The following is a 115,343-nucleotide window of genomic DNA, read 5'->3' on the forward strand; positions in this document are numbered from 1 at the left end:
GAACATCTACAATATATAGCATAGTGTTAATTTTATGCAGTACACTAAACTTTAATTATGCCTCAGCATAATTCCGTGACATACTCTTCTACGGGGCTTCCTTTTGTCATCACACTGCCAATTTTATTTGAGAGCCGAGGCGGTGTATTCTGTCTTTAAAAGTCCATAAACATCAACGTCTTCATATGTATCTAATAAAAGTCTATTTTGTCTTAGTGTTCCTTCTTTGCGTAATCCACACTTTTCTAACACCCTAGTCGATGATTTGTTTCTAGAAATGGCAGATGCCCAAATTTTGTTGAGACCTAGTTCGGTAAAACCAAAATGAATCATTCTATTTACAGCTTCGGTTGCAAAACCTTTCCCCAAATAGTCCTGACCAATCCAATAGCCAAGTTCACCTCTATTGTTGACCTTATCAATTCTTAAAGTAATCGTACCTACAATTTCTCTTGATTTTTTAGAAACAATTCCTAAAGGGTATTCGACTCCCAGTTTTATAAGTTCTGGCTGCACCTCAATCCAATCTTGTGCGAACTTCAATTCATATGGGTGCGGAAGCCCAAGAATATCTGCTAATCTCTTGTCATTAGCCAATTCTTTAATTCTGAATGCGTCATCACTAGTAAAGGGTTCTATACATAGACGCTCGGATTCTAATTTTATAACCATATTTGCTCCCCCTTGTATTAAATTGTATCAACATACATATAGCAAAGCTTCAGAAGTCAACAATATGCTTAACAGAGCCTATAAAAAAGAGTTACTTAAAAAAGCTATCGTTTTGGTCAATCTTTATGCAAAACGATCGCTTTTTATATGCAATAAAATTTTAAGTTGATTGCATCACATATAGAGGTAACTCCACGACCTGCGTGAGAAATCTACTTTTACTTGATTATTTACTTACACCTTGGACGTTATTTTTTTGAATACGATTGCGGTAATCCAGTCGAATACCTGTTAGCCATTGCAAAAATGCTGTCACGCCCATCTTCACAGTTTCCGGGCGTAGGTCCCCCTCCTTTGGATCGGCATAGACAAAGTCAATATGGCGGACCCCTTCATTTTCTCCAAGGAGCTTTAGAATATCAAATAATTCATAGGCTGTTAATCCACCTGGTGTTGCAGCAGGTACATCTGGGGCGAATGTAATATCAAGCACATCCAAATCTACAGATACATAAATACGATCTACCTCATACATAAGCTGACGAAGCATTTCACGAATCGTTAATTGTATGCCGTCACGGCGCATTTGCTTTAACGTAATCATATGTATTCCTTGTTCTTTCGCGTAGTGAATCATTTCTGGTGAATTAAAAAAGCCGTGTAACCCGACATTATAAACATGTTTCCCCTCTACAACGCCTGCTGCAATGAGCTGCTGTATTGGAGAATCCATAGCTAAGCCAATTTCCTCCTGATTCCGAGCATCCAAATGCGTATCAATTTGAATAATCCCTATGCGATCCTTTGGAAAAGCATTCTTTATTCCTCTAAGAGAGCAAGCTGTAATCGCATGATCTCCACCTATAAGACACGTGAAACTTTTAGAATAAGCGGTGCTTAAACTTTCTGCTGCAGCTTCTATAGCTGACTCAGAAAGCATTCTATCCGTCTCGTGGATGGCCACATCGCCTACATCAACGACTGCCAACGAGCGCAAATCTACTTGCTCATCTAAATTATAGGATTGAAAGCTTGGCCAAGCCTTTCGAAATGCTGTTGGATACAGTGCCTTTTTGGATGATTTACTAGCATACGATAATAAAGCACCATACAAAATAATATCTACATCATTTGGAAGTGGATTTTCTTTTTGCTTCACCCATTGATGCATAGCTGAACCATTCTCTTGCTTATACTGCCATTCTGGTTGAATAAACATTTAACCGACCACCTTCATGCTATTTTTCTATAACTATCATAACGTAGGGTTGATTTCCGTTCCGGCTGTGCGCTTTCCTGCGGCGTCGAGTCGGAACGGATATCAACTTATTCACGTGACAAACGTTTTGTCATCCCGACTTTTGGTGATGAGCCAAATCGAAGTCAATTACCCTATGTAATTTATTGTTTACTGAAATATACCTAGTGAATTTATCTTCCACAATAATAGTACCATTAGTACATACAATTTCGTCAAAGCTCGGTATTTTCCCTCTTAATTTCTGAAAAATTCTCCATATGTGTATTTGTAAGAAAGATGTACCGGAAAGTTATACGTTTATAACAAAGTTGCACCGTTTCACCTCATCTATATTAGTTTTTTTCATGGGAATAATAGGATAACAGAGGTCGGATGTAGAAATAATTAACAGGACACCATAGAGGTTCAAAATCAACACCCTAAAAACAATGGGTGGTAAGTGCATTTCATCGAATTTTTATTAAGCTAACGAAAGTAAATGGTTACAGGAAGGATTGATTTAATGAGTTATAAAAATACTTTTATTAAAATTTCAGAGGATTCGGAAGTTGATTCAGCTATTACACCTCTCCCAAGAAATAACAAACCTACTATAGCTTCGATCGAATATGACTTAATCAGTAATAACCCTTACAAATACACTCAGGAAGAAGTACAATTTCAAACTTATTTGATTAAAAACCAAATTAAATCAGATCCATTAGATGAATTAAGAAAACATTTTCTCCAAAAACCTAAAGCGTGTTTTAGAGCTTCTTCATTGGTAAAGAAATATGGGTGGGGAATACACTACGATGATGAAGGAAAGCTTGCAATATATGATGTTAATAGTGAAGTGTATGAGCAATTTCTCAATTCGGATAATATCACTTTATTAAAAGGTATGCGTTCTAAACGGAGCGGTAAATAACGAGAGAAATAACGACTCTTTTATCGCCTCGAGATCATTATGCCTCGGCATTACCCCAATAAAAAAAGTAGCGAACTAGGTAATCTTCTAGTTTGCTACTTTTTTGGTTTTCTTACTGAGAATTATTCTTCACCTATCGGACTTTTGCGGGATAAAGTTTGGCAAAGCACTGCAACCTCGTACATCGTATAACTTTGAAAGTTATATTGCTTATGCAATTCCTGATAATACTGTAAAAGTTCCTCAAGCATAGCTAAATTTTTTTCGATATTCTTGCCAAAATTATGAGGGTGCCACCATAAATGATAAAAAGCTTTAGACCGTGCAGCTGCTTGCATTCCCTCTTTTATACGTTGGACTTTTAAGCCTTCAAAAAATCGTAAAGGGCTACAATAGGGTCTTAAAAATGCACTTGAACGAATGTTAATAAAGGAATCCTTTTGCATTTCTTCTAGCGTTACTAGATGATTCCCCGTTACATTAACATAGCTATCCAGCCATTTTTTCGCACCTAATAGTCGACCTTTCTTCGTAAATTTTTGAGGATCGTACAACGGATGTTTTTCATTTCCTCGATAGCATACAAATCCTACTTCCTTACATGCTGAAAAATATGCTTCATTCACTTGATTACGCGGAAAGACAATCGATTTCATCGGTCCGATATTTTCTTCACAAATCATGGCAGTAGCATGTAAATCTGCACGAAAATCCGCTTCAGTTTGTCCATTTTCTAAACAGTAAAAATGTGAAAATGTATGACTGCCTATTTCTTGATGTGGTGTACGTTTAATCTTCTCAATTAAGGATTTGCCAAAATGCAAAAGGTCCTCTTGCTCATTTTCGCCTACTTTTGCAAGTTGTGTATGTGCTGCGTAGCGCATGTTTTTATATTTTATTGGAATACCTCTTAAGTAATGAGCCATTTCAGCTTTTGTTTCTGCAAACAATAGACCCACTGTTGCCCAAGTCGCATGAATGCCATACTGTTCAAACAACTCTAGTATTTTAGGCAATGCTTCACGGACGCCATATAAATTTTTATTGTATTGTCCGTGCTTAAATACATCGTGGACACCCCAATTTAGCTCAAAATCCAATGATATGACAAGACCTCCACGATTTACTTCAATTGCTACTTCCTCCATTTTTGCACGCCCAGTAACAGTGCACGTATTTTGGATTGGGTAATGTAACCAGAGTATACATCGACGACTTGTCCACCGAAGCCTAGCTTAAATGCACGAACATTTTGATCATCTGTCAGCTTCCCCATATCATATAAAACAAAGCCTTGCTCCTTTAAATGCAATAAATTGTGCCACAGTAAGAAACGATTTGCATAACGAATTGGTCTTATTAAATGTTCTGGCATTGATTGTGAATGACAAGTCGCTACATAATAGGACATCGCTTTTTTAGCGTATATAATATCGAGTCTATAGCATAGTGTTTGTCCACAAAAACTGCGAATCTCAGACAACCATAGTGCCCCTTTATTTTTTAAAAGCGTAATAGCTTCCATTTGAGACTTACTAATTAGCTCGAGTTTTTTTCTTTTTGCGAAGTTATTATAAAACTGTTGAAAGGCTCGTAAATTTTCATCTGATGGTTCTTTATAAATAAAAACTTGATAGGACTCTTTTTGTGCACGACGAAGAATTTTTCGATTACTTTCCGAAAGAGCAAGATACAATGATGACTCACTATCTGTAAGGTGAATATGAACGGTTTCACTTTTTACAAGCTTACGGCTTGGTACAAGTGAATTTGTATATCCAATAACCTTCATTGATTTTCTAACATTGGCTGGCTTCTCTACAAAATAAAAATGCTGCATTGCGATATTCCATCGCTTACTTTTAATGGACAGAATGAACATCGCCCCCACTCTCTGTGTATTTTTCTACATGATTTCGCCCGTAACGAGCACATTTAAAATGTTTCATTCGAGAAATACGTTTATAGCCTAGCTGCAATAATCGTTTACGCTTTCGCCATTGCCAAAAGCTTGCAGTAACCCAAAGTGTTTGTGCAGGTTTCATTTTTTGGAAAAAAGCTGTGATAATATCGATATTTTTATAAACATCATAGGTTAAAAAATATGTCTGCTTTGGCAATTCTTCAACAATTTGCAATTCATCTACACGCCAGTTCACCGCATGTAACGCAAACGCAGGCTTATTCGTTTCTGCATAAGAATCTTTGTAAATAGTGTATCCCTTATAAAATAGAGAAATAATCTCTTCCTTTTCGAGTTGCATCGCTTCCTGCATTGACAACTCCTCAAACAAATCTCCTACAGGTTGTTGCGGTGTAACATTATCTGATGGGGATAATTCATACAAATCCACTTGCTTAAAACGAATAAATTTTTCTACGAACAGTTGTCCATATTCTAGCCAATTTTTTACTTTCCCATACTTTACTAAATAACGTAATTGACCTAGAGTATTGCGTTTCCATTCCACGACACGATGATTGCCTTTAAAAAACTCCTTGAATCGTTCCTTCAGCGTATAACAACTCGCCAATAGTTTCGCTCGCTTCGTGCCACTGCTTACAAGCATACGTCTTGTAAAATCAATATTAGAGCGCCAATCGAACTTATACGGCTCATAGCCAATACTCATATCGAACAAGCGATAGTTATCAGAATAGGATCGCTTGATCGTTCCCTGATTCACTAATCTATCCGGCCCAAATATATTAAATGTTGGCTCATGTGCAAGTGCGTAAGTTACATAACGTCCACGACAGCAAATTCCGTAGGTGAAGGCAATCCATTGGTCTTCAAAAACAAGTGCGTCTACCTCAACTTGCAATGCCTCCCCTTTAAGAAGCGTTAACCGTTCAAAAAAGTCCTTTTTCTTACCTTTCGTAAAATCACTTGTATCTATTTTATTAGCCCATCGTCGATTAAATAATCTAAACATTTGCCAAAGCTCGTCCTGTGAAGGTATTTTCCTCGTTAACGAACCTAATTTACGCAGCTTCCGTTCTCTTCTATCCACACCATGCATGTTTTCACGTTGATTGTAATAGTTAGGAAAATCTACATCGCGAAAGGCAAGATACGGGGTCACTACACGAAAAATACTCGGACGTAACTGCCTTTCAACAAAATATTGCTCAATGACCTTTGTAGAGTCTTTGCTTTCCAATAATCCATGAAGCGAAAATAGTAGATGTTTATACTTTTCAATGAGCTGATCAAACACAAAAGTCGTAGCGAGCAACAGCCATTCTTTTTTCGCCACAACACCTGAATAATTCGCAATATTTTCTCCCGCAAAGGCATAAATTCGTATTCCCCATCGAAGTCGAACTAAAAAGGGGAAAAAGGCAATGATAGAACCATTTTCTTCAACAGCATAGAGCTCAACACGCTCTCTTCGCCCAACAATTTGCCACCAGTTATAAAACCAAGCAAATTCTATAAATGGATTATCATTGTCCTCCGCTGCTAAAATTTCATCCCAAATATCCTTGTACCACATAAGCTCATCATCAGTTCGAATGCGAATTAATTGCAAATTAATCACCTTTCTTAGCCGATTTTAATACAGCCTGTTCGTAGATAAACAGAGTTTTCTGATACAGGTAGAAACGTTAACTTTCTTAAAAAGCGTTCATTTTTTGACGTAAACTCTCATCCATTAATAATTGTTTAAGCCTTTTATTTAGTAGATCTTTATCATCTCGATTAATTAAAAATCCATTCTCTAGGGCCCAGTGAGCCATCACCTACAAGGTACGTCAGAAAGCTTCGCTAAGGCCTCTAGCAATAAATCCTGTCTTTTTGGCACTTTAAAACGAGCAACCATCACGATTAATGGATGCTCCTTATTCTCTTTAATTGGTGCTACTCGCTTCTATATTTAGTAGATGCCATTATGAATCGTCTGCATTTTATGTGCAGGAGCAATTTTTTCGTTAATGCAAGCTCGCGATTGACGGATCATAAAAGCCTGTTACCATAGTTACCTCGTAATTATCTTGCTTTAATTTTACGGCAAGTGCCTCTACATGCTTTTACGCTCCTCCAATCTCATCCATACCGTGTTATAAGCAGAGTGATCTTCAGAACCTAGCACTCCTTAATTTTTAATAAGCACCTGTTCTCGCTAAAACTACGTAAAGTGTTTTGATGATAATTTTAAAATCCATCCAAAAGGAATGACGATCAACGTATTCTAGATCATATGAAATTTTTTGCCCGTGTGAAATATTAGAGCGGCCGTTAATTTGAGCAAGCCCAGTTATACCTGGCTTTACTTCTAAACGCCGTGCCTGTAAAGTGTTATAAGCATTTGTGATGGTTGGAACTTCAGGTCGTGGTCCAACAATACTCATATCTCCTTTTAAGACATTAATGAGCTGCGGAATTTCATCAATACTGAACTTCCGAAGAACGGCCCCAACTCTTGTGATTCGTGCATCCTGTTCAGTTTTAAAAAAATAATCATCCGGAATTCCGTCTGCACACAAAGTAGGCATATTCACAGGAACTGCTTGTATAGTCATTGTCCGTAGCTTCCAAATAACAAAGCGCTGATGATCCTGTCCGGTACGGATTTGTTTAAAAAAAACAGGACGGCCTGTGCTAATAAGTAAAACGAGGAATACTACTAACATAAGAGGGATGGTAATGAAAAGTAATAAGAGTGCCCCCCCAATATCAAAAATTCTTTTCCCGTACTGACTATAAAATTTAATAGTCTGAGCTGACTGCTCGTGCAACACATCATCCTTTGCATTTTTTTACCACTTAACTTTATATATTCATTTGAGACATTTATAGAACTTTGAAAAAGCAATTTCATAATAATATGTAGAAAAAGATGACATCACCAGAACATGGGTTGATTCCCGTTCCGACTAGACGTTTTCTTGAGGATGTCAGGGGGCAACAGTGTTTATTGTGCGAAAGCGAAGCGACAGTTAAACGACAGTCAATGAGTCGCCCAGTCTCCACTCCAATCTGCCTACTAAAATGCATACATTTAAAAATTAAAAAAAGGAGTTATTTCAAAATCATTTTTGAATAACTCCTCATATTATTATATTCAGCCATTAATGGAGATGTTCCTTTTTAACCTTGTATAATCTGTACTTCGCATGTAATTTGAACATTTCCTTTTAATGCCTTACTAATCATACATGTTTGTTCTGCCTTCTCAGCTAATCGATTAATTCTTTTTTGTTCTCGCTCAGATAAATTTTGTACAACAATTTTTGGCTTATGTACGATTTTCTCATAAGTAAAAACACCGTTCGTGACATCAACAAAACCTTCAGCTTGCATAGACAACTCCAACACAGCAATCTTCGAATTTTCAAGTAATGTAGCCAGTGTAATTAAATAGCAGGTTGCTGCCGCTCCAAGCAGCATTTCATCAGGATTTGTCCCTATCCCCGGTCCATTCATTTCTCGAGGAATAGAAATTTTCGTATGTAGATTGTCTGCAACAATATTACCCGTCCCATTTCTCCCCTCCGACCATTTTAAATTCATAGTAAATAAATGTTGAACCATAAATAAATCCTCCTTTTGATTTTGTTGAGTACGAGTTAGAGCGCTTACCCTTGGGACCAGAGCAGTTTTCAGGGGTATCCGAGCAGTTCTTTGCTCTACCCGATCACTTTTCGAGGTTACCTGAGCAGTTCTTCGCTCTACCCGATCACTTTTCGGGGTTACCCGAGCAGTTATTCACTCTACCCGATCACTTTTCGGGGTTACCTGAGCAGTTCTTTGCTCTACCCGATCACTTTTTGGGGTTACCTGAGCAGTTATTCACTCTACCCGATCACTTTTCGGGGGTACCCGAGCAGTTCTTTGCTCTACCCGATCACTTTTTGGGGTTACCTGAGCAGTTATTCACTCTACCCGATCACTTTTTGGGGTTACCCGATCACTTTTCTTGTTACCCGACCAATTCTATTACCTGCCCAATCAGTTTGCAAGGTTACTTGAACGATTCTACGCACAACCCAATTTCTCCCTTCGAAAGATTCTATATTTTTAAAGTAAGTTTATGAAAATGGAGGGTGGGCGACTCCTTGAGGATCGTCAAGTCCTTAATATTGTGTAAAATTCTATACAAAGTTTTTCAACTCTGACTTTAGTTTTGTCAAATTGTCCTGCTTATGTTGGAATTCGCCGCTAAAAGTGTGAGTTGCGCCGCTAACCAAAGGAAGAACGCCGCTAAAACTCGAAATTCCGCCGCTAACCAAGCAAGGAACGCCGCTAAAACTTGAAATTCCGCCGCTAACCAAGCTCGGGGATCATCGTACGCCCCCAGGAAGCTCTGCTCTGCGCGAGAGCGAAGCGTCAGCAACAAATGTTTTCTGTAGCGAAAGCGAAGCGTCAGCAACAATGCGCCCAGCCGGAACGGAAATCACCCTCACGCTATAGCGATAAACGCAATTCTTCCCTCAGCATAAAGTATTATCAGAGCAATAATGAAACATCCAATATTTAAGAAAAACAGGAAATCTGATTTTATGGTAAAATAGAAAAAACAATTCTTTAGGAGATTTAAAAAATGATTTTAACAAAGCAACAAGCAATACAAGCACTTAAAAAGAACAAATTTATCGGTTTTACTATTAAAACAGGAAATATTATTATGAAAAAAATAAATAAAACCGAATATAATATTTTTGTATTTGAAGAAGGCAAAGATAAACCTGTACGTTATGTAGGTTCTATTATGAACATCATGGCGACAATGAGCGACAAAGCTTCTAACAAGGATTTCGTCATTGTGGAACAGCTTTCAACTCCAAATAAAGAAGAGGCTGAATCTGTAGAGAAAGATGAAGTCAAAGAAGTAGTTGAGCCTGCAGAAAAAGCTGAAATTAAAGAAGCTGCTAAATCTGTAGAAGAGAACGAAGTCAAAGAAGCAAAAAAAGAAAAAGTAACGAAAACAGCTGATTTCGATGAAGAAAGACGTGCTATTTCAGGTTACGAGGGCTTATATGATGTTACAGCGAGCGGTCGGATCATTACAGTGCGTGAAAATCGTCCATTAGCTCGATGCAACGATGAATATGGTTTCCATATTGTTCGACTAACAAAAGAGGGTACTGCTTCAAGTCACAATGTATTTGAACTTTGGAAACAGGCATACCCTGAACTTGAACAAACTAATTTTAAAGGTGCTTTAAAAGCGAAATATGGTACAGGCTGCAAGCTAAGCGATAAACCAGGTATACACTTTTAACTCTTTTAATGAGTGTCACAGAATTTTGCAGAAGCATAATTGATTTATAAAAATCCCCCGCGTCGTTGCATTGACGCTGGGGATTTTTAAATTATAGTAAGGAACCTACCATAATTTGCGATTGATATCTATTCCAGTTTGATCACACAGATTTCGATAATAAAACCCCCAAAAATAGATTTATCGATAAAATAACCTCTTACTTTTTAGTAATTCATACAATGGACCTTTTCTAAAACTTACGACTATCATATTCGTTTCTACTTAGCATATATTTTTTAAAACAGCTTAAAGAATATATAGGGTGGAGGATTTGCAGTTGAGTGCAATGATACTTGGTGGTTTTCTTTTTTTTAGTGCTAGCATAGGAGGAGCTCTAGCTTGGGTATTCTCTAGGCTATTCCAGCATACAACTCATGGATTATCATTACTAAGTGGAGGATTTTTAGTTGGCATACTTGTAGTAGACGTTATTCCTTCTTCTTTTCACATGTACAAATCAATGGGCCTTTTACTTGGAATTTTGATGGGCTATTTAATGTTTGAAATACTTAATAGTTTATTTCACACTTCCCATACACAAAACCCCTCTGTATCACTACTTGCAATCGCTATAATCATCCATACTATTCCAATGAGTCTTACTGTTGGACAGTTACTAGGGAAATCCGCATTAAGTATTGCCATAACAGCTTCCATTATTCTACATCATCTACCAGAAGGCTTTGCACTATCAACAGCATTACTATCACAAGGAGAAAGGCTATGGAGACTCTTTATGTATTTTGTAGCATTCTCGATTTTCTTTAGTATTTTTATACAGATTGGCCAATATTGGGAGTTATCTGATAAGGCACAAGGAGTACTAATGGGCGTATCGATTGGGTTAATAGCAACAGCCAGTATTTCAGAATTTATTTTGCATCATATTCGTTCAGTATCACGAAAATCCTTTATAGCGTATATTTTATTAGGATATTTATTAAGTCATGTATTTCATATGCTAGTCGAATAAAAAAGCAATCCACCCAATATTGTGGATTGCTTCTTCTTTTAATTATTCATCATCACTAATTAACATTATTGTTAGTGATAAGATTTTAGCGAACTGTGCACGTGACAGATTACCTTTTGGATTAAATTGACCGTTAGCTCCATCAATCACACCTAATTGCTTTAATAATCCGATTGATTCAACAGTTTCCTTACGCATTTGGTTTTTGTCTGCAAATGGGTTATTTTTGCTAACCTTGCTTACATCAAATTCCATTGCTTCTAAGTAACTTGCTGTTACAAATGCCATTTCCTCACGTGTAACAGGTTTATACGGCTCAAAATTAGCACCATCAAAAATATCGATTAGGCCATATTCCTCTAAAATCGCTACTTCTTTCGCGCCCGGGTATTTTGCCAAATCTTTATATGTAGCAGGACCTTCATAATCTTCCTTCACATCTAATCCTGAAGCACGGAAAATCATAGTAGCTAATTGTCCGCGTGTTACTTGTCCATTTGGATTAAATGTTGTAGCAGATGTACCATTAATAATGTCTAATTGGAACAATAATTGGATATGTCCCTCTGCCCAATGCCCAATAGTATCCGTGAAGTAACCACCTGGTTTTAAGTCAAAATCCTCTTCTTGAATTGATCCAATAAAATCATTCAAATCCTCATCAGCTAAAGCTTGCCATTTCCCTTCAGCATAAACTTCCGCCTTAAATGCATTTCCAGATGGAGTAAATCTCATTTGAATAGAGTCACCGAAAACCTCTTTAAATTCTTTTTGTTCTTGTGCACTCATTTCAGTAGTTTTCAATAGTCCTTGTAACGAAATCTTTAATGTCATATTATTTTTCGTCGTTACTAATGTCATCTCTTTATCTTCATAGGCTAATTTAGAGATTACTAGTGTTTTATAAAGATCTTGGTATGTCATCGATTGCGCTTGTTTAGTCGCTGCAACAGCATGTTTTGGGTGGATAATGCTAGAAACATCTACAGTTTCTTGAGCATTTGCTTGTAATCCAAAACCTCCTGTAAAACATGCAATACTAAGCGCGCCAGCTAAAAACGTCTTTTTCATTATACTTGCCCCTTTCAATTCATAAATTCAGTGTACTAAAACAACCGTTAGTAAATCTATAAAAATATGTAAATTATTCAAAATTATAAGAAAGTCCTATATCCCCCAACGTAAAAAATTACTAAATCTCCACAGAATCTAAGGGGATAAATTACTTAATTTCTACAATGTATCATGTACTTTTTTCAATAAATCAAACGTAATGTACAATTATTCTTCGTTTAGAATAAACACCATATCATAAATATGCTTTATGTCTCTTTTTATTTATCTAGGAAAATTAGTATACCCATTTATTCTTTAGTAGGTATAAAGTAGGTGGTTAACACCCAATCATGCGAAATAATCAAGGGATTTTCTTTGCGTGGAAAAAAATTCAATGCTAAGTATAGTTCTATTTTATTCTATATATTAAAATATTTGATAAACTTGGTAAATATATTACAACTTATAACTCTAATCAGTATCATTATAGCGATTGTCTTTCTTATTCTTGCAGTATTCAATTTCATAAAGTTGGATCGAATTAAAGCACTAAAAATGCTGAAATTAACCGCGATTCCCATTATCATTATCATTTTTTGTACGTTGGCCCATTTGGATATTTCACCTAAATCTTAAGCAAATAAATCAGATGTGGCTATTACATATAAGGAAAAACCCGCAGCTAAAGTAGACTCAACAGAAGATGCAACTTGGCAGGATAAAGTTGAAAAGGTTGCTTCTTTTAATAGCACTCCTTCTAAGAAGCTCGATACAGTTGATGCCTTCGCTAAAAAATATCCGGCAACAAAGGCTTAAATCAAAGAATTCGAGGATTACATTATAGCCGAATATAAGAACAAAAAATATTTTGCAAATGTACAAAATGATGAATATATGCTAGGAAATATATTTAAGGCATATGTAGTGAATAGATACAATGGAGAAGAAGAAACACCTATTAACGATTTCGTCTTTGGGTTTTATCAAAATTCTAATTATACTTTTAAGGGACTCGAATCTACTAATAGCAATGCAATAAAATATAATGAGCGTCAAATGGACAAAGTATTAGCAGCTATTGAAAATTAAATGTCACTCTCTCGGGTGACGTTTTTTTACTTTCGGGGAATTAATCCAGCGCAGATTCTTTATATCATTATAATAATCGAGGCTTTCATTTGATTTTTCAATATCGAAAGAAGTAGTATGGAGTTGTAATAAGGGATGCATACCCTATCCAAACAATTATATTAATGTAACAATTTCAAGGGAGGAATTTAGGATGGATTATCAAAATATTACGGTTGCAGGCAGCGGTGTTCTAGGTAGTCAAATTGCTTATCAATCAGCTTTTAAAGGATTTAATGTAACGGTATACGATATTAATGATGAGGCATTAACAAATGCACAAGATCGTATCACAAAATTAAAACCGTTATACCAACAAGATTTAGGTGCGACTCAAGAAGAAGTGGATGCTGCATATGCACGTTTATCATTTAATAGTGATTTATCGGAAGCGGTTGCAAATGCTGATTTTGTGATTGAGGCGATTCCTGAAGTTGTTAAAATTAAAACAGAATTTTACACAAACCTTGGCAACGTTGCCCCTGCTAAAACAATCTTTGCGACAAACTCATCAACGTTATTACCAAGCCAATTTGCAGAAGCAACTGGTCGTCCAGAGAAGTTTATAGCGCTTCACTTTGCAAATACGATTTGGAAAAACAACACAGCCGAAATTATGAAACACCCAGGCACTGATATGAAAGTGTTCGATGAAGTCGTAGAATTTGCACGTGCAATCGGTATGGTTCCACTGCCATTATATAAAGAACAACCAGGTTACATTTTGAATTCTTTACTAGTTCCATTTTTAGATGCTGCTGAATCACTATTAGTAAAAGAAGTAGCAGACCCAGAAACAATCGATAAAACATGGATGATCGGAACAGGAGCACCACTAGGTCCATTCGCCATCCTTGACATTGTCGGCATTAACACTGCATTCAACATTGTAGAAGCAAAAGCCGCTGCTACTGGGGAAGAAAACTTTAAAAAATTAGCCAATCTCTTAAAAACAGAGTATATCGATAAAGGCAAACTAGGTCGCGCTACAGGCGAAGGTTTCTATAAATATCCAAACCCAAACTTCGCAAAACCTGATTTCCTTAAAGGCTAATTAATCAATAAAACGATGTACATAGTGTCTTTGCTATGTGCATCGTTTTTTTTGAGGTGTCTGCAATTTGAAGTGATCGGGTTGGCCAGGAATGTGATCGGGTAGCTACTCGATCTGATTGGTTAGACCGTGAATGTGATGGGGTGGTACTTCAATCTGATCGGGTTGGCCACGAATGTGATCGGGTATGACGTGAAAATGATCAGGTAGTAACTCTAACCGCTCGGGTAGTCTGTGAATGTGATCGGGTAGCTACTCAATCTGCTCGGGTAGGCTGCGAATTTGATCAGGTGGCTACTTAATCTGCTCGGGTTGGCCGTGAATGTGATCAGGTGGTACCCCAATCTGATCAGGTAAGCCACGAATGTGATTGGGTGGTACCTCAATCTGATTGGATAAGCCACGAATGTGATCAGGTTATACCTCACCCTGCTCGGGTATGACATGAAAGAGATCTGCCACTAACTCGAGACAATCGGATTTACCAAGAACTATTTACTCAAACTGATCAGATTTGCCAAGAACTTAATTAGGCTTCCAACTCGAGACACCTAGGGATACAGTTCACGAGAAAAAGTCCCAAAAACTAGGCGCATCTTGAAACTTTACTGTTGCAAGCTTTTCTATAATTTTCAATTTAATTTCTTGCTCCAAGTCTTCCCTTTCTTGATAATCTGTATTGTGCAAACAATGTTTAATTTTAGGTATGAAATTCTCTATAATCGTTAAAGTCTCTTCGTTATGTTGATTTTCAAAATTTGCCATAAGTCATTCCTCCTTTTTTCTGAGTGTATTATTGAGTTTATTTAAAGCCTTCCTGTGAAGGTTTGATATATTCTGTGGAGTTGTTCGTAATGTTTGAGCTATTTCTTTTATAGAAAGTTCTTTTACATAAATCATCTCTAAAATTTGAAGCTGTCTAACCGTTAGTTTTTGTAAGGATTTTAAAAGCTGTTCATCTTCAATATTGTCTAATAGCCCTTCCCCAACAATAGTATCAAGTTCCTTTTCAATGCTTGCATCTTCTACTTGCTCTTTTGCAGTCGTGCCACCTTCTTCTGATAAGCCCTTATCTAATATTAATAAAGTATGCTTTTGCAGATTTTTCCTTTTTTTATCAAAATCTAAGCTAAAGAAATAAATTAAATTACTAACGTATTTGATCTTCCTAACATTTATATAATGAGATTGAAAAGATTCATCAACGAGTTTTTTATTAATATCAGTTGGATATAAGATCGCTTTTTGCACCAAATAAAGATTTTTGGAATCCGACAAAAAGCTTTTTATAATTGGATTGTTTACCTGTTCATTATTTCTATAGAAGAATTCCTCTATTTTTTGATTATCTTTCTCCATTTAATAATCCCTCCTATATATCCGCCCTCTTTCTATATAAAGTGAATGTAGTATCTATATTATAAACCAAAATAAGAACAAATGTTCTTAAAAGCGAATAAAAAAATCACCTTTTATACAAAAAAGGTGATTTAATCCAACTTCTTCAACTATCTAAAATAGCTTTTATTTTCTCTGGCTGATAACCTTTAATTTCCTCCGCTTTATTATCAGTGACTACTAAAGTAAATGGGATAGCGCTACTATTAAATTGCTTAAACTCCTTTAATACGTGCTCTTCATTAATATCCTTATTAATATAAGTAATATTATTTGCTTCTAACCATTCCTTTAACCTGACACAATATTGACATTCCTCGCTTGAATATACCGTTATATCATATTTCATCTTAAAGACCTCCTTTTTTTTCTAAAAGAGAACTAAAACATTAAAAACGAAACCATGCACAAAATAATATTTTTCAACTGGAAGGTTGTCTTTATTAAAGAAAGATTCTCTTTACATATTACAATTAAAATTTTGGTGATATAGCCAAGCGGTAAGGGTCTGTCTAGCAGATGTCACGGATTTTGAATAAGAGGGAGGGTGATTTACATTATGACACCAGAAAATGTTCCCATGTGGATTAGCTTAATAGGAAATTTTGGATTTCCTATTGCCATAACAGTCTATCTGTTCATTCGCTTTGAAAGGAAAATAGATAAATTAGAAGCTGTCATCATGGAGTTATCTGAAGTTATAAAATCTCTTAATTACAAAAAAGGAGGGTAATCCATATGGAAATTGAAAAATTATTGGCTTGTTACTGTAAAGCGAGAGAAATTCAATCATTTTATACAAATTGCTTAACTAATGATAGTCTTTCTCCAAAAGAATGCGATTTACTAATAAATCTTATTAAAAACGCCAGTACTTCTTCTAATTTATTGCGTGAATATTGTCAGCATACTAATGAAATATGATCTTTTTACAAATAAACCCACCAAATAATTTAGGTTATAGACAACCTAATTTTATTTGGTGGGTTTTAATTTTTAACGGAATATTCCATTGCCAATTTTCTTACATCTTTCATCCAATTAATGTATGATTGTATGAACAGGAGGGGAATTTTATGATAGCCTACAAGAGAATAGCTATACTATATCTTCTTATAATAATCCTTAGTATATTTATTGCTACACAGATGAACAGCATATTAAATGGATTGTTGGTTCTTGCTTTTTTGTATTTGTTGTTTATTGGCCTTCCTTATTTATTACAAAAAAAGGTGAAGTTTTTCGAGATGTTTTGGAGTTGGTTAACAAAAGGTGAGCGAATAGGTCCTAAAAATTAATTTTTTCCAAAACAAAATAAAGAAACACTCTAACTGTTCTACCGTGTAGGCCCAAGCGGCTCATCGAACGCCTCAGAAAAGCGCCCAGTCGGAACTGAAATCAACCACATGTTATTGTGATAAGCCTTATTTTTCTTAGAAAGTAAAAATCACATCTTGTATATTATGGTAAAATGCGATAGAATTCATTAACTGTATTTGGTGTTGAACAAAACGGTTCTAATTGTACTGGCTTTTTCTTGTATGGAAGTGAAGTAAAGTAAATATATATCCTAATATCGAATGTTGAACTGGGGCGCTTGTTCAATAAAATACAAATTTTTCATTGTAGTAAACAAATTCAGAATAGTACAAAAAAGCGGAGCACCTTCTAACTTTGGCTCATCTATCCAGGTTCTAATTAATTCCATGACATTTAACTTCTATCAGCAAGTATTTTTTGTACTTAAAGCGAAGCGTCAGCGGGTGTTCAAACATCTGCTTAAATTTAAATGAAGGGTGGGAGGGTCTAAATTGGGAATTGGATTAGTTGCTTTGGGATTAGTATTGGTACTAGGAGTAGCTTTTATGATAAGTCTTGGTAAATCGAATAAAAAGAAATATATAATTTGGGGAATAACTATGATGTTAGTAATCGCTCCTTTATTCTCAGGGGTTGTTTCTATTCTGTATGGGAGATATGAAGGTGAGGGGTTTGCGGCGGTCGCACTAATGATGGTCATGTTTCCACTTCTATTTTTAACTGGACTTGTGCTTCTTCTTTTAGGAATTTTAAAAAAAGGGAAAGCTAAATCTATTAAGCCAACGGATGCGTAACAGCTTTTATTGCTTTTCATATGAATTTCATTTGTAAGCGTCAAATAGCGCCCACCTGTTACTCAGGGGGCGCTATACATTTAAACAGTGATTATGTAGAGTTGACCGGAACCTCTATGGTAGCGCCTTTTGTTGCTGGTGCCGCTGCACTTATTATAAAGATGATAGATCGTACTGAGCCACATTTGATTTCTATGTATGTGTATGATTACTTATTGTCGCATGCTCTTCCATTGAAAAACTTCTCAATCAATCAAGTTGGAAATGGTTTTATTCAATTGAAATAAGCAACTACTTAAGGAATGTAATCAAGGCCATGACGTTTAAATTCTTTAGCAGATTTTTATTCCAAGCATACTATACATCAATACAAGGATCGATTGGAGGCAATTATGACTAGCAACAATAAAATTGCATCGACCAATATTGTGCTGTCAATTTTACTTGTTCTAGGTATTACCTATAATTATTTTTACAATCAATCACCCATTCAAATGGAACGCTTAGGTCATTTAGGGTTTTGGTTAGCTTTCCCTTTATCAATAATCAATATAGTCCTGAGTTTGAAGCTACTGAAAAATAAAACGGGCAAGCGCTAGCAGCTATATACGACACAAAACCCCTAGAAAAGATTCTAGGGGTTTACTTGATAATGGTATTTTAAATTGACTTTTTAAAAGCTCCATTAAACGGACACATCAATAGAACCGCTGGATGTACTGATATGACTTTGATTATTTTGACTTGCTGCTTTAAATGAGCGCCAAGCTTCTGTATAAATCGCATTAAATTCACTTTCACGGAGATGTTCTTCTCGTGTACCAATCGCATGCCAACCATTATGGGGCGAATAGGTAGAAGTAATATTCCCCCTCGCATCCTTCACCTCTAAATAGCTCACATTTCCACGCTGCATGAATGGTAATTGCCTTAACATTTGTGCTATCGAGCCTTTACGATCAGGTGATGCTACAGATACAAAACTCTTCTTTAATGTCCTATAAGAAGAATTTTTATGCCCACCAAATTTGTCATTTTCAAAATCTTTTTTAGCTTGTGCAATAATTGCTTCCTTATATTTTTCTTCACTCATCGCTGGAGCTGATTTTGTCGGCATCGCATTTATTCCTGAAAAACTTGGCATTGAAATAGGTGTTAATTTACTTTCAACACCTAACAATTTTAATGCATCACTACTTATAGTTGGAAATCGCATTTGTACCTCCTATATTTGAGAGAACATTATAATTAGTTACATTATTATTTACTCATAGTTATAGTAAACAGTTAATTTTGGAGAGGAATATTTCTTCCATGAACTACCTGCTAAAATACTTACATTTGTCCCATTATAATAAATAGACCATGTACCGGCAGCTGGTTGTCCTATAACTCCAGTAGTTATTTCAGTTTTATTAAGCGAACCCCAAGGGGCAGAAGTATAATTGTCCATAGAATCATTTTTGATATGCACTCTATTAGAAACAATTGCTCCGTTACCTCCATATGTGAGACCACTATTGGCATCAACTACCACTTTAGTAACTACAGCATCCGATGGTAATCCAGAAAAATTAAATGTAGCTACACTAGAATCTCCACTTGTTTGTTGAGCAAGAGTTAGACTCATTGTATCCCTAGAAGTAACCGTTTTTGAAGATGATGCAGCAAGTGTTGTAGATGTTGTGAACGAAAACATCATTACTACTACAAGCAGAAAACTAAAGAATTTCGTAAACTTCATTTCAATGATCCTCCTTCGTAAAGGTAATTGGGTATTATTACCAAAAATAAACCTAACATTGTTATTGTTAGTATTTTTTTACAATAACACCTCTATTATCATATCGGATAGGCAACCAAAATTTTTAGATTAAATTATAGAACGCTCGCTATGCTTATAAAATAGATGTTCTACTAATGTTACAAAAACATGCTACTACCCCCTTGCCCCTATAACTTTTCTTGAAGAAAATCCATAAAACCTTATACACTCACATACAAAACGAGTTTACGCATCATTAGAATTAGGCAGTAACGACAAAGGGCAAACCCTTGTCATTACTGCCTTTTTAGTTGAATCACTAGTTATTATGTATACAATATTTTATACATTGTTGGTTTCATAGTGTTTTTCGGCTCGTAGGAATCTCCGACCAAGTCAGTTTCATGTACTTTCACCACAAAATTCCCTAAACTAAAATGGAAATGACAGCATAAAGGAGATTCTAAATTATGAAATCTAACACTATGGCGCATCATTTTCATATATTACAAGAGCAGCGAGCTCACTACCTACCTTGCATTCATTCACTCTCACAGGAACAACTATGGCACCGGGAGAATGAAGGAAAATGGTCTATCGGTGAACACTTCTATCATCTTTATCTAATCTTAAAAATGCTTAAAACAGCAACAAAGTTTTCCTTACTACTGACACCTTACGCAAAAATCCGAAGAAACAAGCCTTACGCTACTGAAATACATGATATTTATGAGGAATATAAAAACAAAAAAGGACGAGGTATGAGAGCTCCGGGTATATTAGTGCCTCCCTCAAAAATACGTTTTACGCTAAGCAGCGACGAAATCGAAGAATTACTAGTAAACGAAACGAGCGCAATGCAAGAATTAGTAAAAAATATTGAGGAGGATATTGCCGGGCATATTGTCTTTCCAGATCCCATTGCCCACTACCCTAACCTTATTCAATCTATCCAGCTCCTTGCCATTCACGAAAGCATCATTTAAGAATAATGGAGGAGCAATATAATCGATTGATTGCTTCTAGCAAAGTTTTAATTTAAAACGAAAAAATAAGTAGATTTTATTTATGAAAAGAGGTTTGAAATATGAAAATTCTAGGAAATGTTATTGATGATCAAGGAAGATGTAAGCACTATTTTAATAAGGTTGATACTATTTCAATTAAATTTAAATGTTGTGGAGAATATTATCCTTGCTATAAATGTCATGAGGAAAATTCAAATCATAAAATTCAGCCATGGAAGAAAGAGGACTTTGATGAAAAGGCAATATTTTGTGGCGTATGTAAAAGTGAATTAACGATTCGTGAATATATGGATAGCACAAACTGTAAGCATTGTAATACACTTTTTAACCCAAATTGCAGTAAGCATTTTCATATATACTTTGAGACAGATAATAATAATCCTACATGTACTTTCTAAATAGAACAGCCTTTGAAGGGTTAATGCCTTCAAAGGTTTCCTCTTAGGATCTATGCGTAATGATTATTTATCATATTTTTGAAGAAATGCTTTTACTTTCTCCTTGGCAAATTGCGTGCTCAAACTACCTGGATTTGCATCAAAGCCATGATCGACCTTTGGAAGAAGATAAAGTTCATGCGCTACACCGCTCTTAGTCAGTTTCTCATCCAATACGTTCGCCTGCTCTACAGGGACAATACGATCACCCGTCCCTAAAAACATAATAGTTGGTGGCGTATTTTCCTGGGTGTAGCTTATAGGGGAAAGCATCTTATAACGCTCAGGGTAATCGGATGGTGAGCCTCCAATGTACTTATTCATAACATCTTGGACATAATTCTTACTCGGATTATTCTTGTAAAACTCAGTCATATCTGATGGCCCATACATGTTAATCACCGCCTTGATGGGTACATCCGGTACATCCGTTGATGGTGGTAAATGCTTATCTCCCATACTATATGCAGCAAGCATAGCTAGATTTCCCCCTGCAGACTCTCCCATTAAAATGATTCTGTTCGGATCAATCTTATACGTATCTGCATGTTGCACGATCCAACCAATCGCCGATTTAACATCCCCTACTTCATCTTTCCAACCTGCTTCAGGAGGCATACGGTATTGGACATCAAAAACAGTGTACCCTTGATCATTCATCCACTGATTCCAGTCTTGAACTTGGCCTTTATCTCCACTTACCCAACCACCCCCATGCACTTGAACAATGACAGGTGTTAAAACATCCTCTGATTTTTTCTTTGCTGGCCACACATCGAGCTTTAATTCAATGCCGTCCGTAGTTTTCCCATATACCACATCTACACTAGGCTTTGTTGAGATATTTTGTTTATAGAAAAAAAGTGAGCTAAGAGCAACCGATACATTCTCGCTTTTGGCATAGCTTTTCATATTACTAATTGGCTGCACAGTTAAAAAAATTAATAACAACAAAATAGGAATTAGAACAGTAAGAGCAATTAAGGTTTTCTTCCAAAAAGAAAGAGCTAGTAAAACTATTATTATTAATGCTGTAACTACTAGAATAATCGGAAATATAGAAGCTCCCCATGCAAGTAGACTCATTATTTTATCCATATTACTTGGATTTAAAATATAGTATGCCACTATAATGATAATGAAACATACTATCACAGAGAGAATTGTGAGTAGCCACTGAAGAAAACCTCTAGGGCGCCAATTTAAATTTGCTTTTGTCTGATCCATCTTTTAAAAATCCCCCATACTACACCATATTTTTATAATGCCTTAAAACATAAGATTTCTAGTAAATATTTTATAATCCATACTTTAATATAAATGATATGCCACATTGAAAACTTTAGGAATAACAATCTCCATTGTTCAAAGACTCCGTTGTGGTTACCTGGAATCTGCATGTTTAAAGCACCTTATTCTGTATGTAACATGCGCGAATCCCAGAGTTGTAGCTGATTGTCCTCAAATTTCAGAATTTGTAGAAAAATATACAAAAAATGATTTCGAAACTTTATAGCTGATGGTTTTGTAATAACATAAGCAAAAAAGAAAAGCAGGAGTGCCGTGATGAAAACAAAAAGAATCTTAGGAAAACCCTCTGTTTAATTGGAAGTAAAGCATCATTAATCTAGTTTGAACATCACTTTAAAACATTAAGGAATGAGTTAAGTCAAGTTATCTGAATTATCGATTTTTGACAATAAAATAGCAAAAGTTGATTATAAAACTTTATTGCAAATGGTATGGTATTCACATCACAAAAAAGAAAAGAGGAGAATTTATAAAATCAAAAAATTCCGAAAATTATTAATGTTTAAGGTGTTTAAGTTCGTCTAAAAAAATCATTGATTATAAAATAATTCATAAATCTAAAGAGTTAGAAAATGAAGATAATAAAAGTAATACTCTTTTTTATCATAATTGTAATATCTCTTGTGATTACAGAACGTGGAATCATATATTATTTGATGTCAACTCCAGAACCGGGACCGGTAAATCCATATCCGTTATCTGAAGTGACACCATTTGTGCGCCATGGTATCGCAGCGTTTATTGTCCTAGTAGCGCTTTGGATTACAAATAAAATAATGCATGTTTTCTCGCTCATAAAAACTAAATTAGTAAAAAATCCTTCTTAGCCTTGAAGTTTGCCTTCAAGGCTATTTCTCTTATAGTGGCAATTTGTTCGTCTCATACTTACTCGGGATGTGTTTTACACTGCTACGCTACCTCATTTTTCCACATGCATTTAATTTTCAAAATACTTATTGCTTAACTGTCTTCAATTTCGGAAAACTCTTTTAGCCACTCTGTCATTCTACTCATAGCATAATCCTGTTCAAATTGGTACCAATGATTTTCGATGCCTAATTCATTAATTTTTTCTTTAAAAATTCGAAAAGGTTTTCTTCCGTTAAGTACATTGATTAAATGCATCGTAATCGGATCTGATTGCTTTTTAGCAAAACTGACCATGACATCATACATTTCAGATGATGAAACGTTTGGAATCATCACTAAATCCACAGCCACTTCCTCATCATCCCAATCAATCTCAGGCTCACCAGTTATAAATTCTGGCGCATCCAAAAGAACTTCACCCGTTCGACGATTTAACACATACGATATGCCATTATCATTTCCATTTAAAAATATATCCACAAGTTCATCTAGTAGTTTCAATTTCCTCACCTCATATTAGTGCTACACGGACAGGGGTAGAATGCCTAAGCTCAGTCAAAAACTGCATAAAAAAGAGCCGAAAAGATTCAATTCGGCATTTATTCAAACATTCCTATACTGAGCTCCCTACAAAACGATTCTATCGTGTCACGCTCTTCTATTGGCAATGCTTCGTACTCAACCAGATATTGTGCTGAAAAGTCTTCTAGCTCCTTATAACTGACTTCTCTTGTCAGGACGATTCCATTGACCTCATTAGCCAATTCGTTTGCCGCCACAATATCCGTAAACGCAAAGGCCTGTTCTTCGTCATCCGTAAATGTAAGAAGGTCAATTTCCCCCTGGTAATAGCGATTATCTACTTGCACTACATAATATCTAATTGAATCCATTATACACCTCCCCAATTCATGATTTTCATTATTACCTTTTAACTAAAAATCCATCCCTCATCAATTCGTACGGGCTTTACCTTCAATAAACTGATGAATGCCCATGTAACAACGTAGTTATAAAAACCCTGACTTTTCTAAAGTAGCATTCGTAAAAACTTTTCAAAATTCACGCCTGCTTCGCGAGGAATTTGCTCCTTCGACGTAGCTTCAATTGAAGCGGCTAAAAACGTCTCCGCAAGCTTCATCGACTCAACTAAATCCTGCCCGCGCATCATGCCACCCATAATGACGGATGCAAACAAATCACCTGTCCCTGAATAGCTCTCGCCGTTATATTCTCGGATGCTAGAAAATGAACGATGTGCATCGATATACATATTACCTACATAGCGCTTATTCGCATCTGCTGGCGGCGGATTCAAACCGGTAATAATAACGTTCGCTCTAGTTTCCTGCTGCAGCTGATGGCCCGCTTCCTCTAACGCCTGAAGATAATCTGAATCGTCCTGATAGCTTTGTAGCTTTTCGTATGACAAACCCGTAAGCAAGCAGCATTCTGTAATATTTGGCGTAATAATATTTGCACACTTCACCAGCGCCTTCATACGATCAAGCAACTCGCCTGTATACATTTTATAAACCTCGCCCAAATCGCCCATTACCGGATCGACAAGCAGCGTCGTTTCACTCGAGTGGAAGACGTTTAAAAACCGAAAGATGTTATCGATTTGCTCCTTCCCTGTAACAAAACCTGTATGAATGCCATCAAAAGTTGCACCAAGCTTGCTCCACTCATCCACAAAGTAGTCCATCTTTGACGTTAAATCCTCACAATAAAAACTAGAATACCCTGTTTGCGCCGTTAATATTGCAGTTGGTAATGGCACCGCCTGAACACCCATCACTGACAGCACAGGCATCGCAGCCGTTAACGAGCACTTCCCAAAGGATGACATATCCTGAATTACAGCAACTTTTTTCATCATACTCTCCACCTAACTAATCCTGCATGTATTCTCTTCATCGTATCATAATTAGATAGCTGCGAAAATGCACTCCCTTATAGAAAAATAAACTGACCTTTAATATTTTTATCAAATTGGCACTTTTATGATAGTCAGTCCTTTGCTAAAGTAAAAATTATTAAAAAATTCATCCTAGCGAGGACATGCAAATGCAAAATATACAAAGTCAATCCTATACAAAACCACGCACGAAAACATTTGATTTAGTCATTACTTCAATCCTTGCAGCACTTGTTTTCGTCGCGACAATGTTCATTAATATAAAGCTACCATTCGGGCAAGGTGGACTTATTCACTTAGGGACATCCATGCTTTTGATCGCGTCGATTTTATTTGGTCCTAAAAAGGGAGCACTTGCTGGAGCAATCGGAATGGGCTTATTCGATATGGTAGGTGGTTGGTTAATTTGGGCGCCAATCACAATCATCTCCCGCGCATTACAAGGCGCTATCGTTGGGAAAATCGCTTGGTCTAAAGGACATAGAGGCGACAACATTGGGTTAAACATTCTCGCGGCAGTTGTTTCAATGCCCGTGATGATTGCAGTCTACTATATCGGGCAAGCGATTATGCTCAACAACTGGATTTCCCCTATGTTATCCATTCCAGGAGACATAATCCAAAACGTTGTCGGTTTAATTATCGCGATCCCAGTATGTATCGTGATGAAAAAAACACCGTACTTCAAAAAGAATTTCTAATAATAAACACGCCATCTTGTTGTTTTGCTGACAGCATAGATGGCGTGTTTTTTTCGATAATAAAACCATTATATTTACGAGTATCGCTACGTTTAGAATTTCAAATGACAATAATGACGGCTTTTTTTCATACTATATGGTGGAGGTGAAAAAATGCCAAGAGTAAAGTATATAAATTCTGACGTTGACTTAGTGGCAAGGATGATGAGAGCAGAAGCGGAAGGTGAAGGAAACCAAGGAATGCTATATGTTGGCAATGTCATTGTGAATCGTGCTATAGCAGAATGTCCAGACTTTAAAGATTTAAGAACCATTAATGATGTTATTTATCAGGTACAGGGAGGAAATTATTCTTTTGAAGCTGTTCAAAAAGGGAATATGTTTTACCAAAGAGCGCGACCTAATGAAAGAAGATTAGCAAAATTAACTCTGGATTATTGGCGAGATCATCCAGCGAAATACGCACTTTGGTACTTCAATCCATACGCGCCATGTCCTCCAACATGGTACGGCCAACCTTTTACTGGTCAATTTAAAAATCATTGCTTCTATGAACCAGCACCTGATACATGTGAAAGTGTTTATCAAGGATAGGGAATCATTTTACGTTTTGGTCATAACTTTAACAAAAAAATCTCACGGAAAAGTCAACTTTTCCGTGGGATTTTTTTTGGTCTAATTATTCACTATTCTTCAATTAAATCCATTGACATGTTATTCATAAATTCTCTCACTTCTCGAATGTAAGGAAGTTCACTTTCTACAAGTTCCACCCCTATAATTTTTGCTAGTGGTTGAAGCATAGGACTTAATTCTTTAGAGACAAATACTTTACTTGGTCTTACCTCTAAGCCTTGTAAAAATGCCCATAGTACGCCTTGTGCATTTGGTGGCGTTTTCGGCATAGGGAACAATTCATGTTCAATAACCAAATTGCTTCCTCGTTCAACAAGCAGACCAGCAATCGGATAAACAGTGCGGTTCGTTTCTTCCGATTCTACGCCAAAAGGCATGTAAAATACATCATATTCTACTTGTAATGCGCTTTTAGGCTTTTTCTTATATTTTGCTTTTTCAAACATCGAAATTTCCTCGTAGCACTCATACGTTGGCTTTGACATATTTATTTGCAAAATATAGATCTCTTGAAGCTCACCATCCATTTGCACTTTAAACGTTGGATATTGATGTTCTTCTAACTGTGGATATTCCCACCCATCCTTTCGAGCTTCTGTAATATTAATCATCCTACTTACAACATCAATTAATAGCTCTACCTCTAGATAATTTGGTCTTTCAGGATGCGTTCCCTCCAGATAGCTACGGAATTGAATCCAGTTTTTCTTCCCTCTAAACGACAGCCCATAATCTTTAATTAACAGATAATCTGCTTGGTCTAACTCTTCTCTATCAACAAAATTCACAGTTAAAGCATTTAGACCATAGGAGAAATCACTCGATAAATTTTTCTCATAAAGAATCTTCGATAAGCTATTATAGCCAAGTTCCATATCAAAAATCATTAACCCAAACTCTTCGCCACCAGCTCCCATAACAGAAACAAGTACTTTGTAATCTACATCTTCAAAGTGAATGGCAACGACTTCATCATCCCTAAAATATTGCCATGGCTTTAATTTTTTCAGGTCATTAGTAAGCTCCAATAAAATAAGATAATTGGGCTCTAGGTTTTCTAGTAAACTAATTGCCTCTTCATCCTCTATCAGTTCATTAATTTCCTCTAAATTGATCTTGTCCAATTTACCCGTATGAATATTACCTACTCCAGCAATACATAAAGGACTTTCAGAGTTCGTAGATAAATCCTCATTGCTCTCTAATCGAATAGTAAATGAATCACTATAATCAATTACTTGTGCGATGGCTTCATCACCAGGTTTTCGAAGCCATTCATCGACCAACTCTTCATCTGTATCTAAATCCGTATCATTTTTAGGTAAAAAACAAATCTTATCTTTAGATTCTCGTCCATCTTTTTTAACCATTTCAAAATCAAAATAGTCCGCCCCATCCAAATCAAAACTTAGTAATATAATTTCATCTAGCCTGGAAAAACTACTATTCTTCGGTAACAATAACTTTCGATAAATCTCCGGTTTTTTCTTACTTTCAATATGCAACTGTATCATTATTTACCCTCCTTCTTCTATTTGTTAAAGGATGCTGACCTGCTTTCACACAGAAATGTAATAATCACTTGTTCCATCTACTTTGTATCTATTCTCAAAATGAACCACTTTCTATTCACTTTACTAACAACCTGTCCGTTCTGCAATACTTCAAAATTCATTCCCCAATTATCATTCTCTTCTATACTTGCTATGTTAATTGTGCGAAACACTCTAAGTGTTGTCTAGTAACAGCTCCCTATTGGAATCACAAATTCATTTTTTAGAAAGCAAAAGATATTTTTCTGACTTTTATCAATTTTTGTTCAATTTTCAACAAAAGTTGATTTTGGAATTTTTAGAGCTAATGGTATGGTACTACTTAAGAGAGGGATTTTTAAATTTCACTTTAAAATTTAACATTGATTAGTGGAATATTTTAATTATCATAAGACTTCATAGTATTTTCTTGTTTTACTCCTTAAAAGGATTATCAAATAATTTCAAAAAAATTGGGAGGTAGAGATGAAGAAATCACATAAAACTATTGCTGCTATTCTATTTAGTATTATTGCTTTCACTTTAATTACGTTTTTAGGAACTATTGCTATTGTGTTATTTAAAGTAGAATCATTTAATTTTCAACCTACGATTTTTGGTCAAGATATTGTTTATGTTCATGTACAAGATAATGCATTTAAAGTGAACTTACCATGGACAGGTGTAATTATATTTGGTCTTTTAGGTGGTTGTATTCAACTTCTTATTAATAAATTTAGTAAATCAGGTAAACAGGCGTATAGATGAATCTAAATATAGTTTTCATTCATAAAGAATCCGGTTAAAGGTAAGGTAGCATAAAGAAACTAAAAACTCTAGCTGTCCCTTTTGCTTTTAGATTTATTAGTTGTGAAGGAGGTAATAGCGGTGAGTGTGAATTACCTTGATATTTCTTTTACAATAGGTTTTTTCGCTTTTTACACAATTATCATCGTTTTGATTGTGAAATTCTTTAATAATAAGAAGTCTAAGTTTAATAATTAGTTAAGTTGCAGCAAGTTTCGGTAATAGGCAAAGAAAGAACGTGAGAACTCACTCAAATGTTCTTTCTTTTTTCGCTATTGGCCTCGCAAAAGAAAAGTTAGGGGGATTTATATTGTCCTTGACTACAAATAAGAAAAAATTGAGTGAATCCGGAGTTCTAGGTCCATTGAGTAATGGATTTTATGTAGCATTAGTATATGGAATGTTATTTGTTTCTTTAATCCTCGTAACTGGCAAAGAGCTTACAATTAATGTTCTAGCTATACCAGCTTTAGTTTTATTTTTGGTTGTTAGAGTTACTGAATATTTTGTGACGAGAGTCGAAAAAAAAGATATTCCTCAATGGATTATAGTGGGGAGGTTTGTTATCTCTGCTCTTACTGCGATAGTTATGACGTTTATTTTATACTAAACGTAAACAAAAAGTGAGGGAAAACAAGAATAAAGGTGACGCCATAATATTAAGAAACTATGTTTGCAACTTATTTTTCCGAGGTGTGACTATGTATAAGAGAAAATATAATATATGGCTATTAATAGTTTGGTAATTGCACTCATTTTAGGATTTCCATTTAAATGGATTCAGTATAAAGGTTCAGAAGACGTATCAATTCTTCAAATAATAGGACCTAGGGATTAATAATTTTTTTTTGATTTTACACTATTAGGCTTAAGTACTTTAATAATTTATTTAGTGTTAGCTAAACTACTAAAAATTAGAGAATAATTATAAGCCTTACTCTTTCCACAGAGGCACTGTATCTCCCTGATGGATAAAATATTAACTATTGAAATAAGGTGATTCAATATGTCTATTGAATTAGTTTTAACATCATTAAATAAACGATTAGAAAAAGAAAAGAACTTAACCATACAAAGAGAAAATGGGGAAATCCTAAATGTTACATGTAATTGGAACAGTGGCTTGACCGATTCATCGTCGCACAAGGTGCTAGATATTGGTTATGGTGATTAGTTCTATTTATTGTATTAACAGTAAACGCGAAATACGTTGTACCCTTAATTCAAAATAGGTGAAAATCTATTTGCTACTGTTTGCTTAAGTATTGCTGTAGTCGGGTTTGACTTGATTCATTTATAAAAAGAAAATAAACTCTTAGAAAATTAGTAATTGATTACAAAAGCTCAATAGTATATGGTCATACCTATTGAGCTTTTTAATTCGTCTCATAATTCTCAGGTTTTATTACTAAACTATATTCAAAAGAGAATTTAAATTAACGCTTTACCGAATGCTTTTACAACATCTTCCCCATCTAAGTTTGAGATTGGTTTATCCATTGCAACACTTATCAAGTTCAGTAACGATTTTGCTCTTTTGATAAAATATTCTTCGAAATTATCATTTTTCAAATCTTCAATACTAATTAAATGTGTTTCAAGATAATTATTTAGATTTTTTTCAGTTACTCGATTATCAATTATAATTTTTTGAGAATATTTACTTGGTGCAGAACCACCAATTCCTCGATTTGTTTTAGCAAATAATGGGGTTTTATTCACAACGGAATTCCATTTTCGTTTTTCTAACTTGTTATCCTCACAATATTTACGAGGGAATATATGATGTATATCTGTACTTTCATCTAAAAATGTAGTAAAGTCCATTGAGCTACCTGTAATGAAGTCTAAACAACCCTTTTTTAGTATTAGTGCATTTACTCCTTTATACGCAGCACTTAACCGAGATTGTAAAGAAAGTAATCTGGTAGGTTGGAAGTATGCTCGTTGTACAGTATCTGGTTCTTTTCCTCCATCAATCCATTCCATCATTCCAGAAACATCCGTAGCAAATCTAGTTTCATTTGCTCCTCCATACATCTCACCAAATACACCACACCAATACCAACTAGATATTTTTTGTTTCACTGTGCTATCCTGTGCTTTGCTTTTAAGTACCGTGAACATAACCGATAATGGGATTAATTGAGTACTGTATGGTAAATCACGTGCAGTAAAAATCCGTTGTTCCTTCAAAAAGTTAGCCGCTTGAATAAAGCCTTCCATTAAATCCTCTGAATACTTTTGATATTTCTCTAAGGTTAGTTTTAAAACATCACGTTTTTTACAACTTATTGCTTCCCCACCATTTTTACGAACATAATAGCGATCTAAAAGCGTTATCGCAGTTAAAAAATCTGATGAAGATACTACTTTTAGTAGTGCTTGATCTTGATTTGCATACGATAAAGCAGACAAATCGATCATTTTTTTCATTCGTTCTTCCCAATCTTTTCGAAGTTCAAAATTATCTGCAGCAAAAGTAGCTGTTACCAATTCAAAAACAGTTAACGAGACTCCGCCAGTATTTACATTTTCAAAAACTTGGCAAACGGCATCTTTAGGTGTATTTTTTCCTAAAGTAATAACTGGCACTTTATACGTTTGAATTGGTACTAGTACTTCTTTGTTAAATTCTATATAATCTTGAAAGATTAAAGGGTCGTAATTATAGAATTTTTGATACTCACTCATCCACATCATGCATTCCACAGAATCATAGACAATGTTTAATGGAAACATTTTATTAGCAAATTCTTTCTCTCGCGTACTAACATCTAGCTCTATATCTCGCCCAAAATTTGTTCGGATAATTTTATCTTCTGGAACAGAAATTACTGCATCTACACGGTCCGTTGTACTATTCAAGCTTTTTTCAATATCTAAATAATAATAGCGTTGGATTTCTTTATTTTTTTCAGTGCGCGTTTGTACCGGTTTTCTCGAATATAAAGAGTTAAAAATTGACGTCATCCTTTGCTGTCCATCCAAGACTAAAATTTCTGGACTATCTGCTGCATTAGCACCTGTAAACGGGCGATATTTAAAACGAATTTCACCATTTTCACTAAACTCCAAAAACATCAATGCTCCAACAGGGTATGCATTTGAAATACTTGCGATTAATGCTTTTATACGATGATCATCCCAAACCCATCCACGCTGGAAATCTGGTAGTTGAATTTGTCCATTCTCTATATTTTTTAAAATATCTACAATTGCTGTATCGTTTGACTTAAATGTGCTACTCATTTTAATCTCCTTTTTTCATCTTATTATATCTTTCTTAAAAATAACTTGATTTCCCAATTGAATTGATTGAGTTTTGTAACCAGCGTCAACCCAAGAGTACGCTTGTGTATGAGAACCAATATTATTACTCCACCAAGCAGAATATTTATATGCTGAGTCGGGAAGTTTGAAACCTAAAATCATTTCGATATTTCCAAAAGAAAGTGTAATACACTCTGAACCATTTGATTTTAAAAATTGTTGTAGTTGCAAATACTTTTCCCCACGCATTATATCCCTCCTCCGGTATTAAATCACACAAACTCTAAATGTGGACGCTTCCCTTACATAAAAGGTAAATGTTTAACGTAAATATTTCCTATATTTATGGCTGACTTCAAGACCAATAAAACACTCAGGATGTGTTCTTTCTTCCAATAAGCTGTTTAATCTCCAATTCTACTTCTTATCAATATGCCCTAAAAATGGCATTAAATTATATTTTTTCCTTATGCCTATATTATACATAATATTAAGTCCCACATCTTATACAATTATCGTAAAATAAAAATATAGATTTTTTTATATTAATACAAAGGAATGACTCACTTGCAAATACCTACTTATGAACAATTTATGTATCCTTTTTTAGACTATCTAAAAGATGAAAATGAGCATACATTGAAAGAATTAAATTTTTACCTCAATATTTTAATTTATCAGAAGAACAAGTAGAAGAACTTCTCCCTATTGGAAATCAAACAGTTGTTGTTAATCGAATAGGTTGGGCACGTACTTATCTTAAAAATGCTGGTCTCATTAGTAGTCCAAAACGTGCTGTATTTAAAATTACACCAGAAGGCTTAAAACTTCTTCAAGATTCGTCTGATAAAGAAATCAATCAGAGAGTATTAGAACGTTACCCCCAATTTTTAGAATTTAAAAATCGTACTAAACCTTCCACAGATTCTGATATAAAAACAGTTTTTTCTGAGGATTCCAGAACCCCATTAGAAATGATGAATGAAAACTATCTAATCTTAAAGCAGTCATTGCAAACCGAACTATTAGAAAAAATTATGGAATGCTCCCCTCAATTCTTTGAGCAATTGATTGTAAACTTAATAGTAGCAATGGGTTACGGAGGGTCGATTTCAGATGCTGGGAAAGCAGTAGGAAAATCTGGTGATGGTGGAATAGATGGCATTGTGAAAGAAGATGTCCTAGGATTAGATAAAATCTACTTACAGGGAAAACGTTGGTCAAATCCTGTTTCAAGACCCGATATCCAAGCATTTGTAGGAAGCTTAGTAGGCTTTAAAGCAAACAAAGGGATTTTCATCACTACATCTCGCTTTACAAAAGAAGCAATTGAATATTCCGAGAGTATCGATAAATCATTAATTTTAATTGATGGAATGAAACTAACTGAGCTAATGTTTTTATACAATGTTGGTGTGTCGAATGTTCAAACGTTTACAATTAAGCGGATGGATTTGGACTTTTTTGAGGAGAGTTAATAACAAGAAAATGCAGCGAGCTTCATACGAAGATTGCTGCATTTTTTGCGGTATATCAATATACGTTTCTTAAAGTATACTTTTATTTCGCATAATATTCCTCTCAAATAAAGATTTATAATTCAGCTTTAGCTTCCTTTATAGAAACCTCAAAATAAAGTTCATCAACAATACTTGCAAGCTCATAAATTATCTCACTATCCTTATTAATAAATATACTAGTATAGATATTTACTATAGGATTTATACTAATAATGAAAAAAATACTACTAAGTGATATTGTAGCAATTAATGGTTTTAAACTATCATTCGTTAAAAGACTTAATGCAAAAATAATAATTGCTACAACCATAGCTAAATAGGGGTTTAAGTCATACTTTTTATATTTTTTCTCACTTTTCTCTTTTAAAATAATTGATAGCTCTCTAAATTGATCAGAAAGGATAAACCCCCTCTCCTTTAAGTAATACGCTATGTAATCTTTTAATTTCTCTTTATAATTTAACCAACTTATTTTAAGTGAATTATCAACTTTTTTGTTAATTTTCAACAGTATAATCACTAAGATTATTTCAAGTAGTAAAAACCAATTGCTTAATTCTAAAATTAAAAAGAAGCTTATAATTGTACTGAACAATAGTACAAAAAAACTTATAGTTAATGGTATTCCAACTACCTCATATCCTTTTTTAAGTATCTTTTTCCTATATTTTTTATAGTCTTCTATAATATTATCAATCATTTAGGGCTTCCTTTCATAGTACGAGAATTATTAAATATGCTGACTTTCACTAGTGTCGCACAAAACAATTCTGAATTTTCCGTTTTTAGAAATTCGGTGATTTGAATCTACTAGATTATATCAATGAATTTTGAAACACGGTTTAATCCATCGTCGCACATAGAGCTAGATATTAGTGATTAGTTTAATTTATTGTATTAACTGTCCACATGGTGAAATTCTCTGAACATAAAAAGCTCAATAGTCATGTTTATCTCCCTCATATCTATTGAGCTTTTTAATTGTCTCTTTAAAATTATGATTAATTTTTCAAACTTTCTACTTGAAGTTCTAATAATCGTTCTCGTAGTGCTTCATCACTAGCATAAATATATAGTCCTTCAATTCCCCGTTTCATAAGCACATTCATGGAATTAAGAATAATCTTTTCTTTTGCTTGTTTAACATTTTCTATACCTTCAATTCCTGCAAATGCACCTACATCTTTGTAATTCTCAGGTATTATTACTAAACAATCGGATTGCTTATCGTATGTTATAGATGGTCCTAGGATTACACCAACATAGTTTAAATCAAAACCTTGAATAGTATAGATTGAGCCTGCTTCTTTTATAGTAGAATCTTTTTCTGCCCAGGTATATTTCCCATCGGTTATGTTCCACGGAATTTTGTAATTACCCTTATCTTCCGATATATAATAGATCCCGCCATCTTTCTTATGTAAATAATCAAATGTTGAAACAACTCGACTTAAACCATAATCATTATTCTTTTCAATAATTGCTTCATGCATTGTTAGTAAAGAATCAAATATCTTCAACTCAAATTCTTTATCGTTAGGAATAGGAGAAATCTTTTTATTTTTAAAATGATCAATCCATTCAATTACCTCTTCGTTTGCTCTCATGCGGAATTGATTTTTTAATTCGTATTTTTCATAATCACTTTGTTGCATTAAAGCATCCAAAGTAGCTTCCTTCCAAAAGCTTTCAAGTTTCAATACTTGGCTTTCATCATAAACAACTACAACGATTTTCGCCAACTTCATAAGCTCTTCAAGCTGATTATTGTCTGTAAAATTATTATATGTATCTGGCCTAGTTAACAATAAATGTCCTTCATCCACTAATATAATGTCAGCTTTTTCGCCTGATTTTTTTAAACGATTAATTAAAGGTGTTGGTCTATCAAAATTTTTAGCTTTTAAAAACTTTAACTTAGAAGCTATATTTTTATATGTTTTGAGCATCTCATCATGGTTAACAACTAAATAATTTTCTGAGTTATATAACTGTGATGTAATATCTGTAGACAGCTCTTGTATAGTATTAAATATAGAACTTAATACAACACTTTTACCTGCTCCCGCTTCACCTTGAATCAAGAATAAAAATGACTTATCTTCTTCTGAACGAGAAATATTTTGCTCGCAAATTTCAATAACTTTTTCCTTTAACTCTAATTGTCCAACTGACAATTCCTTAAAAGGTGAAAGCTTAAAAACGTCACGGTTTTCAATTATATGCTGTTCATTATTAACTATCCCTTGATTTACTAGACGTTGCCAAATTTCTTTAAAAATATCACGATCATAAAACTTTTTATTGAAGTAATTATGTGAAATATTATTTACCGTTTGGCTCTTATTTTGTAGCTTATATTTTTGGTCTCCCAGAAAATAATTAATAAGCTTCGTTTCTAAGTGAAACGTTGCAGAACGATTAAACTCCTCATGATGAATTAAATGCATCTCATCTAATCTCTGACGTTCTTTTGTTTTTAAATGTGAACGCATCCGATTTTTGAAAGCCACTGTTTCCCCAATGTATGCCTCTTTTTGATCCTTTAAAAGATAAATGACTGGATAATTTAAATAGCTTTCTTTGTTATTGATACTTTTTAAGCTTTTTTCATTAAATGGCCATGTATTAATTTCAACTGTATTCACCTTAATGTCACCTTACTTACGAAATAGATAAACTTATTTTAGCATATTAATAAAGCTAGTTTGTTTTACTGTTAAATCAGAATATGCGCATTAGTAGTATGATTGAATAACCCTATTTATCTTTGAAATTTTATAACTCATTTATTGTTCTCCACTCGTGTCCCATATACATCAATTGTTGATATATATGTGCATACTTATGTGCCAACAAATCACTTACTGAGTTATAACTACTAAAGTCATTATCTATTTCCATTTTCATCTCTCGATTCTTGCCTACACCATAAACACGGACTAGCCACATTTCATCCTTATACTGAATGAATTTCTCCAATTCAGGGTAAGAAAATGGATAGACAGCGCTTGTTCTTGTTGATGTTGTACCTTTCACTTCTATTTTAATTGGTCTTGGAGGAGACTGTGGTTGTAAATATTAGAGTACTCGATTTTCGATGCCTCTTCCTGGGAGTGTCCATGTAAATAATCGAAGTGAATCGGTATGTACATACACTTTTGCTTTCTAATTTATCTCTGTATAATTTAAATCACTAGTGCTAATACTCCAATTAACATTGATTACTGTGGTAATCTGCTTCTTAGGATTAAATTTCCGATGAGAGTTGGAATAAACTTCCACTACAGGATCGTTACTAAAACATTCTTTTACTAATACAAGATGATAATCTTCTTGTTTTTCTGAAGCTATAGACCACTCTTTATCTGTAAACAATACACCTCCATTATCTCCCGATAAACCTTTCACTTCAAATACATGGCCAGAATTTTCAACCTCAAAATCATACCCACATCCTAAATCACGCGTATCCACCAAAACATTATTGGGATAATATTTAGCAAACCAATTTATAAAAAATGCTTCAGCTTTTTTCCCGTTATACCACGTGTTGTATAAGTAGATGTTTTTTTAGGAACATTTTCAGGTAATAAAAGTACTGCCCTTGATGATGCTTCATCTAATAAATCCAAGACAACGGCTCTTAGTGCTTCCTCACTCAAATGATCAAATGCATCAACAATTTTTAAGTTACTTTTGCTTAACTCTACTTGATGCCAACCTGCCCGATGTCCAAATAACGGATCAAAATCATCTCTCCGATTCTTTACACTATTTCTCTTATAACCTAGCTTTTTACCTATTTCTTCATGTGCCTGATTAATTTTAGAATATCCAAGATTCGCATAGGCTACCCTATCAAACTTAGCTAAATAGAATGCTGTAATTAATAATTTTTCTTTTTTATCCATCCGATATACCTCTTTAAATTCCAATTAATATTCTACTATATTAGTATAAGTTAAATATTTCATATTTTAGAAGTTTAATATTGAGATATTATAAGACCTGATGTGAAAAATTTTATAAAATTTTCACATCCATCTCTTTGCCCCTTCACTTATATAACTATTGAACGTATATTTCGTTACAAACAATTTTCATTCCATAAAAAAACATATTCATTTTATCTGAATATGCCTATCGAATTTTAGTGTATTATGTACTTCTACTGTTTTAAAATGAAAGTAACCGTTGACTCATAAATCCCACATCTAAAAAAAGACATGCTCTTTCTCAAGAACATGTCTTCTAAAATTGCCTTTATTTATAATAAGGTTCTTCGTGATAATGTCTAAGCAGTATTTCTTAATTTTTAATAAACCTAAATTCTCCTATTAATAAAAAAACGCTAAACCGTACTTTCCATCCGAATGCTTAATAATTTGTGCATATGTTTCATCGACATGTAAAACCGATTTCGTCATCATGGTTGATTTCATTTGTTCCTAAACAGGTAATAACCAATCTAGCTACGCGAATGACCCAGTTTTGAAAGTCCACAACGTTCCCACTCCCTTACCTGACGGCGAATAGGTACGTATTGGACAATTTTTTTACCAGAACGCTCGGACCTACAACAACTACCTTGAATGGTAGATTACGGTACTTCCTCACGTCCACGCCATATAAAATTAACTACTATAATATTTACTCGTCAATTAATTGCTTGCTACATAAACCTCCATTGAATCCTTAACGGTCAAATAAGTAGCAATAATTTTTATTCCTTTATCATTATAATATGACTCATTTAAATCGAAATATAGAGAACTATTTATTTTCTCGTGTGTAGGCAAAAATAATGCATTATATGTTTCCCCGTCCACTTGTGATCGTAATATTGTATTATAAGCAATTTGTTTATAATCAATATTAGATAGACTTGTATAATATTTAGAATCTAATATATATTGATTATCTCCATCAATATAGTAATGATCTGGTTCTATTCTATGGTTTCCATTAGAATTATTTATATAAAATCTTCCTTTCGAAAAATTACGTTTAATATTTCGATTTTCTAAGTCGAAATTAGGAAAACCATCTTTTATGCCACTTAAATGTTTATTTAAAAATTCATTCACAACTGACTCCCAAACCAGTTCAAAGTTATAATGCTTAAATACAATATTTCCACCTTGATTCTTATTTTCGAAATATTCTATCAGCGCTTTAATTAATTTTTTTTCTTTATCTTTAAATAACCGAGTTGCGATTACTCGTAATTTACTTACTACATAATCTTTATTTTCAAAAGCTTCTTCGTGGATATTAATGTTTTGAACAGATTTTAAATTAATGAAACTAGAAAACACTCTGATAGTCTTGTTAATAACATATGCCATACACTCAGTTAAAAAAACTTCTTCAGTGTAATTTCTCTTTATATATAATGGACTGAATATTACATTCTTTTCATTTATAATTACTTGTGATTTTCTAATGGTATCTTTCCATGAAATTTTACCATTATTTCCCGGTTTAATTATAGTATTGGTTTCATGGTAAAGACCATAATTTTTAAAGTATTTATATACTTCAAAGAAAGCATTGAAAGGATAACTGGATTCAAAATATTCCATTTCGCCAATGTAATCGAGATTATAATTTATTTGTTTTTTTAATAATGTTTTAAATAAGAGTGCCATGTCACTATCATTTAACAATGGTATCCTAGCTGGATCAGTATAGTGTTTTGGAAGAACAACAAGTATATTATCATCTTTTATAACAAAACCTACGAAGTCCAGAACATCAGCTTTTACCCTTGAAGAATATCTTAAATTCCTTGAATGTGCTCTTAAATCAAATTTAGAAATTATTGCATCACTTACAATACTACCATCGAGTTGAAAAATCACGTTATTATACATAATAACCACCACATTTAATTCTAGTTTTCATCTGATTCATTTTCATTAATGATACTATCAATTACTTCTTTAGTATCAGTCTTAATATTTACCGATAAATTATCTAAAAAATCATCATTAAATACCTTTTGATCATTTTCGAATCTGTCATAAAGTATAGAAAAACTTACAATCTCATCATCAAATAGTTTCTTCCCGTTGAATGAAGTTCCATGAATATCACTCCATAAATATTGAAGTAGTTTATTTTTAATCTTTTCTTTATTTCTTCCAAAATCATCTGTAAATTTTATAAAGAATTGTCCTACTTGTTTATCTTCACCTAACTCCATTTCTTTAGTTATATAAGAATTCAATTCTTGATAGAAATCATGCCAACTAATACATTCCCTATCACCCGAACCCCTCGAAATCGGTATTTCAGGATTATTATACAAATTAGTTGGTCTAGTATTTACATACTCCCATTCGAATCGACGTTTGAAAGCTGTATCCATAACAAATACATTTTGGTCATTTGTATTAACAGTTGATAAGATAAATAGATTATTTGGCAAAAAGATTTTATTTGTTGATGCACCATATATCTCCTTAGCAATTAAGGGGTTACTAATACTATATTCTGACTTACCATCTTTTCTATCCAACAATTGGAACAAATCACCAAAAACAGCTGCTACATTAGCTCTTGATAGCTCCTCTAATACTAAATACACCGGATGATGACCGCTTTCTAACTCAATTGCTCTTTTCAAAGCTAATGTAAATACACCTGGCATAAATTCATAACTTGGACCATCTTCTTTAATAGTTGGCATAATTTGCCCCACAAAATCACTATATGTATATTCTGGATGTAATGTAGTTCTAAAAATATTTTGTGACTCTATTGAATTCAGATCTTCGAAGTCAGGATAATATTCTTTAATCTTTTTAGTAACTGCATAAGACTTACCTGTACCGGGCGCACCATAGTAAATTATATTGTGTTCCGAATTCATATCATTTATTACAGGTAAGTCACTTGCAACTTGGCTAGGTCTAACTTGCATATATTCTTTATATGAAGCTTCATTTTCTTTAGGCTTATCATTGATTGGAGTCCAAAAATCATTATAGGATACTATTTCCATTAACAATCTTTTATCGTCTCCAGATATTCCATCTAGTTTCAAAGTTATATTTTTACTTTTACTCTCAATTTGTATGAATGGCATTTTATTTAAATACTCTAAGAGTTGGGATATAAATCTATCTTCTGCCCCTCCTATTACTTCATATCCATCCAAGTCATGGCCAGCTAAAGTATCGTCCATCAGCTGAGTAAAGTTTTCTTCTAAATTAATTTCATCTTTTACAACAGCCTCATTTATTAAAATGTATCTAATAAACTCCTCTTCAGTTATAGTAGCACTTGTAGATTTTTCTACCATAGTTTTATAAAAAAGTAACTTTACTAATTGACGTAAAGGAGCTACTTGATAATTATTCTCCCATTGCAACTTCATTGCCTCTTCCTTTTTTACATTACGCGGGTTGGGGAATTGGAATTTTTTTATAAATTCCGCTAAAACATCCTTTACTTTTCCATTCAGGATTAATTCAACATTATAAGAATTTTTATATAGTCCCATATATAATTCATTCACTTGATACGATCCATTTTTAGCACCACTTAAGTCAAAAGCTTGATGATGCCAAATTCCGTTTTTTATATGGTTCGCAATAGATACTAGATAACTTTCAGCATTATCTACCCTTGTATCATTTGTAAAATGATATTTTAACAATTTTATTCCACCTTTCCAAATTACATATAAATTATCTCATAATTAAATAAGCAAAAAAAGACAGAGAAATCAAATTAAGGATTAATCTGTCTTTTTTATTATATTATATTCAACATTTTTATAAAATCATTAACCGCTAAAGCTATTGTTTTACCTAGTTTTGGTGGGACAGCGTTACCAATCATTTGATAAACAGCCCCTTGACTTCCAATAAATTCAAAATCATCATCAAATGATTGAATTCTTGCTGCTTCACGTGGGGTAATTGTCCTAGATTGGCTTGAATCATAATGAATGAATCGATTTCCATCTTTATATAAGTGCGCAATAATAGTAGTTCCCGGTAAACTCTTCCTCAATACATGGTATCTATGAATTGGTGACTTAGAACCCACAATTTCCTCATATAGATCACTTAGTCTCTTACTGTCTGTATACTCGTAATTACCTACTTCAATATCATTCGCTAAGAGTCTAAATATCCCCTTATCACGTTCGCTATGATACCTCGGTCTATGCCAACTTGCCTCTAATCCGGAATTTGGAATAGATTTATACGCAATTTTCTTTTTTATATCACTTTCAATTGGTTCAAATTTTTGAAGGTCTCCTATTGCTTCTTCAACAGTTACAAGCTCATCCACTTGATATTTCTCTAAAATATCTTTATAGAATCCTAATAAGTAGTTTTGAATTTTCTCTTCGTCATTGAAAAGGTTTTTTCTAATACCTAAAATAATTATTCGTTTTCTATTTTGAGGTACTCCATAGTCACTTGCATTAGAAAGAGCTACTCTCAAATCATCAATAATTTCATAACCAATATCAGCAAAACTTTGTCGAACTAAATCAGTAACTAGAACTTCTCCATTCCCTGGTTTGGCACTTAACATTCCAGGCACATTTTCAAATACAAATAGTTTTGGTTGGTAACGACTTACAACATTTAGATAATGTTCAAATAAATAATTTCGATAATCATTCACCATTCCATTTTTATCTCGAACTCGGCCAGCCAATGAATATGCTTGACATGGCGGACCACCTATAACTAAATCGATGCCATTCGCTTCTTCTACAAGTTTGTCCAAGCCTATACCGTTACCGAATTCTTTATCTTCAGACCACCCTTGAAACAATTCTTCTTCACGTTGGATGTCAAAATGTAGTACCTTTTTTTCAACATTCTCAACTCCCCATCTCTTACTTAAGCGGTTTCTTAATGTCTCAACTTGTGGCTTTAACCATTCTACTGCTCCAACTTCTTGATATAACTCACTCTGTAGAAAACCATCAGATAGTCCTCCACAACCTGCGAATAAATCTATATATTTTATCTTCATGTTTTAACTATTCTTCCCTTTCCAGTAACTTTTTTATTTGTAATGCAACAGCCTTACCTAATAAAGGAGGAACAGCATTTCCGACTTGTCTATACTGCTGGGATTTATTCCCATAAAAAATAAAGTCATCTGGGAAACTTTGTAGACGTGCACTTTCACGAACAGTAGGTACTCTATTCCACTTATAATGGAAGTGAGAACGATGTCCTGTATTTATTGTAAGTGATGGTTTTTTACTATGGTATCTAGTCAATGCCTCATTATACTTAAACATTGTGTTATAAGGACTTGGCAATGATTTATAATTTTTACCTTCCGGAACCATAGAAATTAAATGAACTGTTTTTTCCTCATGGAGCGTCCCTAAATGATTATTTAACTTATCAGCATTGCTTCTCATCACTTCTTGATACATTGATAATGGTTTCGTTTCATAGTCTGAAATTTCATTTCCAATTTGATTTTCCAATGCTGGCAAATCAGAGATTGCTTCTTCACAAGTTATAAAATTTTCTGGATCAACAAATGGTTTTGGATATTCAAATTCACCGTATTCTGGCAACACTCCAACAAAAAATACTCGTTTGCGTATTTGTGGTACTCCATACTCAGGGGCATACAATACTTTATTTTTCATTTTATACCCCAAATCACCAAAATCATCCATTATCCTCTGAGCACCCTTACCTTGAAACAAAGTTAACAATCCTGGTACATTTTCTAAAATTACAACTTTAGGCTTAGCCATTGCAGCGAACTTCACCATTGCTTCATAAAGGGTATTTCGATCATCATTTTCTTCTCGGGGGCCTGCTAAAGAATATCCTTGGCAAGGTGGGCCTCCAACCAATACATCTATTTGTACTTCTTTTTTATTTAGATAGTCCATTATTAAATTTAAATTCTCATGATTAAACAAATCTAACTTCATTACATCTGCATCACCATGATTAGCTTTAAAAGTTTTTAAGGCTGCATCATCTGCGTCAACACCAAGTACAACGTTAAAACCAGCATCCATAAAACCTCTTGAAAGGCCCCCTGCTCCAGAAAACAAATCTAGTACTTTTAATGTTCGAACGCTTTTATCAGCACTTGTGTTTTTTTCTATTTGATTTATTCCATATTCTAAACACTCTCGTATTCTATCCTGTATCGAGTTTCCTGGAAAAAATAAACTCAATTGTTCATATGTAGTTTCCGGAATTTTCACTTTTACATTTTTACCTTCAATAGAACTTCTTCCAGCACCGATTCTCGTTCCACCTCTACTCATTTCTTACAACACTCCTACATTGATTAAAGTCACTTTTTTCAATATAGATTTTATCAAACAGAAATAAGATTGTAAATGTTACTGCTCTAATAACTATTTCGATGAATTATTCCGATTTTCTCCATCTTTATATATATTATTTAAATGGATGAAAACTAAGTTTTCCTATCGCCAAGATATATATTTCACACAGTGTTAGCAATCGCGAAAATGCATATTGCTGCAAGTGCAGAAGAAGCCTAAATTGAAGGAAATTAAAACACACAAACTGCGAACGTTTTACTTATTAATATAACAATGTGAGGAATTTATACAGTTACAATAGTGGGACATCATACAACTAAAGATGCAGATCCGATTACTCCCCAATGAAATAATATCAATTATTTCTTAAACTGACTCCCAATTTGATTGCCATTGAATGCTACTACCTGAATCAGAGCTCTAAAAACACAAAAAGCGAAAACCCTTGTGTATCAAGGGCATTCGCTATGTTCGAAATCCTGTGACTTCAATGTATGGAGACGGCGGGAGTCGAACCAACCGTCTCATAAAATACTATAATATCAGTGTTTTTAAGGTTTTATAGCTACTATAGGAAATATTTTACCACGTTTAATGAAAAGTTAGTTTCATACGAACTATTTATTTCCTTATTTTCACAAAACCACTTTGTTTTGTGATTCAATATTCGATACATCATAATAATTACTCAATGCCTTTAAAAACTCTTCCTGTAAAGCCTCAATATCTAATAGCGGGCTCATTAATACTGGATAGGCTTTATTAAGCTCAAAAATAACTCGTCGGCCGTAACGTTCATCTTTTCCTAAATCAGGGCGATCCATTATTTTTCCTTTTAATAGTTCACTGATTCCTAAGTTATGAATAACCTCTAAAATCTTTACTAGAAATTCTCCATTTCTAAAAATTGAATACTTAATGATGTAGTTGTATATATCTAAGTTATCTACTATTAATTCGTAATATCGACCTTTAGAAAGCGTTAACTCTGTAGCATCTTCAATATATTCAACTGCTAAAATGCTTTTATAAATATAGTTTTCCCAGTCGAAACCTTTAATGACGATATTACCAAACTCGCGATAGCTTTCTAATACTTGAGGATATTTTCTAATGATATAATCACGCTTTTTTGTGATTAAAAGCGAATGCCAAAAACGTTCATTAAAATGAATATCACGTTCTAAATTCACATACGAACTTGCAATGGCTTGAAAGGCTGCTAAAAAATCCGTCTTTCTTTGTAATTCAGAGCCTTTCCCCATATAAATAGGGAAATCTGGGGCTTCCTCAATTTCAACCGTTTCTTCTGAGAAAAATAGATCATCTATTACCTCACCATTTTTGAATGCTATATAGAGTAACTCATCCTTTTTATAACCTTCTTTTAAAAGCTTAATCTTCATGTGTTACTAACTCCTTTACAGCTCTTACGTATTTCTCGATGATTTGATGTGATATACGTCCAATCACTTCATCAATATTATCCATATGTAGCTCTTCAACTGCTTTACTAATCATTAAGTTATATAGTTTAAAATCTAGCAAATCTTCTGGCTGCGTCATTTGTGGGAGTTCAACTACATCATCATCTTCATCAGCATAAGTACTAATGAAGCGTTCTAATGCTATGCGCATACCTGTATATAAATAAGGATTCATAAAAGCACTAGCTTTTGACATTGATTGAAATTGTATGTCTTCATCTCGGAAATGGATGATAATACATTCCGACCCTAACTCAAATTTAATCGCCGAGCTTAAATTTGGATTTAATCGTTTCTCAAACAAATCGAGAGGATTTTTCATACCGCCCTCAAATGTTACTATATTTGAAAAACCGATCATTGAAAACTTCGGAACTATAATCGATTGTTTTAACTGATCATAGAAACTATTTAATTCATGATTGTTTTCAAACCGAATATCCGATTTTGCAACTATATGAAGCTGAATGGAAGTGCGATTTGATAATGACATACGATTTTTTGCTATTTCTACTTGTAAATTATGTGGATCTAACGGGAAGAATTTAGTATCCTTTGACTGAATAACTAATAAATATTGAGCTTCTCCATTTCCCAGTAATGCTTCAACAAACCTTGAAGTTAGTTGAGTTGCAACTTTAAAACGGTAAAGGTCCCCGTCTTCTTTAAAACTTACTTTTATTGTAAAATCACTTTCTTCATATGTTAAAGTGTTTGATGAAAGAATAGGATAAGGGAAATTGGCATCTTTTTTATAAATCATGTTACACCTCTACGTAGTAAATAAATTTTAATGAACGGTTGTATTTCGGCTTGAGCGCAAGTTGTAAGTTAACAAGACCATTTTTAATCGATACATTTTTAATAGCATCTGATTCAATAACACATGAATTACTATTATTTTTATCAACGATATTGGAGTAATTTTCTTTCATATTAAACTCGCCAATATATTCTTTGCCCATTCCATCTATAATATTAAATTTCAAATTGCATTTTTTTGCTTTAGCTACTTCTGGGCTACCCGTCAAATTTAATTGAATAAATTCTTGATCATTTAATAAAAGACGTTCGACACGGTATGGATTAATTTTATATTCATCTTTTTGATCATCAGACGCGCTCTCATTTTCACCTTTGTCACGCGCTTTTCCTTTTTTTCGTACGCCACTATTTTTAGGTTTGCCTGTGCCACTATTTTCAGGTTTTTCACGCTTTACTTTTGCAGGAACTTTGTCGGTTGGATTACCCTCTTCACTCACCATAATATTTTTCCCATTTTTTATTTTCACAGTTCCAAACGATTGTGATAAATTTTCTTTGAAATCTAGCTCCATTGTATACAGTAGATCCGATGTATTAATTTTCCCATCTACTGGATTATGTTTTCGCATTTCTTCATCAATAACTTTTAAGATTTCTTTATTTAGATTGCTAATAAATTTCTTTGCAAGCTTTGTAAGTTCAGGATCTTTTAAATCATCACTTGATATTTTTGTATGTGATTCGTTTTCAAGTGATTTTAAATAATTGTCCTCATCTATTCCGCCTATTAACACAGCATTAAAAGGCTTAGTTGCATTATTTTTTACTGTAAAATCTTCAATCTTCATACCGATCGTTCGAATGATTCCGACTCGTCCTTTTGGAATACGTTCATCGTAATTAAAATATAAATTAAATTTAAATACTGTATTTGCATGAGGGATTTCAATTAAACGAGGCTGTTGATTTTTATATGTTTTTACATATAAAGGTGTAAATACTTTTTTCATTGATTCAATTTCTTGCACGTAATATTGGCTGTCTGTCACAATAGCATCGATCGTAGTGTCATCAATAACTAAATCATTCACATGCACTACTAACTTCTTCTCGATGATCGAAACAAAGAAGCTATCACACACCGCACGGATAATTTCATCCTCTCTATAGAAGCCCTTTCTTAAAAATGGAATGACGATTTTTAAACCACTTGTAGTCTTCTCAAAAACTTTGTCATAGTGATTTTCATACGGCATAAATTTCGTGCCTTCTAATTGCGCAAAATACCCTGTCGAGCGATAATAATCATCTCCAAATTTATGCTCAATTAGTTGAATCGTTCCTCCTAAATGCTGTTCCCCTCCGGCATCACAGTTTGCAAAAAACATCATATGTATATCAGAGGCTGCATTAGACGCTATTTTCCCTACTCCGTGAGATCCTCCACGTGAAGCTTCAAAAGATTCATCCTTCTCTTCAAAATGGACACCTTTGTTATACGCATATATTCCCCAAGTATGATCTTTCGAATTGCTCTGACCATACTTCGCTCCCGTTAACCCACGTGTATTACTATCTTCAAATGAAATATAGCGAACTTCTTCATCCATCATGGAAGCTTTCATATGATTGATTGTCTCTTTTGTATATCCATTACGGCCTTCTAAACTTTTAATACGTTGTACGATTGAAGTCATTCCCGGAATTGCCTGTCGGTTTACTGTGCCTAATTTAATTTTCACTTCAACCGGTTTATCCGATTCAGTCAGTCTTCCATCTAATGAATTTTGTATATTTTCACGTGTTAACCCTGCCACACCTAAACTATAAAAACGCTCTAAAATTTTATTGAAATTGGATTCCTCTATATTTGGTATTTTTGAAAATTGCCATTGGTTATCTGTTCCGTACATGCTGTGCACCTCATTTATCTGTATTTTATAGGTCATAAACAACCTCATTTATTCATGATTAATTTACCACTTTTCATTGATTCCAACTTCTAATTATAGAATAAATTACCTAATAGATAAATAACATACCTCATTTTCTATAATTCCCATGCTCTCCACTTTAGGTGAAAGATAATAAATGTTTACCATCTCCTTTAAGTGTGAACAGTCTTCAAAACATACTGATGAATGTGTGGCAAAGCTAAATAAGTTTAGAATGGTAAAAGCGTACACTGCTAAAATATTAGATTTTATGATAAAGCTTGGCTATATAAAAACCAATCCTTTTACACACATAGATATGCCACTCACCGCTCCTTACTACACTTAAAAATCTCGTGAATTACACAAGAATGAAATAACTTCCAAGGTTATAATTACCTTAAAATTAACAAAATTTGTTATACTTTTAAGTGATTTGAATTAATATAACTAGGAGGATAAAAAATGCCGATTTTAAAAACTAAATTAACAGAAGTTTTTGGAGATCAAGCTACCTTTAGGGATGAATATCAGGAATTAGCCGTACGAAAAATGATTAATAAAGAACGAGTATTGGTTGTACAAAAAACTGGTTGGGGAAAAAGTCTTGTATATTTCTTGGCCACAAAAATACTCCGTCAGCGTGGGGAAGGTGTGACCATCATTATTAGTCCACTCTTATCCCTAGCACGAAATCAAATAGAAAGCACAGCAAAGTATAATATTACAGCCGAAAGTATAAATGGTCAGCAAAATAAAACACAAGCTGAGCGCATAGAAGTTATTAATCGTTGTAATAGTAGACAATGTGATGTTTTATTCATAACACCTGAACAATTACAAAAAGAAGAATTTATTCGAATACTTAGTCAATTAAGAATCGCTTTATTTGTAGTAGATGAAGCCCATTGTATATCAGACTGGGGGCATGATTTTAGACCAGATTATAGAAGAATCAAACAGTTATTAGATAGTTTGCCTAGCAATATTGGAGTTCTTGCAACAACAGCTACAGCAAACAATCGTGTTATTCAAGACGTTGCTAAACAGCTAGGTGATTGTGAAGTAATACGTGGTCCTTTACAAAGAAAGTCTTTGAAGCTACATAAAATTCATTTACCTACAACAGAACTAAAGTATTCTTGGATTTCAAAAAACATCGCTTCTTTTCCTGGGTCTGGAATAATTTATGCAACGACAATCAAAGAATGTGAACGTCTAGCACAGTGGTTACAATCAAATCAAATTGCTGCTTATCCGTATCATAGGGATCTTAGCGAAGATGTAAAAATAGAACTTGAACAAAAGCTAATTAATAATGAACTAAAAGTTCTTGTCTCTACCATTGCCTTAGGTATGGGATTTGATAAAGACGATATTAGCTTTGTCATACATTACTTCACACCAAAGTCTATGATTGAATATTATCAACAGATAGGACGGGCAGGTCGTAATATTCGCGACTCCTACTGCATTCTTTTATATGGAGGCGAGGAAGAAACAAGTATCAATGAATATTTCATTTATAATTCTTTCCCCAAACAAGAAGATATCGAGCAAGTACTTTCTTACTTAAATACTTGCGACGAGGCTAAAATGAGTGATTTATCCGCTAATATTAACATTAAAAGCAAAATATTGAAGCAAATATTAAAACTTTTATCTATTGAGGGTATTATAGCGAAAGACGGCAGTAATTATTATCGAACACCTAAACCATATTTTTCACAAGAAAATTATTATGAATCTGTTATTCAAATGAAAATAAAGGAATACAATGAGCTTTTAGCCTATCAAAATGACCATCGGTGTCTAATGCAGTTTATCACTAAATCTTTAGACGATCCTTATTCAAAACCTTGTGGACAATGTAGCAACTGTTTAAATTCATGGGCTCACACTATCGATACTGTTACAACTATTGAAAAAGATAAGGTTCAGGATTTCTTTAATAATCAATTTATTTTAATTGAACCACGTAAAAAATCAGTTCTTCCAGGTCGTGGAAATCTTGCTTATGTATCCGAAACAGGAATTGCTTTAAGTTACTATCATGAAGAATTAGGACAAGAAGCCCGAAGAGGTAAATATATCAATGAAGCTTTTTCAAATATTTTAATCGAAGCTTCTGCAAAAAAATTAAAAACTTACTTTTATAAAAACAAATTGAATTGGAACGATGTGGTTATTGTACCAATTCCATCCAACCGCAGATCGTTACTTGTTCCACAGTTTGCACAATCGCTAGCTAAAGCATTAAAATGTGAGTATGTGCACATTTTAGCAAAGAAGCCAGATGAACCTGAACAAAAAGCATTTTTAAATACTCAACATCAAGAAGCCAATATTCGAAACTATCTATATATTAATAGTCAGATTGATTTATCAAATAAACACATTCTTTTAGTTGATGATTTCGTAGACTCTAAATGGACATTTGCAATTGGCGCTGAATTGATAGCCACTAATTATAATAATGTCAAAGTTACACCATTTGCAATTTCTGATACTAGTGGTAGTGACTAAGAAAGGAGTTATTTATGCCTTTTTCAAACAATGAGCTAGCAACATATTTATTTTGCGCCCTACTTCCACATACCAAAACTACAGCCTTTACAATTCTTGAATGGAATGCAACTGTGAAATCTTTAGCACAAAATAATTTAGAACCTGAATTTCTATTAAACTGTAGCCCTAGTGAACTAATGAACGTATTAACGGAAGCAACAACTTCTCAAAAAACAAAAATCATAAAAAAAGTTGAGCACCGTCAAAAACTTGGCTTTTCGATGATCGAATTAGAGGAAGCCTTAAATCAAGGATACAATGTAGTATTTCGTTCTTATATGCCAAAACGTTTAAAAAAATTATCACTCAATCAAAGACCCGCTTTTTACTATTATATAGGTGATTTAAATATTTTGAATTCACCTCATGCTTTAAGTGTCGTTGGAGCTAGAGATGCTTTACCAGAAGAATTAAACAAGGTAGAAAGTATTTGTGAAGATGCGGCCAATAATGATGTCCTAGTCATTTCTGGTGGTGCTCGAGGAGTTGATAGTACCGCTACTAATGCTGCTTTAAAAGCTGGTGGCAAAGCTGTTATTTTCCCTTCAGACGGCCTATCTCAATGGATTAGAAATAAAGAGGTTCGCCAGTATATTCAAAATGGACAATTACTTATTATGTCTACACAGCCTATAAATGCTCGTTTTACAGGTCCCTATGCAATGCAACGAAATAAATTTATACACTCTACAGGAGATGTAACTTTAGTGGCTTCAGCAAAAATTTCAGGCACAAAAAAAAGCGGCACTTGGGAAGGTGTTCTAGAAAACCTTAAATTTAAATGGTCATCACTATACGTTATTGGTAGCAGTGAGGGTGTTGAAAAACTAAAAAGTGAAAACAGTTCTGTAGAATTTAATAGTATAAAGGAAGTATTTTTCTCCACTACTAAGCTATCCGAAATACTAGAAAATCAACTCAATAAACTGTTCATCAATGCTTTATCAGCTGGTATTGATAAAGAAGTGATAAAAAAAATCACTTTGAATGAAATTGAAAAAATAATGGATGACACCGAAAAGAAAACTGAAGTTAAAAAGTCTAGCAAAAAAGATGACCATACCGTTAAAAAACAGATGTCTATATTCGAAAATATGTAATACAAGTACCTCTGCACTTTTTATAGTGTAGGGGCTTTTTTCATACTATAAAATCGAACTCCTTAAATTTTCTTTCATAGTATGTAATGATTTCATCTTTTGATAAATCAAGAATTCTCGAATAATATAGTTTTTCTCCAAAACATTATATTGCACAATCTTCCGCTTTCCTAAGATTAAATTCCCTTTGGATAACGTTTCTTGAGAATAGTTTTAAAAAAGCCTACAAGATTTTTTAAAATTTCATTTCATTTTTTAGGTTCTAAGTCAAATGTTGGGGTGGTGTAATCTTTTAGCACGTTAACCCAGATGAACCCCGATATCTTTATACTTTAAATTTAATAAAATTTTTGCTCGAAAGTGATCGAAGCGTCGAAAGCCATATGCATTCCGTTTCATCACTTTTGTTTTATTATTAATGCCTTCCAAGAAGCCGTTGGAATAACCAAAACTAAAGCTATTTAAGATTTCAACTTGCCAGTTTTTAAATGTTTGAATTGCTTTTAAGAAAGCTGGTAATTTTGTCTCTTCTACCATACGGTAAAAAGCTTGTAATCGCTTCTTCACTTCTACGACATCATTCTTTATCTTTTGCCCAATCAAACCATTCACAATAGGCTTCCTTTAATTTATGAGCTACTTTTAATGTTTCAGACATTTCTGTATAGCGCTGTAAGTACCACTGTTTAGATGATAATTTAGATGCACGTTTATAAAACACTTGACTTATCGGCGCACTTCATCTTTTGCTCAATAGATATAACGGCTAAAATGAAAGCGGTCTGCCACAATATAACAGGTCTACCTAGCAATTGACGAACAGCTGCTTTAAAACTTGGATTCATATCCATGACCACTATCTCAACATCTGCTCCATACTGACTTAAGTAATTTTTTATTGTTTCTTTTTTACGATTCGGCAAAATATCAATCGATTGCGCGTCTCCGCATTCGCATTTTAAATGATTGATCTTTTGTATACGATAATCATGAATCTTCGATGTTTCTTTTTTACAAACTGGACATTGATGCGTACATTTAGGCAATTGTACATACAATGCGATTCGATACCTACTTCTTCTACTTTTGTAATCTCTACATCTTTTAATCCTGGGATATTCATGTTAAAATTCATTTGCACAGTTCACCTTTCTATTACTTGTTTCTCGACAATTCAAGTGTATATAAATCAGTGAATCTGTGCTTTTTTATGCGTGTAATTGTGTGAATACCCAAAAATATTATAGAATCGAGAAAGATATTTATAGATTTAAAAAAGAATGCTCACAGAAATCTGATGATGACTGGTGAGCCTTCTTTTGAAATTATAATAGCATATGATGTTTACTTGATTATGAGCTCAATAATTCTTGTTTAATAGTCTTCTTGAACATCTGTGATATACCATTTGCGGTCCTTCTTCTTCAGTTTAAACAATAGATTGTCCACACTGCTCTTATCATCCGACTCGGTCATGACTCTTACATGAACAGTAGCGCGATTCCGAAGAAAATCCATCTCGCTTGACTGAATATCCGCGTGCATTCTAGAACCTGTATAACCTAATAAATCCTCTGAGATTGGCATAAAATCTAACAATAATTCACCCATATCTACCCCTACAAGGGCATCACTAATAACACCTGTAAAACTCAAAACACTTTTAATCTTGCTCACTTCTGGATTATCAATTATCTCTAGCATTTTTCTAACATCTTGTTGATTATATGCATCGAAAAAATCATCAATACAATCTTCTGGTTTATCAAAATAACCCATGTACGAAAGAAAAATCCCTCCGCAAACAATGATAATCACAATAAATTTCCATTTAATCATTATAGTTATTAACCTCTTATTCAAACATATTTGAAATAACTGATTGCATTAAAACGATATAAAAAATAAAATTTAAAATGACTATGATTGCTAAAGAAATTAAATATGCATAGAAACGCTCTATTTTTTTAGATTGTTTCTGCAACGACATTACAACTACAAACATTGGAATTACTAGCATTACTAACAATAAACTGATAGCTAAGAATATAAGTCCTATATATACTGAATCAATTAGTATGGCTAAAATGGTAATAATTAATGTAATGATAGGAACAGCGAAGTAAGATGCGCACTGGCTTACAATTGTTTTAATACTCGCTTCAGGTCCAAATAAATTAGTGGTAATAAATGCAGAAAGCATACCAAAACCAATCATCAATAGCACGAGTAAGTCTAACTTAAATATTATGGAAGTTTTAGAAGGTAATTCAACAATCCCCAAGTCGCCTTCGTATCCCATATTCGATAAAAACGCATAAATTACAGCGCTGCATAACACTAAGTAAACGGCTATTGAAATAATATTTTGTTTAAAATGCGCCACTGTGTCAAAGAAATTTTTAGATGGTTGCTTCATTTGGTCCATAAAGTAGGACATATATTGACTTGATTCGTTTTTCAATTTTTCTAGTTTTTCATTACTGTTTATAGAGCTAACCATTTCCGTTTGTTGTTCATGCTTTGGCTGGTTGTCTTCTTTAACAGGTGCACTAGTTTGCGGTTGCGTAACCGTTTCATTTAAATTAGTCCCACACTTACCGCAAAAATTTCCTGTTTCTTGAGTAGGGACTGTCAATATTTTTGTGTAAATGACAATCCAACCTTTTCTTATAGATCATCACTTTTTGATTTTTAAATAGATTTGTTCGAAGGAATGATTTTGGTTTTTGGGAAGACCGTAGAAATTGCATCCACCATGCCTTTTAGGCCATCAGAGATAAACAGAAGCACTTCTTCGATACCTCGTTCCTTAAGTTCTGCGAGAAGTTCCTGCCAGTTGTACGCAGACTCAGTTGGTGTAATCGTATAAGCTAGGACTTCTTTTGACCCGTCCTCACGAATGCCAACTGCGATATAAACAGCTTCTTTAGACACTGTTTCACGACGCACTGGAATATACGTCGCATCTAAGTAAACGCAGACATAACGTGCGTTTAAGGGACGTTTATTAAAAGCTTCTACCTGTTCTCCGACCACTTTTGTCATGTTCGAAATCGTCTGCGGTGTGTAATGATGGCCATACATCTTTTCAATTAAACTAGCGATTTCGGACATTGTAATCCCTTTTTGGAAGAGATGAATGACCGTTGATTCTAGTGTGTCATTTGAGCGTTTATAAGGTGCGACGGTCTGTTGCTTGAACTCACCGTTGCGGTCACGTGGAATTTGGATGGTTAAATCACCGTATTCTGTATGTAACGTGCGTGAATTACCAGAGTTGAAGCCGATTCAATCATATTTTTCGTAATCTAAAAAAGCCGTCAGTTCTGTCGCAAGTAACGTATTGACTGCTGTTTCTAAATGCGTATGAAAAACTTCGGTAATATCTTGTTTTTTTACTAGAGCTTCGACAATTTCTGTTGTAAACTGATTCATAGGGAAGACCTCTTTTCTAGGATTGGTTGTGGTGACTTAATTCTACCAAGAAAAGGTCTTCCTTTTTTGTAGTTTTATTCATTTACACAAAATATTTTATACTCTCCAATTAAAGGGTGACTTGAAAAATAAATTTAAGGAGAATTAGATGAACTATTTAATTTCTAATAAAGAATGGATATTTTCAGGTATCGGTGTTCTAATACTTAGTGTTTTAATTGGATATTTAAAAACAAAAAGGGAAAGTAATCCAGAATTTAAAAACCTGAAAATTCTAAACGGAAATAATAATTTCCAAACAGATGGTGAAGTAAATATTAATAACACTACTAATGTGTATGGAGAAACCGATTTAGTAAAAAAAGATAGCCCCTTAAATATTTTGGCAAAAAAATTTTTTAATATATTTGAAAATCATGGGATCAAAAGAGGACAAATCCCTTCTTTTATCGATTCCAAATTTGAAATTAAATATGCAGATGTTGTGGATGAAGAGACTATAATTCCTAAGCTTAATGACGAATTGCTAGATTGGGTTGCAGATAAATTTTGTATTAAAAGAAGTTGGTTTGATGCTGATGAAGGAGATTATTATCATAATGAATTGTATGATAGTATTGACTGCTATAAGTACCACTGGCGTTTTCAACATCTATTTGAAGATTTAATCGATGAGTATAACCCTTATGATTATAAAAGTTTTATTAAAGTAAGTTTCTTTAAAAACTTTGAAGAATTCAAAGGAGATAGTACTGATGATAACGCTAAAGTTTTAATAGTTGTTGAGTTATTAATCGGAAAAACAACTACTGGTCCAATTTACAAATATATTCTTGTTCAGGATAATCTATTTTGGAGTTATAAGAAATCAAGACATGATTTAAAGAGAATGATTAGAATTGTAGAGCAATTAGGGATTCCAAATGATGGATATGATTTATCTGATAAAGAATTTATCGAAATAGTATCAAAAAAAGTAGTTCCAAGAAACATTTTAAATAAATTTAGACAAGTGACTTGGTATCCATATGATTTTAATGGATCTATCAACCATTTAATTAATGAGTTAGAGTATGAAAATGATTTGGAATTTAAAGAATCTTTAAAAGTAATAGATATGGAAATTCAAGAAATGATTGAAGATAAAAAAATTCAATTAATGAAATTATTAGATACAAAATAAATGCTTAAATAATCATTAATTTATAATCTATATAAAACTTGATTATAAGTTTATTGTAAGAAGTGGATCTGAGTCAAGATTCTTCAAAAGCTAAGTTTTTGTTTTTTGGCAATCATCATTTATAGAGTGTTCCCCATCCCGTATAGCCAGTCAAAGTGAAAAGAACCTTTGACAAACTACACGGGATGTAGAGCGGAAACTCATGGAGGTTGCTCCAAAACTATAGAACTTCTAGGATAGTCGTAGAATAATTAACTACTCTTTTGACACTACGTTCGATAAAATTTATTGAAGATAAATCTACTCTTTTTTTTCGCAAGAACCTATTATTTATTTACTAATTTTACAAGGAATTTTGATGATATTTTTAAACCAGTAATTGTACATAATTTTTGTTTATCCGATAGTGAAATATCATTTAAATATATATATCTTTTTACGACTTCTCTAATAATTTGCATTACAATAATATTATTTTTATTTTTGTTTACAAATAACTCTAACTCTTTGTAAGGGAAATCCTTATAGTATTCTATTTTAATAATTAAATTTATTAAACTTACTGCAACAGTTGGTATTTTTTCCTCAATCCTAGTAAATGTACGATCTAAATCTTCAGTACCCGCAGTTATAGCAATTTTCCATAGGTTATTATGTGTAATAATACTCGCTAATGTGTATACAAACTGTTGAGCAAACGCTGTTGATTTATCTTGAGTAATTGAATTTTTTTTACTTAAGAAATCTGAGATATGCTCTATCAACATGTCGGCTATTTCTTCAATTTGCGTGATTAACCAATGATTTAATCTTAGTCCTAATTGGTAATGTTCAGTACTTAATGCTATTTTTTCTTCCCTGTCCATAGATCCATAATAGTTTCTTAATATTTGACCTATTACTTCTAGCATTTTAAATGACTTATTTGCAGTATTTACCTCTTCAATAACTTTTTGCTTTACTTCATCGTCTTCTACATCCTCCAAAAAATGGCTTTCGTTTGGTAGATTCTCACCTTCAGATCGCTTTGATATTTTTTCAAAATCATCTTTGCTTTTATTTACATTCTTACGATTTGCTACAGCGTCCAGATCTGCATTTACTTTTGGAATAATAATTTTTGTACATAAATTGTTTATAAATTGTATTTCGTCTTCTAACTTACTTGGAGGTAAAGTATTTAAAAGATCTTTCGCAGCATTTAAAACACATTCTTTAATAACTGCCTCTTTAGAAAGATGAGTCAAAAACATAATTATATTCGCATTTTGTGTAACGTGAAGATTACTTGTTATATCAATTAACGCTTCTTTGATCTCAACTTTATGCAAATTTCGGGCAAAATATTGAGCAGTGAAAAAATAAAAGACATATGGATAATAAAACTCGAAACATGATTCCTTAAATCGAATAACTTTTTCATTGATAAGCTTATTTCTAATTGGATTAAATGGAATCTGATCAGGATTCATGTCATAATGTTCCAAGTGGTTTTCATGAAATCCCCTCCACTCATTTAAAGTAATTTTGTTATCTGGATGAATAGAAAGATAGTATGCGAAATCAGTTAAATATTGATATAATTTTTCTGTTTCATTAAACTCAATTTCTAAATTAACCAAGGAATCTTTTATTAGAATTTCGAAGTAATATCCATTCGAACTTTTTTCCAAATTGTGTGGTTGTCTTGATTCCATTGAGCTTAATATCATTAACATATATAAAGGATATTTTGGTACAAAACCATTTCTTAAAATAGGAGCCATACCATGTTTCTTTATATCAATCTCTTTTAAAAGTTTAGCCCGATCAATAGTCTCATGTTGTCCTAGCAAAACCCATTTCTCGATTAATTCCTCTTGCTTTTGATAACCAAACTCTAGAACTTTAAATCGTCTAATTCGTATACCTTCTTTTGTAACATTTAATACTAATTTAGGAGAGAGAGGAGTTTCAGAATCAGCAAAAATAATTATTTGACTAAAAAATTGAGATAATCTTTTAAAAAACTTTACTTTAGTATCATCATTTAATACACATTTATGCCAGTCTTCAATAATTAAAATTCTTTCAGTAGTATTTAGCTGTAAATATATATCAAGATCATTTAATGAATAAACCTCACCTATGGATTTTTCTATTAACTTTTCAATATTATGTGCTAACGTAGGATTTATTACCTCACTATTTATTAGTAAAGGATAATACCCTTCGCCTAATTTATACTGCATGATTATTTTCGATAAAGTGGTTTTTCCACTATCCTTTTCTCCACTAATAAGAAGTGTAGATTCTGTATCATTAGATATTAGTTCAGGAATATCTATAGTTTCTATTAATTCTTGCTTTTCATTCTCTTCGTGATAAATCATTTCTTCTAAATCAGGGAATACAAACAAGTCATTAAGATTTACTTTGTCTTTTCGAGGGTGACTTAGCGGAATAGCTGATTCTGTTAAAAAATCTTCAAATTCAGAATTAATCGATAGTTTACGAGTTGACGAAGTTCCATATTCTTGAGAAATTGGATGCCACATCTCTCTATCTCTATCATTTAAGCAATACATTCTAGAATTCCATGACATTGTAGATACCTTAAATTGATTTTTTTCTATATCGAACTTGAGTATATTGTACTCACTTAAACTCGGATCTGAATGTTCTTGTAATGTCCCACCTTCAACATAAACTACATTTTTGTTGTTCCAGTCAGTTTTTATAACTTCAGTTTTTGCATGTTCGTGCCCCGACAGTACTATGTTGGAAGCACTTTGTATTATCTCCTCAATCACCCTTTTATTATTAGGTTCTAACCAATGTGTAGGATGATGTAATAGAGTTATATTTATAGGACTTAAATAGCCTTTTACTTCATTTAAAAATTTTTCGTAGAATAACATTTCTCCTGGCTTTTCATGAATAGTTGTAATCCAAGAAGTATTCATAAGTATAAATGATACTTCTGTTTGATTAGTAACACAGTTAATAACCTTTACTAAAGGGTTGACATAAACTTCTTTAAGAGTTCTCCATTTACCATGATATAAATCAATAAATGAATTAAATTCATCTTGCAGTAAAATGTTTTTTTGATATATTTCATTCTCAATTAACGTTATATTATTTTTTACTTGTGGTAATATTGAGTTTCTAAATTCTTGTAACTGTACATTAGAAAAATCACAATCATGATTTCCAGGTATAAATATAAAATCGAATTTTAAATCAGGTAATTTTTCTTCAAGTTTAGTACTAATACCATCAAAAAAAGGTAAAGCTATCTCTTGGTATTCCTCTTTATCTCCTCTATCTGCTATATCGCCTGTGATTGTGAAAATAACTTGTTCTTGATCTAAGCATTCTGCTACTAATGAATCAAAGAATTTATCCCTTTTTTTTAAAAGTGAATTGTCTTTAGACTTCGAAAAATGAATATCAGATAATTGAATAATTTTCATATTCAGCCCTCCAGTGAACGTTACTTTTTTTACTATAATAACCTTATTTTCTAATTATCAACTTTATTATACATAAAATTGGGTATAAGTTGAAAATTTTTAAGAAATACGTTGTGTTGATTCGTATTCCCCCTCTACTTAAAACCAGTAGAAGCCAAAAAAGCATGAAGTAACTATGACAATTGCTACATTTCGAAGTGAAAAGGATAATTAAAATAACTCTTTATTATCAAAAACGGATTATGTACTTAACCTTCCTCTTTTAAACTATAATCGATGTTCGTGAGCAAAATATGATTCATGCGATGGTGAAAGTCGCTGCATTTCCGCATTTAAAGGAAATAAAGGATTTTAATTTTGATTTCCAACCAAGTATTAACCAGCAACAAATACTCGATTTTCAAAGCCTACGTTTTATCGAAGAAAAAATGAGAATATTGTATTCCTTGGTCCAAGTGGTGTCGGCAAGACCCATCTGGCCACAGCAATCGGCATTACTTCAGCTAAAAAACGAACAAGTACCTATTGTATTAAGTGCTATGACTTAATTCAGAATCTGAAAAAAGCACGTTTAGAAAACAGGCTAGAGAGTCGTTTGAAACATTAAACAAAATATAAATTATTAATCATCGATGAGATTGGTTACTTACCTATTGATCCAGAGGAAGCGAAACTATTTTTCCAGCACATTGATGCCCGTTATGAGAAACGTAGCACGATTTTCACAGCGAATATGAACTTCAAATCAAGGGATGAAATTTTCCCTGAACCGAAGTTAGTGAACGCGATATTAGATCGTATTTTACATCACGCAAGTGTTGTCACAATCGTCGGTGATTCATACCGATTAAAGCATCATTTAACCTCGGAAAATGAGTGATTTTGTACATCCTTAAACGAGCGAAAATGTACATATTGGTGTTGACATTTATACAATTACAACACATGGCGGGAGTGAACCAACCGTCTCAAACATCTATGCACACGTTACGAAGAAAGCGAAAGAAGAAGCTATTCAGAAGTTCGCCAGCTACATTGAAATGTAGTTGAGCTACTACGCTTTGACTACTTTCGTTTGATACTCAATGAAACTATATGACATAGACAAAATAAAAAACCCTTGATATACAAGGGTTTTGACGTTCATTGAAATCCAATGAAATCGTATTATGGAGACGGCGGGAGTCGAACCCGCGTCCCTTATTCGTTATTGCACCGCTATAACATCCGCATTGTTGTATCGTTGACTGCACCGTCATTTGAAACGGTGATATAAACGTACTGGCGGACAAATATCCGTTCAATGGTCGTACATTGCATAGTCGACCTTCTTACGAATCATCTTACGTTATTTGACAGCGGAAGTAAAGTCGATTTATCCGCTAAATATAAAATGTCATATTTTCATATGGCAAATTTTCCGTTATATCTTGCTTGATTGCCAGCTTCATCGCCCTAATACCTTGCTCACGTTTATTCTTATTATCATCCGTAAACTCTGCTCTATAACATACATAATACGACAACTCACGTATTTTTAACTCGCCATTTTCCGCAAAACCAGGTATAAACTTTCTTATATATCTAACATCTCCTTCAACTATATCGTAAGTTAAACCTGTCACCCTTGCTACTTCTGCGTAAACCATCAGTACCACTCTCCTTTACGTACCGAGTATAACGCCCTTGAAACCGCATTAGAATAGGCTCTCACGACTGTTTACTACTTGCGAAAAAAAAGTATTTACGGCACTTTTATTTTAAGCTATTATTTATGTAGAATTTGAAAAAACAAGTTACGAGCGCAGGGATTCCTGCGCTTATTTTTTTGACGCAAAACTGACGCAATAAACGAACATCAACATCTAAATATCCAAATATTGCAAGTGTTACTTTTGACGATTATTATTATGTAACGTATTTAATAACTTATTTTCAAATTCAGATAATGAATCTGATGAGATTTGAAGGTTTGTATTAATAATTTTTGAATTTAATTTACATTTTTCAGTAAACTTATTTTTGAAATCCTTATAAATAACAGCCATCTCACCCACTAGCGTTACATTTTCATTTTCTCTAGGTTTATTTAAAGTAAACATGAACGACTGTCCTGGAGCGATGAAAATTCCACTTAAAGAATTTAAAAATTCTATCAATAATTCTTCTTCTGCGATATCTTCCGAAAATTTAATAGATTCAATTGTTGCCCCTGTGTTGCCGTAGTTTTTTATCATAAGCAACTTTTCGGTACGATATCCAACATTTCCTACCACAGATGCTACTACATAAGGTCGATTTGCTTCATCTATCGATCTTTTGGTAACCTTTAATGATCTAACAGCAATTACAACTGATATTACAGAGATTGTGAAAGTCGCTAATGTTGTTAAAACAGCAATTCTTTGGTCAACTGTTAAATAGTTAATAAAATCCAATTAAACCCCTCTTTTCCTTCGTGCTACAAACCTAGTTTTATTTTAGCATTTTATTAACTGACTCTTAATATTTAAAACCGATAAAGTTTACATCATTTTCTCTTTCCTAACCCCCAAATGAAAAAAAGTTGTTTGTAAATAGCGAACAGCAGAAAGCGCCCGTTAGAATCGAGGGCTTTGGGGTCACGCACTTTTAACGCAAAAAAAGAACGATCATTAACGAAACTAATCGTTTTTGATCGTTTGTTCTTTTCGTTTTCTTTTTTCTCTCGCTAAAGTTGCGACTGAAATTCCCGTCTTTGCTTCGACTTCTTTATAACTATTCGATTCCAATAGCTGCATTGCAGTGTCTAAGCGTTTCTTATCAAATTTCTTCGGTCTGCCTTCTCGGAAATCATCACGCTGCTTTGCGATTGCTTTGCCTTCTTGAGTTCGTTCAATGATTAAATTGCGTTCCATTTCAGCTACAGCTAATAACGTAGTAAGAAAGAAACGTCCCATAGTTGTGTTCTCTAAGAGTCCGACGTTAAGCACATGCACACGTACACCGCGCTCGAATAACGCCTCTATAACCTCGATACCCTCTTTAGTGTTACGGGCTAGCCGGTCTAGTTTTGTTACTACTAACGTATCACCTTCTGTTAGCGATTCCATGACTTCATTAAATATCGGTCTATCCGTCTTAGTCCCTGTAAACTTCTCTTTATAGATTTGCGTACAGCCTTCCGATTCTAACGATTGAATTTGCGACTCTAAATCTTGCGCTACCGTTGACACTCGAGCATATCCGTATTTAGCCATTATATCGCCCCTAACTTTTGATAATAAGTTTTGATAACGTTTATAAGGCTATCTTATCGTATCGGCATAACGTTGTCAATACTGTTAAGTTTTGATAATGCGAGAGTGTCCAGAATCTTTGCGTTAAAATAGCGTCATACTGTAACCCCTCGAGTTTCAGACCGCCCCGTCCGATCCGACCGCCTGCCCCCTGTAATCAGCGTTAACATTACATTATATCACTTTACATAAAACGTAGCCATTACGGCTTTCTTCTATTATATGTATCGCAGAAATCTTCGTATTATGTAAAGTAATGTAAAGTGTTTTAGGTGCGCGTCCATCCGATGCCTCTACCCGTCAATTATGCGTCAGAACTAACGTCTACTATAGTTGCCTTTTCGACTTTCTTCTATATAATGTCGTCAATTTCGGAAGGTTTAGTAAATGACGGATTATGCCGATTGTCAAACGGTGATAATCGTCGAGAATCAAAGTGTTTTAATGATGCGTGCATTTCCGTCATCTGCCCGATAAAACACGTCATATACTCCGATATACTAGCGTCGAAAATGCGTTAAAATCGGACATATTCGGCAATGCTAATTTCGAGTTTCTTCTATATAATGCGTTGATTTTGCGTTATGTCCGATTACTAATATTTGAATTCGGAGTTCTAACGTAATTAGGCATAAAAAAAACGGCAAGCACCGCTGTAAAAGCCGATACCTGCCCGTTTGTCCTAACTTACTTGTGATCTCTCTCTCTCTCGATTAATTTCGCTAATCTGTATGCAATATCGTCGATATCTGCATCTTCACGTAATATAATTTGATCAGCTAACTTTGCGATAGTAATTCCACCGCCCGAGCGTCCTTCGTCATATTCCTTAGCCTCTCGCGCAGTAAGAACTTTTTCTGATTTATGCAACCGAGCTGTATACCCATCATATGGTACAGAATCTAATCCGCTATAGTGCGATTTCGGATTACCGCCTTTACCGCCGCTGTCATAACCTAGCCAACCACCAACTGTCGATACCGTTGCACTTATTCCGTTAGTTACCCAGTCAGGTAATTTAGCTCTACCAATAAAGTCGATAAAGTCTTTTACATATCCATAAGCTGTATTCACCCACCCGCTAAGTGTTTCGAACCAGCCTTGCACGATTTTTAGCGAACCAGCAAAGTTGTCGAACGCATTTTTCGCCGCGGTTGTGATAAAGTCGATAAATGGCACTAGGACGTTATCCCATAAACGCTTAATTATAGTCGACACTAATTCAAATAATAGCCCTAACCCAGTTAGTATAGGTTGTGCTATTGACCATAAAGTCGAGATCAGTTGCACTAAAAACGAAATGGCCGGCATGATAATGTTATTAAATACAACCATAGCAATATCGCCGAGAACCTGTAACATGTTCCAGAAACCGCTCAAAAACGGCTCTATGATAGACCAAGCGTTTTTTAATACGCTAACTATCGTGGACCATGCCGTAGAGAATATCTCTTTCAAACGGTCGAATGTCGGGGATAACTGCTCTATTTTTTCAGCAATATACGCTTTTACTTCACCGAATTTAGATTTAACGTTAGTTATAAATTCCGAGATTTTCGCCTTGATTCCGTTAATCTGACCGTCTACTTTCGTAGCCATCTCTGGCGATAGCCCTAGCGCAGTTAATAGATTAAGTGAGCTTCCACCAGTCGCTAATGTTCCTAGACCGCTGAATACACTCTTTACTTTATCGAATGCGTCCTTTAGCTTATATGAGAAGCTTATAACTGACTGTATTTGATCTTCACTAAATCCGGCTGACTCAAGCAGATTTCTTGCTGTTCCGTATCCTTTAAGACCGTTTTTAAGTATTTCCGATACGGCTTTAAAGGCGCTGCCAATTCCGTTTATGGCATTTCGGAATGTTTCTGACTTTTTATAAGCTGTTGCGAAGGTTAAAACGACCGCTGTAATTGCTGCAGCGACTAATCCGATAGGGCTTACTAACAGCGAGAAAGCTGCGCCTAGTGCGGTTAAGGCCATCGATCCGGCAACTAATGATAATAAAACGCCTAAGAATGTACCTAGCGGAACTAATAAAGGCTTTAAGAATGATAGCGATTTTGCGAAACTAAAAAACGCATCGGTAATTCTAGGTATATAACTCGCCAATCCGGACAAACCTTTTAATCCAGCACGTAAAGCCGGGACAAGTTGTTTAAATATGGCTATCGCAGCATCCGATAAGCCGGATTTAAGCGTATCCCAGTCGCCCTTTAAATTGTCAGTCATTATTTTATATAATTTCTCGAGTACGCCACTTGAATTACTGATGTCGTTTTTCAGTGATCCGTATTCTGCACCGAGTCCCGATAGTAGTGCCTGAAACGTCTTTAAATGTTCCTTGCCGGCAATCATAGATATCGCTTGGTTGCGCTGTTCTTGAGTCAGTCCTGAAAGTTTATCTTTAACCTTCATTAATCCAGCCTCTAGACCAATGAAATTACCTTGTGCATCCCACATAGATAAACCGAGTTGCTTCATTGCCTTTCCGGATTCTCCACCTTTTGTGGTCATGTTAGTGAGGATTGCGTTCATTGCTGTACCGGCTTCTGCGCCTTTATATCCACGGTTGGCTAAGATACCAAGTAATGATGTAGATTCCGCTAACGGAACATTCAATGAAGCAAACTGACCACCGGATATTAGAAACGCATCCATTAGTGACTCGATTTCAGTATTCGATCTACGAGAGGCTTGCGCTACCATGTCGAGATAGCCAGGTAAATCCTGAACAGTGAGTCCCATCGCCGCCATCGAATCAGTGACTAAATCTGACGTCCTACCCAATTCCATATTTCCTGCAGCAGATAATTTCAAAATCGGCTCTATCCCACCGAGCATTTGTTGCGTATCCCATCCGGCTAATGCCATGTAACCCAACGCATCCGCAGCCTCAGACGCACTTTTATTTGTATTCGCACCCATTTCGCGAGCTTTCGCCTCAAGCTTCGCCAAGTCTCCGCCTGTCGCACCTGAAACGGCCGCAACTTTTGACATCGAGGCTTCAAATTCAGCGCCAATACCAACAATTGATTTAGCAAGCGAACCCACCCCAACTGCTGCACCCAATCCGGCTAGCTTACTTTTTAAACCGTCCATTTGGGACCCTGTTGACGTAGCAGTATTGCCAAGTTGACTTACGGATTTTTGCGTTTTCGATACACTTTCGCTAACAATACGACTTGATCGATTAACGCTATCCATTGATTGCGTTAATTTCCGCAGCATAGCCGTACCTTGATCGCGAACCTTGAATACGGCGGTAAGGTTCATTGCCATACTTTAGCACCTCATCTCTAGAGCTGCATTAATACGTTCACATACAACCTTAAACTCCGCTAATAAGTCTTGACCTTTTGCTTGCTTAGTCGCTAATACTAAACCGTTTAAGAACAGGCCAGCCTCATATCTAAAACTTTTGTCGTATCTGACCATGTACAATAATTGCGGTTTTAATTCCTCCGCTCGAGCGGCTACATCTGCGCTAACCTTAAAGTCGTTGCGCTCGAAGTCGTTAATTACGCTGCCTGCCCGTAAAAATAATCGTTGTTGAGCCGTTAATTTTTTCAATTCCGCATCCCCCTTGCGTTTTTTGGCATATAAAAAGACGCCCTATTCAGAGCGCCTTCTACTACCTTTGCTTACGTTCTAATTCTTTTCGCTGTTGTTCTTCTTCCTCCATCACGGCCATTTCTGACGCATACATAAACGTCCTGTAACGCTTCTTCATCGCGTAAACTTCATGCGGTGGTATGTGGTGATTTTGGAAAATGCGGTGCAGCAAGAATGCCTCGCCACCCGCCTTTATTAGTTTTTTACTTCATCGATCTCGTCATCTTCATCGTTAAATCCTGATAATGATAATACTGCAGTCTGAATATGTGCAATTTCACCGGCTAATAACGCCTTTTGTACGCAATCTCCCGCGTCAGATGCTTTGTAATACTCTAACAATTGCTTATCTGCGAAGTTCGGCTCAACCGTTGCTTTAACAATAAGTAAACGTGATACTTCTTCCTCGTTCACTTTTAGCTCCGTTTTCTTTCCGTTCTTAACAGGATAAGTTGCTTGATCACGAATCTGATCGATATCTTCGCCAGTTAGTGCCTTGATAGTAATAGAATCGCCTAAACGTTTAATAAATACCTCTTCTGTAATTTCTACTGCGGGCTTTGCCCCTAAAAATGAATCTAAAATTGACATTTAATCGTCTCCTATTCGGTTTATTTTTTTAGTTGGACTTTTTACGTTTGAAACAAAAAGAAGCCTGCGAAATTAATCGCAAGCCTCCGGGAAATTGTTACGCTAAATTCTTGATACGTCCGTGCGCTGATTCTTGTTTGAACTCTAATGTATATTCACCAACGATAAAACCACGACGATTGTCGCCAGTGACTGCAGTGTCTTGGTGATGGAAACCGCGACTACCCAACGGCTTAATTTTTGTACGGTTAATATCGATGAAGAATAATTCCGTCGGTTTTACGTTATCGTTCATGATTACCGGGAACTGGCCGAACTCTGTAACGATATGATCCACTACTTGACCACGGCTCGTTTCAGCTTGAACGATTCGGATTTTGTCACTTTGGAGGTCGCTGATTGCACGTTTTTGATTAGTCGAGACAATAAACGCATATTGACCGCCGCTCGCTAGTCCGCCTTTTTCAAACACTGATTGAACTAAATCTCCTAACATTTTAACCGTCACCGATGCGCCGGACGCGTCCATAACATTCGTCTTAATTAACTGACGTAAACCCGCCATGTGACGAACAATGCCATTGTCTAGCTTGATCCCGTTGATTAGTGATTTTTCAAGCTGTAATGCTACCTCTAACTGTTTCTTCGCTTTTTCGTAGTTATAAAGGTCATCTACCCCGTACTGCCCAACCTCTTGCGCTGAACCTGTTACTTCTACTGATTCCATAAAGATTTGAGTTACGTTATTTTGTGGAGTACGCGCCTTGTATCGCGATTTCGGTGCGTCTGCTCCCTCCGGTGTCATATCGTATTGGAACTCGATTTCAGCATCTTTTACGATTGCAGCTGCAGTAGTTTCCGCATAACCACGTTCTACTGTCAGCTTTTTAGCCACCTTATCAATCGCAGTAACAAGGACTAGCTCCTCGTCAATCTGTGCAACTGAATGAATTACGAACGGCTCCACGCTTGCTACTGTTAATTCTGTCGCTGTTGCAGTTGCTGCGGCTGTTACCTTCGTTTTTGTATCAAACATTTTATCTTCGTACCACTGGTGGATTGTATTTGTTACCGGATTACTAAAACCAAGTAAATTAATTAAAGGTGTTTGATTTGGATTGAGTAAAAGTACCTCATCTACTACAGATTCTTTCTTACCTACTAAGTTTGTTGTATTGATTGCGTTTGTCATTATTGTCGTCCCCCAAATTGTTTGAATTTATGTTTTAATCCGCTGAATGTAGCAATATCTTCTGGTGAACCCGTGCGTTTGGCTTTAGCCTTCGCTTGATCGAGTACAACCTGTTGAACCGTTTTATCTCCACTACCGCCGTTTGTAGGACTCCCTATTGTTGGCGGCTTTGGCTTCATGCCACGCAAAATGACGAGCAGTTCGTCTAGTGCATCGCCTTCTAGCTTTGTTGCGTCCAAGAACGGTTGTAATTTATCGAAGTCTTTAACGCCCGATTGTTCGACCTTCTGCGCGAATATCTCGGCTTTTTGAGTCGCCTCTTGCTCTGCTATTTGCGCTTTTAGCGCCTCAAACTCAGCTACTTGCGCTCGTAACTCGTCAATTTCCGTTAGCTCTGTCGATTGATCGGTTACTTGTTCCTCGATTACTTCTTGTTCCGGCTGTACTGTTGTTTCATCTGTCATTTTCCTTTTCCTCCTAAGTTTTAATATGGGATACTACGGTGTGTTTATGGAACACTCACCGCCCTTCCAGTTTCAGCGGTCGTGGGTAACGATTTCCGCTGATTCTTTATTTCTAACGCGTTAAAATAAGTTGGTTGATAGTTTATACGTAGGAATCGTCCTCGAGCCGTTTTAGTACGGATTTCAAGCCCCTCCGCAGTCTGACTGGAATTTTGAATTGTATTGCGTGTAATTTACCCTCGCGAGTGTGGTAAGTTGCCATGACCGCGTAATCCTTCCTGGCTTTGATACGCTTAATTGCGGTAGGGTATCCCGTGCCAACATATAAGGCGTAGAAATCGTCATCCATTCTCCACGCCTCAAATTCTCTGTTCATTTTCGTCATACTGCAGCCTGCTTCTGCTTGTCCATAAGACGTCTATACCACGCATTGCACTCTTCTCGTTGGAACTCATATAACTCGTCATATAGCCCCGCATAATCACGATTACCTCGCGCCGCCAGTAGTTTAACGAGTGGCGCAACATCGTAAGGATTATATTTTGTCTCGATAAATTCGAGGAAACTACGATCATTTTTCATTCGATTTACACTGATATCGACAACAATTATGTTGCTTATCGTGTTAGCACCGCCTGCTGACATCGGTATGACATGCTCGAGAGATAAATCGTTGCTAAATCTGCCTGTATACGCACATCGTCCGCCAGCTAACTTAAACAAATACATAACATCGTCGTAAGTTAAATCGTTCGTGACTCCGAATTGCTCTGCTTTTCTATTTGCGTGTCGGAAAGCACCGCGCGCTCTATTTTCAAGCGATGCCATACGATATCGAGCGTCCTTACGTTCACATTCTATGCAGTGTGTTCGCTTCATGCTGTAAAAATGTTTGGTTTTAGTACCGCATTTTGTGCAAACCTTCATTGTTTTCTTTGTCATAGTCATCATCCTTTTCATCTGTTAATTTTTACTGCACATATTCAACGCTAACGGTCAGACCGTTTCGCGCGATTATCTTGTTTAACTCCATTAATAAGCGAGCATTAGGATTTTGATGTTCGTAGTTGTACTCTCTGGCCAGTGGCTCACTTGTTGTAATCACTGCGATTTCTGTTTTTTTGTAGTGTTGCAAGACCTTACGCAGCGAAACAAATGCAGGGAATACGAGGTTTCCGTTATGATAAACCTCACGGAATATACTTTCGTCAGGCAACTCAATGACAACTTCTACTGTCGCCGGCCCTGTTTCTGTTACTTTTTGTTTAATGGTTAGTGTCATGATCGTTCTCCTTTTCCTTTGTTTAATTGAACTGCACCATAATCGCAGCTAATTGCTCGCCTGTGCCCGCAAAGATTGTTCGAGGATTGACTGTAATACGTTTCTCACGTCTGTCTCGCGGATTTTCGTAGAAGTTAAATACTACTTGTCCGTCTATCTGAACACGGTTCAATGCGGTTTTTAACTTACCTGCGTTTGCATATCCCAATAGAACCGCAAGTTTCTCTAATCCCATCGGGCGTAGGCGATCCTTGTCCGTTTCGTCTGGATTGAAGCAAATTGTATTTGTTTCGAAATTTAAAAAAGGCATAACTGAGTAGACTAGCGCAAGCTGTCCAACCGTTCTGCCGTTTGTTTTCTCATATAAGTCACGTATCGTTTTCTTGAATAAACGCGTGTGTTGCATATCTGATACTGCGTGGCTGATTGTCTTTACATTCCCTCGATAAAACACCGTTGGATTCATAAAGATACAATCATCTCGTTCTGCTAAAATCTCCGCCTCTACGTAGCGTTTGAATAGTTCGCGTGAGCGTTTTGTACTTAATCCCATCAACTTTTCAAAGCCTTCACGGTCAATCACTCGACCATTATCGTACTGAATGCGCCCTGTGTTCCATGCGATGTAAGTACCGAGGTACATCAGTCGTGCAATATCAGAATTGTTGAGTGTTGGGAATCGTTCGCTTATCATGCGCGACTGTTTAAAGAAGGTGAATACGAAGCCTCCGTTTTCTACCTCATGCTCTTCCAAGATACGTTTAGATTTGATTACTTTACATTGACCCTCTGTACGGCGAGGCACTAAATCGTGAACATACTTATCTCCTAAGTATTCGCCAGTTTCTGTAGCGTAAGGCTTTCCGTCAACTACCACGTAATCTAGCTTTTGCGCTACTGCCTTTTGTCTTGTATTCGGGTGTAGCTGTACAAATTCTTTTCCTGTAATTGCTGTTGTCATAGTCATCGTCCTTTTCATCTGTTATTTTTGTAATGCGTCGACAAGCGATTGAATTTCTGTGGTTGCTGCCATAACCTTGCGACTTGCTTCGAGCAATGCGGAACCGGCTCTACTTGCTACTGCGTCAGAAAGGCGACGTTCTTCACGTTCGATTGCGCCTAGTGTTGACGACGATATTCCGAGTTTTCTCGATAATTCTCCTTGCGTAATTCCTAGTGCCTCACGGTACTGCTTGATTTGATGTGCATTTAATTTCACGGTAAGACGCTCCTTTCTGACTTCGTAGTATTTTTAACACCACAATAAAGCCAATTAAAAAAGACGCCCGCAAATGGACGTCTTGATTTTATGAATTTACTTCCCTCATATAGCATAGATAACAAACCACGTATTTTGGTAGTAGCAATCAGATATTTTATGAAATAGCTTGCTTTATTTTCTTCTTCCCTACTTAAATATTAATACGTCAGTTTGTGACTCTTTTTTTGATACGCGAGAGCATTTTTCTTACACTTTCCGGACTTTTCTCTAATCTTTCTGCTAAATAATCACGTTTTATAAGTGCTGCACCATTTGCACGACAGCTGTAGTTTGTTAAATCTTGTACTTTTCTATCCGCAAGTATAATATCGTGTGCCTGTTGGATAAATTCGACTTGTTGCTTCGATAATTCATCTAAATGTCTTTCTTTTATTCCTGGTAGAATAGCTCCGTAAAGATTAGCAGGAAAATGTTTCTTAACAAATAGTTTAACGGTTTTATCTTGACCGTTTACTCGATAGATGCGTTTCATGCCTTTGCGTTCAAGTTCTAACTCACCAAATTTAGTAGAAAATGCCGAGTTCACATAACGCACAATTTCTCGCTCTGATTTCGTTGTATCGACATAGCCTAGAGCGCGTTCTAGCGCTTGTACGATGTTTTTATCTACTTGCTCCGCAGCTACAACTGCAGCACTTTCTTGTGCAGTGATTTTATCGCGGAAGTTATGATAACCTCGATAAAATCCACTGAAATGGTGATCGTAAACGTTTTCGAGTATTTCATCACGTCTGGCATCGATTTTTTCGAATAGAGCCACGGTTAGTCGATAATATTCAAGTTCCTCGTTATGTTTAATCACTTCCGCACCGAAGTCAATCCCGTACTCGTACTTCAAAGCGGTTATATAATAGCAAAAATCCTCATATTCTGCTCCTCTAGGAACACCGATATATTCCTGTAATGCAAAGTCACGTAACACTCTAATGCGATATGAAATGTAATATTCATGGCGCGGTAAGTCGATTCGCACTTTCAATGCATTGCCTTCTATTTGATGCTGGCGTGTTGGGTCGTTCATAAAATCGAAGGTAGTTCCGTACAAAATTTCATCAATTACTAATCTATCACCACTGTTTTGGTAGTTTCTAATTCGTTCTCTGAAATCGTTAGTCATAGTCATCGCCCTTTTCTTTTTGAAATTACATGCCCTTTATGTCCCGAATATCCGGAAATACCATCCCTTTACGTCCACCTTGAATTTCAACAAAATACACAATATATAGTTACAAAAGCACCAAACGCACTCGTTTTTACATACATATTGTGTATTTCAACAAATTTGATAGAGTCTTATCTATCTTATCTTACCATTCGCACACGAAAGGATTTACGCTAAATATGTATTGATATGCCGATATTGTACGCTAATACCGAAGGTGTCCGAGAAGTTGTATCAACTTCCTTAAACACTTGCGTCCTCATTTTGCAAAGAACGCAAAATAAGTCCGCGTCTATCTATTACAATGATATTATTACAATCGCAAGATATCATCAATAATGTAATATCAGATATGGAGCGCTAGCGACATAGAGGATTTGCGCAGCAAAGACTCGTAATATCTTTTATCTTCTTAAACGTTAGATACGGTTCTAATAGAAAAACGGCTACTCTGCAAAGTAACCGTCTCCAATCGCAGTTGGCGCTACGATTATGATACTAGTCGCTTGTTGGCGCAAGCTCTAGCGAATATTTGCCGATTCTGTTGGCGCAGGATCAGCGTTATCTATGACTCTACTAGTTGGCGCGAGTGAGTATTTAACTTTTCATATATTAAGATGGATGTCTAATTCGGAATGTCGTTAATTACATCATTACATATATAAACAAAGCTATTGCGATAGAAAACGCTGTTGTACCGTAGTACCATACTCTGAGTTCACCGTCCTCGCCTTCTTCACCGAAAAAATATGCGTCTACTTGCTTTGCTGTATTGGCGGCTGCTTTCGTTAGTAACTTAATGTACGCCTTCTTATATTCACGCTCAAACGACTGTACTGACGCTTTACGCGCAACTCCTCGTTTCATGCTGGAATACCCCCAATCACTAACTCCTGACCATCAACTATCAAGGCGCGATAGAAGTCTGAACAAACTACATGCATATGATCGAAAATCGGAATTGTTTTAAGTGCTGTATTTGATAAACGTATTACAATCGTTCTCCATGCGCCTTTCTCTGTGGATACAGCTTCGTAGTTATTTAAGTAGTCACTACTATCTGCGATAACAATTTCCGTAGCTTGAACGGCTACTTTTTTCGTATACTCCGCTATTGTGCGCTTGCACTTACGGATAGTGTCGTCGATCATTTCCTGTACGTATAACGGAACTGGTGTCGTAGGAACTGTGTAATCCCACCTGCAGTTGCGCCGCTTTACAAACACTTGATAAGACGTTGAGAATACGCCTTCTTTTTCAAACGATACAATTTGATACTCCACTGACCAAACTTCATTGTCTGTTAACCATTTGCCTTCGTCTAACGTCGTAAACATTTCACATTCCGCCTCTCTTAGTGTTATTTTGGTACGCTTTTAAGTACCACTTCTGTTATCATTATATGGTACGCTATTGCGTAACGTCAAGTATATTTTAGGAGGAATTTTAAATGGCTAAGCAAGTTGTTGTAAAAATTGATTACTTAATTAAAGAGTACAAGGTCGGATCATTGAGAAAGTTAGCGGAGAAGTGCGATATAAGACACGCAGCACTAAGCGAATTAAATAATGGTAAGAGGAGAAATATCAATTTTGGACATATCGAGAGGATCGCTGAGACTTTGGGGATTGATGATATAACGGAGATCATTGATTTTGTAGAAGTAGACGAAGAAAAAGACGACGGCCAATAACTGCTATCGTCATATTTTTCTGAAATAATAGGAGGAGTTACTATGTTGGAACACGAAAGTTATTCATTTAGTCGTTTATTTTTAAATCGCAATCTTGAATTCTTTTTTATTCAAGGAGTAAATGATTCGGATAATTTTGATGAATATTGGGATGGAAGAACTATAGAAGTAATAGGATACGCTGTGATTTACATTGATTTTGAAACAAATGAACAAAAAAATTTCATATATTTAATTGATAATGATAAATACGATAATGCAGTTAAATATACAAAGAAATTTATTGAACAAATGACCTTATCTGACAAACTTTCTGATAGAGAAAACTTTAAAATTATAAAAACGAAAATAAATGGCAGGGTAGTTTCGGAACCATATAAAGATTTTATAAAGGCTATTGTGAAAAATGAAATTCCTGAGTTTGTTTTAGACTTGTAAAATAAAACCGAGTGGACAACGCAACGTCTACTCGGTCTTTTTCTTTTTCTTCTTTCGTTTAGGAGTCGTAGGTAAGTTATATTTCTCCGTTTGCTCACGGACTTTCTCTGCTAATTCCTTTAACTTTTCTTGGTTATACATCAAACACATGCACCGTCCTTCCCGTGTGTTAAAAGATATTCAATCCTAGTAAAAGATATGTAAAGCGTGCTGCACTCTATGCTCCAATAACCAAAAACATCAATATTTACCGTATATTTACGCTTGACAACGGTACCCGATTTTTCAACAGAATGGCTGATGAAATTAGGAAATCGGAGAAAGTTGTTACCTTATATCTAAAACTCAAAAAAGAGTAATAGACATAAAGTAACTACGCGATTATTCAACGTCATGGAGATTTATTGAGGTTGCTCGTCGCCTTGTTTCGTAGAGAACTTTCGTTCTGCGTTACCTCACGTAATTACTGTCCTACGTGTGCGGACCGTCCTTAATTGGTTAGCTTTTGCTAACTGCTTGTCCGCTTGGCCGCGCTTACCCGTGCCATAACACGCCAGTAAACCACCGTACCGTTAAATTGGGCGTACTCCCCGATTCATCCCAACGGAAACAAGAAACCGCTTTGACAGGGATATATCCGATTTTTTGCAACGGTTCGGCAACCTTTCCAGGTTAGAGTGTTATTGGGCAACCACTTGTGACTTCACTAAAAAGGGTGCACTTAACAGACCTCGGACTTGAACATTTTTTTACAAAATGCTAAAGTAAGGTTATAAATACACTATGGCGTCAGAAACTTTAGTGTAATCGTATTAAGTTAGAAGTCGTTAGTGTTGTCGCACTAGCGGCTTTTTTCTTTTTTATAAATAATCGCGTAATGATTCCGCGACAAATTCTTTTTCCAAGTCGAGATAGACAGTCGTCGTCTCCAACGATTTATGTCCGAGCGCCTTCGATATTAATGCAACATTAGCGCCTTGATTTAATAAGTTAGTCGCAAATGCTCGTCTTAACGCGTGTGCATTGACGTTCTTTAAGCCGAACTCTCTTGCATACTTCGTTAATGACTTCGAAATAGCATTACTGGACGACTGGCTATTATTAATACCTTGTCCATTAGCGGATAAGAAAACGTAAGTATTGCGAGTATTGTATTTGCGGCGAATATGCTTGTTTTTCTCGATTAGTACTTTCAACATTTCCGCCAACTTATCGTCTATCGGTAGCTTTAAAGTATCGCGATTTTTAAGAACAGCACCGTCCATATCAATCGTATTAGTTGTAAAGTCGATATGACGTTCACGCAATTCTCCAATCGTTGTAATACGTAGCCCCGCTTTATACATTAGTAAAATCGCAACTGAATCACGGAAACCAACGTAAGTGCTGCGGTCAATAAGCGATAGCAATACTTCAACGTCACTCTCTTTTGATGCACCTTTAATCGTCTTATCAACTTTAATTTGAATCTTCGACCAAAAACGAATCTCAATCCAACGATTATCGAAGAAACGATTAAGGATCGCTTTCAACGATTTCAAGCGAACTAGCTTCGTTGCATTTGATACGTCGATTTCGTTCAAGTAATCGTAAATCATATCTGCATCAATATCCTCGACGTATCGAACGCTTGTCACCTTGATAAATTCGTTCCATGCAAACTCATAGCTTTCGATTGTCCGCGGTCTGTTACCGCTGATTTCCATTTGACGAAAGACCGTCTTTAACGCTTGTAGCACCGACAATGAATCGCGCCTATCCTCGACGCGCTTAAAATCAATATCGAATGATTCTTCGATAGCAAATGCTCCATGCTTTCTCGTACGTTTAACCACGCAAAAAAAACCTCCTAATCCGGTAAGATTAGAAGGTCGATTGTTGTCCGCTTGACTGTACGATTGTACAGTGTCAGACGCTATGTACGCCATTTGAACGTTGATAGAACGCTACAAATAACGATAATTAATTATGGAGACGGCGGGAGTCGAACCCGCGTCCAGAAACTCCAATACTTCAGCTTCTACGCGTGTAGTTTGCCTATTTACGATTCACGTAACATTATGCCGACAAACAGGCATCCTGTACGCTAACCTGGAAATCTCTTGTCGGTGACTCAGGTGGCACTCCATACAATATTTATATAGTTAAGGTGTATTACATTTAATTTAAACTTGGTTTTAAAAACCTTCTACAAGCCATTATACATTATTTTTCTAAAATAAAAAGAGAATCTTTTTACAGATTCCCTTAATTATTTTTACCCAATAGTTACTGGTGGCTTACGTGTTTTATATCATTCTAGTATGTTAATGAAATACTTGTCCAGTCAAAGTTTATTTTGTGTAATCCGTAGAAGGATGTTCTCCTAAAGAGAATTCTATAATTTCATTGATTTCTTCATCTGAAAGTTTATTATTAAAATCCTTGGTACGTTGTGTATTTCTAATACTTTCTCGGAAACTTTGAATTGTAGATAAATCTCTAATTGTTTCATCAACCAAATATTCCTTCAATGTTCTACCGTCTAATTCTGCTTCAAGAATATCTTTCTTATTCAATTGTCCTCTATTATTTGCCTTATTTATATATAATGGTGTTTGTTCACTTTTATTAACTTCTTGTCGTCTTAAACTAATAACTTTTTCCCAATATTTCTTTTCATCATAAAGATAAACACTTACAGTATATTTTTTAGGTATTAGAACTACAGGATAATCCAGTCCCTCTGGTCCTTTTACACTCGGTACAAATTCTTCGAAATTATCCCAAGTTTCATCAATGTGATTCCAATATTTTCGTTCTAACTTATAATCTCTTTTTATACCATGCTTATCACATTGACTAACTGTGAATTCAACTAACTTCTTCTTAATCAAGCTAGCTACTAAATCTGACATTTTATCACACCCAAAATCATCAATGAACACTTGGAAATCTTCAATACGCCCAATGACCCCATTTGTTAATAAACCATTTTCATGTATATAATTAAATATTTTATTTAGTCCTTCTTCACTATTACCAGTACCTTCGGGAAAGCCTTTAGTATATCCTAAAAATATTTCATTAGATTCTCCAGAATTCACTAAATTTTCTCTAGCTTGTTTTATATTTTTTGTTTCATACAAATCAAAAACTTTGTTAAAGAAACTAAGTATTATGCTATCACACTCTTCAGAAAAACCATCTGACTCTGCTTCAATTCTAGTAGGGTCAATAAATAACTCGTTATCAAAATCAACCCTAATATTAAGAAAATCAAAATCCTTTTGCAAATTTGAACCCAACTTGAATTTTTCAGAAAATCTCATAAAGTGCCCCCCTAATAACTTCCTAAATTTAATTATAGTACAATTTTCATATAAATCAAAACATTCGACACTTTAAAAATACAAAAATTTACATACTTCGTCGTTATTTGGATTTCATAAGACAATCAACACTTTTCTACAAATAAAAAAAGGACCTCGTAGGATACTTGTTTCTATTCCTTATTTTTCAAATAAAAAATTTCTTGTTCAAGGTTTTACGTTTTTCTCCAATAACTTCATTTCCTCAAATATCTTTTCTGATAGTTCTTTTTCTTTATCAGTAATAGTAATCCCCACTTAATCTTCTTCGCATGTGGGTTAATATTTTCTAAGCCAAAACGTTTTGAATACTTATTAAGCTGTTTAGAAATTGCACAGTTTGATGATTTTGATGTACTCATAGACAAGCCATTCTGTGTGATAAACACACTTTGATTGTTAATCTTGTAATGCTGACGTATCTTTTTATTTTGCTTAATCAGCAGTTGGAGCATTTCAGTTAATTCATCATCTAATGGCAGCTTTAAAAACTTGTGATTTTTTAATGTTGAACCATCTAAATTTAGGCACTGGTGTTCAAAGTCAATATGCCTTTCCTTCAACTCACAAAGTGTATGGATACGGATTCCAGTTCTGTACATCAGCAAAATAGCAGTAACGTCTCTAAATCCGATAAAGGTCGATTTATCTATGAAGTGAACCAGTTTGAGAATATCGCCTTCTTTAGCTGCTGCTTTTACCTCTGTATCAACCTTAATTTGAATCTTTAGCCAGAACTTATTTTTCAGCCAATCATTGAAATAGAATTTTCCTAACACGGCTTTAATGGTCTTTAAACGTATTTTCTTCGTTTGCTGTGAAACATCTAGACCTTCTAAATAGCTATAAATTGTATCAATCGTAATTTCTTCTACATAGAGAATCTTGTTAGCTTCACAAAATCCCCGAAAAATATAATCATAGCTATCAATAGTACGAGGTCTATTGCCAGCGATGTTCATTTGCTTAAATACTATTTCTAATGCGTAATCAATTGGTATCCAATGATTGTTACTAGCTTTAGGATTAACTTGACGTGCATTTCCCATCGAAAACACACCATGCTTTCTGCTTTTATCCAAACAAAAAAACCCCCTATTCATCGTGTGAATTAGAAGGTTTATAAACGCAAGTATTCAATTAAATGTACCCTTAAAAACGAAAAAAGTTAGGGAGTCTTTTTGAAAGTTTAACACCTTCATTAAGTTACCCTAACTCTTATAAACGTTGATTTAACAGCATTTCTACTGCTAAATACTATGTATGGAGACGGCGGGAGTCGAACCCGCGTCCAGAAACTCCAATACTTCAGCTTCTACGCGTGTAGTTTGCCTATTTACGATTCACGTAACATTATGCCGACAAACAGGCGTCTTGTACGCTAACCTGGAAATCTCTTGTCGGTGACTCAGGTGGCACCATCGACCGTATCCCACTAAAGTTGGGCCCCACGTTCTCTACATGGGCGATAGAGAGGCAGAGCGCTTACGAGCTTACGCTGCGAAAGCTAAGTTTTGTTGTTTGCCAGTTATTATATAACTTCCGTTGATGACGGAGCCGAGACCTCCGACGCGCGACCAAAGCTTGAACCATCCCTGTCGAATCCGTAACGTCCCCTTGAATATGAATCGAAGCAGTAGCCTCGTTCAAGCAAAGGAGCTAGAATTTCTTCTAGTACGGTGGGAGCTAAAAGTACGCTTCCATGTAATCTGGCATTCAATAATACTTATTATAAAGCAAATCTAGCTATAGTTCAAGTGTCCCGCAATGATAGAAAAAATTGGCTAGCTCACAATGATTTTCTTATTTCATAATATCTTTCTAATAGGGTAATTCATCTTGCTGTAGCATGATTTGTAGTGTCTTTTGACTTTGAAGCGAATCGTTTTGTTTGATGGTAGCAAACTAGCTTTTTTCGATTGCTGACATTATTACGTTCCTCGAAAATAAATGCTCACTATGTTCATAAACATAAATTTCCGTCCTATTGTGAGAATGTTGATTTCCTCCTATGTTTGCAGATAAGTTCTTTATTATATGTCCTTTAGAACTCGCCCTGAGAATTCTATCCGTCCAAATACAAAAAGCTCACCATCCAAAAATAGTGAGCTTACTAACAATCTATTAATCTTGATTTTTTGCTTTGAAGGCACGTTCCATGTCGCGTTTTGCCTCTTTTTTACGCATATCGTTGCGTTTGTCGTAATCCTTTTTACCTTTGCCGACGCCGATTAAGAGCTTGGCGTAGCCGTCTTTAATGTACATTTTTAATGGGACAATTGTGTAGCCGTCACGTTTTACGGCACCTACTAGCTCGCCGATTTGCTTTTTATGAAGCAGTAGCTTGCGGGCGCGCAGTGGGTCATGGTTAAAGCGGTTGCCTTGTTCGAATGAGCTGACATGCATATTGTTGATCCATGCTTCACCGCTGCGGATTTGTACATAGGATTCTTTTAGTTGAACCCTTCCTGCACGGATGGATTTAATTTCTGTGCCTGTGAGCACCATGCCCGCTTCAATTGTTTCTTCAATGAAGTAGTCGTGCCCGGCTTTCTTGTTTTGCGCTAATACTTTGCCAGTACCTTTTGCCATAATATTCACCCTCTACTTAAAGGATAGCAGGGTCAACCTGCTCTTATTGATAAAGTGAAAGCACCCGCTTTAAATTGCTTTAAAGCGCTAATTGGTGCCTTCACCTATACTTTTACGTTATTTACGTTTTGGTTTTTTCTTTTTGTTTTTCTTGGCGACGCCCTCGTAGAACTTTTGCTTTTGCTTCACGCCTTTTTTAGGGCCTGGGCTTGAGCCATCTTTACGGCGTCCTCGTGGATCACGGTCGTTTTCACGTCGCTCTCCTTGTCCGCCTCGTCCTTCTTCATTGCGACCACTGTGACTGCCACGTCCACCTCGTTGTTCTTCGTTGCGACCACCGCCACTGCCACGTCCGCCTCGTTGTTCTTCGTTGCGACCACCGCGATTGCCACGTCCGCCTCGCTCTTCCCCGTTGCGGCCACCTTTGCGGCCATTACGACCATCTTTGTTGTCGCTATAGTTTTTGCGTGCGTGAATAACGGTAGGTGCTGCTTTTCGTGTTCGTCCATAAGACGTTACCATTCCGACGATTTCAAAGTCAATCGATGACTCCTCAATAATAACATTTGCTACACGGACTGTAACTTCATCACCAATACGGAATTGACGATTTGTACGTTCGCCAATCATGATCATTTGACGATCATCAAAGCGGTAGTAGTCATCTGTCATATTGCTAATATGGACAAGTCCTTCAATCGTGTTTGGTAGCTCCACGAAAATCCCGAAGTTTGTAATGGATGAAACAATTCCTTCAAACTCTTCACCAATTTTATCGGACATATATTGTGCTTTTTTCAGTGCATCTGTATCGCGTTCTGCATCGACAGCACGGCGTTCACGTTCTGACGTATGGTCAGCAATTTCATCCATCGCCATACTCCACTGCGCAACTGTTTCTTTTGATGTATCTTTATTAATTAAATACGTTCGAATTAAACGATGGACGATTAAGTCCGGATAACGTCGAATCGGTGACGTAAAGTGTGTATAGAAATCCGTTGATAAACCAAAGTGACCTATGCTTTCAGGATAATATTTTGCCTGTTGCATCGAGCGTAGAAGCATCGTTGAAATAACAGGCTCCTCTGGCATGCCTTCAATAGCTTTTATTACATCCTGTAAAGCTTTCGGATGGACTGTGTTTCCTGTACCTTTGATTAAAATACCGAAGTTCGTGACAAATTCAAAGAAGCGTTGCAGCTTTTCTGGCTTTGGATCTTCGTGAATACGGTAAAGGAACGGTACATTCATCCAATGGAAATGCTCGGCTACCGTTTCATTGGCAGCTAGCATGAAATCTTCAATTAATTTTTCTGCTACTGTACGTTCACGTAATTCAATATCTACTGGCCAGCCATCTTCGTCCACGATCACTTTAGATTCTTTAAAGTCAAAGTCAATTGCACCACGCATTTCACGTTTAGTACGTAAAATGTTAGACAGCTCAGCCATATGTTTAAACATTGGTACTAGTGGCTCATAGCGGGCAATTAGCTCTGCGTCCTGCTCCTCTAAAATTTTGTAAACGTCTCTATATGTCATACGCTCAGTTGTTTTAATAACACTTTGGAAAATTTCATGTGAAATCACATTACCATTTGCATCGATAATCATTTCACAAGACAGTACTAGACGATCAACCTGTGGATTTAATGAACAGATTCCATTCGATAATCGATGTGGAATCATTGGAATAACGCGGTCTGTTAAATATACACTCGTCGCACGATCATAAGCTTCAACATCTATTACAGAGCCTTGTGTTACATAATAACTAACATCTGCAATATGTACGCCAAGTTTATAAGTACCGTCTACATTTTTCGTTACGGTTACAGCATCATCCAAATCCTTCGCATCAGCTCCATCGATTGTCACAATCGTTTCGTGGCGTAAATCACGGCGGCCCTCTAAATCTGCCTCTGTAATTTCATCTGGTACTCGTTGCGCGGCAGCAACCACTTCTTCAGGGAATTCAGGTGGAATGTCATGCTTATATAAAATAGATAAAATGTCCACACCTGGATCATTTTTGTGCCCTAAAATCTTAGTGATATAGCCTGTTGCTGATTTTAAATCCTCTGGCCAAGTAGCTACCTCAACGACAACCTTGTGTCCGTCGACAGCCCCTAGCGTATCTCCCTTAGCAATGAAAATATCCATCGGTAGTTTTTTATCATCTAAAACAACAAAACCAAAGCCTCGATTAGCTTGGAACGTCCCAACAAAGCTCGTTTGTCCACGCTCTACTACCTTTGTCACCGTACCTTCACGACGATCACCGAATGATTCCTTTAAAACACGTATTAAAACGATATCGCCGTTAATCGCACCATTTATTTCATGCGGTGGAATGAAAACATCATCCATCCCCTCGACATCAGGTGTCACAAAGCCAAAACCTTTCGCGTGTCCGATAAATTTACCTCGAAGTAAATTCATGCGCTCTGGCAGGCCATAACGATTGGAGCGAGAACGCACAACTAAGCCTTGCCCCTCCATACGTACTAACGTTTTCACTAATTCTTTAAATTCATCAGCATCTTTAAAACCAAATACATCCTCGATTTCGCCAACGGTTAATGGTTTATATTCTTCTTCACCGAAAAAGTCGAGTAAACGACTTTGTAGTGTATCTTTCTGGTCTTTCATAATTTCCCTCCTTCATGAGAAAATCCTAACTATATTTTTATTGTGCCCAATTTAGGCTTTCTAAAAAGCGATAAATATCTTCATGTAACTGATCTTTTTCTTGATCTAACGTAATAACATGTTTTGAGTTTTCATACCACTTGATCTGTTTTTCAAGTGACTCAGTTTGATTATATATAATGTTGGCAGATTCTGTCTCAATTACCTCATCATTTGTCGCCTGCACGACAAAAATTGGTGCATAAATCATGTCAATTTCTTGACGTGTCCGAGCAATAAACTCTCGCAACTCTTGTAAAGATGGCATGCCTTTTTCAGCAATTAACGCAACCTCAGCTTCAATTTGCTCCTCATCTTTACCTTGGAACTTTTTATAGTCCCTCGCATATTTAAGAACACCTTGAAACATAACATCTGTTGTACGCATCGTCATTGGAGCACACATTGTCACAATACCTTTCACCGGGTTATTCAGCGCAACATTTAAAGCCATCACACCACCCAATGACAAGCCAGCAACAGCAATCTCCTCATAGCCCGCTTCCTGCAACTGTTTGTACGCGGCTACGACATCCTGCCACCAATCAGCAGGACCCGTTGTAATAAGTTCCTCAGGTTCCACACCGTGACCTTTATAATGAGGTGCTAATGTAGTATACCCTTTTTTCTCTAAAAATCTACCAAGCATCCGCACATCCGCTGAGCTTCCCGTAAACCCATGCAATAATAAAACTGCCCTAGGTCCTGCCTGAAAGAAAAAAGGCTGTGATAACGATTTTTTCATTGCGAGCTCTCCTTCATCCAAATACATATACTATAACCATTATAGCCATACTGAAGCTTCCTCAAAAGTTTTGGTGATTGTTACATCTTTTATGAGATTTTATCGGTTAATTTGATGGTTTTTTTCAGCATTTTGATGGTCTTTCTGGCATTTTGGGATTCTATCCGTCGCTTTGAGGATTCTATCCACGATTTTGGCTCTTCTATCCACGTATTTGAGGATTCTATCCATCATTTTGGCTCTTCTTCCACACTTTAAGGACTCTATCCATCATTTTGGCTCTTCTTCCACGCTTTGAGAATCTATCCACCATTTTGGCTTTTCTATCCACGAATTCGGGGATTCTATCCATCATTTTGGCTCTTCTATCCACGTATTTGAGGATTCTATCCACCATTTTGGCTTTTCTTCCACACTTAGAGGATTCTATCCATCATTTTGGCTCTTCTTCCACGCTTTGAGGATCTATCCACCATTTTGGCTCTTCTATCCACGATTTTGAGGATTTCTATCCACGATTTTGAGGATTCTATCCACCATTTTGGCTCTTCTATCCACGAATTTGAGGATTCTATCCACCATTTTGGCTTTTCTTCCACACTTTGAGGATTCTATCCACCATTTTGGCTCTTCTATCCACGATTTTGATGGTTCTATCCACGATTTCGGCTCTTCTATCCACGACTTTGAGAATTCTATCCATCATTTTGCGATTCGCGAGTATTTGCTTCGCTTCCGCGAGTATTCGCCTTGCTTCCGCGAGTATTTCCCTTCCCCGCGCGGGTATTCGCTTCGCTTCCGCGAGTATTTCCCTGCCCCGCCCGCGGGTATTCACTTTACTAAACTAACTATGTATTGGCATCCAAATAATTAGTACCATAAAAGAAAACGCCCAACCAGTAAAGGTTAGGCGATATATCTTCAACTATTAGATTTTTGTAATAGCGAGTGCTAAAATAAAGAATAATATTGCTAACACAATTGTTACACGATGAAGGATTAAATCCATACCACGTGCTTTTTGCTTTCCAAATAGTTGTTCAGCTCCACCCGAGATGGCACCTGACAAGCCTGCACTTTTACTAGATTGAAGTAATACTACAACGATCAACGCTATTGATACGATAACTAATGAAACTAATACTACTGTATGCATTCACTGCACCTCCCGAACTTCGAACATCACAACGTAATATATTATAACAAAAAAAGGTTCTCTTGACAAACTGAGATTAATAAATACCCTCATTCTCCCTCTGTTAGTTAGTTTTTCTAAAAATCAGCATACCATCTTGCTATCACATTATCCTATAATAGTTAAAAGTATAGTCATCACTAAAATTTCAAAAAAATGCCATTCATATAAGTTGATTGGCGCGGAGGCTAGATTACTCCTTGGGGATTAGCGACATAAAAGAGACCCTACGGAATAGAGGCACGAAGGCTAAGAGCACACGTCCTGTGATAACGCCTTCGTAACTAACATCCTGCTGCTGCCGCTACGTTGCACTACGCTTTCGCACAGAAAACATTTGCTGCTGCCGCTACGTTGCACTACGCTTTCGCACAGACAAAACACCATGCTGCCCTTCGCTTTCGCACAAAAAAACATCTGTCGCCCTAAGCAGCTTATCGAACGTCGCCCCTAGGAAAGCTCTGAAATCAACCTCACGTTTTAGTGATGAGTTAAAAATTTAATTATAATCGGAGGAATTATGAAAAAGAGTATATTGCTGATTTTTTTACTTATTATTTTAAGCATGCTTAGCGCTTGCTCAGCTGCTATCAAGGCTGTCGAAGTATTATTACCAGAGAGGCCTGAATCCGAAGAAGAGACTTCTATAGACCTTAAGGAGCCTACTAGCAAAGCACAATCAGTTGAGTTTTCTGCGGAGGACCTTTTTTCAACGACATTATTTAAGAAAGATCCTGCTTTGCTTCAGTTTTCAAAAAAAGTTGATAAGCATATATCAAAATTTGATACAAACTTTACAATAGTTTATAAAGGAAAATTAGCTTGGGATACATTTGAAAGACAACTAAATGATATTTATAACATAATTAATTTCGTAAATCCTTATACAGCAGGATACGTCGAAAATTACAATTGGGAAGCATGGGAAATAGATAATGGTTATGAAGTAGAATTTGATTTTACATATTTAACAGATGCCAAGAAGGAAAAGAAAGTAGATGCTTATGTAGAGAATTTTGCAAATAAGTATATTACAAATGACATGGATGATTTTCATCGTGCTAAAGCCGTTAATGACTTTGTAGTACAACTAGCCACTTATTCTGGTGAAGATGCGTCAGAAGGTCAATCTGTTTATGAATTAGTCAGTAAAGAAACTGGTGTTTGCCAAGCTTATGCACTATTAGCCTACCGTTTATTTTTGGCGGCTGGTCTTGATGCTAAATATGTATATGGCTATAGCGATAATCAGCTTCATGCATGGAATTTAGTAAGTGTTAATGGTGATTGGTATCATGTTGATACGACTTGGAATGATGTTAATCCTGATGAACCATATGCTATTTCCTACGAATATTTTTTAGTGAATGACGAAAAACTAAGTGAAGATCATATATGGGCAAAAGATAACTATTTTGCGGCTACAAGCAATGCGTATGATTTTATGCATGATATGTGGTACGCAGATACTGTTGGCAATGTTATTTATTATAATAGCATGACCGATAGCATGTTATACGCCTATGATTTAGCAACAAAACAAAATAGACAAGTTACAGAAACATCCTGCTATTACCTGGCCGCTGCTGAAGATGCGATTTATTGCAGTGATTATGATAATGACGGCTTTTTAACAAAAATATTTATAAACGATGGCTCAGAAGAAGTGTTATTAGAGGAAGAGGTTCTAAACTTGTTCATTGATGATAAAGGGGTTTTGTTATACGAGACCATTGACGGTGAAAAACATTCACAAAATTTATAGCCATTTCAAGAATCTGCATGCTTCCATCATCAATGGATAGTACGCAGATTCTACTTTCACCTCTATTCTTTAGCTCATCACCAAACGTGGGGTAATCTCCATTCCGACTGGGTGCTTTACTGGGGTGGGCCACTATGTTGGTCACGAAGGCTTTATAACAAGGCGTGATGCTTTTAGCCTTCGTTCCCCCTATTTGCTCGCTCCAGGGTCTCTCATTTATGACGCTACGACCTGTCCCCACTCCAATATTTAACAATATCCCCACAATATCATAACAATTAATTCATCGTAGCTTAACAACCTTCCTTTACACTTACTTGTGAATTGACCTTAAGGAGGAAAATCATGAAACACTCAAAAAAATGGAGTTCATTGTTGTTAGCAAGTGCAATCGCTTTATCTTCGATTAGTATCGCTCAACCGCAGGTACAAGCTGCTCAAGTAAAGAAGCCAACAAATGTGATTATGCTCGTGATGGATGGTAGTAGTAATAATGCCGTTACACTTTCTCGTTGGTATAAAGGTCAAAGTTTAGCGATGGATGAAATTTTATCAGGGGGCGTGCGTACATACTCTGCCGATTCAGCCATTACTGATTCAGCTCCTGCCGCTACTGCGTTAGCAACTGGCCATAAATCAAATGATAAATTTGTGGGTGTGTTACCGTCCGTTATTAATTCACCAGGGCTTAAGCAAATTCCCAAAGAGGATGCTTATAGACCAGTAGCCAATGTTTTAGAAGGAGCTAAACAACAGGGCAAGGCGACTGGATTGATTTCTACTTCGGAAATTCAGCATGCCACACCAGCAGGCTTTTCTGCACATGTTAATAATAGAAGCCAATATGATAACATCGCTGAGCAACAAGTTTATCAAAATATTGATGTCGTATTAGGTGGTGGCTTTGAGTCTCTGGCACCCGGCACAACTAAAAACGCTCGAAAAGATGGCGAGAATTTAGTGGATGTCCTTAAAGAAAAAAATTATGACATCGTGAAAACGCGAAATGAGCTTCTAAATAGTAAATCGTCAAAAATTTGGGGAAGCTTTGCTCCAAGTGCTCTTGCCTACGATTTTGATCGTGCCACAACAAAAGCATCTGAGCCAACTCTTGCTGAGATGACTAGTAAAGCTATTGATACGCTCAAAAAGGATGATGATGGTTTCTTCTTATTTGTAGAGGGCAGTAAAGTGGACTGGGCGGCTCATGCCAATGACACAATTGGCATGATTAGCGATATTTTATCGTTTGATGCTGCAGTTAAGGAAGCGGTTGATTTTGCAAAAGAAGATGGTAATACTATGGTCATAGCTGTTACAGACCACGGCAATAGTGGGATTACAATGGGTAATGCTAACACGACAAGTACTTATTCCAACACACCTGTTTCTGCCTATATCGATCCTCTAAAGAAAGCTAAAATGACAGTTGAAGGTGCGCTAAGCCAATTAAAAGAAGATAAATCAAATATTGTAGAAGTCGCTGCACTTTATGGATTAGATGATTTATCTGCAGACGAGCTTGCAACATTACAATTAGCTAAAGACCCCGGAGAAGAAATGGTAAAAATGCTTGCCAACCGTGCTAATATTGGCTTTACAACCGGTGGGCATACTGGTGATGATGTGTTTTTATACTCATTCGGACCATCTAAAATTACAGGCCTTGTAGAAAACACGGATTTAGCACATGCGATGGCAAAGTTTATGGACTTCGATTTAGATAAGCTTACAGATGATTTATATATACCGGCAACAAAAGCATTCACAGAAAAAGGCTACACATCTAAAATTGACTTAACTGATAAAGAAAACCCTAAATTTATTGCACAAAAAAATAATGTAACCGTTACAATCCCAGTTAATAAGAACATTTTAATATACGAACAAGACAAGACAGCAAAAACGCATACCTTTGACACAATCAATGTCTACAACGGTACTGAATTTTACGTTTCTAAAAAAGTTTTAAATGTAATCAAATAAGGGCTTTTACGAGGAGTTATTAACCACAAGCTTTCGCTGTAAGTTTCTTGTACTCGTTAAAGTGGGATAAAAATAAGGGTGCTATCATAAGTTGAGATGTTTAACTTGATGGTGGCACTTTTCTTTTTGCTCAAATTTGTTTTTGCAACAGTCCTCAAAAGATTACCACTTCCATCATCTGCTTAACATTTTGTAGCTTCCATTTTGGTTATCCCCTTTTATATCTCATCACATTTTATACCAATATTTTCCGTGCGATTTACTTTGATTTTACTTTCATTTATTATGCTTTAAGTAATGAAAAAACGGATTGCTTCCGATGCCCTATAACGAAATTTAAGGATTTCTTAAGTACCAATGAAGCGGAAAAACAGCGATAATAAAGGTGGTTGTAATTTTAGTAAACTTCAAGTTGGGATGAGAAAAAGTGTTTTTAAGCTCATTTTCTTCCCTTATTTTAGTTACGTTCTCCTAAACCTTAATTTTACCTTAAATTAATCTTATGATTTTATGAATATCTAGTAATTTAGCAACATTTTTATCTACAATCCGTCAAAACAGTGTTAAAAATTTTATTAGGGTTTAAAATTAAATTTTAGAAAAAACTTGAAAAAATATCTATTTATTTAGTATATTTACAAAGTTATAATCTTTTTTCATTTTTAATTGGGGGTGGACCTATGCAATCCATTAAAAATAATGAGGTTTTACGTTTTATAGGCTTTACGTTATTTTACTTCATCATTTTAGCGCTCTTGTTTTTTATCCATGGCTTCCATGATATGAACGCAGGACCATTTATATATACGGAATTTTAAGAAAAGGAGATATAAACTATGTTAAGTATTTTAGAGGCTATTCAAAAAGTGGCACAACAGCATCCTCATCGAACTGCATATCAAACTAATAGTGATTCCTTAACGTATGGTGAGCTTTGGCATCTTTCTGATTGTGTAGCACAGTATTTAATGGCTCTTGATTTAAAAAGACAACAACCAATCGTCGTCTACGGGCATATGTCCCCTTTACAAATCGTTGCCTTTTTAGGAGCTGTAAAGGCGGGTCATCCGTATGTACCAGTTGATTCTTCTACACCGTCTGAAAGGTTACAAATTATAATAGAAGCTTCTCAGGCTTGTTTACTACTAAAAACTGAAGCATTAGGCTCGAACCAATCAGTCCCTGTAGTGGAAGTAAGTGATTTAGTTGCTCAAGCTACTAGCATTTCGACAGAGCCTTCAACATGGGTTAAGGATCAAGAAATTCATTATATTATTTACACATCTGGTTCTACTGGTAAGCCAAAAGGTGTTCAAATTACAGCCGATAATTTAGCACATTTTGTTGCTTGGATGCATGAACATTTCCCACTACAGGAATCTGGTGTGTTTCTAAATCAAGCGCCTTATTCCTTTGATTTATCTGTGATGGATTTATATCCTGCACTCGTTAGTGGGCAAACACTTTACGCAATTACGCAAGAGCAAATTGCTAATCCAAAAGCGTTATTTGAGTCATTAGCTTCATCTGGTATTCGCGTTTGGACTTCTACACCTTCCTTTGCGAAGATATGTTTAATGAACAAAGAATGGAATCAAGCGTTAATGCCTTCGTTAAATACGTTTTTATTCTGCGGAGAGGTTTTACCAGTATCCGTATCGAAAGAATTAATGCAACGCTTCCCACAAGCTTCTATTTTTAACTTATACGGTCCTACAGAAACAACCGTTGCCGTATCTTATGTAGAAGTAACAAAGGAACTTTTGGAGCAATTTGACCAATTACCAATCGCTCCTCTATCTGAGCCTAATCTATCCTTGCAAGAAGATGGCGAGATTATTATTTCTGGACCGACTGTAAGTGCAGGTTATCTTGGGGCACCTGATTTAACACTTAAAGCGTTTCCTACAATAGGAGATCAACGTATTTATAAAACTGGGGACGTTGGTTATGAAAAAGATGGCTATTTGTTCTTTTCTGGACGTAAAGATTTTCAGGTAAAACTGCACGGTTATCGTTTAGAAATCGAGGAGATTGAAAAACAAATTGGCAATCTTCCAGCTGTTGCTAGCTGTGTTGTTATACCTATTTCAAAAGATGGTGAAATTGTTTCACTAAGTGCGTTTGTTGTTCTTCGCGAGCCATTGACGGACTCTGCCTTCAAAATGACGAAGCAGCTTAAAGCATTGTTAGCAGAGTATTTACCATCTTATATGATTCCGAAAACGTTCAAATACATTGACACTTTACCTTTAAATACTAACGGTAAAGTTGATCGTAAAGGATTGGCGGTTATGGAAACAGTATGACGGCTTATGGAAATATAATTTTTTTCATCATCATTGGTATTTTATTAATGCCAACCATTATTTTAGGACTACGTGGGAAATCAGCTAAACGCTATAATATCTTTATTTCGATTATCGTATTAGCTCTTATTTTTGGTAACTCCCCGCATGGCTCAATTTCTCTTATACTATTTACAGTATTTCAGTTATTATTAATTGTCGTTTACCAAAAATATCGCTCACAGAAGAATAGCACGCCCGTATTCGTAATTGCTGTACTGCTGTCCATTTTGCCACTTGTACTTGTGAAGGTTCTGCCTATGCTTGGCCTTAATAATTTATTTGGATTTTTAGGGGTATCCTATATTACCTTTAAATCGGTACAAATGATTTTAGAAACACGTGATGGCTTAATTAAGGATAAAATTTCAGTAGTTGAGCTTGCTTATTTCTTACTGTTCTTCCCAACAATAACTTCGGGACCTATTGATCGTTGGAGACGCTTTTATAAAGATATGCACACAGTGCCGTCTGGTCAAGACTATCAAAAGCTACTGTTAAGTGGGATCAATTATATATTTGTAGGCTTATTATATAAATTTATTTTGGCTTATTTAATATACAATTACACACTTATTTATTTACCAAATCAAACTTATAACTATTTGACACCTTTTCAAGGGCAAATAGCGTATATGTATATGTATAGTTTTTATCTATTTTTTGACTTTGCAGGTTATAGTGCTTTTGCAGTTGGTGTTAGTCGCATTATGGGTGTTCAAACGCCAATTAACTTTAACCGTCCATTCACGAGTCGCAATATTAAAGACTTTTGGAATCGTTGGCATATGAGTCTTTCATTCTGGTTCAGGGATTATGTTTATATGCGCTTTGTGCTTTGGATGACTAAGAAAAAATGGATTAAAAACAAATATACAGTTTCTTATCTTGGCTTCTTCTTACTGTTCTTTTTAATGGGTATTTGGCACGGTTTAGAATTGCACTATATTGTCTATGGTCTCTACCATGCCTTATTAATTATCTGTTTCGATAAATTTGAACGTTGGAATAAGAAGCGCAAGATTTGGCCGAAAAATAAATGGACTCATGCAATCGGCGTATTTATTACGTTTAATGCCATTTGCTTTGGTTTCTATATTTTTTCAGGAACATTATTTTAATTAATGGCTCTGTTCATGTTTTTATGAATACCGCAGCCTAAACAATAAAGGAGATTTATAATATGGATAAACAACAAGTTTTAGAAATGTTAGTAGAGTTATGCGAGGACGATATCATTTTAGAAAACCCAGATATCGATTTATTTGAAGAAGGACTTCTTGATTCATTCGGTACAATTAATTTATTAGTGGAAATTGAAAGCCGCTTTAATATCTCAGTGCCAATTACTGATTTCAACCGTGAGGAATGGAACACGCCAAATCGTATTGTAGCGGAATTAGCTGAAAGACAATGATTAAGAAAGGCTTTCTATCAATATTAATTGCTTTTGCTCTTTTTGCTGCCTTGATATTCTTCCCTAATTCCTGGATAAAAGCTTGGATTTCAGATGAAGATGTAGAGCAGGCAAAGACAAGTATGTCTCCATTAGTGTTCCAAGGGATGTATTTCCAGGAGCGAATGTTACAGGAGCCTAAAACTATGCCTTTATATGGCTCCTCAGAATTAAATCGTTTCGATCCTTTCCACCCTTATAATTATACTCGGGCTACAGATGCTCCGTATACGACATTTATGGTCGGGCGTGGTGGAATGCAGTCTATTACACACTTTTTAAACTTTGCTGCACAGGAAAAGAATTTAAAGGATAAGAAAATTGTTTTCATCATTTCTCCTCAATGGTTTACGAAAAAGGGAATGAATGAATTACACTTCTCTCCTAACTATTCGATGTTGCATGCTTATGATTTAGCATACAATAAGGACATTGACGAAGATCTTCGAAATCGAGGAATGAAACGCCTTCTTGAATTCGATACTGTTAATCGAGATGAGCTGCTTAAAACAATTTATGAATATAAATTATCTGGCGGTAAGGAAAAACCAATCATCGGACGACTTGCCCTGATGGCTGGTCATGTCCAAAAGGCACTTTTAGAGAAAAAAGATTTATATTACTCGCTCTTCCCTCGAGAAGGAAGTAACTTAAAAAGAAATGACAAACTAGTTGCGGGCCAAACATTCGAGCAACAAATAGAAAATGCCGAGAAATATGGCGAGAAACGTGTTTCCAATGATTTAATGATTGAAAACAAATTTTATAAACGTCTTGTAAATGCTAATATTAAAAAGTTTGAAGGAATGCGCAAAAACGAAGATTATACGACTTCACCCGAATATGAGGATTTACAGCTTGTAATTGATATTTTAAAAGATGCTGGTGCAAAGCCGCTATTTATCTCTATTCCAGTAAATGGTCATTGGTATGACTACACTGAATATCCTGCGGATCGCCGTGAAAAATATTACGAAAAAATGGATCAGATATTGACTAAAAATGATGTTCCATATGTTGATTTCTCAGGCCATGACTATGATCCTTATTTCATAATGGATACGATTCATATCGCATGGAAGGGCTGGGTATATCTAGACCAAGAACTAGACAAATATTGGGCACAGAAATAATTGCATTGTTCTCATTTAAAGAACGTAGAGACAGTCTAAAGTGTTAATCACTGAAGACTGTCTTTTTTTATGGCAATCAATATCCCTCCGGTACCCTCTTCTAACAACCCCTCTATATTTCCCTTGACTCTCCCCTTAACTGGACAGATATACTCATAAAGACAATAGGATAAAAAAGTATTGGAGATGAATCGATGTTTAAAATTAGCGAGTTTTCAAAGCTTAGCCAAGTATCTGTAAAGACATTACGTTACTATGATCAATTGAATTTGCTTAAGCCTGCTTATACTGACAAATTTACGGGATATCGGTATTACTCAGCTGACCAAATGTTTCAAATCCATCGTATTTTAGCGTTCAAAGAATTGGGGTTCTCCTTAGAGCAAATTCGTCAAATGATGGGAGAGAATATCTCTCTTGAGCAAATTAGAGGTATGTTCAGAATTAAGCAAAATGAGATTCAATCCATTTTGGATGCCGAAAACGCTAGACTGGCTCGCATAAAGGAAAGTCTGTGTAATATCGAGAACGAGGGAAAAGATGTAGCTTCACTTGATGTCGTTCTAAAAGAAATTAAGCCACAGCTCGTATTGTCTTATCGTAAAAAAGCATCGTTTAGACAAATCCCTGAGATGTTTCAAGAGCTGGATGATTATTTAGGAGTCTCTGGGCATTCTTCCTTGTCCCAAATGGTACTTTGGCATGGCTGTGAAGAGTGTGAGGATGCCATTGATATAGAGGTAGCTCGATCGTTGACGTTCGATATACCGAGTTCCCCCCCTTTTACAGTAAAAAGATTGCCAGAAGCTCCGATGATGGCCACACTTGTCCATCATTGCTCGACAACAAGCCGCTGCACAGCAAGTACAGAGTTAGCATTATGGATTGAACGAAATGGATATCGCTTGAAGGACAATGAACCTCGCCGTGAAATCTGCATTCCTCATAAAAAATTAGACAATCCAGAATCCTACGTTGCAGAAGTTCAGATTGCTGTTGAAAGAGCTTAATTTTTGAATGGTAAGGAAGGAGATATTGCTTTGACTAAACATCAGAAGCTTTTGACTTTAAATTTATTTTTATTGACCTTTGTCCTTGGAACGAGTGAATTTGTCATTGTCGGGCTGCTATCCGAAGTGTCAACCGACTTAAATATCTCCATCTCTACAGCTGGCGCTCTCGTATCTACTTTCGCCATATCCTTTGCAATCGGCACGCCCATTTTAACAGCAATATCCAGTCGATTCTCAAAGTATCCGCTAATGCTTACATTAATCGTACTATTTATTGCAGGTAATAGTTTATCCGCTTTATCGGCAACGTATGGGCTACTTATTGTATCGAGAATACTTACAGCTGTTGTGACAGGGATTTTAATTGCACTTGCAATGGCAGTCGCTAGCGAGGTAATGCCAACTGAAAAGAGGGGGCCTGTTATTTCGATCATCTTTACCGGCTTTACTATAGCTAGTGTAATTGGAGTGCCGATTGGTACCTATATTGGACAATTAGGCGGCTGGCGAATGTCCTTTTGGTTTACCGCCCTTTTGGGAATTATTTCGTTCATTGCTAGCTCTGCTACAATACCTAAAGGACTAATAGGAGCAAAAAGCTCTTTTAATAAACAACTTGGCTTATTAACTAATTCGCGTATTATCATAGCATTCTTTATTCCAGCTTTAAGTATCGGAGCTACATATACCGTATACACTTATCTAACCCCTCTATTACTTGACGTACTAGTTGTCCCGGAACGATCTATTAGTCTAGTATTCTTGCTTTACGGGGTAGTATCTATCTTTAGTACGATAATAGGTGGAAAATTGGTAACGCGTAATGGAATCGGCAAGCTTCGATATATATTTCTTATACAAGCTGTGATTCTTGGGTTATTTTATATTTCATCAACGTCCATTGTTTTTGGACTGTTGAACATATCTTTTATAGCCCTTATTGTATATACAATGAACTCCACCATGCAATTGTATTTTATTGATTTAGCGGATAAGCACTATCCATCTGCGAAAGATTTAGCTTCATCGTTAACTCCTGTCTCTGTAAATATTGGTATTGCAATTGGTTCAACTCTTGGAGGATTTGTCACAACGAATATGAAACTTATTGATGTATCCTGGTTCGGGGGAATTGTAGCAATCGTTGCCTCATCGCTAACATTTATCAGCTATCATTTAGATCAAAAAAGTTCTATTCAAACGAAATGTAATGTTTAACAAAATAACCCTTCCTTAAAAACAATTAAGGAAAGGTTATTCTTACATGGATTCATTTTAACTTGCTTCACCATAGAAAGTTAGAGATGATATTTTATTAAACGCATAGCATGTAGAAAAGTTGATTGGAGTGGAGACTGGGCGACTCCTTGGGGATTAGCAATAGAGGAACGAAGGCTAAAACCATCACCTCCTGTGATAACGCCTTCGTGACCAACATCGTGCTGTTGCTGTCGCTTCGTTGCACTACGCTTTCGCACAGAATGAAACCCTTTTACTGACGCTTCGTTAGCACTACGCTTTCGCGCAAAAAACATCTGTTGCCCCAAGCGGCTCATTGGACGCCCCCAGGAAGCTTTGCTCTGTGCGAAAGCGAAGCGGCAGCAACAGCCACCATCTGATAATCCAATCAAAAAATACTCCAACGTTTGCGGTGTACGCTCCAGAATTTCAATAGCTTCCTTCATATTAAAATTCATGCTACTGGCCTCTTCTTCGTTACAAATGAACTCGAAGCCCCTCTTGTTTGAAGGTTATTTCAAGACCTTCTTAATCCGTTATTCATATATCATAACCCAATATTTTTCCTTATCCCCTTCTTCATTTACCTTCTTCCAACCATTCTTCTCATAAAATTTCAAAGCTTTGTGATTTTCGGATACACATTTTAATCTTAACGGTTTATTCATTTTTTTAATGGAGGCATTTAGTAAGTGACCCCCTACACCTTTACCTAAAAAATCTGGATGAATAAATAAATTATGAATGAAGTTATCTGGCAAGTATAATGAAGCAAATCCAAGTATATGATGGTCCTCTTCCGCTACAATTATATGCTCTCCTATAGTATCTTTATCAAAATCGTCTAAAGTCAATTCTTCTAAAGCAGCCCAATGGAAATTTTTACGCCGCGATTCCAGATAGATTATTCTTAATTCTGGGTAATCTAATTCATTCGCTTCTCTAATATTCACATGCTCACCTTTGCTTTCATAATAATTTTAAGTGACTAATCAATTATGCCTCGGCATAATTGCGTCCGGAGGCTTTTGGCAAACAAATGTTTTTTGTGTGAAAGCGAAGCGACAGCACGATGTTGGTCACTAAGTCGTGTGTTGTTGCTGTCGCTACAAAAGACATTTGCTAAAAGGAGTCAAATGAAAAAAGTCTAAGTTCATCAGCATCATCGGAAAACTGGATTAATCTCTCAAACTTCAAACCTACTTTTTCAAGTAGCTTGGCTGAAGCGTCATTATCTTGAGTTGTGATAGCTACAATACGATTTAACCCTAGTATATCAATACCATATGCCAATGTTGCTGAGGCTGCTTCATAGGCGTATCCTTTTCCCCAATACTTAGGTAGAAAAGCGAAGCCAATATCCACATCTTCTAGCGACTCTCTTTTAACTAAACCACAAATTCCAAGGGGGGTTTGATCTTCTTTTCTTTCAACTAAATAAAGACAAAATCCAAATTGCTCATACATGCGAATTGGTCCGTTTTCTATATATTCACATGCATCCTCTACTGTTCTCAATCCGCGATCACCGATGAACTGCAACCATGAAGGATCATTCATTAACTCAAGGATAAAATCCGCATCATCTGTTGTTTGTAAGCGAAGGGTAAGTCGTTCAGTTTCAAAAATTTTCATCGTAATTCTCCTTTCAGTATTGTTTTCCCCTATATGTAATTTATGTTTTGAATTAAATATATAATAACGGACTAAACATTGCACTTGCATTGCCTTTCAGAAGAGTAGATCCATTTTCTCTGGTTTATCGTATATAAATGAAATAAACACATCCATCCCAGTAAAAGCATTTCAAGGACTTTACCAATTTTTGTCGAATAATAATCTATAGAGCAATTTGCCTTTTTTATTAAAGGCAGCAAATTTATAAAAGGTGAGGTTGTTTTTTTGAGAAATAAATATTTAATTTTTAGTATCCTATCAATATTATTTTTGTCATTTCTTTCAGGCTGTGCTAATCAAAATGATACAGAATCAGCGACTATTTCAACTAATACTGATTCTAAATATGTGAGTACTTTCAAAGATTTAAATTTAGGTATACTATTTGACTATAATTTCAAATTAAATAATGCTGATAAAAGTTGGGTTGATCTTTGGGTTGAAAGTTACAAGGATGGGCAATTGGAATCTGATTCACTAATGACACTATCTTATGGGCAAAGTCCAAACAAAGTAGAGAAAGGTAATATTGGGTTTGGAATAATAAAGAATGATGATGCTGAATCATTTGCTTTTCTTTATGCACCAAGTGTTAAATCATTCCCTCAAAAAATCGACAAAATTCAATCCACTGAAGGTATTGTTAGTGGATGGTACTCTGCACTTGGAGATGAAACCGTAAAATTAAAATTAAATGAAACTTATGTATTGGCTGTATACAGAGAATCAAAAGGAAACTCTTTACAAACATATGACTTGCAGGACGAGAATGAAGTAAAGAAAATGATAGATGATGTCCGTCTTGTGTATTTATTAAAATTAAAAATTCATAATGAATCTAATTAAAGCTAATTTCAAGAGCATCTAAGGTGAAGTTTTAATCATAGTTTGAATTTTATCCTGCCTGAGCGGTTCTCTCGGTACCTGACACTTCTCTTTGGAACCCGATCACTTTTTCGCCTTACCCGAGCAGCTTTCGGGGTTACCTGATCACTTTCCTACGCTACCCGATCACTTTGCCAAAATCTACCCCAACCAACAACAAAAAATCGCCTCAAAAGTATGTAAATACTTTTGAGGCGATACCAGTAAAGCTACTTAGTAATAGCTTATTTTAAGTTATAGAATGAATTTAAACCAAGGTACTCAGCTGTTGCACCAAGTTGATCTTCAATGCGAAGAAGTTGGTTGTATTTAGCTACGCGGTCTGTACGAGATGGAGCACCTGTTTTAATTTGACCAGCGTTTGTAGCAACTGCGATATCAGCAATTGTTGCATCTTCAGATTCACCAGAACGGTGAGAGATAACTGCTGTGTAACCAGCGCGTTTTGCCATTTCGATTGCTTCGAATGTTTCTGTTAACGTACCGATTTGGTTTACTTTGATAAGGATTGCATTACCAACACCTTGCTCAATACCTGCCGCTAATTTTTTCGTATTTGTTACAAATAGATCGTCGCCTACTAATTGTACGCGAGCGCCAATGCGATCTGTTAATAATTTGTGTCCTGCCCAGTCGTTTTCGTCTAAGCCATCTTCAATTGAGATGATTGGGTATTTAGCAGTTAATTCCTCGTACCAGTCAACCATTTCTTCAGAAGTTTTGACAACACCTTCACCGTCTAAGTGATATTTGCCATCTTCTTTATTGAATAATTCAGATGACGCAACGTCCATTGCAAGTTTTACTTCTTCACCTGGTTTATAGCCAGCTTTTTCGATTGCTTCTAAAATTACAGTAATGGCTTCTTCGTTAGAACCAAGGTTTGGTGCGAAACCACCTTCGTCACCTACAGCTGTGTTATAGCCTTTCGCTTTAAGCACTGCTTTTAAGTTGTGGAAGATTTCAGCGCCCATACGTAATGCATGGCGGAATGATTCTGCTCCTACAGGCATTACCATGAATTCTTGAATGTCTACGTTGTTGTCAGCGTGAGCGCCACCATTTATGATGTTCATCATTGGTACTGGTAGTTGTTTTGCGTTAAATCCACCAAGATATTGATAAAGAGGTACATCTAAATAATCTGCCGCAGCATGTGCAACTGCCATTGATACACCTAGAATGGCGTTGGCACCTAGTTTACCTTTGTTTTCTGTGCCATCTAGCTCGATTAAAGCTTTGTCGATGACTACTTGATCAAGAACTGAGTAGTTACCTTCTAGCTCTTGAGCAATAATTGTGTTTACATTTTCAACTGCTTTTAATACACCTTTGCCTAGGTAACGAGATTTGTCACCGTCGCGTAATTCTACTGCCTCATATTCACCTGTAGATGCACCTGATGGTACGATTGAGCGTCCAAAAGCGCCTGATTCTGTAAATACTTCAACTTCTACCGTTGGATTCCCACGTGAGTCTAAAACTTCGCGCGCATAAATTTGTGTAATAAATGGCATAATTAATTCTCCTCTTTTTCAATTAATGATTGACCTGTCATTTCAGAAGGTTGTGACACCTCTAATAATTCTAACATGGTTGGCGCTAAATCGGCTAAAATGCCACCATTTCTTAACATTAAATTTGGTTTTGTCACAATTACTGGAACAGGATTTGTTGTATGAGCTGTCATTGGAGCCCCTTCTAAAGTAAGAACTTCATCAGAGTTACCATGGTCAGCTGTAATAATAGCTGCGCCACCTTTTGCAAGGAGTGCATCTACTACTTTACCAAGACATTCATCGACTGTTTCAATGGCCTTGATTGTTGGCTCTAACATTCCGCTATGCCCAACCATATCAGGGTTAGCAAAATTAAGAATAATGCCATCAAATTTATCGGCCGCAATCTCTGCAAGCAATGCTTCTGTTACTTCATAAGCACTCATTTCAGGTTTTAAATCGTATGTTGCAACTTTTGGAGATGCAATTAAAATACGCTCTTCCCCTTCAAATTTCTCCTCACGACCACCACTCATAAAGAATGTAACATGCGGATACTTTTCTGTTTCTGCAATACGAAGCTGTGTTTTGCCATTAGAAGCTAACACTTCACCAATCGTATTTTTCAAGTTGTCGTTTTCATACGCAACTTGAGCATGCACTTCATCACTGTAGTGTGTGAATGATACAAATTTTAAATTCTTTGGTTGCTTATCTGATAAAGCAAAGCCATCAAATTCACTATTTGTAAACACTTTAGATAGTTGAATTGCACGGTCAGGGCGGAAGTTGAAGAAAATAACAGCGTCATTATCGTCAATTGTTGCCACTGCTTTTCCTTGCTCTTGAACGCTAAATGGAATAACAAACTCATCTGTTACATCATGCTCATATGATGCCGCTACGCCACTTGCCGCGCTGTCAGCTGTTTGACCAACACCATCTACTAGCACATTGTACGTAAGGGCTACACGATCCCAACGTTTATCACGATCCATTGCATAATAACGACCATGAATAGAAGCAAATTGACCTACGCCAATGTCCTTCATTTGTTTTTCAGTTTCTTCAATATAGCCTAAAGCTGTTGATGGTCCAACATCACGGCCATCTAAGAAACCATGTACAAAGACTTTGTCTAAGCCTTGTTGTTTAGCAAGCTTTATTAGTGCAAACATATGCTCATAATGGCTATGTACGCCACCGTCTGAAAGTAAGCCCATAATATGAAGCTTAGATTGATGAGCTTTAGCATGTGCTATTGCATCCAAAAATGCTTTATTCGTAAAGAAATCTCCTTCACGAATAGATTTGTTTAAGCGTGTTAAGCTTTGGTAGACAATACGTCCAGCACCTATATTTAGGTGTCCAACTTCAGAGTTCCCCATTTGACCTTCAGGTAACCCCACCGCTTCACCAGCTGCAGTTAATGTTGAATGCGGGAACTCATTCCAAAAACGATCGAAGTTAGGTTTGTTAGCTTGGGCTACTGCATTTCCGAAAGTTTCGTCGCGAAATGCAAAGCCATCTAGAATAATTAATGCTACTGGCTTTTTAGGCATTTGCTGCCGCCTCCAATAATTTTAAATATGATTCTGGTTGTAAACTTGCTCCACCAACTAAAGCGCCATCGATATGTTCTTTTGATAATAATTCCTGAATGTTTTCAGGTTTTACGCTACCGCCGTATTGAATACGTACAGCATTGGCCGTTTCAGCATTATATAATTCCTTCACTACTGCACGAATTGCTCCGCATACTTGGTTAGCATCTTCTGCTGTAGCTGTTTTACCTGTACCGATTGCCCAAATTGGTTCATAGGCGATCACCATATGCTCCACTTCTTGTGCTCCAAATCCTGCAAGTGCTGCTGTAATTTGATGAGCAACCTTTTGCTCGGTAGTCCCCGCTTCACGTTCCTCAAGTGTTTCTCCACAGCAAATAATTGGTACGATATTATGCGCTAGTGCTGCAGCAACTTTTTTATTGATCGCTTCATCTGTCTCATTATAATATTCACGTCGTTCAGAGTGTCCTAAAATAACATAGTCTACTTCCACGCTTGCTAGCTGAGCTGGACTAATTTCCCCAGTGAATGCACCTTCGTTTTCATAGTGCATCGTTTGAGCACCAATTGCTAGCTCAGATTCACTAGCAACTTGCACAAGCGTAGGTAGGTAAAGTGCTGGTGCACAAACAACAGCGTCTACTTTATCATTTGAAGGAAGTTTGTCCTGTACCGCATCGACAAATTGGATAGCCTCTTCAAATGATTTATACATTTTCCAGTTACCTGCAATAATTGGTTTACGCATCGTTATTGCCTCCTATGTTTTTTATTTTAAACAGTTTTACTTATCGTTTAATGCCACAATTCCCGGAAGTTCTTTCCCTTCCATTAATTCAAGTGATGCACCGCCACCTGTAGAAATATGGTCCATTTTATCCGCAACTTCAAATTTTTCTACTGCCGCTGCAGAATCCCCGCCACCGATAACTGTATAACCAGTTGTTGTTGCCATAGCGTCAGCTACAGTTTTTGTACCATTCGCGAATTTATCCATTTCAAAGACACCCATTGGTCCATTCCAAATGATTAATTTAGAATTTTTAATAACTTCTGCATAGTTAGCAGCTGTTTTTGGACCGATATCTAAGCCCATCCAGTCCGCTGGAATAGCGTCTACATCGACAATTTGTGTTTCAGCATCTTTTGAAAACTCGTTTGCGACAACGGTATCGATTGGCATATGTAATTGCACGCCTTTCGCCTTTGCTTTTTCAATAAAGGATTTTGCTAAATCGATTTTATCTTCTTCTAATAAAGATTTACCGATATCATAGCCTTGCGCTTTAATGAATGTGAATGATAAACCGCCACCGATAATTAGGTGGTCTACTTTTTCTAATAAGCTTTCAATCACACCAATTTTGTCTTTAACTTTGGCACCACCGATAATTGCTGTAAATGGACGCTCTGGGTTAGATAATGCTTTACCTAGCACATCTAATTCCTTTTGCATAAGGAAACCAGATACTGCTGGTACATACTTGGCAATTCCTTCAGTTGACGCGTGTGCACGGTGAGCTGCACCGAACGCATCATTGACATAAACGTCCGCTAATTTTGCAAATTGCTCTGCTAATGCTGGATCATTTTTCTCTTCGCCAGCGTGGAAGCGAACATTTTCAAGAAGAATAATGTCACCATCTTGCATATTTGCAACCGCTTCTTCTACCTCTTGACCAATTGACTCATCTAATTTTGTAACAGGTTTACCCATTAATTCAGCTAAACGTACACCGACTGCAGTTAGGCGCATATCCTCTTTTACTTCACCCTTTGGACGTCCTAAGTGAGAAGCTAAAATTACTTTGGCACCTTGTTCCACTAAATATTCAATTGTAGGAATTGCTGCTCGAATACGTGTTTCGTCAGTAATCGCACCATCTGCCATCGGTACATTAAAATCAACACGTACAAATACACGCTTACCTTTTACATCAATATCTTTCATCGTCTTCTTATTTAACATGAAGAAACCCCCTTCAAAGTTCTTAGTCATGAATTACCTGGATTCACCCATCTTGGCTCCTCACATCATTCACTTAACTGTATTAGATAAAAATAGTTGATCCATCATCACATAGGATTAATTCTGTTTAATAAGCCTTTTCAAAAAAAGCGCTCAGAACGGAAATCAACCCACGTTATGGTGAAGTACCCTTTTACTTGCTTATATAGTAGCAAAAGTCACGTTCTATGTCTTGCGATTACATAACCAGTCACATGACCGCCTTATATTTCGTATCAATTTCGCCTTGGCGTAATTGCGTCCGGATTTTGAATTGTGCCCGCACAATTCATTCCTTTCAAAATCCGTGACATCCGCCGGAGGCTTTGGGCCAGCATGATGCTGGTCACTCAGTCGTTGCCACAGGACGTGGCGTTCTTAGACTGAGTTCCTCTATTTCAGTAAGTGTTTGGACACCTACTAAAAAGGAAGCACATCTCCATTCACCACCACCTTCTGAGGTGGGTGTATTCTGTAACTGACGTTTCACTTACGTTACAAAAGACATTTGCTGAATGAAGATAAAAAGGAGTAAGGGTAAATTTCCCTTACTCCCATTACCCTTGTATATTATATCTTCTAGATATTATAAAGGCTATACTTTTTGTGCGCAAAAAGCAGTATTATGTCACACTTTTTACTTAAGTTATCGAATTATGACACTTATTTAGTGTTTAATCCTTTATCTGCGATATATAAAGCTAAGTCCATTAAACGAGTAGAGTAACCAATTTCGTTATCATACCATGCTAGAACTTTTACCATACTATTTTCTAATACCATTGTAGAAAGACCATCTACAGTCGAAGAGTTATGGTTACCATTGTAGTCAATTGAAACTAATGGTAATTCATTGTAACCTAAAATGCCTTTAAGTTCGTTTTCTGAAGCTTCTTTTAACGCCGCATTAATGGCTTCTTTTGTTACTTCTGCTTTTAGCTCCACTACTAAGTCAACACATGAAACGTTTGGTGTCGGTACACGCATAGAGAAGCCATCTAGTTTACCTTTTAAGTGAGGTAATACTTTTGAAACTGCAACTGCTGCACCTGTTGTTGTTGGAATCATTGACACTGCACCAGCACGTGCGCGACGTGGGTCAGAGTGCGGGAAGTCAAGGATACGTTGATCGTTTGTATATGAGTGAATTGTTGTCATCATACCACGCTCAATGCCAAATTTTTCATCAAGTATTTTTGCAACTGGCGCTAGACAGTTCGTTGTACAAGAAGCGTTTGAAATAACATCGTCTGTTTCAGGGTTGTAATCCTCATGGTTAACACCCATAACAAACGTTGGCATTTCGCCTTTCGCTGGGGCTGAAAGAATAGCTTTTTTAGCACCTGCTTGAATATGTTTACCTACTTCTTCCATTGAGCGGAATCTACCTGTACATTCAAGTACTACATCAACACCTAGTTCGCCCCAAGGTAAATTAGCAGGATCTTTCTCAGCATAAACTTTAATGTTTTTTCCATTTACTACGAAAGAATCGCCGTCTGCATAAACATCAGCATCGTAGATACCATGTACTGAATCATAAGTTAATAAGTGTGCAAGTTGACCTGCATCTGTTAGGTCATTTACTGCCACCACTTCGAATTCATCGTGCTTCATAGCTTCACGAAATACTAATCGTCCAATACGTCCAAATCCATTAATCGCTAATTTTAATGCCATTGTCAATTCCTCCAATATTGTTTAAATAATTAATTTTGCCTCGGACATTTATAATATCCGCAATTGGCTTTATTCTCATTCAGAGAGTGTTGTAGCACCCGCTGAAATATGAGTTCCAAGTTAATTTATTAAGAAGATAAACTTTCGGCGATAGCTTTTGCCGCTACTTCATCCGTTATAAAAATGGTTTGCTTTGGTGCTACCTTAAAGTACGATAGCATCGCCTTCACTTTTTGTTTACCAGCAGCGACTGCAATGACTTGCTTACTTCTTTGCACTTGCTCAAACTGAATACCGATTGTTCGAATTCGATGTACAATTTCGCCTTCTGCATTGAAATAATAACCAAATGCTTCACTAACTGCACCCATTTCTTCGAGTATCCGTAAATCCTCCGGCGATGAATTACGACGAACAGCCATTTCTTCTGCCGAGCCAATACCATGAATAACACAATCTGCATGATCATAATAATTCATCATTTCAGTTACCATTGGCTCTGTTAACATTGCTTGATAGGCCTGCTCACTTAAATGCTCCGGTAAAAATAATGTGCGATACTGTGCATCCATCTTCATGGCAAATGTTGAGACAAGTGTATTGGCTTGCATTTGCATTTCATGCCCAATACCTCCACGAGCAGCAACAAATGTGATGTTGTTTGCGTCAGCTGGCTGTAAAAATTGCGCGAGTGATGCAACCGACTTGCCACCAGTAACAGCTACTATTTGATCATCAAAGGTTGTTGACATAAATTGCTGTGCTGCCTCTTTTCCAAGCAATGTTAATATCGTATCGTCTTCATTGTAATCACCTGGAACAACAATTACATGCTGGAAGCCAAAATGGTTTTTCAATGATTTAGCTAGCTGTGTAAGACCAGACCATTCATAGACTAGTGCTCGTAGCTTATCTATAACTGCTTCACCTTCGTCTGTACATACCATGCCCGACTTTTGAGAATCTAATAACCCTTGCTCGCGTAAAATATCCGTTTCTTTACGAATTTCTCGTTCAGTCATTTTAAGTGAATCAGCAAGTGTCCGACGCCCAATTGGCTGCATAAGCTGAACTGTTTGCAAAATACGATATCTCGATTGTAGAAGCGGATACATTTCTGGAAGTAGCCTTTGCTGTGCCTCAGGTACAGATAACATATTAATCTACTCCCTTTTCAATAGCGGTGGGTTATTTTTCGTCCCACTATTTAAAATTATGTCCCACTTACAATTTCATTATAATACGCTTTATAAATAATGTAAAGTAACAAAAAACTTGTTTAATTTACAATAAAGCCGTTTAAAATAATAAATTTGTTTAGTACGAGGAAGAATTATTTGAAGTTGAATGAAGCTCTCAATTCTTCAACTATGAAAACGTTGAATAATATGGAACCATTTTACAATTCATTCGTATTAATAGATAATTGGGTATATCAGAAAAATAGTTAGCTCACATATATAAGGGAGGGTTTCAAATTGAATAACTCTATTTCGAAGGCTTTAGAATGTCCAAAATGCGGAGGGAAGGAATTGGGGAAAGGTAAGCAAAATGGATATGGAGTAATCCATCCTGAAAATAAGATGAGTATAGGTTCAGCTGTTGAATTCATCATTTGCACAGAATGTGGATTTATAATCGAAAGCTATGTAAAAAAACCGGAGAAATTTAAGGGTACAATTTTTTGAGGAAATATTGTAAATAAAACCTAAAAGGAATTTTTTTATTAAAACACTCTGGAATTAGCGTTCATTGTATGTAGACACATAAAGGACTATTTATTTTATGTATAGTGGCCTAATTGTGAATACGCTAAAGTTTAAATTAGCTTTTTTTGCAAAAGACAATTGCAAAAAGAAAGGATTAGGTGATTGGAGTGGAGGCTGGGCGACTCCTTGGGGATCAGCAATAGAGGAACGAAGGCTAAAACCATCACCTCCTGTGATAACGCCTTCGTGACCAACATCGTGTTGGCCCGAGACCCTGGAGCGAGCAACGCGAGTGAAGCGGCTCATCGGACGCCCCCAGGAAGCTCTGCTCTGCGCGAAAGCGAAGCGTCAGCGGCAAAGCGCCCAGCCAGAACGGAAATCAACCACACGTTATGCTGATGAGTCTGATAAATATAAATATCGTGTTGTTTCTAGTATTAATGAAAAACTCGTAGCCAATTAGACATGGCTACGAGTTTTTTGTTAGCTTATTTTGTGTAAGATAAAATTGCGTTTTTCTTAAATCCGCATAAAGCTTTTGTTGCTTCATTTTTATTTGTGTATTCAAAAATACGAACGTCCTTTTTCTCAAATACTGTAATAACCCACATGGTGAATTCTCCCTTCAACTATACGTTTTTGTAATATAACAATCACTAAAAATGTGATGCAATTGATAAACTGTTTTATAACAACCTCTTACTGATTCCTATTCTACTCTTATTTTTTTAAAAATAAAGCCAAATGTGAAGGTCTTCACAAACTGTTCAAATTCTAAACGCTTTCATTGAACAATTTGTGAATTGTGGTTATTACCGCTAAAAATTCGGGTAAAGTAACTATCAATTTTGTCGATGTTGGTCACTCAGTCTTGTGTTGTTGTTGTTGCTTTCGCACAGATAAATTGCCATAAGACGTGGCGTTCTTAGCCTGAGTTCCTCTTTTCAGTGGATGTTTGGACACACTCTGAAAGAAATTAAAAAATTCCGCTCCTTCCTCACTGCTACATACATAGCAAGAAAAATGCGAAATTTTTAAGGTTCATCTATTGTTTTGTCTCATTAAACGTGCGATTTGTTGCTCATTTGTATGTTCGATTTCTTCTAATTTTTGAATTACTAATTGTTGTCTATCATTAGAATGATTCTGGCTTAACTTCTTCTTACCTTCCATACTTAAGATTTTTAATTTAAAGCCTTGAACTCCTTTGTTTAGATTGCTTACAAGCTGATCATCTACCTGAGTTAAGCTATATGTGCTGGTATGATGTTCATATTTTTTAATCATGTTGTTAAAGGATTGTATCAATTCATCATCGTGTTCAATAAGTTCGATTTCTCCATAAACATGTACTGCTACATAATTCCATGTTGGGACAGCTTGATTTGTTTCATACCACGAGGGAGATATGTAGCAATGTGGCCCATGAAATATTGCTAAAACCTGTTGATTTTCAATATCCTTCCATTGAGGATTTCCTTTTGCAAAATGCCCAATTAAACAGTCCTTAGTGTTATTCAACAACAACGGGAGATGTGTAGCAACTGGCATTCCTTCATGAGTTGAAAAGAGTGTTGCAAAACTGTTCTCCTGAATCACTTCTATCATCTCGGATCTATCCTTCATTTTAAAAGCTGCTGGTACGTACATAAGCAACTCCCCCTTTGTTATTCGCTACACAAATGCTCCATAAGTGTTGCGTAATCCAAATTGCCGTATTGTATTACTTGCCCATCCTTTTCTACTACCGGAATCATTAACATATACTTTTCATGTATGCTCTCATCTTCTTCAATATTAATAATTTCAAGATCGAAATCTATATCTTCCTGTACGAGCTTTAAAGTATGCAGTCCCTCTACACAAAGTCCACAATTATCTCGACTAAAAAATTTCACGTTCAATTACAGCACCTCCCTTAAGAGCTATTATAAAACGAAACAGCTATTAATAAGCAAGATACCGTAATGACACCTTTTGTTTATTGTTTAATTGTTTCAGAATCTTTTTTTACAACATCGGTATTCTTGCCAATAATTACGGACGCCACAACAATGAAGGCTATTACAATAGTAAATAATGTAATGGGTTCATTGAGAAATAAAGCTGCAAAAATAATCATTAAAAATGGCTGTAAATATTGAATTTGGCTTACTCTTGAAATGCCTCCCATAGCCATTCCACCATACCAGGCTACATATGCTAAAAATTGACTCACAATAGCAAGATACAAAAAGCTAATCCAAGCTTTTAAAGGAGCATGCAACATCTCAACTGATACGTTTAGTAACACTGGAATAATAAGAAAAGGAGTAGCAATGATAATTGCCCAAGCAATTACTTGCCAGCTTCCTAATTCTCGTGCTAGTACCCCTCCTTCAGCATAGCTAAGTCCGAGTATAATGACTGCTGCCAATAATGCTAAATCTGCAACATGTAATTGGCCCAGTCCAAGATACATAGCGTAAATCATTACTGCCAATGCCCCAACTATACTTGATATCCAAAATTTAATGGACGGAATTTCGCCTCCTCTTATCATTGCAAACCCCGCTGTAGCTAAAGGTAAAAGGGCTAACTCTACAGCTCCATGAGAAACTGGCAAACTTGTCATAGCCCAAGAGGTGAGCAAGGGGAATCCTAAAACTGCGCCTAAAGAGACAATAATTAAACTCTTGAATTGACGAGCAGTGGGCAGTTTTTCTTTTTTCACAACTAATACAAGAGCAACTAAAATTGAAGCTACTACCGCTCTTCCTAAGCCAACAATTGTAGTCCCGAAATATTCTACTGCTACACTTGTTGCAGGTAATGTTAAGCTGAAACAGATGACGCCCACTAAGCCTAATAATAACCCCATTTTTTCCTTCTTATTGTCCTGCACCATTACCAACCCCTTATATTTTTATACAAATCTGTACCATTTGTGCTGGTATAATAAATATTAAGAGGAACTACCGTAAAAATAAACGGTATTTTCCGTCATCTGTCCTGGTACAGAATAAAGGAGGCTTTGCATTGTATACAAAATATAATGAGGTTATTGATGAAATTAAAGCTCAACTGGCACAGGGATTACTTATAGCGGGTAGTAAACTTCCTTCAGTACGACAACTTTCTGAAAAATTCTCCTGCAGTAAAAACACAGTTGTTAAAGCATATGAAGAGCTAGAAAAAGAGCACTTAATTTTTTCTGTTCCTAAAAGCGGCTATTATATTGTCAATGAATTTCAAAATCCAGACAGTAAAAATGATATTATTGACTTTTTGTCTGCTGGTCCAGATAAAGACATCATACCCTACATTGATTTTCAGCACTGTATCAATCAGGCCATTGATACTTATAAAGAAGAATTATTCACTTACACCGATCAACAAGGTCTATACTCTTTACGACTTCAAATGGTGAAGTATTTGCAAAGCTTACAAGTATTTACTGAACCTGAAAGATTATTTATTGTGTCTGGCTCTCAGCAGGCTCTTAATTTATTAGTTTCTATGCCATTTCCAAATGGGAAAAACAATATTTTAATTGAACAGCCTACTTATTTTGGCTTTATAGAGTCTGCCAATTTACAGCAAGTGACTACGTTCGGGATTGATTTATCTATGGATGGAATTGATTTCGATCGTCTAGAATATATATTTCGCAATAACGATATCAAGTTTTTCTATATTGTTCCGAGGTTTCAAAATCCACTTGGACATAGCTATACAAATAAAGAGAAAAAAAGGATTGTAGAATTAGCGGAAAAATACGATGTCTATATAGTTGAGGATGACTTTTTAGGGGATTTGGATCCAAATACTAAATCCGATCCATTATTCGCGTACAATCCTTCTGGCAGAGTTATTTATATTAAAAGTTTTTCTAAAGTTTTTCTACCTGGTTTAAGAGTTGCGTCTTTAGTTCTTCCAAAAATAATGACTAACAATTTTTTACGCTATAAATTTACTGCCGATTTTAATAGTTCGGTTCTTTCACAAGGAGCATTAGAAATTTATTTAAAAAACGGAATGTTTAATAGCCATATTAAGAAAATAAAAGAGCTATATTATAGAAAAATGAAACATCTTCAGGAAGCTTGTGAGTTATTGCTGCCAAATAACACGCATTATACGAAACCCTCTTCAGGATTTTATCTTACTATCTCCCTGCCCGAGAAAGTGACTGCAAAGCAGATCGTCAATTTGTTAAAAGAGCAAAATGTCCTTGTGGATGATGCAGCTAGAATGTTCCTACCAGAATATAAAAAGGAAAATCTGATTCGATTAAGTATTTCTCAAGTGAATGAGCGTCAAATTCATGTTGGAGTAGAAAAGCTAGCCCGTTGTATCGCATTAATTAACAATAAGAAAAATGATATATATCGAAATACTTTTCAGCTCTTATAACGGCTCTTCATCCAAATAAGTCTCGACTGTACAATCGGGAGTGGCAAGAACAATTTAGAGTCTTCAACTAGAAAAGACTGTGCAAGAAATTTGTGCACAGTCTTCTTTATATTATTTTTTTAGGTGGCTATCTAAGAATTTTAGCATTGCAGTGTAAAATTCGATACTGTTTTCTTCATTACGGAAACCATGGCCTTCATTATCCTTCACCATGTATTCCACATCAACACCTCTTGCACGTAATGCTTCAACGATTTGATCAGATTCAGCTTTGTTTACACGTGGATCATTTGCACCTTGAGCTACAAATAGCGGTGTTTTAATTTTATCCACATGGAAGACAGGTGAAGCTGCTGTTAATAGCTCCTTATCTTTTTCAGGATGCCCTACACGCTCATAAAGCATTTCACGCATTGTTTCCCAATATGGAGGGATTGTATTTAATAGTGTAAAGATATTCGATACACCTACGTAATCAACTGCTGCTGCATATAGATCTGGTGTATAAGTGATACCTGCTAATGTTGCATAACCTCCAAAGGATGCACCATAAATTCCGATGCGTTTAGGGTCTGCAATGCCTTGGTCGATTGCCCATTGTACGCCATCTGTAATATCATCCTGAATTTTCAGACCCCATTGCTTATTACCAGCTTCAAGGAATTTTTTACCGTATCCTACGGAAGAACGGAAATTGACTTGTAGTACTGCATAACCACGATTTGCTAGTAATTGCACCTCAGGATTAAAGCCCCACATATCACGTGCCCATGGTCCACCGTGTGGATTGACGATAAGTGGCAGATTTTTAGCCTCTTTGTTTTTCGGTAAAGTTAAATAACCGTTAATTGTTAGACCGTCTCGACTTTTATATGAAATTGGGTGCATTTCTGCAAGCTCCTCTTGTTTTAACCAAGGGCTTAATGTTGCCATTTCTGTCATTTCATCTGTTGTTGAATCGTAGTAATAATATTTTCCGTAAACAGTGTCACTAGAAACGTTAACAATGAATTTTGTCATTTCTTTATTGTAATCATTAATGCTTAATTCACTTTCTTGAACACCTAATTTGTTTTGAATTTTACGGAATATTTTTTCAAAGTCCTCGTCAAAGAATTGATAGTGTCCTTTATCTGTTATATATGCACCGTATAATAATTTATCTTTCTCAGAATTATATAATACACCCATTACATCCACTTCTGAGTTGGACATAATTACTTCCTCATTACCTTCTAAATCATATTTCACTACTTCTACTTTATCTCTTCCTTTATTAGTAGTTGCAAAAATATGTTTATTGTCTTTAGAGAAAGCAAGTGGCATTACTTCATCTCCTGCTTTCATTTCAATAAATGGTTTGAATTCATCTTTCTCTGAGTCACGGTAAAGGACTGTTCCTTCTACACCATCTGAAGCAACTGCCATACGTACATTTCCATCATGATCTGCTAACCAACTTGAAATATTACCTGGGTTTTTCGCAACATGTTTAGTTTCTCCAGTCTTCACATTAAGCTTGTACACATCAAAGACTTTTGCATCTTCTTTATTCATCGTAATAAGGATTTCGTCTTTAACGCCCTGTAGATCACTTAATAACCCAACTGTTACGTTCGGATATGGCGTTAAATCCTTTTCCTCATTACCATTAAATGTTGTTGAATAAATGTGGAAGTTTTCATCGCCACCTTTATCCTTTACATATAGTAAATTATCATCTTTCCAGAAGGATCCACCAATATCGCGATCTGTTGAACTAGATACGCGTACTGGCTCACTATCATCATTCATTTTCTTTACGAACACATTTGAACGATTTTCCCATGCAGATTTATAAGTAATGTAATTACCATCTGGTGAAAGCTGATAGCCGGCGTTTCCTGGGTGTTTCATGAAATCTTCGACAGAAATTTCTTTAACACCTTCATTATTGCCGACACCGTTTTTCACATTTTTAGCATTGTTCAAGATTTTAACCGCATCTTGTTTAGAAATCGTTTCACTAGCTGACAGACCGTTAAATAAACCAAGCTTATTTGCTTTTTCTTGATACTCAGCTAGTGTTGCTTCTTTTTCTTCTTTATTTAAAGCTCTTATTAAAATACGTGCCGCTTCATCACGTTTTATATTGATACTTAAATCTTTTAATTCTTCTCCCTTTACCCATTGATCAATGATTTGCTGACGCATTGTCTCTGATCCGTGTTGGAATGTTAGAGCTGTTACAGTTAAATCTAAAAATTCTTTAGCAGATAGACGTTCCTCTTTTACTTCTACTTGACTACTAGTTTCATTGGCAGCGCGCACTTCCTGCATAGAAACTGGAATGACTGCAGATGACGTTAAAATAACCGCTAATGATGCTGATAAAAACCTTTTTTTCAAAATGATTCCCCCTTATATCAGTACGTATTGTATAATTTGTAAATATAATGAAATTATAACAATTTCGGTACCTTTGTCAATTGTTGGTTCGTATGATAAAAAGAGATATTCTTTATAGTAGGACCTTAAATAATAAAAGACTGTGCAAGAAACTTACTTCCTGCACAGTCTTCTTTCTTATTATTTTTTTAGATGGCTATCTAAGAATTTTAGCATTGTATTATAAAATTCAATGCGGTTTTCTTCGTTTTGGAAGACATGACCTTCATTGTCCTTCACCATGTATTCCACATCAACGCCTCTTGCACGTAATGCTTCCACAATTTGATCCGATTCAGCCTTATTTACACGTGGATCATTTGCACCTTGAGCTACAAATAGTGGTGTTTTAATTTTATCCGCATGGAAAACAGGTGAAGCGGCTGTTAATAACTCTTTATCGTTCTCTGGATGGCCTATACGCTCATAGTACTGTTTACGCGCTGTTTCCCAATATGGAGGGATTGTATTAAGTAATGTAAAGATATTTGATATACCTACATAGTCTACCGCTGCTGCATATAGATCTGGAGTGTAAGTAATACCAGCTAAAGTTGCATACCCTCCAAATGAAGCACCGTAAATTCCGATGCGTTTTGGATCTGCTATACCTTGATCGATTACCCATTGTACACCATCTGTAATGTCATCTTGGATTTTTAGACCCCATTGTTTATTACCAGCCTCTAAAAACTCTTTCCCATAGCCAGTTGAAGATCGGAAATTCATTTGTAGTACCGCATAACCACGGTTTGCTAGTAATTGTACTTCAGGATTAAAGCCCCACATATCACGTGCCCATGGTCCACCGTGTGGATTGACGATAAGTGGCAGATTTTTAGCCTCTTTATTTTTCGGTAAAGTTAGATAACCGTTAATTGTTAGACCGTCTCGACTTTTATATGAAATCGGATGCATTTCTGCTAGCTCCTCTGGGTTTAACCAAGAGCCTAATGTCGCTAATTCTGTTATTTCATCTGTTGTTGAATCGTAGTAATAATATTTTCCGAAAACAGTGTCACTAGAAACACTAACAATGAATTTTGTCATTTCTTTGTTGTAATCATTAATGACTAATTCACTTTCACGAACACCTAAT

General features: G+C 35.7%; 108 protein-coding genes, 1 tRNA gene, 1 other RNA gene and 6 pseudogenes (1 of these 116 running past the window's edge). 40 read left to right on the forward strand and 76 right to left on the reverse strand.

Going from position 1 to position 115,343, the window contains the following annotated elements; translation table 11 throughout:
- Positions 1–123 precede the first annotated feature (123 nt).
- Both ACMZ42_RS08990 and ACMZ42_RS08995 read right to left on the reverse strand, forming a co-directional pair.
- Positions 124–672, reverse strand: coding sequence for a GNAT family N-acetyltransferase (locus ACMZ42_RS08990; protein WP_415731225.1), 549 nt, complete (start codon positions 670–672; stop codon positions 124–126).
- Positions 673–898: 226 nt separating this feature from the next.
- Entirely contained in the window at positions 899–1,891 is a 993-nt protein-coding gene (locus ACMZ42_RS08995; protein WP_415731226.1) for an agmatinase family protein, read from the reverse strand.
- A 544-nt stretch (positions 1,892–2,435) separates the two neighbouring features.
- Between ACMZ42_RS08995 and ACMZ42_RS09000 the strand changes: the two genes are divergently transcribed.
- Complete coding sequence (locus tag ACMZ42_RS09000) at positions 2,436–2,843, forward strand: DUF6157 family protein (protein ID WP_415731227.1); 408 nt, start codon at positions 2,436–2,438, stop codon at positions 2,841–2,843.
- Between the two features lie 122 nt (positions 2,844–2,965).
- On the opposite strand, the gene ACMZ42_RS09005 is transcribed toward ACMZ42_RS09000, so the two are convergent.
- The 5 genes from ACMZ42_RS09005 to ACMZ42_RS09025 all read right to left on the reverse strand — a co-directional run bounded on the left by ACMZ42_RS09005 (position 2,966) and on the right by ACMZ42_RS09025 (position 8,382).
- On the reverse strand, positions 2,966–3,991 hold the full coding sequence (locus ACMZ42_RS09005) for a polysaccharide deacetylase family protein (protein WP_415731228.1): 1,026 nt from the start codon (positions 3,989–3,991) through the stop codon (positions 2,966–2,968).
- Positions 3,979–4,725, reverse strand: coding sequence for a hypothetical protein (locus tag ACMZ42_RS09010; protein ID WP_370078186.1), 747 nt, complete (start codon positions 4,723–4,725; stop codon positions 3,979–3,981). Before ACMZ42_RS09010 ends, ACMZ42_RS09005 begins: the two co-directional genes overlap by 13 nt.
- A complete protein-coding gene (locus ACMZ42_RS09015) occupies positions 4,706–6,379 on the reverse strand; it encodes a GNAT family N-acetyltransferase (protein ID WP_415731229.1) in 1,674 nt (557 codons plus the stop codon). The genes ACMZ42_RS09010 and ACMZ42_RS09015 overlap by 20 nt, the downstream gene beginning before the upstream one ends.
- Positions 6,380–6,950: 571 nt before the next feature.
- Positions 6,951–7,589, reverse strand: a complete 639-nt coding sequence (locus ACMZ42_RS09020) for a sugar transferase (protein WP_370078190.1) — start codon at positions 7,587–7,589, stop codon at positions 6,951–6,953.
- 349 nt (positions 7,590–7,938) lie between these two features.
- Positions 7,939–8,382 (reverse strand): SACOL1771 family peroxiredoxin, encoded by a 444-nt coding sequence (locus tag ACMZ42_RS09025; protein WP_415731230.1) that lies wholly within the window; start codon positions 8,380–8,382, stop codon positions 7,939–7,941.
- Between the two features lie 1,009 nt (positions 8,383–9,391).
- Between ACMZ42_RS09025 and ACMZ42_RS09030 the strand changes: the two genes are divergently transcribed.
- Both ACMZ42_RS09030 and ACMZ42_RS09035 read left to right on the forward strand, forming a co-directional pair.
- On the forward strand, positions 9,392–10,072 hold the full coding sequence (locus ACMZ42_RS09030) for an NUMOD4 domain-containing protein (RefSeq protein WP_415731232.1): 681 nt from the start codon (positions 9,392–9,394) through the stop codon (positions 10,070–10,072).
- Positions 10,073–10,400: 328 nt separating this feature from the next.
- Entirely contained in the window at positions 10,401–11,087 is a 687-nt protein-coding gene (locus tag ACMZ42_RS09035; RefSeq protein WP_402869535.1) for a ZIP family metal transporter, read from the forward strand.
- A gap of 42 nt (positions 11,088–11,129) precedes the next feature.
- Here ACMZ42_RS09035 and ACMZ42_RS09040 read toward each other — a convergent pair whose 3' ends face one another.
- Positions 11,130–12,158 (reverse strand): S-layer homology domain-containing protein, encoded by a 1,029-nt coding sequence (locus tag ACMZ42_RS09040; protein ID WP_415731233.1) that lies wholly within the window; start codon positions 12,156–12,158, stop codon positions 11,130–11,132.
- Positions 12,159–12,794: 636 nt separating this feature from the next.
- On the opposite strand from ACMZ42_RS09040, the gene ACMZ42_RS09045 reads away from it, so the two are divergent.
- Together ACMZ42_RS09045 and ACMZ42_RS09050 are read left to right on the forward strand one after the other, a co-directional pair.
- On the forward strand, positions 12,795–12,959 hold the full coding sequence (locus tag ACMZ42_RS09045) for a hypothetical protein (RefSeq protein ID WP_370078198.1): 165 nt from the start codon (positions 12,795–12,797) through the stop codon (positions 12,957–12,959).
- Positions 12,960–13,425: 466 nt separating this feature from the next.
- Positions 13,426–14,325 (forward strand): 3-hydroxyacyl-CoA dehydrogenase, encoded by a 900-nt coding sequence (locus ACMZ42_RS09050; RefSeq protein ID WP_415731234.1) that lies wholly within the window; start codon positions 13,426–13,428, stop codon positions 14,323–14,325.
- 564 nt (positions 14,326–14,889) lie between these two features.
- Here ACMZ42_RS09050 and ACMZ42_RS09055 read toward each other — a convergent pair.
- The 3 genes from ACMZ42_RS09055 to ACMZ42_RS09065 all read right to left on the reverse strand — a co-directional run bounded on the left by ACMZ42_RS09055 (position 14,890) and on the right by ACMZ42_RS09065 (position 16,072).
- On the reverse strand, positions 14,890–15,090 hold the full coding sequence (locus ACMZ42_RS09055; RefSeq protein WP_370078202.1) for a hypothetical protein: 201 nt from the start codon (positions 15,088–15,090) through the stop codon (positions 14,890–14,892).
- 3 nt (positions 15,091–15,093) lie between these two features.
- On the reverse strand, positions 15,094–15,684 hold the full coding sequence (locus ACMZ42_RS09060) for a sigma-70 family RNA polymerase sigma factor (RefSeq protein WP_370078204.1): 591 nt from the start codon (positions 15,682–15,684) through the stop codon (positions 15,094–15,096).
- A gap of 145 nt (positions 15,685–15,829) precedes the next feature.
- Positions 15,830–16,072 (reverse strand): glutaredoxin family protein, encoded by a 243-nt coding sequence (locus ACMZ42_RS09065; protein WP_415731235.1) that lies wholly within the window; start codon positions 16,070–16,072, stop codon positions 15,830–15,832.
- Between the two features lie 210 nt (positions 16,073–16,282).
- Between ACMZ42_RS09065 and ACMZ42_RS09070 the strand changes: the two genes are divergently transcribed.
- The 5 genes from ACMZ42_RS09070 (at position 16,283) to ACMZ42_RS09090 (ending at position 18,436) form a co-directional block, all read left to right on the forward strand.
- The gene (locus tag ACMZ42_RS09070; RefSeq protein ID WP_083227054.1) at positions 16,283–16,456 is read left to right on the forward strand and encodes a YvrJ family protein; all 174 of its coding nucleotides are present in this window, start codon (positions 16,283–16,285) and stop codon (positions 16,454–16,456) included.
- Between the two features lie 5 nt (positions 16,457–16,461).
- Complete coding sequence (locus ACMZ42_RS09075) at positions 16,462–16,647, forward strand: hypothetical protein (protein ID WP_415731236.1); 186 nt, start codon at positions 16,462–16,464, stop codon at positions 16,645–16,647.
- An 887-nt stretch (positions 16,648–17,534) separates the two neighbouring features.
- The gene (locus ACMZ42_RS09080; protein ID WP_402869374.1) at positions 17,535–17,837 is read left to right on the forward strand and encodes a hypothetical protein; all 303 of its coding nucleotides are present in this window, start codon (positions 17,535–17,537) and stop codon (positions 17,835–17,837) included.
- Positions 17,838–17,857: 20 nt separating this feature from the next.
- Entirely contained in the window at positions 17,858–18,124 is a 267-nt protein-coding gene (locus ACMZ42_RS09085) for a S8 family serine peptidase (RefSeq protein WP_415731237.1), read from the forward strand.
- 105 nt (positions 18,125–18,229) lie between these two features.
- Positions 18,230–18,436, forward strand: a complete 207-nt coding sequence (locus ACMZ42_RS09090; protein WP_402869377.1) for a hypothetical protein — start codon at positions 18,230–18,232, stop codon at positions 18,434–18,436.
- An 86-nt stretch (positions 18,437–18,522) separates the two neighbouring features.
- Here the strand turns inward: ACMZ42_RS09090 and ACMZ42_RS09095 are convergent, their stop codons facing one another.
- Both ACMZ42_RS09095 and ACMZ42_RS09100 read right to left on the reverse strand, forming a co-directional pair.
- Entirely contained in the window at positions 18,523–19,053 is a 531-nt protein-coding gene (locus tag ACMZ42_RS09095) for a hypothetical protein (protein ID WP_402869379.1), read from the reverse strand.
- 48 nt (positions 19,054–19,101) lie between these two features.
- Positions 19,102–19,581 carry a hypothetical protein gene (locus ACMZ42_RS09100; protein WP_370078216.1) on the reverse strand — a complete coding sequence of 160 codons (480 nt, stop codon included), beginning with the start codon at positions 19,579–19,581 and terminating at the stop codon, positions 19,102–19,104.
- Between the two features lie 491 nt (positions 19,582–20,072).
- On the opposite strand from ACMZ42_RS09100, the pseudogene ACMZ42_RS09105 reads away from it, so the two are divergent.
- Both ACMZ42_RS09105 and ACMZ42_RS09110 read left to right on the forward strand, forming a co-directional pair.
- A pseudogene (locus ACMZ42_RS09105) lies at positions 20,073–20,644 on the forward strand (DinB family protein).
- A 45-nt stretch (positions 20,645–20,689) separates the two neighbouring features.
- Positions 20,690–21,028 (forward strand): CHY zinc finger protein, encoded by a 339-nt coding sequence (locus ACMZ42_RS09110; RefSeq protein WP_415731238.1) that lies wholly within the window; start codon positions 20,690–20,692, stop codon positions 21,026–21,028.
- Positions 21,029–21,091: 63 nt separating this feature from the next.
- On the opposite strand, the gene ACMZ42_RS09115 is transcribed toward ACMZ42_RS09110, so the two are convergent.
- On the reverse strand, positions 21,092–22,294 hold the full coding sequence (locus tag ACMZ42_RS09115; RefSeq protein ID WP_415731239.1) for an alpha/beta hydrolase fold domain-containing protein: 1,203 nt from the start codon (positions 22,292–22,294) through the stop codon (positions 21,092–21,094).
- A 656-nt stretch (positions 22,295–22,950) separates the two neighbouring features.
- Here ACMZ42_RS09115 and ACMZ42_RS09120 point away from each other — a divergent pair.
- Positions 22,951–23,205: a hypothetical protein gene (locus ACMZ42_RS09120; RefSeq protein WP_415731240.1), complete on the forward strand. Its 255-nt coding sequence runs from the start codon at positions 22,951–22,953 to the stop codon at positions 23,203–23,205.
- 133 nt (positions 23,206–23,338) lie between these two features.
- Here ACMZ42_RS09120 and ACMZ42_RS09125 read toward each other — a convergent pair whose 3' ends face one another.
- From ACMZ42_RS09125 to ACMZ42_RS09135, 3 genes are all read right to left on the reverse strand, one after another.
- Positions 23,339–23,749 carry a UPF0158 family protein gene (locus ACMZ42_RS09125; RefSeq protein ID WP_402869386.1) on the reverse strand — a complete coding sequence of 137 codons (411 nt, stop codon included), beginning with the start codon at positions 23,747–23,749 and terminating at the stop codon, positions 23,339–23,341.
- 98 nt (positions 23,750–23,847) lie between these two features.
- Positions 23,848–24,141, reverse strand: coding sequence for a hypothetical protein (locus ACMZ42_RS09130; RefSeq protein ID WP_415731241.1), 294 nt, complete (start codon positions 24,139–24,141; stop codon positions 23,848–23,850).
- Between the two features lie 137 nt (positions 24,142–24,278).
- Positions 24,279–25,130 (reverse strand): pyridoxamine kinase, encoded by an 852-nt coding sequence (locus tag ACMZ42_RS09135; RefSeq protein WP_415731363.1) that lies wholly within the window; start codon positions 25,128–25,130, stop codon positions 24,279–24,281.
- 188 nt (positions 25,131–25,318) lie between these two features.
- Between ACMZ42_RS09135 and ACMZ42_RS09140 the strand changes: the two genes are divergently transcribed.
- Positions 25,319–25,870 carry an ECF transporter S component gene (locus ACMZ42_RS09140; protein WP_415731242.1) on the forward strand — a complete coding sequence of 184 codons (552 nt, stop codon included), beginning with the start codon at positions 25,319–25,321 and terminating at the stop codon, positions 25,868–25,870.
- A 153-nt stretch (positions 25,871–26,023) separates the two neighbouring features.
- Entirely contained in the window at positions 26,024–26,464 is a 441-nt protein-coding gene (locus ACMZ42_RS09145) for a cell wall hydrolase (RefSeq protein ID WP_415731243.1), read from the forward strand.
- Between the two features lie 92 nt (positions 26,465–26,556).
- On the opposite strand, the gene ACMZ42_RS09150 is transcribed toward ACMZ42_RS09145, so the two are convergent.
- Complete coding sequence (locus ACMZ42_RS09150; RefSeq protein WP_415731244.1) at positions 26,557–28,020, reverse strand: DUF6930 domain-containing protein; 1,464 nt, start codon at positions 28,018–28,020, stop codon at positions 26,557–26,559.
- 504 nt (positions 28,021–28,524) lie between these two features.
- On the opposite strand from ACMZ42_RS09150, the gene ACMZ42_RS09155 reads away from it, so the two are divergent.
- From ACMZ42_RS09155 to ACMZ42_RS09165, 3 genes are all read left to right on the forward strand, one after another.
- Entirely contained in the window at positions 28,525–28,806 is a 282-nt protein-coding gene (locus tag ACMZ42_RS09155; RefSeq protein ID WP_415731245.1) for a hypothetical protein, read from the forward strand.
- A 349-nt stretch (positions 28,807–29,155) separates the two neighbouring features.
- The gene (locus tag ACMZ42_RS09160; protein ID WP_415731247.1) at positions 29,156–29,455 is read left to right on the forward strand and encodes a hypothetical protein; all 300 of its coding nucleotides are present in this window, start codon (positions 29,156–29,158) and stop codon (positions 29,453–29,455) included.
- Positions 29,456–29,851: 396 nt separating this feature from the next.
- The gene (locus ACMZ42_RS09165; protein WP_415731248.1) at positions 29,852–30,019 is read left to right on the forward strand and encodes a hypothetical protein; all 168 of its coding nucleotides are present in this window, start codon (positions 29,852–29,854) and stop codon (positions 30,017–30,019) included.
- Positions 30,020–30,276: 257 nt separating this feature from the next.
- On the opposite strand, the gene ACMZ42_RS09170 is transcribed toward ACMZ42_RS09165, so the two are convergent.
- Both ACMZ42_RS09170 and ACMZ42_RS09175 read right to left on the reverse strand, forming a co-directional pair.
- A complete protein-coding gene (locus ACMZ42_RS09170) occupies positions 30,277–32,097 on the reverse strand; it encodes a DUF262 domain-containing protein (RefSeq protein ID WP_415731249.1) in 1,821 nt (606 codons plus the stop codon).
- Between the two features lie 15 nt (positions 32,098–32,112).
- Positions 32,113–32,367, reverse strand: a complete 255-nt coding sequence (locus tag ACMZ42_RS09175; protein WP_415731250.1) for a hypothetical protein — start codon at positions 32,365–32,367, stop codon at positions 32,113–32,115.
- Between the two features lie 458 nt (positions 32,368–32,825).
- Here ACMZ42_RS09175 and ACMZ42_RS09180 point away from each other — a divergent pair.
- Both ACMZ42_RS09180 and ACMZ42_RS09185 read left to right on the forward strand, forming a co-directional pair.
- Positions 32,826–32,894 (forward strand): annotated as a pseudogene (locus ACMZ42_RS09180) (hypothetical protein); the annotation flags it as partial.
- Between the two features lie 198 nt (positions 32,895–33,092).
- Entirely contained in the window at positions 33,093–33,596 is a 504-nt protein-coding gene (locus ACMZ42_RS09185; protein ID WP_415731251.1) for a restriction endonuclease, read from the forward strand.
- Positions 33,597–33,711: 115 nt separating this feature from the next.
- On the opposite strand, the gene ACMZ42_RS09190 is transcribed toward ACMZ42_RS09185, so the two are convergent.
- The 12 genes from ACMZ42_RS09190 to ACMZ42_RS09245 form a co-directional block, all read right to left on the reverse strand.
- Complete coding sequence (locus ACMZ42_RS09190; RefSeq protein ID WP_415731252.1) at positions 33,712–34,338, reverse strand: hypothetical protein; 627 nt, start codon at positions 34,336–34,338, stop codon at positions 33,712–33,714.
- A 301-nt stretch (positions 34,339–34,639) separates the two neighbouring features.
- Complete coding sequence (locus ACMZ42_RS09195; RefSeq protein ID WP_415731253.1) at positions 34,640–36,286, reverse strand: DUF2075 domain-containing protein; 1,647 nt, start codon at positions 36,284–36,286, stop codon at positions 34,640–34,642.
- A 130-nt stretch (positions 36,287–36,416) separates the two neighbouring features.
- Positions 36,417–36,677: a hypothetical protein gene (locus ACMZ42_RS09200; protein WP_415731254.1), complete on the reverse strand. Its 261-nt coding sequence runs from the start codon at positions 36,675–36,677 to the stop codon at positions 36,417–36,419.
- Positions 36,678–36,806: 129 nt separating this feature from the next.
- Positions 36,807–37,115 (reverse strand): protein NO VEIN domain-containing protein, encoded by a 309-nt coding sequence (locus ACMZ42_RS09205; protein WP_415731255.1) that lies wholly within the window; start codon positions 37,113–37,115, stop codon positions 36,807–36,809.
- A 35-nt stretch (positions 37,116–37,150) separates the two neighbouring features.
- Positions 37,151–37,552: a hypothetical protein gene (locus tag ACMZ42_RS09210; RefSeq protein ID WP_415731256.1), complete on the reverse strand. Its 402-nt coding sequence runs from the start codon at positions 37,550–37,552 to the stop codon at positions 37,151–37,153.
- Positions 37,553–38,302: 750 nt separating this feature from the next.
- The gene (locus ACMZ42_RS09215) at positions 38,303–39,517 is read right to left on the reverse strand and encodes a hypothetical protein (RefSeq protein WP_415731257.1); all 1,215 of its coding nucleotides are present in this window, start codon (positions 39,515–39,517) and stop codon (positions 38,303–38,305) included.
- A 20-nt stretch (positions 39,518–39,537) separates the two neighbouring features.
- A complete protein-coding gene (locus ACMZ42_RS09220; RefSeq protein WP_415731258.1) occupies positions 39,538–41,307 on the reverse strand; it encodes an AAA family ATPase in 1,770 nt (589 codons plus the stop codon).
- Between the two features lie 98 nt (positions 41,308–41,405).
- Complete coding sequence (locus ACMZ42_RS09225) at positions 41,406–42,650, reverse strand: DNA cytosine methyltransferase (RefSeq protein WP_415731259.1); 1,245 nt, start codon at positions 42,648–42,650, stop codon at positions 41,406–41,408.
- A gap of 7 nt (positions 42,651–42,657) precedes the next feature.
- Entirely contained in the window at positions 42,658–43,926 is a 1,269-nt protein-coding gene (locus ACMZ42_RS09230) for a DNA cytosine methyltransferase (RefSeq protein WP_415731260.1), read from the reverse strand.
- A 659-nt stretch (positions 43,927–44,585) separates the two neighbouring features.
- Complete coding sequence (locus ACMZ42_RS09235) at positions 44,586–45,356, reverse strand: hypothetical protein (protein ID WP_415731261.1); 771 nt, start codon at positions 45,354–45,356, stop codon at positions 44,586–44,588.
- On the reverse strand, positions 45,346–46,200 hold the full coding sequence (locus tag ACMZ42_RS09240; RefSeq protein WP_415731262.1) for a hypothetical protein: 855 nt from the start codon (positions 46,198–46,200) through the stop codon (positions 45,346–45,348). The genes ACMZ42_RS09235 and ACMZ42_RS09240 overlap by 11 nt, the downstream gene beginning before the upstream one ends.
- Before the next feature lies 1 nt (position 46,201).
- Positions 46,202–48,151, reverse strand: a complete 1,950-nt coding sequence (locus ACMZ42_RS09245; protein ID WP_415731263.1) for a hypothetical protein — start codon at positions 48,149–48,151, stop codon at positions 46,202–46,204.
- Positions 48,152–48,601: 450 nt separating this feature from the next.
- Here ACMZ42_RS09245 and ACMZ42_RS09250 point away from each other — a divergent pair, with 450 nt between their 5' ends.
- A complete protein-coding gene (locus tag ACMZ42_RS09250; protein WP_415731264.1) occupies positions 48,602–50,662 on the forward strand; it encodes a RecQ family ATP-dependent DNA helicase in 2,061 nt (686 codons plus the stop codon).
- A gap of 113 nt (positions 50,663–50,775) precedes the next feature.
- The gene (locus ACMZ42_RS09255) at positions 50,776–51,804 is read left to right on the forward strand and encodes a DNA-processing protein DprA (protein WP_415731265.1); all 1,029 of its coding nucleotides are present in this window, start codon (positions 50,776–50,778) and stop codon (positions 51,802–51,804) included.
- Positions 51,805–52,104: 300 nt separating this feature from the next.
- On the opposite strand, the pseudogene ACMZ42_RS09260 reads toward ACMZ42_RS09255, so the two are convergent.
- The 4 genes and pseudogenes from ACMZ42_RS09260 to ACMZ42_RS09275 all read right to left on the reverse strand — a co-directional run.
- Positions 52,105–52,939: pseudogene (locus ACMZ42_RS09260) on the reverse strand (ISL3 family transposase).
- A gap of 239 nt (positions 52,940–53,178) precedes the next feature.
- Positions 53,179–53,643, reverse strand: a complete 465-nt coding sequence (locus ACMZ42_RS09265) for a hypothetical protein (RefSeq protein WP_415731266.1) — start codon at positions 53,641–53,643, stop codon at positions 53,179–53,181.
- A gap of 16 nt (positions 53,644–53,659) precedes the next feature.
- Positions 53,660–54,442 carry a hypothetical protein gene (locus tag ACMZ42_RS09270; RefSeq protein ID WP_415731267.1) on the reverse strand — a complete coding sequence of 261 codons (783 nt, stop codon included), beginning with the start codon at positions 54,440–54,442 and terminating at the stop codon, positions 53,660–53,662.
- Between the two features lie 83 nt (positions 54,443–54,525).
- Positions 54,526–55,242, reverse strand: a pseudogene (locus tag ACMZ42_RS09275) (IS256 family transposase); the annotation flags it as partial.
- 148 nt (positions 55,243–55,390) lie between these two features.
- Between ACMZ42_RS09275 and ACMZ42_RS09280 the strand changes: the two are divergent.
- On the forward strand, positions 55,391–56,425 hold the full coding sequence (locus ACMZ42_RS09280; RefSeq protein WP_415731268.1) for a hypothetical protein: 1,035 nt from the start codon (positions 55,391–55,393) through the stop codon (positions 56,423–56,425).
- Positions 56,426–56,751: 326 nt separating this feature from the next.
- Here the strand turns inward: ACMZ42_RS09280 and ACMZ42_RS09285 are convergent, their stop codons facing one another.
- A complete protein-coding gene (locus ACMZ42_RS09285; protein ID WP_415731269.1) occupies positions 56,752–59,883 on the reverse strand; it encodes a metallophosphoesterase in 3,132 nt (1,043 codons plus the stop codon).
- A gap of 272 nt (positions 59,884–60,155) precedes the next feature.
- Between ACMZ42_RS09285 and istB the strand changes: the two are divergent.
- A pseudogene (gene istB / locus ACMZ42_RS09290) lies at positions 60,156–60,763 on the forward strand (IS21-like element helper ATPase IstB); the annotation flags it as partial.
- Between the two features lie 290 nt (positions 60,764–61,053).
- On the opposite strand, the gene ACMZ42_RS09295 reads toward istB, so the two are convergent.
- The 16 genes from ACMZ42_RS09295 to ACMZ42_RS09370 all read right to left on the reverse strand — a co-directional run bounded on the left by ACMZ42_RS09295 (position 61,054) and on the right by ACMZ42_RS09370 (position 74,086).
- Positions 61,054–61,112: transfer RNA gene (locus tag ACMZ42_RS09295), tRNA-Ser, on the reverse strand.
- 153 nt (positions 61,113–61,265) lie between these two features.
- A complete protein-coding gene (locus tag ACMZ42_RS09300; protein WP_415731270.1) occupies positions 61,266–61,532 on the reverse strand; it encodes a hypothetical protein in 267 nt (88 codons plus the stop codon).
- A gap of 240 nt (positions 61,533–61,772) precedes the next feature.
- Positions 61,773–62,321 carry a hypothetical protein gene (locus ACMZ42_RS09305; RefSeq protein WP_415731271.1) on the reverse strand — a complete coding sequence of 183 codons (549 nt, stop codon included), beginning with the start codon at positions 62,319–62,321 and terminating at the stop codon, positions 61,773–61,775.
- Positions 62,322–62,546: 225 nt separating this feature from the next.
- Positions 62,547–63,122 carry a recombinase family protein gene (locus ACMZ42_RS09310; protein WP_415731272.1) on the reverse strand — a complete coding sequence of 192 codons (576 nt, stop codon included), beginning with the start codon at positions 63,120–63,122 and terminating at the stop codon, positions 62,547–62,549.
- Between the two features lie 726 nt (positions 63,123–63,848).
- Entirely contained in the window at positions 63,849–66,437 is a 2,589-nt protein-coding gene (locus tag ACMZ42_RS09315; protein ID WP_415731273.1) for a phage tail tape measure protein, read from the reverse strand.
- A 9-nt stretch (positions 66,438–66,446) separates the two neighbouring features.
- Positions 66,447–66,734 (reverse strand): hypothetical protein, encoded by a 288-nt coding sequence (locus ACMZ42_RS09320; protein ID WP_415731274.1) that lies wholly within the window; start codon positions 66,732–66,734, stop codon positions 66,447–66,449.
- 237 nt (positions 66,735–66,971) lie between these two features.
- Positions 66,972–67,367 carry a phage tail assembly chaperone gene (locus ACMZ42_RS09325; protein WP_415731275.1) on the reverse strand — a complete coding sequence of 132 codons (396 nt, stop codon included), beginning with the start codon at positions 67,365–67,367 and terminating at the stop codon, positions 66,972–66,974.
- Between the two features lie 97 nt (positions 67,368–67,464).
- A complete protein-coding gene (locus tag ACMZ42_RS09330; RefSeq protein ID WP_415731276.1) occupies positions 67,465–68,559 on the reverse strand; it encodes a DUF5309 family protein in 1,095 nt (364 codons plus the stop codon).
- Positions 68,559–69,023, reverse strand: coding sequence for a hypothetical protein (locus tag ACMZ42_RS09335; protein ID WP_415731277.1), 465 nt, complete (start codon positions 69,021–69,023; stop codon positions 68,559–68,561). The genes ACMZ42_RS09330 and ACMZ42_RS09335 overlap by 1 nt, the downstream gene beginning before the upstream one ends.
- Before the next feature lie 381 nt (positions 69,024–69,404).
- The gene (locus ACMZ42_RS09340) at positions 69,405–69,971 is read right to left on the reverse strand and encodes an HNH endonuclease (RefSeq protein ID WP_415731278.1); all 567 of its coding nucleotides are present in this window, start codon (positions 69,969–69,971) and stop codon (positions 69,405–69,407) included.
- Positions 69,972–69,993: 22 nt separating this feature from the next.
- Complete coding sequence (locus tag ACMZ42_RS09345; protein ID WP_374966160.1) at positions 69,994–70,305, reverse strand: hypothetical protein; 312 nt, start codon at positions 70,303–70,305, stop codon at positions 69,994–69,996.
- Positions 70,306–70,327: 22 nt separating this feature from the next.
- Complete coding sequence (locus ACMZ42_RS09350) at positions 70,328–71,266, reverse strand: hypothetical protein (RefSeq protein ID WP_415731279.1); 939 nt, start codon at positions 71,264–71,266, stop codon at positions 70,328–70,330.
- Positions 71,267–71,287: 21 nt separating this feature from the next.
- A complete protein-coding gene (locus tag ACMZ42_RS09355; RefSeq protein WP_415731280.1) occupies positions 71,288–71,524 on the reverse strand; it encodes a helix-turn-helix transcriptional regulator in 237 nt (78 codons plus the stop codon).
- A 208-nt stretch (positions 71,525–71,732) separates the two neighbouring features.
- Positions 71,733–72,704, reverse strand: coding sequence for a hypothetical protein (locus ACMZ42_RS09360; protein WP_415731281.1), 972 nt, complete (start codon positions 72,702–72,704; stop codon positions 71,733–71,735).
- 690 nt (positions 72,705–73,394) lie between these two features.
- The gene (locus ACMZ42_RS09365; protein ID WP_415731282.1) at positions 73,395–73,616 is read right to left on the reverse strand and encodes a hypothetical protein; all 222 of its coding nucleotides are present in this window, start codon (positions 73,614–73,616) and stop codon (positions 73,395–73,397) included.
- Positions 73,613–74,086 carry a hypothetical protein gene (locus ACMZ42_RS09370; RefSeq protein ID WP_415731283.1) on the reverse strand — a complete coding sequence of 158 codons (474 nt, stop codon included), beginning with the start codon at positions 74,084–74,086 and terminating at the stop codon, positions 73,613–73,615. Before ACMZ42_RS09370 ends, ACMZ42_RS09365 begins: the two co-directional genes overlap by 4 nt.
- Before the next feature lie 113 nt (positions 74,087–74,199).
- Between ACMZ42_RS09370 and ACMZ42_RS09375 the strand changes: the two genes are divergently transcribed.
- Positions 74,200–74,442 (forward strand): helix-turn-helix domain-containing protein, encoded by a 243-nt coding sequence (locus tag ACMZ42_RS09375; protein WP_415731284.1) that lies wholly within the window; start codon positions 74,200–74,202, stop codon positions 74,440–74,442.
- A 42-nt stretch (positions 74,443–74,484) separates the two neighbouring features.
- Positions 74,485–74,880, forward strand: coding sequence for a hypothetical protein (locus tag ACMZ42_RS09380; RefSeq protein ID WP_415731285.1), 396 nt, complete (start codon positions 74,485–74,487; stop codon positions 74,878–74,880).
- 860 nt (positions 74,881–75,740) lie between these two features.
- Here ACMZ42_RS09380 and ACMZ42_RS09385 read toward each other — a convergent pair.
- The 7 genes from ACMZ42_RS09385 to ACMZ42_RS09415 all read right to left on the reverse strand — a co-directional run bounded on the left by ACMZ42_RS09385 (position 75,741) and on the right by ACMZ42_RS09415 (position 84,261).
- Positions 75,741–76,715, reverse strand: coding sequence for a tyrosine-type recombinase/integrase (locus ACMZ42_RS09385; protein ID WP_415731286.1), 975 nt, complete (start codon positions 76,713–76,715; stop codon positions 75,741–75,743).
- 498 nt (positions 76,716–77,213) lie between these two features.
- Positions 77,214–78,191 (reverse strand): hypothetical protein, encoded by a 978-nt coding sequence (locus tag ACMZ42_RS09390; protein ID WP_415731287.1) that lies wholly within the window; start codon positions 78,189–78,191, stop codon positions 77,214–77,216.
- Positions 78,192–78,427: 236 nt separating this feature from the next.
- Complete coding sequence (locus ACMZ42_RS09395; protein ID WP_415731288.1) at positions 78,428–79,312, reverse strand: tyrosine-type recombinase/integrase; 885 nt, start codon at positions 79,310–79,312, stop codon at positions 78,428–78,430.
- A gap of 179 nt (positions 79,313–79,491) precedes the next feature.
- Positions 79,492–79,847: a transfer-messenger RNA gene (gene ssrA, locus ACMZ42_RS09400) on the reverse strand.
- Positions 79,848–80,354: 507 nt separating this feature from the next.
- The gene (gene smpB, locus ACMZ42_RS09405) at positions 80,355–80,822 is read right to left on the reverse strand and encodes an SsrA-binding protein SmpB (RefSeq protein ID WP_049669013.1); all 468 of its coding nucleotides are present in this window, start codon (positions 80,820–80,822) and stop codon (positions 80,355–80,357) included.
- 117 nt (positions 80,823–80,939) lie between these two features.
- Positions 80,940–83,477, reverse strand: a complete 2,538-nt coding sequence (gene rnr / locus ACMZ42_RS09410; RefSeq protein ID WP_415731290.1) for a ribonuclease R — start codon at positions 83,475–83,477, stop codon at positions 80,940–80,942.
- Between the two features lie 37 nt (positions 83,478–83,514).
- Entirely contained in the window at positions 83,515–84,261 is a 747-nt protein-coding gene (locus ACMZ42_RS09415) for an alpha/beta hydrolase (protein ID WP_415731291.1), read from the reverse strand.
- A gap of 132 nt (positions 84,262–84,393) precedes the next feature.
- Here ACMZ42_RS09415 and ACMZ42_RS09420 point away from each other — a divergent pair, with 132 nt between their 5' ends.
- The gene (locus ACMZ42_RS09420) at positions 84,394–84,519 is read left to right on the forward strand and encodes a hypothetical protein (RefSeq protein WP_415731293.1); all 126 of its coding nucleotides are present in this window, start codon (positions 84,394–84,396) and stop codon (positions 84,517–84,519) included.
- Positions 84,520–84,844: 325 nt separating this feature from the next.
- Positions 84,845–85,135 (forward strand): hypothetical protein, encoded by a 291-nt coding sequence (locus tag ACMZ42_RS09425; RefSeq protein ID WP_415731294.1) that lies wholly within the window; start codon positions 84,845–84,847, stop codon positions 85,133–85,135.
- Between the two features lie 54 nt (positions 85,136–85,189).
- Here the strand turns inward: ACMZ42_RS09425 and secG are convergent, their stop codons facing one another.
- Positions 85,190–85,417, reverse strand: a complete 228-nt coding sequence (secG, locus tag ACMZ42_RS09430; RefSeq protein ID WP_053593102.1) for a preprotein translocase subunit SecG — start codon at positions 85,415–85,417, stop codon at positions 85,190–85,192.
- Between the two features lie 559 nt (positions 85,418–85,976).
- Here secG and ACMZ42_RS09435 point away from each other — a divergent pair.
- From ACMZ42_RS09435 to ACMZ42_RS09475, 9 genes are all read left to right on the forward strand, one after another.
- Positions 85,977–87,221 carry a transglutaminase domain-containing protein gene (locus tag ACMZ42_RS09435; protein WP_415731295.1) on the forward strand — a complete coding sequence of 415 codons (1,245 nt, stop codon included), beginning with the start codon at positions 85,977–85,979 and terminating at the stop codon, positions 87,219–87,221.
- A 345-nt stretch (positions 87,222–87,566) separates the two neighbouring features.
- The gene (locus ACMZ42_RS09440; RefSeq protein ID WP_415731296.1) at positions 87,567–89,207 is read left to right on the forward strand and encodes an alkaline phosphatase; all 1,641 of its coding nucleotides are present in this window, start codon (positions 87,567–87,569) and stop codon (positions 89,205–89,207) included.
- 680 nt (positions 89,208–89,887) lie between these two features.
- Positions 89,888–90,025 carry a teichoic acid D-Ala incorporation-associated protein DltX gene (locus ACMZ42_RS09445; protein WP_370081792.1) on the forward strand — a complete coding sequence of 46 codons (138 nt, stop codon included), beginning with the start codon at positions 89,888–89,890 and terminating at the stop codon, positions 90,023–90,025.
- Between the two features lie 18 nt (positions 90,026–90,043).
- Positions 90,044–91,516, forward strand: coding sequence for a D-alanine--poly(phosphoribitol) ligase subunit DltA (gene dltA / locus ACMZ42_RS09450; RefSeq protein WP_415731297.1), 1,473 nt, complete (start codon positions 90,044–90,046; stop codon positions 91,514–91,516).
- On the forward strand, positions 91,513–92,676 hold the full coding sequence (gene dltB / locus ACMZ42_RS09455) for a D-alanyl-lipoteichoic acid biosynthesis protein DltB (RefSeq protein ID WP_415731298.1): 1,164 nt from the start codon (positions 91,513–91,515) through the stop codon (positions 92,674–92,676). The genes dltA and dltB overlap by 4 nt, the downstream gene beginning before the upstream one ends.
- 62 nt (positions 92,677–92,738) lie before the next feature.
- Positions 92,739–92,972, forward strand: a complete 234-nt coding sequence (gene dltC, locus ACMZ42_RS09460; RefSeq protein WP_370081798.1) for a D-alanine--poly(phosphoribitol) ligase subunit 2 — start codon at positions 92,739–92,741, stop codon at positions 92,970–92,972.
- A complete protein-coding gene (dltD, locus tag ACMZ42_RS09465; protein ID WP_415731299.1) occupies positions 92,969–94,144 on the forward strand; it encodes a D-alanyl-lipoteichoic acid biosynthesis protein DltD in 1,176 nt (391 codons plus the stop codon). The genes dltC and dltD overlap by 4 nt, the downstream gene beginning before the upstream one ends.
- A 194-nt stretch (positions 94,145–94,338) precedes the next feature.
- Complete coding sequence (locus ACMZ42_RS09470; protein ID WP_370081802.1) at positions 94,339–95,154, forward strand: MerR family transcriptional regulator; 816 nt, start codon at positions 94,339–94,341, stop codon at positions 95,152–95,154.
- A gap of 30 nt (positions 95,155–95,184) precedes the next feature.
- Positions 95,185–96,375 (forward strand): MFS transporter, encoded by a 1,191-nt coding sequence (locus tag ACMZ42_RS09475; protein ID WP_415731300.1) that lies wholly within the window; start codon positions 95,185–95,187, stop codon positions 96,373–96,375.
- A 380-nt stretch (positions 96,376–96,755) separates the two neighbouring features.
- On the opposite strand, the pseudogene ACMZ42_RS09480 reads toward ACMZ42_RS09475, so the two are convergent.
- The 3 genes and pseudogenes from ACMZ42_RS09480 to ACMZ42_RS09490 form a co-directional block, all read right to left on the reverse strand.
- A pseudogene (locus ACMZ42_RS09480) lies at positions 96,756–96,854 on the reverse strand (DinB family protein); the annotation flags it as partial.
- 78 nt (positions 96,855–96,932) lie between these two features.
- Positions 96,933–97,349, reverse strand: a complete 417-nt coding sequence (locus ACMZ42_RS09485; protein ID WP_370081808.1) for a GNAT family N-acetyltransferase — start codon at positions 97,347–97,349, stop codon at positions 96,933–96,935.
- A 169-nt stretch (positions 97,350–97,518) separates the two neighbouring features.
- Positions 97,519–98,031: a GNAT family N-acetyltransferase gene (locus ACMZ42_RS09490; RefSeq protein WP_370081810.1), complete on the reverse strand. Its 513-nt coding sequence runs from the start codon at positions 98,029–98,031 to the stop codon at positions 97,519–97,521.
- A 267-nt stretch (positions 98,032–98,298) separates the two neighbouring features.
- On the opposite strand from ACMZ42_RS09490, the gene ACMZ42_RS09495 reads away from it, so the two are divergent.
- Entirely contained in the window at positions 98,299–98,919 is a 621-nt protein-coding gene (locus ACMZ42_RS09495) for a hypothetical protein (RefSeq protein WP_370081812.1), read from the forward strand.
- Positions 98,920–99,182: 263 nt separating this feature from the next.
- Here the strand turns inward: ACMZ42_RS09495 and eno are convergent, their stop codons facing one another.
- The 6 genes from eno to ACMZ42_RS09525 form a co-directional block, all read right to left on the reverse strand.
- A complete protein-coding gene (gene eno / locus ACMZ42_RS09500) occupies positions 99,183–100,475 on the reverse strand; it encodes a phosphopyruvate hydratase (protein WP_370081814.1) in 1,293 nt (430 codons plus the stop codon).
- A 2-nt stretch (positions 100,476–100,477) separates the two neighbouring features.
- A complete protein-coding gene (gene gpmI / locus ACMZ42_RS09505) occupies positions 100,478–102,019 on the reverse strand; it encodes a 2,3-bisphosphoglycerate-independent phosphoglycerate mutase (protein ID WP_415731301.1) in 1,542 nt (513 codons plus the stop codon).
- Entirely contained in the window at positions 102,012–102,773 is a 762-nt protein-coding gene (tpiA, locus tag ACMZ42_RS09510; RefSeq protein WP_370081817.1) for a triose-phosphate isomerase, read from the reverse strand. Before tpiA ends, gpmI begins: the two co-directional genes overlap by 8 nt.
- A gap of 36 nt (positions 102,774–102,809) precedes the next feature.
- Positions 102,810–103,994 (reverse strand): phosphoglycerate kinase, encoded by a 1,185-nt coding sequence (locus tag ACMZ42_RS09515; RefSeq protein ID WP_415731302.1) that lies wholly within the window; start codon positions 103,992–103,994, stop codon positions 102,810–102,812.
- Positions 103,995–104,696: 702 nt separating this feature from the next.
- Entirely contained in the window at positions 104,697–105,713 is a 1,017-nt protein-coding gene (gene gap / locus ACMZ42_RS09520; protein WP_370081821.1) for a type I glyceraldehyde-3-phosphate dehydrogenase, read from the reverse strand.
- Positions 105,714–105,841: 128 nt separating this feature from the next.
- Positions 105,842–106,870, reverse strand: a complete 1,029-nt coding sequence (locus ACMZ42_RS09525) for a sugar-binding transcriptional regulator (protein ID WP_415731303.1) — start codon at positions 106,868–106,870, stop codon at positions 105,842–105,844.
- A gap of 321 nt (positions 106,871–107,191) precedes the next feature.
- Here ACMZ42_RS09525 and ACMZ42_RS09530 point away from each other — a divergent pair, with 321 nt between their 5' ends.
- Positions 107,192–107,401, forward strand: coding sequence for a transcription initiation factor TFIIIB (locus ACMZ42_RS09530; protein WP_415731304.1), 210 nt, complete (start codon positions 107,192–107,194; stop codon positions 107,399–107,401).
- 509 nt (positions 107,402–107,910) lie between these two features.
- On the opposite strand, the gene ACMZ42_RS09535 is transcribed toward ACMZ42_RS09530, so the two are convergent.
- From ACMZ42_RS09535 to ACMZ42_RS09550, 4 genes are all read right to left on the reverse strand, one after another.
- Positions 107,911–108,033: a hypothetical protein gene (locus tag ACMZ42_RS09535; RefSeq protein ID WP_255350026.1), complete on the reverse strand. Its 123-nt coding sequence runs from the start codon at positions 108,031–108,033 to the stop codon at positions 107,911–107,913.
- 430 nt (positions 108,034–108,463) lie between these two features.
- On the reverse strand, positions 108,464–109,072 hold the full coding sequence (locus tag ACMZ42_RS09540; RefSeq protein WP_415731305.1) for an FMN-binding negative transcriptional regulator: 609 nt from the start codon (positions 109,070–109,072) through the stop codon (positions 108,464–108,466).
- A 17-nt stretch (positions 109,073–109,089) separates the two neighbouring features.
- Positions 109,090–109,326 carry a glutaredoxin family protein gene (locus ACMZ42_RS09545; RefSeq protein ID WP_415731306.1) on the reverse strand — a complete coding sequence of 79 codons (237 nt, stop codon included), beginning with the start codon at positions 109,324–109,326 and terminating at the stop codon, positions 109,090–109,092.
- A 77-nt stretch (positions 109,327–109,403) separates the two neighbouring features.
- Complete coding sequence (locus ACMZ42_RS09550) at positions 109,404–110,309, reverse strand: DMT family transporter (protein WP_415731307.1); 906 nt, start codon at positions 110,307–110,309, stop codon at positions 109,404–109,406.
- Between the two features lie 131 nt (positions 110,310–110,440).
- Here ACMZ42_RS09550 and ACMZ42_RS09555 point away from each other — a divergent pair, with 131 nt between their 5' ends.
- On the forward strand, positions 110,441–111,817 hold the full coding sequence (locus ACMZ42_RS09555; RefSeq protein ID WP_415731308.1) for a PLP-dependent aminotransferase family protein: 1,377 nt from the start codon (positions 110,441–110,443) through the stop codon (positions 111,815–111,817).
- Positions 111,818–111,928: 111 nt separating this feature from the next.
- Here the strand turns inward: ACMZ42_RS09555 and ACMZ42_RS09560 are convergent, their stop codons facing one another.
- Both ACMZ42_RS09560 and ACMZ42_RS09565 read right to left on the reverse strand, forming a co-directional pair.
- Positions 111,929–114,205 carry a S9 family peptidase gene (locus ACMZ42_RS09560; protein WP_415731309.1) on the reverse strand — a complete coding sequence of 759 codons (2,277 nt, stop codon included), beginning with the start codon at positions 114,203–114,205 and terminating at the stop codon, positions 111,929–111,931.
- Between the two features lie 180 nt (positions 114,206–114,385).
- Positions 114,386–115,343 carry the end of a S9 family peptidase gene (locus ACMZ42_RS09565; protein WP_415731310.1) on the reverse strand. Its footprint extends 1,319 nt past the window's final position, so 958 of the gene's 2,277 nt are visible here — the last part of the coding sequence; its start codon lies off the right edge, out of view — the gene reads right to left on this strand; it ends in the stop codon at positions 114,386–114,388.

The organism is Lysinibacillus sp. NPDC056185, from assembly GCF_047737915.1.
GTDB lineage: Bacteria > Bacillota > Bacilli > Bacillales_A > Planococcaceae > Lysinibacillus.

Excerpts from the sequence above, each read along its gene's own strand:
- ACMZ42_RS09440 (WP_415731296.1), top strand. The coding sequence starts at position 87,567 with ATGAAACACTCAAAAAAATGGAGTTCATTGTTGTTAGCAAGTGCAATC.
- ACMZ42_RS09380 (WP_415731285.1), top strand. The coding sequence starts at position 74,485 with ATGTTGGAACACGAAAGTTATTCATTTAGTCGTTTATTTTTAAATCGC.
- ACMZ42_RS09070 (WP_083227054.1), top strand. The coding sequence starts at position 16,283 with ATGACACCAGAAAATGTTCCCATGTGGATTAGCTTAATAGGAAATTTT.
- ACMZ42_RS09350 (WP_415731279.1), bottom strand. The coding sequence starts at position 71,266 with ATGACAACAGCAATTACAGGAAAAGAATTTGTACAGCTACACCCGAAT.
- ACMZ42_RS09300 (WP_415731270.1), bottom strand. The coding sequence starts at position 61,532 with ATGGTTTACGCAGAAGTAGCAAGGGTGACAGGTTTAACTTACGATATA.
- ACMZ42_RS09490 (WP_370081810.1), bottom strand. The coding sequence starts at position 98,031 with ATGAAAATTTTTGAAACTGAACGACTTACCCTTCGCTTACAAACAACA.
- ACMZ42_RS09145 (WP_415731243.1), top strand. The coding sequence starts at position 26,024 with ATGCCAAGAGTAAAGTATATAAATTCTGACGTTGACTTAGTGGCAAGG.
- gpmI (WP_415731301.1), bottom strand. The coding sequence starts at position 102,019 with ATGCCTAAAAAGCCAGTAGCATTAATTATTCTAGATGGCTTTGCATTT.
- ACMZ42_RS09330 (WP_415731276.1), bottom strand. The coding sequence starts at position 68,559 with ATGACAAACGCAATCAATACAACAAACTTAGTAGGTAAGAAAGAATCT.
- ACMZ42_RS09040 (WP_415731233.1), bottom strand. The coding sequence starts at position 12,158 with ATGAAAAAGACGTTTTTAGCTGGCGCGCTTAGTATTGCATGTTTTACA.
- ACMZ42_RS09090 (WP_402869377.1), top strand. The coding sequence starts at position 18,230 with ATGACTAGCAACAATAAAATTGCATCGACCAATATTGTGCTGTCAATT.
- ACMZ42_RS09175 (WP_415731250.1), bottom strand. The coding sequence starts at position 32,367 with ATGCGTGGGGAAAAGTATTTGCAACTACAACAATTTTTAAAATCAAAT.
- rnr (WP_415731290.1), bottom strand. The coding sequence starts at position 83,477 with ATGAAAGACCAGAAAGATACACTACAAAGTCGTTTACTCGACTTTTTC.
- ACMZ42_RS09215 (WP_415731257.1), bottom strand. The coding sequence starts at position 39,517 with ATGTATAATAACGTGATTTTTCAACTCGATGGTAGTATTGTAAGTGAT.
- ACMZ42_RS09345 (WP_374966160.1), bottom strand. The coding sequence starts at position 70,305 with ATGACACTAACCATTAAACAAAAAGTAACAGAAACAGGGCCGGCGACA.
- eno (WP_370081814.1), bottom strand. The coding sequence starts at position 100,475 with ATGCCATTTATTACACAAATTTATGCGCGCGAAGTTTTAGACTCACGT.
- ACMZ42_RS09165 (WP_415731248.1), top strand. The coding sequence starts at position 29,852 with ATGTCTATTGAATTAGTTTTAACATCATTAAATAAACGATTAGAAAAA.
- ACMZ42_RS09235 (WP_415731261.1), bottom strand. The coding sequence starts at position 45,356 with ATGAAGATTAAGCTTTTAAAAGAAGGTTATAAAAAGGATGAGTTACTC.
- ACMZ42_RS09445 (WP_370081792.1), top strand. The coding sequence starts at position 89,888 with ATGCAATCCATTAAAAATAATGAGGTTTTACGTTTTATAGGCTTTACG.
- ACMZ42_RS09140 (WP_415731242.1), top strand. The coding sequence starts at position 25,319 with ATGCAAAATATACAAAGTCAATCCTATACAAAACCACGCACGAAAACA.
- smpB (WP_049669013.1), bottom strand. The coding sequence starts at position 80,822 with ATGGCAAAAGGTACTGGCAAAGTATTAGCGCAAAACAAGAAAGCCGGG.
- ACMZ42_RS09120 (WP_415731240.1), top strand. The coding sequence starts at position 22,951 with ATGAAGATAATAAAAGTAATACTCTTTTTTATCATAATTGTAATATCT.
- ACMZ42_RS09315 (WP_415731273.1), bottom strand. The coding sequence starts at position 66,437 with ATGAACCTTACCGCCGTATTCAAGGTTCGCGATCAAGGTACGGCTATG.
- dltA (WP_415731297.1), top strand. The coding sequence starts at position 90,044 with ATGTTAAGTATTTTAGAGGCTATTCAAAAAGTGGCACAACAGCATCCT.
- ACMZ42_RS09035 (WP_402869535.1), top strand. The coding sequence starts at position 10,401 with ATGATACTTGGTGGTTTTCTTTTTTTTAGTGCTAGCATAGGAGGAGCT.
- ACMZ42_RS09000 (WP_415731227.1), top strand. The coding sequence starts at position 2,436 with ATGAGTTATAAAAATACTTTTATTAAAATTTCAGAGGATTCGGAAGTT.
- ACMZ42_RS09210 (WP_415731256.1), bottom strand. The coding sequence starts at position 37,552 with ATGGATAAAAAAGAAAAATTATTAATTACAGCATTCTATTTAGCTAAG.
- ACMZ42_RS09185 (WP_415731251.1), top strand. The coding sequence starts at position 33,093 with ATGATGAATGAAAACTATCTAATCTTAAAGCAGTCATTGCAAACCGAA.
- ACMZ42_RS09375 (WP_415731284.1), top strand. The coding sequence starts at position 74,200 with ATGGCTAAGCAAGTTGTTGTAAAAATTGATTACTTAATTAAAGAGTAC.
- ACMZ42_RS09360 (WP_415731281.1), bottom strand. The coding sequence starts at position 72,704 with ATGACTAACGATTTCAGAGAACGAATTAGAAACTACCAAAACAGTGGT.
- ACMZ42_RS09065 (WP_415731235.1), bottom strand. The coding sequence starts at position 16,072 with ATGAAATATGATATAACGGTATATTCAAGCGAGGAATGTCAATATTGT.
- ACMZ42_RS09095 (WP_402869379.1), bottom strand. The coding sequence starts at position 19,053 with ATGCGATTTCCAACTATAAGTAGTGATGCATTAAAATTGTTAGGTGTT.
- ACMZ42_RS09030 (WP_415731232.1), top strand. The coding sequence starts at position 9,392 with ATGATTTTAACAAAGCAACAAGCAATACAAGCACTTAAAAAGAACAAA.
- ACMZ42_RS09130 (WP_415731241.1), bottom strand. The coding sequence starts at position 24,141 with ATGGATTCAATTAGATATTATGTAGTGCAAGTAGATAATCGCTATTAC.
- ACMZ42_RS09285 (WP_415731269.1), bottom strand. The coding sequence starts at position 59,883 with ATGAAAATTATTCAATTATCTGATATTCATTTTTCGAAGTCTAAAGAC.
- ACMZ42_RS09085 (WP_415731237.1), top strand. The coding sequence starts at position 17,858 with ATGAATTTCATTTGTAAGCGTCAAATAGCGCCCACCTGTTACTCAGGG.
- ACMZ42_RS09370 (WP_415731283.1), bottom strand. The coding sequence starts at position 74,086 with ATGTTTACGACGTTAGACGAAGGCAAATGGTTAACAGACAATGAAGTT.
- ACMZ42_RS09150 (WP_415731244.1), bottom strand. The coding sequence starts at position 28,020 with ATGATACAGTTGCATATTGAAAGTAAGAAAAAACCGGAGATTTATCGA.
- ACMZ42_RS09250 (WP_415731264.1), top strand. The coding sequence starts at position 48,602 with ATGCCGATTTTAAAAACTAAATTAACAGAAGTTTTTGGAGATCAAGCT.
- ACMZ42_RS08995 (WP_415731226.1), bottom strand. The coding sequence starts at position 1,891 with ATGTTTATTCAACCAGAATGGCAGTATAAGCAAGAGAATGGTTCAGCT.
- ACMZ42_RS09390 (WP_415731287.1), bottom strand. The coding sequence starts at position 78,191 with ATGAGATTTTCTGAAAAATTCAAGTTGGGTTCAAATTTGCAAAAGGAT.
- ACMZ42_RS09265 (WP_415731266.1), bottom strand. The coding sequence starts at position 53,643 with ATGATTAAATGGAAATTTATTGTGATTATCATTGTTTGCGGAGGGATT.
- ACMZ42_RS09470 (WP_370081802.1), top strand. The coding sequence starts at position 94,339 with ATGTTTAAAATTAGCGAGTTTTCAAAGCTTAGCCAAGTATCTGTAAAG.
- dltD (WP_415731299.1), top strand. The coding sequence starts at position 92,969 with ATGATTAAGAAAGGCTTTCTATCAATATTAATTGCTTTTGCTCTTTTT.
- ACMZ42_RS09100 (WP_370078216.1), bottom strand. The coding sequence starts at position 19,581 with ATGAAGTTTACGAAATTCTTTAGTTTTCTGCTTGTAGTAGTAATGATG.
- ACMZ42_RS09540 (WP_415731305.1), bottom strand. The coding sequence starts at position 109,072 with ATGTACGTACCAGCAGCTTTTAAAATGAAGGATAGATCCGAGATGATA.
- ACMZ42_RS09310 (WP_415731272.1), bottom strand. The coding sequence starts at position 63,122 with ATGGCTAAATACGGATATGCTCGAGTGTCAACGGTAGCGCAAGATTTA.
- ACMZ42_RS09230 (WP_415731260.1), bottom strand. The coding sequence starts at position 43,926 with ATGAGTAGAGGTGGAACGAGAATCGGTGCTGGAAGAAGTTCTATTGAA.
- ACMZ42_RS09240 (WP_415731262.1), bottom strand. The coding sequence starts at position 46,200 with ATGATTTATAAAAAAGATGCCAATTTCCCTTATCCTATTCTTTCATCA.
- ACMZ42_RS09075 (WP_415731236.1), top strand. The coding sequence starts at position 16,462 with ATGGAAATTGAAAAATTATTGGCTTGTTACTGTAAAGCGAGAGAAATT.
- ACMZ42_RS09005 (WP_415731228.1), bottom strand. The coding sequence starts at position 3,991 with ATGGAGGAAGTAGCAATTGAAGTAAATCGTGGAGGTCTTGTCATATCA.
- ACMZ42_RS09025 (WP_415731230.1), bottom strand. The coding sequence starts at position 8,382 with ATGGTTCAACATTTATTTACTATGAATTTAAAATGGTCGGAGGGGAGA.
- ACMZ42_RS09415 (WP_415731291.1), bottom strand. The coding sequence starts at position 84,261 with ATGAAAAAATCGTTATCACAGCCTTTTTTCTTTCAGGCAGGACCTAGG.
- dltB (WP_415731298.1), top strand. The coding sequence starts at position 91,513 with ATGACGGCTTATGGAAATATAATTTTTTTCATCATCATTGGTATTTTA.
- ACMZ42_RS09340 (WP_415731278.1), bottom strand. The coding sequence starts at position 69,971 with ATGACTATGACAAAGAAAACAATGAAGGTTTGCACAAAATGCGGTACT.
- ACMZ42_RS09325 (WP_415731275.1), bottom strand. The coding sequence starts at position 67,367 with ATGTCAATTTTAGATTCATTTTTAGGGGCAAAGCCCGCAGTAGAAATT.
- ACMZ42_RS09010 (WP_370078186.1), bottom strand. The coding sequence starts at position 4,725 with ATGTTCATTCTGTCCATTAAAAGTAAGCGATGGAATATCGCAATGCAG.
- ACMZ42_RS09225 (WP_415731259.1), bottom strand. The coding sequence starts at position 42,650 with ATGAAGATAAAATATATAGATTTATTCGCAGGTTGTGGAGGACTATCT.
- ACMZ42_RS09525 (WP_415731303.1), bottom strand. The coding sequence starts at position 106,870 with ATGTTATCTGTACCTGAGGCACAGCAAAGGCTACTTCCAGAAATGTAT.
- ACMZ42_RS09245 (WP_415731263.1), bottom strand. The coding sequence starts at position 48,151 with ATGACCTATAAAATACAGATAAATGAGGTGCACAGCATGTACGGAACA.
- ACMZ42_RS08990 (WP_415731225.1), bottom strand. The coding sequence starts at position 672 with ATGGTTATAAAATTAGAATCCGAGCGTCTATGTATAGAACCCTTTACT.
- ACMZ42_RS09280 (WP_415731268.1), top strand. The coding sequence starts at position 55,391 with ATGAACTATTTAATTTCTAATAAAGAATGGATATTTTCAGGTATCGGT.
- ACMZ42_RS09435 (WP_415731295.1), top strand. The coding sequence starts at position 85,977 with ATGAAAAAGAGTATATTGCTGATTTTTTTACTTATTATTTTAAGCATG.
- ACMZ42_RS09115 (WP_415731239.1), bottom strand. The coding sequence starts at position 22,294 with ATGGATCAGACAAAAGCAAATTTAAATTGGCGCCCTAGAGGTTTTCTT.
- ACMZ42_RS09550 (WP_415731307.1), bottom strand. The coding sequence starts at position 110,309 with ATGGTGCAGGACAATAAGAAGGAAAAAATGGGGTTATTATTAGGCTTA.
- ACMZ42_RS09365 (WP_415731282.1), bottom strand. The coding sequence starts at position 73,616 with ATGAAACGAGGAGTTGCGCGTAAAGCGTCAGTACAGTCGTTTGAGCGT.
- gap (WP_370081821.1), bottom strand. The coding sequence starts at position 105,713 with ATGGCATTAAAATTAGCGATTAATGGATTTGGACGTATTGGACGATTA.
- ACMZ42_RS09535 (WP_255350026.1), bottom strand. The coding sequence starts at position 108,033 with ATGTGGGTTATTACAGTATTTGAGAAAAAGGACGTTCGTATTTTTGAA.
- ACMZ42_RS09515 (WP_415731302.1), bottom strand. The coding sequence starts at position 103,994 with ATGTTAAATAAGAAGACGATGAAAGATATTGATGTAAAAGGTAAGCGT.
- ACMZ42_RS09050 (WP_415731234.1), top strand. The coding sequence starts at position 13,426 with ATGGATTATCAAAATATTACGGTTGCAGGCAGCGGTGTTCTAGGTAGT.
- ACMZ42_RS09055 (WP_370078202.1), bottom strand. The coding sequence starts at position 15,090 with ATGGCAAATTTTGAAAATCAACATAACGAAGAGACTTTAACGATTATA.
- ACMZ42_RS09335 (WP_415731277.1), bottom strand. The coding sequence starts at position 69,023 with ATGACAGATGAAACAACAGTACAGCCGGAACAAGAAGTAATCGAGGAA.
- ACMZ42_RS09060 (WP_370078204.1), bottom strand. The coding sequence starts at position 15,684 with ATGGAGAAAGATAATCAAAAAATAGAGGAATTCTTCTATAGAAATAAT.
- ACMZ42_RS09135 (WP_415731363.1), bottom strand. The coding sequence starts at position 25,130 with ATGATGAAAAAAGTTGCTGTAATTCAGGATATGTCATCCTTTGGGAAG.
- dltC (WP_370081798.1), top strand. The coding sequence starts at position 92,739 with ATGGATAAACAACAAGTTTTAGAAATGTTAGTAGAGTTATGCGAGGAC.
- secG (WP_053593102.1), bottom strand. The coding sequence starts at position 85,417 with ATGCATACAGTAGTATTAGTTTCATTAGTTATCGTATCAATAGCGTTG.
- ACMZ42_RS09190 (WP_415731252.1), bottom strand. The coding sequence starts at position 34,338 with ATGATTGATAATATTATAGAAGACTATAAAAAATATAGGAAAAAGATA.
- ACMZ42_RS09110 (WP_415731238.1), top strand. The coding sequence starts at position 20,690 with ATGAAAATTCTAGGAAATGTTATTGATGATCAAGGAAGATGTAAGCAC.
- ACMZ42_RS09155 (WP_415731245.1), top strand. The coding sequence starts at position 28,525 with ATGAAGAAATCACATAAAACTATTGCTGCTATTCTATTTAGTATTATT.
- ACMZ42_RS09170 (WP_415731249.1), bottom strand. The coding sequence starts at position 32,097 with ATGAGTAGCACATTTAAGTCAAACGATACAGCAATTGTAGATATTTTA.
- tpiA (WP_370081817.1), bottom strand. The coding sequence starts at position 102,773 with ATGCGTAAACCAATTATTGCAGGTAACTGGAAAATGTATAAATCATTT.